This is a genomic window from Stenotrophomonas sp. SY1, from assembly GCF_021202945.1.
GTDB lineage: Bacteria > Pseudomonadota > Gammaproteobacteria > Xanthomonadales > Xanthomonadaceae > Stenotrophomonas.
Map to the genome: position 1 here is coordinate 919,152 of NZ_JAJOYR010000001.1, position 115,343 is coordinate 1,034,494.

Annotated in this window: 93 protein-coding genes, 1 pseudogene and 1 riboswitch (1 of these 95 only partly in view); of the genes and pseudogenes, 63 read left to right on the forward strand and 31 right to left on the reverse strand. The window is 64.5% G+C overall.

Features of this window, described 5'->3' with window-relative positions:
- Both LR961_RS03605 and LR961_RS03610 read left to right on the forward strand, forming a co-directional pair.
- Positions 1-287, forward strand: partial view of an iron ABC transporter permease gene (locus LR961_RS03605; RefSeq protein ID WP_232149176.1) — the final stretch only. It extends 754 nt beyond the left edge of the window; 287 of the gene's 1,041 nt are visible here — the last part of the coding sequence; its start codon lies beyond the left edge, outside the window; it ends in the stop codon at positions 285-287.
- On the forward strand, positions 284-1,054 hold the full coding sequence (locus LR961_RS03610; protein ID WP_232147086.1) for a heme ABC transporter ATP-binding protein: 771 nt from the start codon (positions 284-286) through the stop codon (positions 1,052-1,054). The genes LR961_RS03605 and LR961_RS03610 overlap by 4 nt, the downstream gene beginning before the upstream one ends.
- A 128-nt stretch (positions 1,055-1,182) precedes the next feature.
- Here LR961_RS03610 and btuB read toward each other — a convergent pair whose 3' ends face one another.
- On the reverse strand, positions 1,183-3,039 hold the full coding sequence (gene btuB, locus LR961_RS03615) for a TonB-dependent vitamin B12 receptor (RefSeq protein WP_232147087.1): 1,857 nt from the start codon (positions 3,037-3,039) through the stop codon (positions 1,183-1,185).
- A gap of 114 nt (positions 3,040-3,153) precedes the next feature.
- Positions 3,154-3,392, reverse strand: a riboswitch (cobalamin riboswitch).
- A 294-nt stretch (positions 3,393-3,686) separates the two neighbouring features.
- Here btuB and cobT point away from each other — a divergent pair.
- The 3 genes from cobT to cobS are packed head-to-tail and all read left to right on the forward strand — an operon-like array spanning position 3,687 to position 6,069.
- Positions 3,687-4,757 (forward strand): nicotinate-nucleotide--dimethylbenzimidazole phosphoribosyltransferase, encoded by a 1,071-nt coding sequence (cobT, locus tag LR961_RS03620; protein WP_232147088.1) that lies wholly within the window; start codon positions 3,687-3,689, stop codon positions 4,755-4,757.
- Positions 4,754-5,341: a histidine phosphatase family protein gene (locus tag LR961_RS03625; RefSeq protein WP_232147089.1), complete on the forward strand. Its 588-nt coding sequence runs from the start codon at positions 4,754-4,756 to the stop codon at positions 5,339-5,341. Before cobT ends, LR961_RS03625 begins: the two co-directional genes overlap by 4 nt.
- Complete coding sequence (gene cobS / locus LR961_RS03630; RefSeq protein WP_232147090.1) at positions 5,338-6,069, forward strand: adenosylcobinamide-GDP ribazoletransferase; 732 nt, start codon at positions 5,338-5,340, stop codon at positions 6,067-6,069. The genes LR961_RS03625 and cobS overlap by 4 nt, the downstream gene beginning before the upstream one ends.
- 161 nt (positions 6,070-6,230) lie before the next feature.
- Here cobS and LR961_RS03635 read toward each other — a convergent pair whose 3' ends face one another.
- From LR961_RS03635 to queD, 4 genes are all read right to left on the reverse strand, one after another.
- The gene (locus LR961_RS03635) at positions 6,231-6,593 is read right to left on the reverse strand and encodes a TfoX/Sxy family protein (protein ID WP_232147091.1); all 363 of its coding nucleotides are present in this window, start codon (positions 6,591-6,593) and stop codon (positions 6,231-6,233) included.
- Entirely contained in the window at positions 6,590-7,072 is a 483-nt protein-coding gene (locus LR961_RS03640) for a GAF domain-containing protein (RefSeq protein ID WP_232147092.1), read from the reverse strand. Before LR961_RS03640 ends, LR961_RS03635 begins: the two co-directional genes overlap by 4 nt.
- 167 nt (positions 7,073-7,239) lie before the next feature.
- Positions 7,240-7,602, reverse strand: a complete 363-nt coding sequence (locus tag LR961_RS03645) for a phasin family protein (protein WP_232149178.1) — start codon at positions 7,600-7,602, stop codon at positions 7,240-7,242.
- Between the two features lie 489 nt (positions 7,603-8,091).
- Positions 8,092-8,448 (reverse strand): 6-carboxytetrahydropterin synthase QueD, encoded by a 357-nt coding sequence (queD, locus tag LR961_RS03650; protein WP_232147093.1) that lies wholly within the window; start codon positions 8,446-8,448, stop codon positions 8,092-8,094.
- A gap of 198 nt (positions 8,449-8,646) precedes the next feature.
- Between queD and LR961_RS03655 the strand changes: the two genes are divergently transcribed.
- Positions 8,647-11,277 carry a TonB-dependent receptor gene (locus LR961_RS03655; RefSeq protein ID WP_232147094.1) on the forward strand — a complete coding sequence of 877 codons (2,631 nt, stop codon included), beginning with the start codon at positions 8,647-8,649 and terminating at the stop codon, positions 11,275-11,277.
- A 258-nt stretch (positions 11,278-11,535) separates the two neighbouring features.
- Entirely contained in the window at positions 11,536-14,103 is a 2,568-nt protein-coding gene (locus tag LR961_RS03660) for a M14 family zinc carboxypeptidase (RefSeq protein ID WP_232147095.1), read from the forward strand.
- Positions 14,104-14,397: 294 nt separating this feature from the next.
- Here LR961_RS03660 and LR961_RS03665 read toward each other — a convergent pair whose 3' ends face one another.
- Entirely contained in the window at positions 14,398-15,792 is a 1,395-nt protein-coding gene (locus LR961_RS03665) for a DEAD/DEAH box helicase (protein ID WP_232147096.1), read from the reverse strand.
- A gap of 372 nt (positions 15,793-16,164) precedes the next feature.
- Between LR961_RS03665 and LR961_RS03670 the strand changes: the two genes are divergently transcribed.
- Complete coding sequence (locus LR961_RS03670) at positions 16,165-17,154, forward strand: fumarylacetoacetate hydrolase family protein (RefSeq protein WP_232147097.1); 990 nt, start codon at positions 16,165-16,167, stop codon at positions 17,152-17,154.
- 82 nt (positions 17,155-17,236) lie between these two features.
- Here the strand turns inward: LR961_RS03670 and LR961_RS03675 are convergent, their stop codons facing one another.
- Positions 17,237-17,461: a hypothetical protein gene (locus LR961_RS03675; protein ID WP_232147098.1), complete on the reverse strand. Its 225-nt coding sequence runs from the start codon at positions 17,459-17,461 to the stop codon at positions 17,237-17,239.
- Here LR961_RS03675 and maiA point away from each other — a divergent pair.
- The gene (maiA, locus tag LR961_RS03680) at positions 17,460-18,116 is read left to right on the forward strand and encodes a maleylacetoacetate isomerase (RefSeq protein ID WP_232147099.1); all 657 of its coding nucleotides are present in this window, start codon (positions 17,460-17,462) and stop codon (positions 18,114-18,116) included. The genes LR961_RS03675 and maiA overlap by 2 nt on opposite strands.
- Positions 18,117-18,343: 227 nt before the next feature.
- Here maiA and LR961_RS03685 read toward each other — a convergent pair whose 3' ends face one another.
- Positions 18,344-19,471 carry a PilT/PilU family type 4a pilus ATPase gene (locus LR961_RS03685; RefSeq protein WP_232147100.1) on the reverse strand — a complete coding sequence of 376 codons (1,128 nt, stop codon included), beginning with the start codon at positions 19,469-19,471 and terminating at the stop codon, positions 18,344-18,346.
- Positions 19,472-19,567: 96 nt separating this feature from the next.
- Here LR961_RS03685 and LR961_RS03690 point away from each other — a divergent pair, with 96 nt between their 5' ends.
- The 17 genes from LR961_RS03690 (at position 19,568) to LR961_RS03770 (ending at position 40,376) form a co-directional block, all read left to right on the forward strand.
- Positions 19,568-19,954 (forward strand): DUF4398 domain-containing protein, encoded by a 387-nt coding sequence (locus LR961_RS03690; protein WP_232147101.1) that lies wholly within the window; start codon positions 19,568-19,570, stop codon positions 19,952-19,954.
- Positions 19,954-20,835: an OmpA family protein gene (locus LR961_RS03695; RefSeq protein WP_232147102.1), complete on the forward strand. Its 882-nt coding sequence runs from the start codon at positions 19,954-19,956 to the stop codon at positions 20,833-20,835. The genes LR961_RS03690 and LR961_RS03695 overlap by 1 nt, the downstream gene beginning before the upstream one ends.
- A gap of 333 nt (positions 20,836-21,168) precedes the next feature.
- Positions 21,169-21,387, forward strand: a complete 219-nt coding sequence (locus LR961_RS03700; protein ID WP_232147103.1) for a YdcH family protein — start codon at positions 21,169-21,171, stop codon at positions 21,385-21,387.
- Between the two features lie 191 nt (positions 21,388-21,578).
- Positions 21,579-22,949: a pyridoxal-phosphate dependent enzyme gene (locus tag LR961_RS03705; RefSeq protein ID WP_232147104.1), complete on the forward strand. Its 1,371-nt coding sequence runs from the start codon at positions 21,579-21,581 to the stop codon at positions 22,947-22,949.
- 93 nt (positions 22,950-23,042) lie between these two features.
- Positions 23,043-24,236, forward strand: a complete 1,194-nt coding sequence (locus LR961_RS03710; protein ID WP_232147105.1) for a cystathionine gamma-synthase — start codon at positions 23,043-23,045, stop codon at positions 24,234-24,236.
- Positions 24,237-24,238: 2 nt separating this feature from the next.
- Complete coding sequence (locus tag LR961_RS03715; RefSeq protein ID WP_232147106.1) at positions 24,239-25,033, forward strand: ABC transporter permease; 795 nt, start codon at positions 24,239-24,241, stop codon at positions 25,031-25,033.
- Positions 25,023-26,381 carry an ABC transporter ATP-binding protein gene (locus LR961_RS03720; protein ID WP_232147107.1) on the forward strand — a complete coding sequence of 453 codons (1,359 nt, stop codon included), beginning with the start codon at positions 25,023-25,025 and terminating at the stop codon, positions 26,379-26,381. Before LR961_RS03715 ends, LR961_RS03720 begins: the two co-directional genes overlap by 11 nt.
- A complete protein-coding gene (locus LR961_RS03725; RefSeq protein WP_232147108.1) occupies positions 26,381-29,857 on the forward strand; it encodes a glycosyltransferase in 3,477 nt (1,158 codons plus the stop codon). Before LR961_RS03720 ends, LR961_RS03725 begins: the two co-directional genes overlap by 1 nt.
- A gap of 89 nt (positions 29,858-29,946) precedes the next feature.
- Positions 29,947-30,882: a dehydrogenase gene (locus tag LR961_RS03730; RefSeq protein ID WP_232147109.1), complete on the forward strand. Its 936-nt coding sequence runs from the start codon at positions 29,947-29,949 to the stop codon at positions 30,880-30,882.
- On the forward strand, positions 30,879-31,457 hold the full coding sequence (locus LR961_RS03735; protein ID WP_269670540.1) for a D-sedoheptulose 7-phosphate isomerase: 579 nt from the start codon (positions 30,879-30,881) through the stop codon (positions 31,455-31,457). Before LR961_RS03730 ends, LR961_RS03735 begins: the two co-directional genes overlap by 4 nt.
- A 1-nt stretch (position 31,458) precedes the next feature.
- Entirely contained in the window at positions 31,459-32,157 is a 699-nt protein-coding gene (locus LR961_RS03740) for a nucleotidyltransferase family protein (RefSeq protein WP_232147110.1), read from the forward strand.
- Positions 32,154-32,765, forward strand: a complete 612-nt coding sequence (locus LR961_RS03745) for an HAD family hydrolase (RefSeq protein WP_232147111.1) — start codon at positions 32,154-32,156, stop codon at positions 32,763-32,765. Before LR961_RS03740 ends, LR961_RS03745 begins: the two co-directional genes overlap by 4 nt.
- Before the next feature lie 185 nt (positions 32,766-32,950).
- Positions 32,951-33,955 carry a methyltransferase domain-containing protein gene (locus tag LR961_RS03750; protein ID WP_232147112.1) on the forward strand — a complete coding sequence of 335 codons (1,005 nt, stop codon included), beginning with the start codon at positions 32,951-32,953 and terminating at the stop codon, positions 33,953-33,955.
- A 104-nt stretch (positions 33,956-34,059) separates the two neighbouring features.
- A complete protein-coding gene (locus tag LR961_RS03755; RefSeq protein ID WP_232147113.1) occupies positions 34,060-36,549 on the forward strand; it encodes an LTA synthase family protein in 2,490 nt (829 codons plus the stop codon).
- A gap of 726 nt (positions 36,550-37,275) precedes the next feature.
- Complete coding sequence (locus LR961_RS03760; RefSeq protein WP_232147114.1) at positions 37,276-39,075, forward strand: hypothetical protein; 1,800 nt, start codon at positions 37,276-37,278, stop codon at positions 39,073-39,075.
- A gap of 33 nt (positions 39,076-39,108) precedes the next feature.
- A complete protein-coding gene (locus LR961_RS03765; protein WP_232147115.1) occupies positions 39,109-39,525 on the forward strand; it encodes a GtrA family protein in 417 nt (138 codons plus the stop codon).
- A 38-nt stretch (positions 39,526-39,563) separates the two neighbouring features.
- Positions 39,564-40,376 (forward strand): glycosyltransferase family A protein, encoded by an 813-nt coding sequence (locus LR961_RS03770; RefSeq protein WP_232147116.1) that lies wholly within the window; start codon positions 39,564-39,566, stop codon positions 40,374-40,376.
- Between the two features lies 1 nt (position 40,377).
- Here the strand turns inward: LR961_RS03770 and LR961_RS03775 are convergent, their stop codons facing one another.
- From LR961_RS03775 to LR961_RS03790, 4 genes are all read right to left on the reverse strand, one after another.
- Positions 40,378-41,331, reverse strand: a complete 954-nt coding sequence (locus tag LR961_RS03775; protein ID WP_232147117.1) for a glycosyltransferase family 2 protein — start codon at positions 41,329-41,331, stop codon at positions 40,378-40,380.
- A complete protein-coding gene (locus LR961_RS03780) occupies positions 41,321-42,010 on the reverse strand; it encodes an NAD-dependent epimerase/dehydratase family protein (RefSeq protein WP_232147118.1) in 690 nt (229 codons plus the stop codon). Before LR961_RS03780 ends, LR961_RS03775 begins: the two co-directional genes overlap by 11 nt.
- Before the next feature lie 164 nt (positions 42,011-42,174).
- Positions 42,175-43,113 (reverse strand): FAD-binding protein, encoded by a 939-nt coding sequence (locus tag LR961_RS03785; RefSeq protein ID WP_232147119.1) that lies wholly within the window; start codon positions 43,111-43,113, stop codon positions 42,175-42,177.
- Positions 43,113-43,859, reverse strand: coding sequence for an electron transfer flavoprotein subunit beta/FixA family protein (locus LR961_RS03790; RefSeq protein ID WP_057627298.1), 747 nt, complete (start codon positions 43,857-43,859; stop codon positions 43,113-43,115). Before LR961_RS03790 ends, LR961_RS03785 begins: the two co-directional genes overlap by 1 nt.
- 249 nt (positions 43,860-44,108) lie before the next feature.
- On the opposite strand from LR961_RS03790, the gene rfbB reads away from it, so the two are divergent.
- The 4 genes from rfbB to rfbD are packed head-to-tail and all read left to right on the forward strand — an operon-like array spanning position 44,109 to position 47,541.
- Positions 44,109-45,164, forward strand: a complete 1,056-nt coding sequence (gene rfbB / locus LR961_RS03795; protein WP_232147120.1) for a dTDP-glucose 4,6-dehydratase — start codon at positions 44,109-44,111, stop codon at positions 45,162-45,164.
- Positions 45,165-45,197: 33 nt separating this feature from the next.
- A complete protein-coding gene (rfbA, locus tag LR961_RS03800) occupies positions 45,198-46,085 on the forward strand; it encodes a glucose-1-phosphate thymidylyltransferase RfbA (protein WP_232147121.1) in 888 nt (295 codons plus the stop codon).
- Complete coding sequence (gene rfbC, locus LR961_RS03805) at positions 46,082-46,639, forward strand: dTDP-4-dehydrorhamnose 3,5-epimerase (RefSeq protein ID WP_232147122.1); 558 nt, start codon at positions 46,082-46,084, stop codon at positions 46,637-46,639. Before rfbA ends, rfbC begins: the two co-directional genes overlap by 4 nt.
- A complete protein-coding gene (rfbD, locus tag LR961_RS03810; protein ID WP_232147123.1) occupies positions 46,636-47,541 on the forward strand; it encodes a dTDP-4-dehydrorhamnose reductase in 906 nt (301 codons plus the stop codon). Before rfbC ends, rfbD begins: the two co-directional genes overlap by 4 nt.
- Before the next feature lie 58 nt (positions 47,542-47,599).
- Here the strand turns inward: rfbD and LR961_RS03815 are convergent, their stop codons facing one another.
- The gene (locus LR961_RS03815) at positions 47,600-49,003 is read right to left on the reverse strand and encodes a mannose-1-phosphate guanylyltransferase/mannose-6-phosphate isomerase (protein WP_232147124.1); all 1,404 of its coding nucleotides are present in this window, start codon (positions 49,001-49,003) and stop codon (positions 47,600-47,602) included.
- Positions 49,004-49,011: 8 nt separating this feature from the next.
- Entirely contained in the window at positions 49,012-50,358 is a 1,347-nt protein-coding gene (locus LR961_RS03820) for a phosphomannomutase (RefSeq protein WP_232147125.1), read from the reverse strand.
- Positions 50,359-50,504: 146 nt separating this feature from the next.
- On the opposite strand from LR961_RS03820, the gene LR961_RS03825 reads away from it, so the two are divergent.
- From LR961_RS03825 to LR961_RS03835, 3 genes are read left to right on the forward strand one after another with little or no spacing between them, the layout of a single operon-like run.
- Entirely contained in the window at positions 50,505-51,239 is a 735-nt protein-coding gene (locus tag LR961_RS03825) for a CoA transferase subunit A (RefSeq protein WP_232147126.1), read from the forward strand.
- A 1-nt stretch (position 51,240) separates the two neighbouring features.
- Positions 51,241-51,873 carry a CoA transferase subunit B gene (locus LR961_RS03830; RefSeq protein WP_232147127.1) on the forward strand — a complete coding sequence of 211 codons (633 nt, stop codon included), beginning with the start codon at positions 51,241-51,243 and terminating at the stop codon, positions 51,871-51,873.
- Between the two features lie 48 nt (positions 51,874-51,921).
- Complete coding sequence (locus LR961_RS03835; protein WP_232147128.1) at positions 51,922-52,536, forward strand: alpha-ketoglutarate-dependent dioxygenase AlkB; 615 nt, start codon at positions 51,922-51,924, stop codon at positions 52,534-52,536.
- On the opposite strand, the gene LR961_RS03840 is transcribed toward LR961_RS03835, so the two are convergent.
- The 4 genes from LR961_RS03840 to LR961_RS03855 form a co-directional block, all read right to left on the reverse strand.
- Positions 52,481-53,137 (reverse strand): ABC-type transport auxiliary lipoprotein family protein, encoded by a 657-nt coding sequence (locus LR961_RS03840; RefSeq protein ID WP_232147129.1) that lies wholly within the window; start codon positions 53,135-53,137, stop codon positions 52,481-52,483. The genes LR961_RS03835 and LR961_RS03840 overlap by 56 nt on opposite strands.
- Positions 53,134-54,060 (reverse strand): MlaD family protein, encoded by a 927-nt coding sequence (locus LR961_RS03845; protein ID WP_232147130.1) that lies wholly within the window; start codon positions 54,058-54,060, stop codon positions 53,134-53,136. Before LR961_RS03845 ends, LR961_RS03840 begins: the two co-directional genes overlap by 4 nt.
- A gap of 98 nt (positions 54,061-54,158) precedes the next feature.
- Positions 54,159-55,010, reverse strand: a complete 852-nt coding sequence (locus LR961_RS03850) for an ABC transporter ATP-binding protein (RefSeq protein WP_232147131.1) — start codon at positions 55,008-55,010, stop codon at positions 54,159-54,161.
- Between the two features lie 49 nt (positions 55,011-55,059).
- A complete protein-coding gene (locus LR961_RS03855; RefSeq protein WP_232147132.1) occupies positions 55,060-56,172 on the reverse strand; it encodes an ABC transporter permease in 1,113 nt (370 codons plus the stop codon).
- 83 nt (positions 56,173-56,255) lie between these two features.
- On the opposite strand from LR961_RS03855, the gene LR961_RS03860 reads away from it, so the two are divergent.
- Positions 56,256-57,533 (forward strand): threonine/serine exporter family protein, encoded by a 1,278-nt coding sequence (locus LR961_RS03860; protein WP_232147133.1) that lies wholly within the window; start codon positions 56,256-56,258, stop codon positions 57,531-57,533.
- A 62-nt stretch (positions 57,534-57,595) separates the two neighbouring features.
- Here LR961_RS03860 and LR961_RS03865 read toward each other — a convergent pair.
- The 3 genes and pseudogenes from LR961_RS03865 to LR961_RS03875 form a co-directional block, all read right to left on the reverse strand.
- Positions 57,596-57,982 (reverse strand): annotated as a pseudogene (locus LR961_RS03865) (H-NS histone family protein); the annotation flags it as partial.
- 151 nt (positions 57,983-58,133) lie between these two features.
- Positions 58,134-59,828 (reverse strand): proline--tRNA ligase, encoded by a 1,695-nt coding sequence (locus LR961_RS03870; RefSeq protein WP_232147134.1) that lies wholly within the window; start codon positions 59,826-59,828, stop codon positions 58,134-58,136.
- Between the two features lie 173 nt (positions 59,829-60,001).
- Positions 60,002-60,394 carry a DUF4124 domain-containing protein gene (locus tag LR961_RS03875; RefSeq protein ID WP_232147135.1) on the reverse strand — a complete coding sequence of 131 codons (393 nt, stop codon included), beginning with the start codon at positions 60,392-60,394 and terminating at the stop codon, positions 60,002-60,004.
- Between the two features lie 82 nt (positions 60,395-60,476).
- Between LR961_RS03875 and pssA the strand changes: the two genes are divergently transcribed.
- From pssA to rimI, 3 genes are read left to right on the forward strand one after another with little or no spacing between them, the layout of a single operon-like run.
- Positions 60,477-61,256, forward strand: a complete 780-nt coding sequence (gene pssA / locus LR961_RS03880) for a CDP-diacylglycerol--serine O-phosphatidyltransferase (protein WP_232149183.1) — start codon at positions 60,477-60,479, stop codon at positions 61,254-61,256.
- A 56-nt stretch (positions 61,257-61,312) separates the two neighbouring features.
- Positions 61,313-61,702, forward strand: a complete 390-nt coding sequence (locus tag LR961_RS03885; protein WP_232149184.1) for a DNA polymerase III subunit psi — start codon at positions 61,313-61,315, stop codon at positions 61,700-61,702.
- Positions 61,702-62,199 (forward strand): ribosomal protein S18-alanine N-acetyltransferase, encoded by a 498-nt coding sequence (gene rimI / locus LR961_RS03890; RefSeq protein WP_232147136.1) that lies wholly within the window; start codon positions 61,702-61,704, stop codon positions 62,197-62,199. Before LR961_RS03885 ends, rimI begins: the two co-directional genes overlap by 1 nt.
- Before the next feature lie 35 nt (positions 62,200-62,234).
- Here the strand turns inward: rimI and LR961_RS03895 are convergent, their stop codons facing one another.
- The 5 genes from LR961_RS03895 to LR961_RS03915 form a co-directional block, all read right to left on the reverse strand.
- The gene (locus LR961_RS03895; protein WP_232147137.1) at positions 62,235-63,059 is read right to left on the reverse strand and encodes an EamA family transporter; all 825 of its coding nucleotides are present in this window, start codon (positions 63,057-63,059) and stop codon (positions 62,235-62,237) included.
- A 557-nt stretch (positions 63,060-63,616) separates the two neighbouring features.
- Entirely contained in the window at positions 63,617-66,442 is a 2,826-nt protein-coding gene (locus LR961_RS03900; RefSeq protein ID WP_232147138.1) for a valine--tRNA ligase, read from the reverse strand.
- 32 nt (positions 66,443-66,474) lie between these two features.
- Positions 66,475-66,666, reverse strand: coding sequence for a YqaE/Pmp3 family membrane protein (locus tag LR961_RS03905; protein WP_232147139.1), 192 nt, complete (start codon positions 66,664-66,666; stop codon positions 66,475-66,477).
- 12 nt (positions 66,667-66,678) lie between these two features.
- On the reverse strand, positions 66,679-67,104 hold the full coding sequence (locus LR961_RS03910; protein WP_232147140.1) for a DNA polymerase III subunit chi: 426 nt from the start codon (positions 67,102-67,104) through the stop codon (positions 66,679-66,681).
- A 102-nt stretch (positions 67,105-67,206) separates the two neighbouring features.
- A complete protein-coding gene (locus LR961_RS03915; RefSeq protein ID WP_232147141.1) occupies positions 67,207-68,679 on the reverse strand; it encodes a leucyl aminopeptidase in 1,473 nt (490 codons plus the stop codon).
- A gap of 105 nt (positions 68,680-68,784) precedes the next feature.
- Here LR961_RS03915 and lptF point away from each other — a divergent pair, with 105 nt between their 5' ends.
- Positions 68,785-69,870 carry an LPS export ABC transporter permease LptF gene (gene lptF, locus LR961_RS03920; RefSeq protein WP_232147142.1) on the forward strand — a complete coding sequence of 362 codons (1,086 nt, stop codon included), beginning with the start codon at positions 68,785-68,787 and terminating at the stop codon, positions 69,868-69,870.
- Positions 69,867-70,973 carry an LPS export ABC transporter permease LptG gene (gene lptG / locus LR961_RS03925; RefSeq protein WP_232147143.1) on the forward strand — a complete coding sequence of 369 codons (1,107 nt, stop codon included), beginning with the start codon at positions 69,867-69,869 and terminating at the stop codon, positions 70,971-70,973. Before lptF ends, lptG begins: the two co-directional genes overlap by 4 nt.
- Before the next feature lie 117 nt (positions 70,974-71,090).
- Here lptG and LR961_RS03930 read toward each other — a convergent pair whose 3' ends face one another.
- The gene (locus LR961_RS03930; RefSeq protein WP_232147144.1) at positions 71,091-71,561 is read right to left on the reverse strand and encodes an RDD family protein; all 471 of its coding nucleotides are present in this window, start codon (positions 71,559-71,561) and stop codon (positions 71,091-71,093) included.
- Between the two features lie 71 nt (positions 71,562-71,632).
- Here LR961_RS03930 and xerD point away from each other — a divergent pair, with 71 nt between their 5' ends.
- Both xerD and LR961_RS03940 read left to right on the forward strand, forming a co-directional pair.
- Positions 71,633-72,610 carry a site-specific tyrosine recombinase XerD gene (gene xerD, locus LR961_RS03935; protein ID WP_232147145.1) on the forward strand — a complete coding sequence of 326 codons (978 nt, stop codon included), beginning with the start codon at positions 71,633-71,635 and terminating at the stop codon, positions 72,608-72,610.
- Between the two features lie 311 nt (positions 72,611-72,921).
- A complete protein-coding gene (locus LR961_RS03940; RefSeq protein WP_232147146.1) occupies positions 72,922-73,713 on the forward strand; it encodes a DsbC family protein in 792 nt (263 codons plus the stop codon).
- 218 nt (positions 73,714-73,931) lie between these two features.
- On the opposite strand, the gene LR961_RS19305 is transcribed toward LR961_RS03940, so the two are convergent.
- The gene (locus LR961_RS19305) at positions 73,932-76,097 is read right to left on the reverse strand and encodes a glycosyl hydrolase family 18 protein (RefSeq protein WP_332311011.1); all 2,166 of its coding nucleotides are present in this window, start codon (positions 76,095-76,097) and stop codon (positions 73,932-73,934) included.
- Positions 76,098-76,403: 306 nt separating this feature from the next.
- On the opposite strand from LR961_RS19305, the gene purL reads away from it, so the two are divergent.
- The 17 genes from purL (at position 76,404) to pncB (ending at position 104,999) form a co-directional block, all read left to right on the forward strand.
- A complete protein-coding gene (purL, locus tag LR961_RS03955) occupies positions 76,404-80,285 on the forward strand; it encodes a phosphoribosylformylglycinamidine synthase (protein ID WP_232147147.1) in 3,882 nt (1,293 codons plus the stop codon).
- Positions 80,286-80,965: 680 nt separating this feature from the next.
- Positions 80,966-89,140 carry an ESPR-type extended signal peptide-containing protein gene (locus LR961_RS03960; RefSeq protein WP_232147148.1) on the forward strand — a complete coding sequence of 2,725 codons (8,175 nt, stop codon included), beginning with the start codon at positions 80,966-80,968 and terminating at the stop codon, positions 89,138-89,140.
- Between the two features lie 161 nt (positions 89,141-89,301).
- Positions 89,302-91,173 (forward strand): S8 family serine peptidase, encoded by a 1,872-nt coding sequence (locus tag LR961_RS03965; protein ID WP_232147149.1) that lies wholly within the window; start codon positions 89,302-89,304, stop codon positions 91,171-91,173.
- Positions 91,174-91,416: 243 nt separating this feature from the next.
- Positions 91,417-93,144 carry a type II secretion system ATPase GspE gene (gspE, locus tag LR961_RS03970; RefSeq protein ID WP_232147150.1) on the forward strand — a complete coding sequence of 576 codons (1,728 nt, stop codon included), beginning with the start codon at positions 91,417-91,419 and terminating at the stop codon, positions 93,142-93,144.
- A 31-nt stretch (positions 93,145-93,175) separates the two neighbouring features.
- Entirely contained in the window at positions 93,176-94,393 is a 1,218-nt protein-coding gene (locus LR961_RS03975) for a type II secretion system F family protein (protein WP_232147151.1), read from the forward strand.
- 34 nt (positions 94,394-94,427) lie between these two features.
- Positions 94,428-94,856, forward strand: coding sequence for a type II secretion system major pseudopilin GspG (gspG, locus tag LR961_RS03980; RefSeq protein WP_232147152.1), 429 nt, complete (start codon positions 94,428-94,430; stop codon positions 94,854-94,856).
- A 26-nt stretch (positions 94,857-94,882) separates the two neighbouring features.
- Entirely contained in the window at positions 94,883-95,377 is a 495-nt protein-coding gene (locus LR961_RS03985; RefSeq protein WP_232147153.1) for a GspH/FimT family pseudopilin, read from the forward strand.
- Complete coding sequence (locus tag LR961_RS03990) at positions 95,374-95,766, forward strand: prepilin-type N-terminal cleavage/methylation domain-containing protein (RefSeq protein ID WP_232147154.1); 393 nt, start codon at positions 95,374-95,376, stop codon at positions 95,764-95,766. The genes LR961_RS03985 and LR961_RS03990 overlap by 4 nt, the downstream gene beginning before the upstream one ends.
- Positions 95,763-96,407, forward strand: a complete 645-nt coding sequence (locus LR961_RS03995; RefSeq protein WP_232147155.1) for a type II secretion system protein J — start codon at positions 95,763-95,765, stop codon at positions 96,405-96,407. Before LR961_RS03990 ends, LR961_RS03995 begins: the two co-directional genes overlap by 4 nt.
- A complete protein-coding gene (locus tag LR961_RS04000; protein WP_232147156.1) occupies positions 96,404-97,264 on the forward strand; it encodes a type II secretion system protein GspK in 861 nt (286 codons plus the stop codon). The genes LR961_RS03995 and LR961_RS04000 overlap by 4 nt, the downstream gene beginning before the upstream one ends.
- The gene (locus LR961_RS04005) at positions 97,261-98,388 is read left to right on the forward strand and encodes a PilN domain-containing protein (protein ID WP_232147157.1); all 1,128 of its coding nucleotides are present in this window, start codon (positions 97,261-97,263) and stop codon (positions 98,386-98,388) included. Before LR961_RS04000 ends, LR961_RS04005 begins: the two co-directional genes overlap by 4 nt.
- Positions 98,363-98,983 carry a type II secretion system protein GspM gene (gspM, locus tag LR961_RS04010; RefSeq protein ID WP_232147158.1) on the forward strand — a complete coding sequence of 207 codons (621 nt, stop codon included), beginning with the start codon at positions 98,363-98,365 and terminating at the stop codon, positions 98,981-98,983. Before LR961_RS04005 ends, gspM begins: the two co-directional genes overlap by 26 nt.
- Complete coding sequence (locus LR961_RS04015) at positions 98,973-99,665, forward strand: general secretion pathway protein GspN (protein WP_232147159.1); 693 nt, start codon at positions 98,973-98,975, stop codon at positions 99,663-99,665. Before gspM ends, LR961_RS04015 begins: the two co-directional genes overlap by 11 nt.
- Before the next feature lie 9 nt (positions 99,666-99,674).
- Positions 99,675-101,915, forward strand: coding sequence for a type II secretion system secretin GspD (gene gspD / locus LR961_RS04020; RefSeq protein WP_232147160.1), 2,241 nt, complete (start codon positions 99,675-99,677; stop codon positions 101,913-101,915).
- Positions 101,912-102,781 (forward strand): glycosyltransferase, encoded by an 870-nt coding sequence (locus tag LR961_RS04025; RefSeq protein ID WP_232149185.1) that lies wholly within the window; start codon positions 101,912-101,914, stop codon positions 102,779-102,781. Before gspD ends, LR961_RS04025 begins: the two co-directional genes overlap by 4 nt.
- Complete coding sequence (locus tag LR961_RS04030) at positions 102,778-103,614, forward strand: glycosyltransferase family 2 protein (protein ID WP_232147161.1); 837 nt, start codon at positions 102,778-102,780, stop codon at positions 103,612-103,614. The genes LR961_RS04025 and LR961_RS04030 overlap by 4 nt, the downstream gene beginning before the upstream one ends.
- 197 nt (positions 103,615-103,811) lie before the next feature.
- Positions 103,812-104,999 (forward strand): nicotinate phosphoribosyltransferase, encoded by a 1,188-nt coding sequence (gene pncB / locus LR961_RS04035; RefSeq protein WP_232147162.1) that lies wholly within the window; start codon positions 103,812-103,814, stop codon positions 104,997-104,999.
- Between the two features lie 104 nt (positions 105,000-105,103).
- On the opposite strand, the gene LR961_RS04040 is transcribed toward pncB, so the two are convergent.
- The gene (locus LR961_RS04040; protein ID WP_232147163.1) at positions 105,104-105,460 is read right to left on the reverse strand and encodes a hypothetical protein; all 357 of its coding nucleotides are present in this window, start codon (positions 105,458-105,460) and stop codon (positions 105,104-105,106) included.
- Positions 105,461-105,862: 402 nt separating this feature from the next.
- Between LR961_RS04040 and LR961_RS04045 the strand changes: the two genes are divergently transcribed.
- The 5 genes from LR961_RS04045 (at position 105,863) to LR961_RS04065 (ending at position 111,848) form a co-directional block, all read left to right on the forward strand.
- On the forward strand, positions 105,863-106,402 hold the full coding sequence (locus LR961_RS04045; protein WP_232147164.1) for a fimbrial protein: 540 nt from the start codon (positions 105,863-105,865) through the stop codon (positions 106,400-106,402).
- Positions 106,403-106,482: 80 nt separating this feature from the next.
- On the forward strand, positions 106,483-107,208 hold the full coding sequence (locus tag LR961_RS04050; protein ID WP_332311029.1) for a fimbria/pilus periplasmic chaperone: 726 nt from the start codon (positions 106,483-106,485) through the stop codon (positions 107,206-107,208).
- Between the two features lie 72 nt (positions 107,209-107,280).
- Complete coding sequence (locus tag LR961_RS04055) at positions 107,281-109,911, forward strand: fimbria/pilus outer membrane usher protein (RefSeq protein WP_332311012.1); 2,631 nt, start codon at positions 107,281-107,283, stop codon at positions 109,909-109,911.
- Complete coding sequence (locus LR961_RS04060) at positions 109,902-110,939, forward strand: fimbrial protein (RefSeq protein WP_232147167.1); 1,038 nt, start codon at positions 109,902-109,904, stop codon at positions 110,937-110,939. Before LR961_RS04055 ends, LR961_RS04060 begins: the two co-directional genes overlap by 10 nt.
- 123 nt (positions 110,940-111,062) lie before the next feature.
- Positions 111,063-111,848: a DUF3667 domain-containing protein gene (locus LR961_RS04065; protein WP_232147168.1), complete on the forward strand. Its 786-nt coding sequence runs from the start codon at positions 111,063-111,065 to the stop codon at positions 111,846-111,848.
- A 20-nt stretch (positions 111,849-111,868) separates the two neighbouring features.
- Here the strand turns inward: LR961_RS04065 and LR961_RS04070 are convergent, their stop codons facing one another.
- Both LR961_RS04070 and ettA read right to left on the reverse strand, forming a co-directional pair.
- Positions 111,869-113,185, reverse strand: coding sequence for an NCS2 family permease (locus tag LR961_RS04070; RefSeq protein WP_232147169.1), 1,317 nt, complete (start codon positions 113,183-113,185; stop codon positions 111,869-111,871).
- 269 nt (positions 113,186-113,454) lie between these two features.
- Positions 113,455-115,119, reverse strand: a complete 1,665-nt coding sequence (ettA, locus tag LR961_RS04075) for an energy-dependent translational throttle protein EttA (RefSeq protein ID WP_232147170.1) — start codon at positions 115,117-115,119, stop codon at positions 113,455-113,457.
- Between the last annotated feature and the right edge of the window lie 224 nt (positions 115,120-115,343).

Below are 115,343 nucleotides of genomic sequence, written 5' to 3' on the forward strand. Positions count from 1 at the left end.
TGGTGTTCAGTGCGTTGCTGGTCGGCGCCGCGGTGGCGTTCGCCGGCAGCATTGGCTTTGTTGGCCTGGTGGTGCCGCACCTGGTGCGCATGCTCGCTGGGCCGGGGCATCGCTGGTTGCTGCCGCTGTCGGGCGTGACCGGTGCGTTGTTGATCGTGGTGGCCGATACCGCCGCGCGCACGCTTGATCCCCCTTCCGAAATCCCGCTGGGCCTGTTCTCGGCGGCCTTGGGCGCGCCGTTCTTCCTGTGGCTGGTGCTGCGCAAACGTGGCCGGGGGGCGGCATGAGCACACCGCTGCTGGAACTGCGCAACGCCGGGGTGATGCGTGGCAACCGCCAGGTGCTGTCCGGGGTGAACCTGAGCCTGCAGGCGGGCACGCTCACCGCGTTGGTCGGTCCCAATGGTGCAGGCAAATCAACGTTGCTGGCGTTGTTGGCCGGTGATGCCGTGCCAGACCGGGGCAGCGCGTTGTTGTCGGGGCGTGCACTGGCCGATTGGCCGGTGCGCGAACTGGCGTTGCAGCGTGCGGTGATGGCGCAGGATCACGCGGTGCGTTTCGCCTTCAGCGTGCGCGAAGTGGTGGCGATGGGGCGTTTGCCGCATCCATCCAACCCGGCAGAAGATGCGCATATCGTCGCGCAGGCGATGGCCGAAGTGGATGTCACCGCTTTGTCGGAGCGCGACGTGCAGACGCTGTCTGGTGGCGAGGCTGCACGTACGTCGCTGGCCCGCGCGCTGGTGCAGCGCACGCCGGTGCTGTTGCTGGATGAACCCACCGCCGCGCTGGATCTGCGTCATCAGGAGCGCACGTTGCACAGCGCCCGCGAACTGGCCCGGCAGGGCCGCTGCGTGGTGGTGGTGCTGCACGACCTCAACCTGGCCTCTGCCTATGCCGACCGCATCGTGATGCTGTGCGAAGGTCGCATCGCCGCCGATGGCGCACCACGCGCGGTGCTGACCCGCGACATCATCGGGCGGGTTTACGGGCAGACAGTGCAGGTGATCGAACATCCCACCCGCGGCGTACCGCTGGTGGTGCCTTGCGACGAATGATCGGCTGGGGCTAGATAATGCCGAGCCATGCTCGGCAAGGGATTTGCCGGTAACGCCTCAGCGAAGCGTGGCTCAGCTCCAGAAAAAAATGCCCCGGCGAACCGGGGCATCTTTCATTGCTCGTTACTTCACTTGGAGCGGTAACGCAGCGTCAGCTGGTACTCGCGGCCCGGCTGGTTGTACCAGGCAACGGTTTCGTACTCGCGGTCGAACACGTTGGCGGCCTTGGCCTGCAGGCTCCAGGCATCGTTGATGGCGTATTCAACGCGCAGATCAACGGTACCATAACCGGCCAGACGCACCGTGTTGGCGGCGTTGTCGAAGCGGTGGCCGCTGCCGGCAGCGGTCACGCCAAGACGCAGCGGGCCGAAGCTCTTGTCCACGTCCAGACGGCCGCTGGTGCGCGCACGGCGGGCCAGCAGGTTGTCGTAGGTCGCCTTGCCGGAGGTGTGGTCACGCGGGTCGGTGAAACTGGCCTGGGCATTGATGTCGAAACCGGCCAGCGACAGGAAACCGGTCAGTTCGGCACCACGGATGCGCGCTTCGGCCACGTTCACCAGATCGAAATTGCTGTCGTAGCCGATCAGCTGGTCCACGCGGGTTTCATAGGCGTTGAAGGTCCAGTTCCAGTTGTCGGCGTACTGCGCGATGCCGATGTTCAGGCTCTTGGACTCTTCCGGCTTCAGGTCCGGGTTGCTGAAGCCCGGGTAGTACAGGTCGTTGAAGGTCGGTGCCTTGAAGCCGGTGCCGGCGCTGGCGGTCAGGCGAAAGCCGTTGCCGAAGGCGAAGCCGTAACCCAGGCTGCCGGTGGTGTGGTTGCCGAACTGCTCGTTGTCATCGTTGCGTACGCTGGCCTGCAGCGAGTGCGCGCCGAACTGGCCCTGGTATTCGACGAACACGCCGAGGTTGTCGCGGTCCTCGATGTCGTAGGCGGTGGAGCTGGTGACCTTGTCGTTCTGCCAGTCGGCACCGGCGGTCAGCTGCTGGCCTTCGGCGAGCTGGAAGTCGCCCTGCACGCTGGCGGTGTCGCGACGGGTGTCGAAATTGCTGGCGAAGGTGCGGGTGCCGTTGGCGGCGAAGTAGTTGTCAGCCTGGTCGCGGTTGCGGCCGACCTGTGCGGTCAGCTGGAATGCATCCGAAGCGGTCCATGCCAGCTTGCCGCCGTACACCTGCTGGACGTTGTCGGCTTCGTTGCCACCGAAGATGCTGCCGTCGTATTCGTTGAAGCTGTCGGCGTTGAGCACGTGGCCTTCCAGGCTCAGCGTGTCGGTCAGTGCATAACCGGCGCGGACGTTGATCGAGGTGTTGCGGTAGCCATCACGGTCCGGCTCGTCGGCAAAGCAGCCAGCGCCCCAGCCAGCGGCGGTGCCGCGGCAGGCGTTGATGCCGTCGGTCTTCTGGTAGCCGCCCTGGGCCGAAACCCAGCCGCGCTCGCCACGGTTGCTGAAGCCGGCGCTGGCCTGGCGCAGGTTGTTGCTGCCGGCAGTGATCGACAGGTTCTGCTGCAGGCCCTGGCCGGCGGTGCGGGTGAAGATCTGGATCACGCCGCCGATGGCTTCGGAGCCGTACAGGCTCGAACGCGGGCCGCGCACGATTTCAACGCGCTCGATCTGGTCAACCGGCAGGTCCTGCAATGCCGCCATGCCGGTGGTGGCCGAGCCCACGCGCACGCCGTCCACCAGCACCAGCACTTGGTTGGAGTTGGTGCCGCGCAGGAACAGCGAGGTGATCTTGCCGGTGCCGCCCTGGTTGACGAAATCCAGGCCGGCGCGGCCACGCAGCAGTTCCAGCACGGTGTTGGCCTGGCTGCGGTCGATCTGGTCGCGGTCGATCAGCTGCACCGGCACCACGCTGTCCTTGAGGGCAACCGGGGTGCGGGTGGCGGTGACGGTGACGTCGTCCAGCGTGGTCGGCGCCTGTGCGGCGGCAACGGCCGGCAATGCGGCGAGCAGGGCGAGGGAAAGGGTGTGGTGATGCAGTTTCATGGAAGCTCCTGGACCCGCGCGCTCCCGCGCAGGGGGATGGGTTGGGCTGCCATGGGAGGGAAGTGACGGAGGTCGCGCACACGGCGCCACAGCCGCCGCCATGCCCTCCGCATCGCAACCAGTCGGCTTTCGGGCCGGTCTCCGGACTCGCAGGCGAAGCAGCATGGCTGCTTCCGACCAGGCGCCTTCCCGTGCCTTGCACAGTGGCGGTGTTGCCTGGCCTTGTCCTGCTTACCGTTGCGGGGGCAGCGCCGGAATGGCGACATGCTGGAGATCCAGCAGTGCGCGGCACCGGCTTCCCGTTTCAACCCGCCGGCGCAAGCCGGTGGGTCACCCGAAAGTGCGCGCATTCTATGCCATGAGGCCGGGGAGGGACTGAACGAATATCAGGAACACGGCGATTGCGAGCAGGAAACCTGCCTCCCAACGCGTAGGAGCGGCCTTGGCCGCGAAACTGGCAATGCAAACGTAAGCGGCCTGCCCGCAATTGCTGAGTGGTCCGCGATGGGTGCCTCCATCAGCTTCGCGTCGCAGGCCGCTCCAACGCACGTACGCGCACACACAGCGCCCAGCGCATTGCCGTCCCCACGTTCCTGTTCCCGGCTGGCGGCTAGAATGCGCACCGCAATCGCAGTATTGGAAACGTCGTGACACAAACAGGGTTCGGGCAGGCCTGCGGGCTGCCGTCACAGGAACACCGCCAGCGCGCCATCGCCCGCCAGCGCCAGCTGACCAAGCCCGAAGGGGCATTGGGCCGGCTGGAGACGCTGGCCATCGAACTGGCCGCGCTGCAGGGCAGCGACACGCCGCAGGCGCAGCGCGTGCCGGTGGTGGTGTTTGCCGGTGACCATGGCGTGGCCGCGCAGGGCGTGTCGGCGTATCCGGCCGAAGTCACCGTGCAGATGCTGCACAACTTCGCCGCAGGCGGTGCAGCCATCGCTGTGCTGGCACGCGAGCTGGGCCTGCCGCTGCATGTGTGGGATGTCGGCAGCCGTGCCACCGCGCCGATTGCTGGCGTGGTCAGCGACAAGCCGCGTCATGGCACCGACGACTTCAGCGTCGGCCCGGCCATGTCCGAAGCGGATCTGGAGGCGGCCTTCGCAGCCGGCCAGCGTGCGGTGGACGCCGCCTGTGTGGACGGTGCCGACCTGCTGGTGTTCGGCGAAATGGGGATCGGCAATACCACCGCTGCCAGTGCGCTGGCCGCCGTGCTCGGCCCGTTGCCGTTGGACGAGCTGGTCGGTGCCGGCACCGGGCTGGACGCGGTGCGCATGGTGCAGAAGAAAAACATCATCGCGCGCGCGCTGGGCCTGCATGGCGAAGCCATCGCCGCCGCATCGTCGCCGGGTTGGGAGGCGCTGCGGCGTGTTGGCGGCCTTGAAATCGCCGCGATCAGCGCGGCGATGATCGCCGCCGCACAACGCAAGGTACCGGTGCTGGTGGATGGTTTCATTGTCTCCGCTGCTGCACTGGCGGCCGTGCGGATCAATCCCGGTGTGCGGCCGTGGTTGTTGTTCTCCCACCAGTCGGCCGAACGCGGCCACCAGCGTCTGCTGCAAGCCCTGCAGGCACAGCCGCTGCTGGCGCTGGACCTGCGCCTGGGGGAAGGTTCCGGTGCTGCCCTGGCCTTGCCGCTGGTACGCATGGCCTGCGCGCTGCACAACAACATGGCGACCTTCGCTGAAGCGGCGGTTGCCGATCGTGATGGCACGCCATGATCCTGGACCTGATGCGGCATGCCTCGACCGGACGTTCAGGGCATCTGGATGGCCGCACCGATCCGCCGCTGATCGAGGGCGCGATGGATGCGCTGTACCGCTGCCACACCGGCATCGGCTGGAGCCGGGTGATTGCCTCGCCGCGTCGTCGCGCGCTGGATACCGCGCATGCGCTGGTGGCGGGCAGCAACCAGTTCTGTGAGATCCACCCGGACTGGGCCGAGCTGGATTTCGGTGATTGGGACGGCCTGCATTTCGACGAACTACCGGCCGAACAACTGGCCGCGTTCTACGAAGAACCGCACGACATGGTGCCGCCCAACGGCGAGTCGTGGCAGCAGTTCCAGCAGCGTGTGGAAGAGCAGTTGCATCGTCTGGTCGATGAAGACGATGGCGACGGCCTGCCGGTACTGGTGGTCAGCCATGCCGGTGTGCTGCGGCTGGCCATCTCACGCATCTGCGGCATCCCGCTGTCGATGCTGTGGGCGGTGCGCATCGACTACGGCACGCGCGTAAGGCTGCGCGTGGAGCGCGGCGAGGATGGTCGGCTGTGGGGCGAACTGCTGGAGTTGCGGCAACCATGATCGCGCGCAGGCTGATCCTGGCCATCCAGTTCCTGACGCGGCTGCCGACGCCGCAGGTGCGCGACTTCCGCCAGGAAGATCTCAGCCGCGCCGCCGTGTATTACCCGCTGGTGGGCGCGATCATCGGCGTATTGCTGGCCGTGCCGCTGTACACGCTGGGCGACCGGCCGTGGTTGGCCGGCGCGCTCACCCTGCTGGTGTGGGTCTGGGTGACCGGCGCCCTGCATCTGGACGGGCTGGGCGATGTGGCCGACGCCTTCGGCGCCGCGCATCGTGATCCGCAGCGCTTCCTGGAAGTGCTCAAGGACCCACACATGGGCGTGTTCGGCGTGGTCACGCTGGTGATGCAACTGCTGCTCAAGTTCGTGCTGCTGACCGAACTGGCGGTGAGTCCGCTGTGGTTCGGCATCGTGCTGGTGCCGGCGTGGGCGCGCTGGGGCACGTTGTGGTGGAGCCAGCGCGTGCCATCGCTGCATGCCAACGGCATGGGCGAGCGTTTCTCGTGGCAGTTGAGCATGCGCGCGATGTGGCTGTGGGCCGCGCTGCTGGTCGCGGTCAGCGTGTTCGTGGCGTGGCCGTTGTTGGCGGCGCTGCTGGTGGTGCCGCTGGTGGCGGCGTGGTGGCGCAGCAAGCTGGGCGGCATTTCCGGCGATGGGCTGGGTGCCAGCGTCGAAGTCACTGAAACGATGCTGCTGGTGGTGTTGGCGGTAGCGGCAGGTTTCGCCTGACAACCACGGCATCGTAGGAGCGGCCTTGGCCGCGAAGCCAGGAACGCTGCCGATCAGGACGACGTTGGATGTGGCTGCAAGTGCCGTGATCGTTCACCGCTGCGTGCGTCGGATGCAGCGCTGGCTTCGCGGCCAAGGCCGCTCCTGCACAAAAGCGCGGCTCAATCCTCGCCGAAGCGGATTTCGCCGGTCTCTTCCTCGTCGGCTTCAACCTGCATGTGCGTTTCATGCACCGGCCCGGCCACCTGTGCGGGACGCAGGGCGGTGAGTTCACCGGCCACCGCTTCGTACTCGGCGACCAACTGCTGGCGACGTGCTTCGGGTACGTCCTGCCAATGGCAGCCCAACAGCGCGCCTTCCAGCGAGTACAGCAGGTTGAGGCTGGGCTTGAAGCCGGCCCGCTTGACCTTCATGAAGGCGCCGACCGCACCGACGTCGATCAGGTCCTGCTCGCTGCGCAGACCGACCTGGCGCAGCCATGCCGCGCTCTTCGGGCCGATGTTGCGCAGCTTGGTGGTACTCACTTCAGCGCCTCGACAAACACCTGGGCGATGGCTTCCAGCCCAAGCTGATCATCGGTATCGAAACGCGCCAGCACCGGGCTGTCGATGTCGAACACGCCGATCAGCTCTCCGTTGCGTACCAGCGGTACCACCAGCTCCGAGCGCGAGGCCGAATCACAGGCGATATGGCCGGGGAAGGCATCCACATCTTCAATGCGCTGGGTCTGGCGGGTGCTTGCGGCCGCACCGCAGACGCCCTTGTGCAACGGAATGCGTACGCAGGCCGGCAAGCCCTGGAACGGGCCAACCACCAGTTCGGTACCGTCGAAGAAGTAGAAACCCACCCAGTTGAGCTGCGGCAGCGCGTGGTAGACCAGCGCCGAGAGGTTGGCCGCGTTGGCGATGCGATCCGCTTCGCCATGCACCAGTGCACGGGCCTGGGCCAGAAGCTGGGCGTACTGTTCCGGCTTGCTGCCGGTAAGCGTGTTGGAACTGAACATCGGGAGAGTGTAACGGAGCCCGGTTTCCGGATTCGGTATGCCGCCGTCAGTCCTGGGCAATCCCGGTCATCCGCCGTTTCACAGACAAAAAAAGACCCGGCAGCGGGAGGGGGTGCTGCCGGGTCCGGGTTGCGCGGGGGAGGGACCGCGCAAATCTGGTTATGGGGTCAACGCGTCGTGCGTTCGGCCTTGTTCGGGGCGGGCGCGAAGGGTTTGCGTGCCAGTTCGCCGAGGGCCTCGCCGGTCTTCAGGCTCAGCCCGAAGGCTTCCTGGCTGGCCGTTGCCAGGCGCTCGAAGTTGTCCCGTGCCACCTGCAGCCCCTTGGGCAGCAGCGCCTGCAGATCCACCTGCGCGCCGGCCGAGGACAGTTCACCGAAGAACCCCGCCGTGGCGTTGGTGTTGCGCTCCAGCGCCCGCAGCTGCATCCCGAACACGCTTTCAGCGTTCTCCAGCGTCAGCCGATTCGCACGGTTGGCCGCAGCGGCGAACTGCTGGGTGTAGCGGCTGAAATCGTTGGCCTGGGCAGACATCGCGGACATCCGGAGTACCTGTGTTGCGTCGCAGCATAGCGCGGATTTTGCGCAGTGCAACATGTCTCGTTGCGCTTGCTTTAACCGTTCAGGTTGAAGGCCGAATGCAGTGTTCCTTCGCTTACGCCGAGGGAGAGGGGCGGATTGGGGAGGGGGCTTCCAAGCTCCCATTCTTTCGCCAGAGACGAAGGGCCGGCTATGGAGTGGGCCTGTCGCTTGATTGGGTTCGGAGCGCAACGCCGTAAAGGCACCCCTCCCGGCCCTCCCCTACGCTCCGCGCAAGGGAGGGGGAGATCGCGGTATCTGCCAGATTGCTGCCGCAAGCGCATGAGCAGCACCCTCCCTTTCGCCGAGGGCGAAGGAGAGGGAGGGGTGCTTTCGGCAATCGATCCAAAGCCGCGGTGACGCTGACGCTGGAATTGCCCGGTGCGGCTATTGCTGGAGTCTTCCCAGCCTCGCGGCTTAAGCCGCTCCCACAAGAAGCGGGGCTTACGGCCCGCGATAGCTGCACCCGGAGGTGCAGGTCTCATGCACCACCACTTCGCTCAACAGCGGCAGGGTCGGCTTGAGGCGGTCCCAGATCCACATCGCCAGGCGCTCGCTGGTGGGGTTCTCCAGGCCGGGGATGTCGTTGAGGTAGTTGTGGTCGAGCTGGTCGTAAAGCGGCTGGAAGGCAGCCTTCAGATCGCTGAAATCCATGATCCAGCCGGTGTCCTGGCCGGGTTCGCCGCTGACCTTGAGCTCGACCCGGAACGAATGGCCGTGCAACCGGGAACACTTGTGGCCCGGCGGGACGTTGGGCAGCCGGTGGGCGGCCTCGAGGGTGAAAACCTTGAAAATATCCATGGGCGCAATTGTAGGGCGCGCGTGCGGCGATGCACCTGACTGGTGAGGCAGTCGGGCGGGAGCAGGGTGTTTATTTATCCATCGCGATGGAGAGATGTAACGACTTGTTATGTCCGCATGAAGGGATGTTATTGGCCGGACATTTGCCGGCCATGCGCTACTGGCGGCGTTGTCTCCGCTTCCCTCCCCCTGGTCTCCATGCTCAATCGCTCCCTGCTTGCCCTCGCTGTCGCGGCTGCCGTTGCCGCTCCCTCCCTAGCTTCCGCCGAAACCGCCGCCAACGACAGCAAGACGCTGGAAGCGGTGCGTGTGACCGGCTCCAACATCAAGCGTACCGATACCGAAAGTGCCAATCCGGTGCAGGTGATCGAACGCCAGCAACTGGAAGAATCCGGCAAGGCCACCGTCGCCGACCTGCTGCGCTCGATCTCGGCCAACACCGGCAACGCCGCCAACGAAACCACCAACAACGGTTGGGCGTCCGGCTCTGCCGGCATCGGCCTGCGCGGGCTGTCGCAGAAGAACACGCTGGTACTGCTCAATGGCCGCCGCCTGGCCAACTACGGCTTCCCGTCCGGCGGCTTGTCGGACACCTTCGTCAACCTCAACGCATTGCCGCTGGTCGCGGTGGAGCGCATCGAAGTGCTCAAGGACGGCGCCTCTGCGGTGTACGGCTCCGATGCGGTGGCCGGTGTGGTCAACATCATCACCCGCCAAGGCTTTGAAGGCGCCGAAGTCGGCGTCAGCGGCGGCACTTCCGATGCCGGTGGCCTGGACCAGCAGAACCTCAAGTTCATCGGTGGCATCGGTGACCTGGACAGCGATGGCTACAACATCCTGGTCTCGCTGGAAGGCTACAACCGCGAGCGCCTGGACCAGGACCAGCGTGAGCTGACCCGTTCGGGCATCTACACCGACAAGGCCGGTGGCCGCTGGAACGGCTGGTCGGCCAAGGGCGCGCGTTACCTGATCGGCGGCAAGTCGGTGCCGATGCTCGATGCCGCCGGCAACTGCCCGGAAGGCACCGTGCTCACCGCCAGCGCACCGATCGACGGCCTGGCCGGCGATACCTGCGCCTTCAACCAGGCGCCGTACACCACGCTGATTCCCTCGACCAAGCGTTGGCAGGCCTACGTCAACGGCACGCTGCGCCTGAGCGATTCGGTCGATGCGTTCGCCGAAGTGATCTACAGCGACATCAAGGGCGCGTCCTGGTTTGGTTCCAGCCCGTTCTTCACCCTGGAAAGCGGGCGCTTCGCGCTCAATGCCGATACCGGGCTGGCCGAGCCGGTGCGCTCGACGCTGCCGGCCAGCAATCCGTACAACCCGTACGGCGTGGCCGTGCCGATTGAGTACACGTTCTTCAATCTGGGCGGCACCATCAAGACCAACCGCTCCAAGGCCTATCGCGGCGTGCTCGGCCTGCGCGGGCAGGGCGAGAAATGGGATTGGGAAGTGGGTGCGTTCCAGGCCGCCAGCAAGGAGCGCGAAACCGTCTCCGGTGGCTTTGCCAACCGCTGGACGCTGTATGACGCGCTGGCGTCGGGCAGCTACAACCTGCTCAATCCCTCGGCGACCGATCCGTCGGTGCTGGCCGCGATTGGCTTGAGCACGGTGCGTCCTGCCGACTCGGTGCTCAAGGGAATTGATGCCAAGGTCTCGGGGACGCTGGGTGAAACCTGGGCCGGTACGATTGGTTTCGCCGCCGGTGCTGAATGGCGCCAGGAAAAACTCGACTCGGACAACCCGTGGCAGATCGACGCCGGCCTGCAGATCCGGCCGGCGATTGCCGAAGTGCATGGCCAGCGCCAGGTCACCGCCGCCTATGCCGAAGTGAGCGTGCCGCTGCACAGCACGCTGGAACTGCAGGCCGCCGCGCGCGCTGACCACTACAGCGATTTCGGTGATGCGTTCTCGCCCAAGCTCGGTCTGCGCTGGCAGCCGCTGGACTGGCTGCTGGTACGTGCTGCGGCATCGCGTGGTTTCCGCGCGCCGTCGCTGTCGGAGAACTCGGCGTCCACCAGCATCGCCTACGGTTCGGTGGTCGATCCGTACGACCCGGATGTGCCGGGCTCGCGCCAGAACCCGACCTTCTTCACCGTCGGCAACAACAACCTGGAGCCGGAGCGCACGCGCAGCTTCAACGCCGGTGTGGTGCTGTCGCCGTGGGAGAACACCAGCCTGAGCGTGGACTATTACCGCATCAAGCTGGACAACCTGATCGGCAGTGGCAACACCACAACGCTGGTGGCCGAGAATGCGCCGATCAATGTGCTGCGTGATGCGCGCGGCAAGCTGTTGGCCGTCTACAACCGCTACCAGAACCTGAGCGAACTGCACACCTCGGGTATCGACGTGGAACTGCGCCAGCGCTGGTCCACCGCCAGTGCCGGTGATTTCGGTCTGTCGTCGGCGTTGACCTACGTCATCGACTACAAGCGCCCGCAGGTGACCGGTGGCCCGCTGGTGGATTACGCAGGCTCCAACCTCGGCCCGTCACTGCCCGATACCAAGGCCACCACCACGTTGGACTGGGCGCTGGGCGATTGGCGCACCGCGGTGACCTGGTACTACACCAGCGGTTACGACCAGGAAGGCAGCGCCGCCGCCAAGGCCGTGCAGAAGGAAGTGGCCAGTTACAGCCAGCTCGATCTGTACGTGGGCTACACCGGCATCGACAAGCTCACCGTCTACGCCAAGGTGCAGAACCTGGGTGATCGCGAGCCGCCGTACGACGCGGTGTACCCGGGCATCCGCGCCCCGTACGACTTCAGCCAGTACGACCTGCGCGGCCGCTACTACACCGTCGGTTTCGATTACCGGTTCTGACGCAAAGCCCCCTCTCCCGCATGCGGGAGAGGGAACGTCCCGCATTGACTCAAGCCCCTCTCCCGCATGCGGGAGAAGGGCTGGGGTGAGGGCAGATTGGGGCATGGAGTGGTTCGGCTCCATCTACATCCGACGCCACAACCAAACGCCCGAAGCGCCCTCATCCGCCCCTACGGGGCACCTTCTCCCACGCGTGGGAGAAGTGAACAGCTGGCACCGCTCGCGATCCGTGCCAAACAACCGGGGAATCCGTCGCCCATGTCATTCCGCTTTGTCCTTGTCCTGCTGCTCGTGGTAGCTGTCAGCGCAACACCCGCTTTCGCCCAATCCAGCTACTACTTCCCAGCCGCGCTGCAGTTCGATGCGAAGGTGCCTTCGCCGCAGCAGTTCCTCGGTTACGACATCGGCAGCCAGTACACCCGGCACGATCAACTGGTGGCCTACTTCAACGAACTGGCACGGGTATCGGACCGGGTCAAGGTCGAGGTGATCGGCCAAAGCTACGAACATCGCCCGCTGTTGCTGGTGACCATCACCTCCCCCCGCAACCATGCACGCAGCGCGCAGATCGCCGCGCAGCGGCAGGCACTGATCGACCCGGCCCAACCCGCGCCCGGCGACGATGTGCCGGCCGTGGTGTGGCTGGGTTACAGCGTGCACGGCAACGAAACCTCCAGCGGTGAAGCGGCGCTGCTTACCGCCTACTATCTGGCCGCCAACCAGGATGCGGAAACCGCATGCTGGCTGGATCAATCGGTGGTGGTCATCGATCCGGCACAGAACCCGGACGGACGCGACCGCGCCGCCAATTGGCACAACGCCTGGGGCTCGCGTCCACCGTCAGCCGACCCGGCCGACAAGGAACATGTCGAGCCGTTTCCCAGTGGCCGTGTGAATCACTACTTCACCGATCTCAACCGCGATTGGTTGGCCCTGGCGCAGCGTGACAGCTGGCCGAAGGTGGCGCAGTTCCATCGCTGGTATCCCAACATCCAGATCGACTTCCACGAGATGGGCAAGGACAGCACCTACTACTTCGAGCCTTCGCCCAAGAGCATGGAAAGCCCGCTGCTGCCCAAGTCCTCGTATGAAGCCAACCACTGGCTGGCGCGCTTCCATGCGCAGGCGCTGGATGCGCTCGGCTCGCTGTATTACACCGGCGAAAACTTCGACAACTTCTCGCCGATCTACGGTTCCACCTACCCGGATTTCCACGGTGCCGTCGGCGTGACGGTGGAACAGGCGAGCTCACGCGGGCTGGTGCAGGAGTCGGTCAACGGCCCGCTGCATTTCAACTTCACCGTCCGCAACCAGGTTGCCACCGGCCTGGCCAGCGTGCGCGGCGCGGTGGAAGACCGCCCCCGGCTGCTTGCGCTGCAGAAGGAGTTCTTCCGCAGTGCGTTGAAGCAGGCCGCCGCCTATCCGGTGCACGACTGGGTATTCGGTGATGCGGCTGATGCGACGCTGACGAATCAGTTGCTGGCGGTGCTGCTGCAGCATCGCATCGACGTGCATGCGTTGGCGCGCGATGTCGAGGTCGATGGCAAGCGCTTCCAGGCCGGTTCGGCCTATGTGGTGCCGGCGCGACAGCCGCAGTTCCGCCTGGCCCATTCGATCTTCGAGTTCACCCCGCCGGTGAAGGGCGATGTGTTCTACAGCGGCACGTCCTATGCAATCGCACCGGCCTATGGCCTGCGTTATGCCGGTAGTCGCAGTGCCTTGCCTGCGGGCGCGTCGGTGCATGCGGCGCCAGTCCGGCAGGGCGGCATCGCCGGCGGCCGTGCGGGCTTCGCCTATGTCGCCGATGCGCGTGATTTCGGCAGCTATCGGCTGCTCGGTGGTTTGCTGCGCGACGGCGTCCGCGTGCGCACCGCGCATCAGCCGTTCACTGCGGCGACGGCCGCCGGTGAGGTGAGCTTCGGTCATGGCGCGGTGGTGATCCCGCTGACAGGTCAGACCTTGGACGGCGAAGCGCTGCAGGCCAAGGTGCTGGCACGTGCGCAGGAAGCCGGTGTCACCGTGCATGCGCTGGCCAGTGGTCGCGCTGCCAGCGGTATCGACCTGGGCAGTGACAGCGTGCGGGTACTGCGTGCACCAAGCGTCGCGCTGGTGATGGGCGAGGGCGTGTCCGCCACCGAGATCGGCTCGGCCTGGTTCGCGCTGGATACTTCGCTGGGGCTGCCTTCGACCAAACTGGACCCGGCGCAGCTGGCAAGTGTGGAGTTGTCGCGCTACACCTCCATCGTGCTGTCCGGTGGCACCTACAGCACGGTCAGCGATGCCGGCGTGGCCGCGCTAAAGCGCTGGATCGCCGCCGGTGGTTCGCTGGTGGTGTACGGCAGTGGCGCGCGCTGGGCGATCGACAAGGGACTGGCCGAAGCCAAGCTGCGCGAAGGTGACAAGAAGGACGACGCCGAGCGGCTGGACTTCGGTACCGTGCGCGACGTGTTCGCACTTGGCCGGGTCAGCGGCAACATCCTCAGCGCGGACATCGACCCGACCCATCCGCTCGGTTTCGGTGTGCAGCAGCGGCGCATCTGGATCAACAAGGAAGGCGGGCTGGTGTTCGAGCCGGTGAAGAATGCCTTCCTCAACGTGGTCAACATTGACCGCGAGCCGGTGGTGAACGGTTATCTGTCCGACGCCAACCGCGCCCGCGTGGCCGGCTCCAACTACCTGCAGGTGGTGCCGACCGGCAACGGCAACGTGGTGCTGTTCGCCGACGACCCGGCGCACCGCAAGTACTGGCACGGCACCGAGCGGTTGCTGCTCAACGCGTTGTTGCAGTCCAACCACCTCAACACCCCAAAGCAGCGCGGGGAGTGAGCTAGATCCTTCCCCTCTGCCCAACCCGGCTCCGCGCCCCGGCCCTTGCGCCAGCGCAAGAGCGCTCAACGGGTTGCGAACCGATGGTTCGCAAGCAGCCCGCATCGCCCCGCAAGGGGAGAGGGGCTGAAAGCTGAGAATGCAGGCAATGCTTCAGCTCGAAGTGCACTGAGCCCCTCTCCCCTTGCGGGAGAGGGGTTGGGGAGAGGGGAGAGAGGGCAGGAGAATCAACCCCAAGAAAAAAGCCGACGCAATGCGTCGGCTTTTTCATTCACCTCAAACCAGCAACCCGGATCAGGCGCTGGTACGGCCCTGCCCACGGCCGCCGCTGCGACGCTGACCGCCACCGGGGTGGCTGTCACGACGCTGCTGGCCGTTGCCGGCATTGCGCTGGCCGCCCGGCTTCTGCTGGCCGCCACGGCCGCCACGCGGTGCATCGGCGTTCGGACGACGCGGGCCATGACCACCGTTGCCGCGACGCGGCACCTTGTGGCCACCCGGCACCTCGGCCTTGCCCGGCGCGCTGTTGCCCCAGCGGATCGGGGTCTGCGGCTCGAAGCCCGGCACGTCACGGATGTCCATGTCGCGCTCGAGCAGGCGCACGATCTGACGCAGCAGCTTGGCTTCGTCCTGTGCAACCAGCGACACCGCTTCACCGGTGGAGCCGTTGCGGCCGGTACGACCGATACGGTGCACGTAGTCTTCCGGCACCATCGGCAGGTCGTAGTTGATGACCTTCGGCAGCTCGTTGATATCGATGCCGCGTGCGGCGATATCGGTGGCCACCAGCACGGTCACGCGGCCGGCCTTGAAGTCAGCCAGTGCACGCAGGCGCTGGCCCTGGCTCTTGTTGCCGTGGATGGCGGCAGTCTTGATGCCCGACTTTTCCAGGAACATGGCCAGCTTGTCGCAGCCGTGCTTGGTACGGCCGAACACCAGCGTCTGCACGCGCGAATCCTGCGCCAGCAGGTGCAGCAGCAGTTCGCGCTTGCGGGCGCCGTCTACCGGGTGCACGCGGTGGGTGATGGTTTCGGCAACCGTGTTCTTCGGCGTGACCTGGATCTGCTTCGGGTCGCGCATGAACTCCAGCGCCAGCTGCTTGATGCTTTCCTCGAACGTGGCCGAGAACAGCAGCGTCTGACGGTTCTGGCGCGGCAACTTGGCCAGGATGCGCTTGATCGACGGCAGGAAGCCCATGTCGAGCATGCGGTCGGCTTCGTCCAGCACCAGGATTTCGATGCCCGACAGGTCGACGCTGCGACGCTCCAGGTGGTCGATCAGGCGGCCCGGGCAGGCCACCAGCAGATCCACGCCACGGCGCAGCACGTCCAGCTGGTTGCCCATGCCGACGCCGCCGTAGATGCAGGCGCTGGGGATGCGCAGGTACTTGCTGTAACCACGCAGGCTGTCATGCACCTGGGTGGCCAGTTCGCGGGTCGGGGCCAGGATCAGCGCACGCGGACGGCGCGGGCCATTGCCCACGCTCTGCGGCGAGGTGCCCAGGTGCTGCAGCAGCGGCAGGCCGAACGCGGCAGTCTTGCCGGTACCGGTCTGCGCGCCAGCGAGCAGGTCATGACCATCCAGTGCCAGCGGGATCGCCTGCTCCTGGATCGGGGTCGGGTTTTCGTAGCCCTGCTCGGCGAGCGCGCGCAGCAGGAAGGGCGCAAGGCCCAGGTTTTCAAACGACATTGGGTACTCCAAGGAGAAATAACGCCGGCCCAAAGGGCATGCGTTGCTGATCACTGAAGACCAGCTGATCTCGGAGCGTTCCCGTAAACCGCGCTGCAAGATCTGGATGCAACCAGAGCGGTGCGCTGGTTGGAATGCGTGACGATAGGCGTCGGAGTGGGGGCGGGCGGGCGGACAGGCCTGAAAGGTCGCGTGTCCTGCACCGCCGGCGGTCCCTGAGGGAAACGGACGGCCGCTGGCAGACCGCGCTAGTCTAGGGGATTGTCCGGGTTGGCACAAAAACGCCCGTTCAGATTTCCGTCGGGAGGTGCTGGTGGCGCCCGGCATATTCATTACAATTGAAACTTGTTTCTTCGCAGACTGGACGTTCCCATGAAGCTTGGTTCCCTTAAGGAAGGCGGCCGCGACGGCACCCTCATCGTGGTTTCGCGCGACCTGACCCGTGCGGTGCGTGCCACCGGCATTGCCTCCACCCTGCAGCTGGCGCTGGAGGACTGGTCCAACCTGGCGCCGCGGCTGAACGCCCTTTCCGAACAGCTGAACGCCGGTCAGGCCGAAGGCGCCTTCCCGCTGGAAGTGGAGGAATTGGCCGCGCCGTTGCCGCGCGCCTATGAGTTCGTCGACGGCAGCGCCTACCTGCCGCACGTGGCCCGGGTGCGCAAGGCGCGCGGCGCCGAGGTGCCGGAGTCGTTCTACACCGATCCGCTGATGTACCAGGCCACCAGCGCCGGCTTCTATGGCCCGCGCGATGCGGTCAGGGTGGTCAGCGAGGACTACGGCATCGACCTGGAAGCGGAGATCGTGGTCATCACCGACGACGTGCCGATGGCGGTCACGCCGGAGCAGGCCGCCGGCCACATCCAGCTGGTGGGCCTGGTCAACGACGTCAGCCTGCGCAACCTGATTCCGGGCGAGCTGGCCAAGGGCTTCGGTTTCCTACAGTCCAAGCCGCGTTCGGCACTGAGCCCGGTGTTCGTGACCCCGGACGAACTGGCCGAGGCATGGCAGGGCAGCAAGGTGCACCTGCCGCTGGTGACGCACATCAACGGCAAGTGGTTCGGCGCACCGGAAGCGGGCGTGGACATGCAGTTCGACTTCGCCCAGCTGGTCGCGCATGCAGCCAAGACCCGTCCGCTGTCGGCCGGTGCCATCGTCGGTTCGGGCACCATCGCCAACGAGGACACGTCGCTGGGCGCATCGTGCTTTGCCGAGCAGCGCACCGTCGAAGCCCTGCGTGACGGCAAGCCGTCCACGCCGTTCATGAGCTTCGGCGACGTGGTGCGCATCGAAATGCTGGACCGCGATGGCCACAGCATCTTTGGCGCCATCGAACAGCGCATCGAGCAGGCGCTGCGTCCCTGAGGCAGCTGCCTTCCTGCAGCGCCGGGCCACGCCCGGCGCTGCCCAGGTTGGTGACCGACACAGCGCAGCTGAGCTGCGCTGTTCAGGGCTGAGTCGAACCGCATTTGCCGATGACGCCGTTTCCGCGGTTCGGGGTCATGTTTGGCTGTTCTCTGCCGATAAATGCCCCGGCACGGCGTGGCTGCGCTTCACCGCGATAGGCCGGCGCAGGCCAGCCGACTGGCGGCAGCGCTGGCAGACCGATGGTGAACGCATCCTCACCGCCAGCGGTTAAGGTGTCCGGCACGCGAAAGGGGAAATCCGACATGGAAGAGGGGCTGAAGCTCTACAGTTACTGGCGGTCAAGTGCCGCTTATCGCGTGCGCATCGGGTTGAACCTGAAAGGCTTGAACTACACCACCGTGCCGGTCCATCTGGTGCGTGATGGCGGCCAGCAGCATGCGCCGGATTACGCCGCGCTCAACCCGCAGGAACTGGTGCCGACCCTGCGTCATAGGGAGCGCGTGCTGACCCAGTCGCTGGCCATTCTCGAGTATCTGGACGAGATCCATCCGCAGCCGCCGCTGCTGCCGGCCGATGCCGGTGGTCGTGCCCGCGTGCGTGCGCTGGCGCAGCAGGTTGCCTGTGACATTCATCCGCTCAACAACCTGCGCGTGCAGCAGTTCTTCGACCGCGAGTGGAATGTGCCGCAGCCCGAGCGTGACGAATGGATTCTGCATTGGATGCGCGTGGGTCTGTCGGCGCTGGAAACCATGCTGATCGCCTCCTTCGACACCGGCCGTTTCTGCCACGGTGCCGAACCGGGTATGGCCGATTGCTGCCTGGTGCCGCAGCTGTACAACGCCCGCAGGTTCCACTTGGACATGACGCCGTACCCGACCCTGTGCCGGATCGAAGAAGCATGCCTCGCGCTACCGGAATTCGACGCTGCGCGGCCGGAAAACCAACCGGACGCCATTTGACGGCAGGGTTTGGAGAGCGGCGGGGATTGGGAATCGGAGGATTCGAAGCTCGTCGTTCGTCCAGGTCGTGATCGCACCGGCCAATACGACTCACAGGCAGGATCAGGGCTCGCATGACCGAGCCCTTCTCCCGTTCACGGGAGAAGGGTTGGGATGAGGGCGCTGTGCTCTCCGGCCAATCAGGAAGCCGGTACGGCTCCCCGATCCGGATTCCTCTTTCCCTGCGCTTAGAACCCGTGCGTGATCGCCGCCGGGGCCGCGTTGAAATCCGCGTACGGATCATGCTCGCCGGAGCCGCCTTCGGAGAGGCGGAACTTCAAGGCCAGACCATCGCGTGAGTCGGCCGCACGCAGCGCCTCTTCCTGCTCGATGATGCCGTCCTTGGCCATGCGGAACAGGCACTGGTCGAAGCTCTGCATGCCTTCTTCCAGCGACTCCTCCATGGCCTGCTTGATCGCATGCACCTCACCGCGACGCAGCAGGTCGCGGATCATCGGCGTGTTGATCAGCACTTCGGTGGCCGGGCGGCGACGGCCGTCCTTGCCCTTGACCAGACGCTGCGAAACCACCGCGCGCAGGTTCAACGACAGGTTCATCAGCACGTTCTTGTGTGCGCTTTCCGGGAAGAAGTTGAGGATGCGCTCGATCGTCTGGTCGGCGTTGTTGGAGTGCAGCGTGGCCAGGCACAGATGGCCGGTTTCGGCGAAGGCGATGGCCGCTTCCATGGTTTCGGCGTCGAGGATCTCGCCGATCAGGATCACGTCCGGCGCCTCGCGCATCGCGTTCTTCAGCGCGTTGTGGAAGGCGTGGGTGTCCAGGCCGACTTCGCGCTGGTTGACGATGGACTGCTTGTGCTTGTGCAGGAACTCGATCGGATCCTCGATGGTGAGGATGTGGCCGGTCGAGGTGCTGTTGCGGTGGTCGATCATCGATGCCAGCGAGGTCGACTTGCCCGAGCCGGTCGAGCCGACCACCAGCACCAGCCCGCGCGGGGTCATGATCACGTCCTTGAGCACCTGCGGCAGGTGCAGCTCCTCGATGCTGGGGATGCGGCTCTTGATCGCACGGATCACCATGCCCACTTCGCCGCGCTGCTTGAACACGTTGACGCGGAAACGCCCGGCGTCGGCGAGGGCGATGGCCATGTTGAGTTCCAGCTCGCGCTCGAACTGCGGCACCTGGCCTTCATCCATCAGCGAGTAGGCTATCTTCTTGACCATGCCCGGCGGCAGGCCGGTGCTGCCCAGGGGATAAAGCTTGCCTTCAATCTTGATGTAGACCGGCGCCCCGGTCGTCAAAAACATGTCCGAAGCGTTCTTTTCGGTCATCAGCTTCAAGAAATAGCCGATATCCATACGCAATATTTCCCCAACAGACGGCGGCCTGCCGTTGCAAGCTCACCACAGGCTTGACCACAATGGCCGCGCTCAGACTCCGGCAACGGCTCCCCAATGAAAGCAAGCTTCGCACAACTACGACGTCTCCTGTATGTGACCGCGTGCGCAACCGCGCTGTCTGGTAGCGCTTTTGCGCAGGATCCGGCCGCGGCCGACCTGCTCAACGCGCAGCAGGCCGTCGAACGCGCCGACCGCGCCGACGCCGACCATTACGCGCCGGACCTGATGGCGCTGGCCCGGCAACAGCTGGAGCAGGCCCAGCGCGCTGCCGGTGACCGCAGTGAACGCAAACAGGCGCCGGTACTGGCCCAGCGCGCTGCCGCCGATGCCGATCTGGCCCGCGCGCAGAGCGAGGAGGCCGTGGCCCAGGCCCAGCTGGCCCAGCGTCAGGCCGAGGTGGAACAGCTGCAACGCCAGTTGGCGACGGGGGAGGGACGTTGATGGTCATTCGTAACTTGATGCTCGCTGGCCTGCTTGCCCTGCCGCTGATGGCCGCTGCCGCCGAGGACCCGGCCGTGGCTTCGCTCAACCAGCGCCTGGTGGCGTTGCAGGCGGACATGCGTACCGCCGATGTGGCCTCGTTCGAGAAGCTGCAGGCCCAGCAGGCGATTGCGGCGCTGGCAAAGGCAAAGCGCAAGGAGCTGGACAACGCCCGCTACCTGGCCGAGCGCCGGGTGGCCAGCGCCGAAGCCGCCGCCCGCGCGGCGGTTGCGCTGCGGGAAGTGGACCAGCTTGAACGCACCCGCAGCGAACTGCTGATCGAAGCCAGCCGGCGCGAGGTCAACCGCGCCCGTCAGGAAGCCGAACAGCTGCGCATGCAGGCGCAGATCCAGGCCGAGGAAGCCGAGCGCCTGCGCCTGGCCGCCGAGGCCGAGACCCTGGCCCGGCAGGACGCCGAGACCGCGCTGACCAGCGTGGCCGGCCGTCAGCAGCAGCGCCTGAGCGCGGCCCAGCAGAACGCCGCCAAGCTGGCGCGCGAGGAAGCCGAGCTGGTGTCCGGGCAGAGGCTGCCCGGTTCGGCATTCGGCAATCGCGGCGAAGTGTTCACCTTTGCTGGTGACGCCTTTGCCGCCGGTCAGGCCACGCTTTCGGCCGGTGCCCGCAACCAGGTCAAGGCATTGGCGGAGTACCTGAACATCGGCAAGAAGGGCCGGGTGAGCATCGAGGGCTACGACAGCGCCAATGGCGTTGGCCAGCGCCGTGCGCAGGCGTTGAAGGACGCCCTTGTGGCTGCTGGCGTGAGCGCCAGCCGGGTGCAGGTCGCCGGCAAGAAATCAGCCTCCACGCGGGCCCGTTCGGCTGAAGTGATCATTGCGCCGTGATGTTCCTAAATGGCTGAGCTTGTTAGGTTTTTGTTGTCCCGTGGCGACTGAATGCGTTGTAGATAAACGATTGCTGGCCTACGACCAGATATTGCTTGTGGGAACCTTTTTGCAGGCGTAGGGTCAATTGTCCGGGCGGCAGATTCGCCGTCCGGATAACGGAGGGCCGAGCCGGTGCAGCAGTGGCGCGAACCAGTACCTGGAAGTGGTTTCCGGCATGTTGGCCGGGGCGCGGGTGGTGGTTCGGCAGTGCGCGGTTTGAGCTTCTCCATCCTGCAACGCCCCGTGCCGCAAGGCCGGGGCGTTCTTGTTTCTGCAATGTAGGAGGTAGTCATGTTCGAAGGGCAGCCACAGAGTGAAATCGACGCCTTGATGAAGGCCAACCCAGAGTTCAGGCAGCTATACCAACAGCATCGCAAACTGGACAAGAAGTGCATGGATGCCGAGCTGGGGGTGCTTCCGATCGGCGATGTCACGCTGGGACAGATGAAGCGGGAAAAGCTGCTGGCCAAGCAGCGGCTCCTGCGGATGTACGAAAACCGCGTCAATTGAACCTCCCCCCGTGCTAACCGTTCTGTCGCGGGCAGTGGCGGCCTCCTCGTCGGCCGTCATTGTCCGCGTCACTGTCGTCGGCGCCCCGTCGCGCCGGCATTGGCACTGATAGTGCGGGTTGCCTGACTTTCCTGCCCATCCGTCGGATAATCGGAAATCCGGCCGCTAAGCGGCGCGATCCGAATCTGACCATGGCAATCCACTCCTCCGTCCTCGAACTCATTGGCAACACGCCCATCATCAAGGCCCAGCGCCTGGATGCCGGTGTGTGCGAGCTGTATCTCAAGCTCGAAAGCGCCAATCCGGGCGGGTCGATCAAGGATCGCATCGGTCTGTCGATGATCGAGGCCGCCGAGAAGCGCGGCGATCTCAAGCCCGGTGCGACGCTGGTGGAAGGCACCGCCGGCAATACCGGCCTGGGCCTGGCGTTGGTGGCCCAGCAGAAGGGCTACAAGCTGATCCTGGTGGTCCCGGACAAGATGAGCCGGGAAAAGATCTTCAACCTCAAGGCAATGGGTGCCGAGGTGGTGCTGACCCGCTCGGACGTGGCCAAGGGCCACCCGGAGTACTACCAGGACCTGGCCCAGACCGTTGCTGACCGCACCCCGGGCGCCTACTTCATCAATCAGTTTGGCAACCCGGACAACCCGGCCGCGCACGAATTCGGCACCGGCCCGGAAATCATCGAGCAGATGGGCGGCGATCTGGACGCTATCGTGTTCGGCTGCGGCAGCTCCGGCACCATGACCGGCCTGTCGCGCGCCTTCGCCAAGCTTTCGCCGAAGACCGAGCTGGTGCTGGCCGACCCGGTCGGCTCGATCCTGGCCCAGTACATCAACGAAGGCACGCTGAGCGAGAAGTCCGGCAGCTGGCTGGTGGAAGGCATCGGCGAAGACTTCCTGCCGGGCATTTCCGATTTCAGCCGGGTCAAGAAGGCTTATGCCATCACCGACGCCGAGAGCTTCCACACCGCGCGCGAGCTGCTGGGCAAGGAAGGCATCCTCGGTGGCTCGTCGACCGGCACGCTGCTGGCCGCAGCGCTGAAGTACTGCCACGAGCAGACCACGCCGAAGAAGGTGCTGGTGCTGGTGCCGGACACCGGCAACAAGTACCTGTCCAAGATGTACAACGACTACTGGATGCTGGACAACGGCTTCCTGGAGCGCCCACAGTTCGGCGACCTGCGCGACCTGATCCTGCGCCCGTACAGCCAGCGCGACACGGTGGTGGTCGGCCCGAACGACCTGCTGACCACCGCCTACCAGCGCATGAAGCTGTACGACGTGTCGCAGTTGCCAGTGATGGAAGGCAACCAGCTGGTCGGCATCATCGACGAGAGCGACGTGCTGCTGCACGTGTACGGCGACGAAGCCCGTTTCCGCGACCCGGTCTCGGTGGCGATGGTGAGCAAGCTGGACCGGCTGGACGTCAAATCGCCGATCGAAGCGCTGCTGCCGGTGTTCGACCGGGGGCAGGTGGCGATCATCACCGATGGTGATGCATTTCTCGGTTTGATCACCCGCATCGACCTGCTCAACTACCTGCGTCGCAGGGTTCAGTGATTCGGTAAACTCCCCGCGGCGTTCAGGGGGAACGCCGCAATGGTCAGTTCAGACCCGACTGATAGAATTTCGGTCCTTTTGCAGGAAGCCCATATGACGGATCAGCATTCACGCAGCCAGGCTGGCGGGCGCAGCCTTGCGCTTGCCACATTGGCCATTCACGGCGGGCAAGCCCCCGACCCGACCACCGGCGCCGTCATGCCGCCGATCTATGCGACCTCCACCTATGCCCAGTCCAGCCCGGGCGAGCATCAGGGTTTCGAGTACTCGCGCACCCACAATCCCACCCGCTTCGCCTATGAGCGCTGCGTGGCGTCGCTGGAAGGCGGTACGCGTGGCTTTGCCTTTGCTTCGGGCATGGCCGCCAGCTCCACCGTCATCGAGCTGCTCGACACCGGCAGCCACGTGGTGGCGATGGACGACATCTACGGCGGCAGCTTCCGCCTGTTCGAGCGCGTGCGTCGCCGCACCGCCGGGCTGGATTTCAGCTTCGTCGATCTGACCGACCTGTCGGCCTTCGAAGCGGCGATCACGCCGAAGACGAAGATGGTGTGGATCGAGACGCCGACCAACCCGATGCTGAAGATCGTGGACATCGCTGCGGTGGCTGCCATCGCCAAGCGCCATGGCCTGATCGTGGTGGTGGACAACACCTTCGCCTCGCCGATGCTGCAGCGTCCGCTGGAGCTGGGGGCGGACCTGGTGCTGCATTCGGCAACCAAGTATCTCAATGGTCACTCGGACATGGTCGGCGGCATGGTAGTGGTCGGCGACAATGCCGAACTCGCCGAGCAGATGGCTTTCCTGCAGAACTCCATTGGCGGTGTGCAGGGGCCGTTCGACAGCTTCCTGGCCCTGCGTGGCTTGAAGACCCTGCCGTTGCGCATGAAGGCGCATTGCGCCAATGCAATGGAACTGGCGCAGTGGCTGGAAACGCATCCTGCGGTGGAGAAGGTGATCTACCCGGGCCTGGCATCGCATCCGCAGCACGCGTTGGCGGCAACGCAGATGAGCGGCTTCGGCGGCATTGTCTCGATCGTGCTCAAGGGCGGTTTCGAAGCAGCCAAGCGCTTCTGTGAGAAGACCGAACTGTTCACCCTGGCCGAGTCCCTCGGCGGTGTGGAGAGCCTGGTCAACCACCCGGCGGTGATGACCCACGCCTCGATCCCGGTAGCCCGCCGCGAGCAGCTCGGCATCAGCGATGCGCTGGTGCGGTTGAGCGTGGGCGTTGAGGATGTGGGGGATCTACGGGTGGATCTGGAAAGGGCGTTGGCGGGGAACCGTTGAGCATGGGCATCCTTTCGGTATTCGGGAAGCACCGATCGCTGGCGTACGAGTTGACTCAGCGTGAAGTGCTTGGCCGCTACCGTGGCGCAAGCTTCGGCTTGCTGTGGTCGCTGATCAGCCCGTTCCTGATGTTGCTGGTCTACACCATGGCGTTCGGTTACATCATGAAGGGGCGCTGGCCTGGTTCCAGCGGTTCGACTACAGACTTCGCGCTGATTCTATTTGCCGGTTTGACCGTGCATGGTTTCTTTGCCGAGTGCTTCACGCGAGCGCCGCAGCTGATCGTGAGCAATACCGGTTATGTCAAACGGGTGGTCTTCCCACTGGACATCCTGGTCTGGAGCATGACGTTCTCCGCGTTGTTCCATCTGTTGATGAACATCGTGGTCCTGTTGTTGCTGCATCTGGTGGTGAAGGGCAGCATTCCGCCGACTGCGGTGCTGGTGCCGGTCGTGTTGCTGCCGCTGGTGATCCTCACCGTGGGCGTTGGCTGGATCGTGTCCGCACTGGGCGTATATCTGCGTGATATCGGCCAGATTGCGGGCGTCATCGCGACCGCGATGCTGTTCCTGTCCTCCGCCATCGTGCCGCTGGAGTCGGTGCCCGCAAGCTATCGCATCGTGTTTGAGCTCAACCCGCTGACCTTCATCATCAACCAGATGCGTGAAGTGGTCATCTGGGGGCGGTTGCCTGACTGGGAAGGCCTGGGCATCTATACGCTGATCGCCTGCGCCGTGGCCTTGGTCGGCCATCGCGTATTCAACAAGCTGCGCGTGGGGTTTGCCGATGTGCTCTGATCGTGTCGATTCGGAAGTGGTGATCGACGTCCGTGGGGTCGGCAAGAGCTACCACATGTACGAGCGGCCCTCGCACCGCCTCTGGCAGGCCCTGGCTGGCAAACGCAAGTCGTTCTACAAGGATTTCTGGGCGCTTCGCGACGTCACTTTCAGTGTGAGGCGGGGGCAGACGGTCGGCATTGTGGGTCGCAACGGCTCGGGCAAGTCCACGCTGCTGCAGATGATCGCCGGTACCCTCAATCCGACTGAAGGTTCGATTTCAGTGAACGGGCGTGTTGCCGCGCTGCTGGAGCTGGGTAGTGGCTTCAATCCCGAATTCACCGGTCGGGAGAACGTTTTCCTCAATGCCGCGATCCTTGGGCTGACCCGCGCTCAGATCGAGCAACGATTGGACAATATCCTTGCGTTTGCCGATATCGGTGAGTTCATTGATCAGCCAGTGCGTAGCTATTCCAGCGGCATGGCGGTACGGCTTGCGTTCGCGGTCATCGCACACGTGGACGCCGATATCCTGATCATCGACGAAGCACTGGCCGTAGGCGATGCCTTCTTTTCGCAGAAGTGCATGCGCTTTCTGCGTGAGTTCCAGAAGAACGGCACCCTGTTGTTCGTTAGTCATGACGCCGCAGCGGTGACCAATCTGTGTGAGAACGCGGTGTGGTTGCAGAATGGCCGCATGCGCCTGTCCGGCACCTCGCAGGAGGTGGTGGAGGCCTACATGACCGAGCAGCATGTGGTTGGACGTCGTGAGGCGGGCAACGACAATGTGGTGGTCTCCCGCAAGGCCCCACGCCGCGCCGATGCCAGCGCTGCTGACTTCCGGCAGCAGGCGTTGCGCGAGGAGGGCATCTGCAACCGTATCGCCCTGTTCGAATTCGACCCGGACAACGTTGGCCAAGAATTCGGTGCACAGGGCGCGCGGATTGTCGACGTGCGACTGCTGGATACAGATGGGCATCCGTTGCCGGTGCTTGAAGGTGGGGAGCTTGTCCGGCTACAGATTCGTGTGTCTTTGGAGCAGGCGCTGGACAGCTTGATCATCGGCTTCTATGTGAAGGATCGGCTTGGTCAGCGCCTTTTTGGTGACAACAGTTATTTCGCATGTAAAGACGCGCCGGTAGGAGGGCGACCCGGTGACGTAGTAGTGGGCTCGTTCCTGTTTCGAATGCCGGTGATGCCGTCAGGGTCTTACATGATTGACGCGGCAGTCGCCTCGGGCGACCAGCACGACCACACACAACAGCATTGGATACATGACGCGCTGGAGTTCCGCGCGATGGACGAGACGATGCGCTTTGGTTTGCTCGGTTTGCCGATGCTGGCCATCGAAGTTTCCAAGGAGCAGTGATGATCGAGTTTACCGGTGAGCGCTTTGTTCCCACCGAACAGGGCGTAATCAGGCAGGAACACCTGCACCGCTATGCCTGGTGTTTGCCGCTGGTGGAAGGCAAGGATGTACTGGATGTGGCCAGTGGCGAGGGCTATGGCAGCGCCATGCTTGCGTCGCTGGCGCGGACGGTTCGTGGTGTGGACATTTCGCAAGAAGCCGTTGCTCACGCCAGTCAGAGCTACGCTCAGCTAGATAACCTACGGTATTTGCAGGGGTCTGCGACAGCTATTCCGCTCGACACGAACAGTGTGGATGTGGTGGTGTCGTTCGAGACCATCGAACACCTGCTTGAGCAAGAGGAAATGCTGGCCGAGATTCGACGGGTACTGCGCCCGGCCGGCCTGCTTGTCATGTCTTCTCCGAACAAGGAGATTTATTCCGACAAAGCTGGCTACCACAACGATTTTCACGTTAAGGAACTTTACCTTAACGAGTTCGAAGCACTGTTGAGGCGTCATTTTCCTGCTGTGCGCATTGCCGGACAGCGTATGGCGGTGTGCTCGGCCATTACTCCTTTGAATGGAAAGCGGGCGCAGGCGAGCTATCAGGCACTGACTGACACTGGTGAGCAGGTGGAGTCGCGCGTGGCGGACGTGCCGGGGGCGGTCTACTTCGTAGCCCTTGCCGCTGCCACTGCCGATTTGCTTCCGGATTTGTCTGCTTCGATTCTCTATGCCGAGGGTGAGGATTTGTATGATCACCACCATCAGGTCGCGCAGTGGGCGAAGGGCTTGGACGCAGAGAAAGACAGCTTGGTGCGCTGGGCGCAATCGCTAGAAGCTGATTTGGAGAAATCCAAGGCCGATTACAGTCGTCTGGAAGGTGAGTTCGAGGAGCGAACTCGCTGGGCATTGGAATTGGACCAGTCGCTGCGTGCTGCAGGCAGGACGCGCCAGGAGGAAGACGAGCGGCTCGGTCAGCTGGCCGCGGAGAACCAGTCGCTGCAGGAACGGAATCAGGATCTGCAGGAACAACGCGAGGCGTTGCAGCAGCAGAGTCTGGCTTTGCAAGAGCAGCATCAGTTGTTGGTGGAGGAGTTTTCCGGCTACAAGCGCGTCGCCGAGGAGCATGCTGCCGCTCTGGAGCACGATCTTACCGATGCACGCCGGCTGATCCTTGAGAACAGCAAAGGTATTGAAAGTCTGGCTCACAAAGCCGGGCTGGGCGCCCATGGCAAGCCGGATGAGCCGACTTCGGACTTGGGGGTTCGCGGAATTGTTGATGACTACAACAGACAGGTTGAGTCGCTGCGGCGGACGCTGGATCTGGTGCTGGTATCCAAGTCGTGGCGCGTCACCAAGCCGCTGCGCTTTAGCTCGCGCGTGATTCGAGGTGATGTGCCGGCGATCATGGCATCGCTGCGGGCGTCGGGAATCGCGCGCCACCCGCTGCTGGCGCCGTTGGCGCGGCCAGTGCGTCAATGGTTGCAGCGTCGGCATGTGGAGCCCGTGAAAGAGGTGACAGGGCTGTCCCTTTCCGAAGTTTCGGAGGATGTGAATGCGGCGGTCAGGGCGTTGTCTTTCCCGGTGCATGATGCGCCGGTCGTCAGCATCGTCATTCCAACCTATGGGAACTTGCCGCATACCCTGGCTTGCCTGCGTTCGATAATGGAACATCCGCCCCAGGCCAGCTACGAAGTGCTGGTGCTGGAGGATGCATCGGGTGATGTGGAGATCGGGAGACTGGCGACGGTTCCCGGCCTGCGCTATCACCTCAACAGCAAGAATCTGGGCTTTCTGCTTTCCTGCAATCAGGCGTTGGAGCTGGTTGCCGGCCGCTATACGTACTTCCTCAACAATGACACGGAAGTGCGTCCTGGTTGGATGGATGCGATGCTCGATGTATTCGCACGCATGCCTGATTGCGGCATGGTCGGCTCCAAGCTGGTTTATCCGGACGGTCGTCTGCAGGAAGCGGGCGGCATTATCTGGAATGACGGTTCGGCTTGGAACTATGGGCGCTTGGATAATCCTGATGCCAGCCAGTACAACTACCTGCGTCGTGTGGATTACTGCAGCGGTGCGAGTCTTCTGATTGGCACCGATTTGCTGCGACAACTGAAGGGTTTCGATCCCGAGTTCGTTCCTGCTTACTGTGAGGATTCAGACTTGGCCTTCCGCGTACGGCAGGCCGGGTACGAGTTGTACTACTGCCCTGCATCGGAAGTCGTCCATTACGAAGGCATTTCGCATGGCACGGATACTGGCGTAGGTATCAAGGCTTATCAGGTTGAGAACCAGAAGAAGCTGCTGGCGCGTTGGCAGGATCAGCTCGCCCAGCACCAACCCAACGGAAACAATGTCGTGCTGGCACGTGATCGTGCCGAGCGGCGTGAGACCGTTCTGATCGTTGACCACTATGTGCCCCAGCCTGACCGGGACGCCGGCTCCCGGACCATGGTGGCGTTCATCGACGGGCTGCTGGCTCGTGGATGCATCGTCAAATTCTGGCCCGACAACCTCAACTACGATCCGATCTATACCCCGCCACTGCAAGCGCGCGGTGTGGAGGTTATGTATGGGGGGCAGTGGGTAGGTGGATTCGAGAAGTATCTGCATGAGAATCCGCATGTGCGGGCAGTGTTGCTGTCACGTCCGCATATCTCCGAGCATTACATTGGCGCGCTTGCACGTCATCCGTATGTGCACACCGTCTACTACGGCCATGATCTCCATTTCCGTCGCTTGCAGATGGAGGCCGACCACAGCGGGCAGTGCGGCAGCGAAGCGCAGCGCATGGAGCTGCTGGAGCGGCGTATCTGGAAGGCGGTTGATTGTGTGGTCTATCCGTCGCAGCAGGAGGTTGATGATGTCCTGCGTATCGAGCCGGATGTGAACGCGCGGCATATTCTCCCGTACGCATTCGATGCCTTTGTCCACGATGCCCTACCGGCTTCACGCTCTGGAGTTCTGTTCGTCGCGGGATTTGCGCACGGCCCCAATGTGGATGCTGCCAAATGGCTGATCGAGTCGATCATGCCATTGGTCTGGAAGCGCTACCCCGAGTTGGAGGTATCGCTGGTGGGGTCCAACCCCACCGCTGAAGTGCGTGCACTGGCAGGCGAGCGCGTGGAAGTAACAGGATTCGTCAGTGACGAGGAGTTGAATCAGCGCTATGCGCGGACCCGCGTCGCCGTCGTGCCGCTGCGCTTTGGCGCCGGGGTGAAGGGCAAGGTGGTGGAGGCGATGCAGCAGGGCGTGCCGTTGGTGACCACATCGGTGGGGGCGCAGGGGCTGGAAGGGCTGGATGCGGTTGTCTCGGTTGCTGATGACGCCCAGGCCATTGCTGCTGACTTGATCGCCCTGCTCGAGGAGGACGCCGCGTGGTTGGCGCGTTCGCGTGCCGCTGCTTCGTATGCGCAGGCGCATTTTTCGCGGGAGGCGCTTGGTGAGGCCTTGGAATCCGCGCTTGAACTGGAAAAGGTAAAGGTATGATCGTTCGCTCACGTGCTCCGCTGCGTCTCGGCCTGGCGGGAGGTGGTACCGACGTTTCCCCGTTCTGTGACCAGTTCGGTGGATTTGTCATGAACGTAACCATCGACAAGTTCGCCTATGCCACGTTGGATTCCTCGTCCAGCGGCGAAGTTGAGTTCCACGCACAGGATGCCGATGTCAGCGAACGCCTTGCGCCGCAGGATGTCGTCGCCACTGCTGGTCCCCTGCAGTTGATGAAGGGCGTGTATCTACGAGTCAGCGAGGATTACCTCGGGGGAGTGCGTCCGCCGTTGCGGATTCGCGCGCATTCCGATGCCCCGCCAGGCTCGGGCCTGGGCTCGTCCTCGACCATGGTCGTGGCTCTGGTCACTGCGTTCGCAGAATATTTCTCACTGCCGTTGGGTGAGTATGAGATCGCTCAGCTTGCCTACCGAATCGAGCGCAACGATCTGGGCCTGTCCGGTGGCAAGCAGGATCAGTACGCCGCAGCGTTCGGTGGCTTCAACTTCATGGAGTTCTACGCCGAAGACCGGGTCATCGTGAACCCGCTTCGGATCAAAAGCTGGATCTGGTCCGAGCTTGAATCGGGCCTTGTGCTGTACTTCACCGGCGTATCGCGCGCCTCCGCCAAGATCATTGATGAGCAGTCGCGCAACATCCGTGAAGGCCGCTCCGACTCCCTCGATGCCATGCATCGGTTGAAGGTTGAAGCCACGCAGATGAAGGAAGCGCTGCTGCGCGGCGACTTCACCCGGCTGGCCAGCGTCATGCAGTCGGGCTGGGAAGCCAAGAAGCAGAGCGCGAGCAGCATCTCCAATCCGATGATCGACGAGATCGAATCATTGGCAATGCGCCACGGCGCGCGTGCCACCAAGGTCTCCGGCGCCGGCGGTGGTGGCTTCATGATGTTCCTGTGCGACCCGGCCCATCGCGTGGGCCTGGTGCGCGCACTGAGCGGTGCCGGTGGCACCGTGTTCGATACCCACTTTACAGATCAGGGAGCATGCTCATGGAAACTGGGATGAACCAGTTCGTACAATCCGAGTTCGACAAGACACTGGCGAACTTCCATGCGATGGCCAACGATCAGGCGCTGCGCGCGCAGATCGGAGAGGCGGTTGCATTGTGTGTGTCGGCGCTGAAGGCGGGCAAGAAGATCCTGTTCGCCGGCAACGGTGGCAGCGCCGCCGATGCCCAGCATTGGGCTGGTGAGCTGGTAAGCCGCTTCTACTACGACCGTCCAGGCCTGCCGGCGATCGCGTTGACGACCGATACCTCCATCCTGACAGCGATCGGCAACGATTATGGGTACGACTATACGTTTGCCCGCCAGATCGAAGCGCTGGGCCAGGAGGGCGACGTGTTCGTGGCGATCTCCACGTCTGGCCGCTCCAAGAACATCATGCGGGCAATTGATGCTTGCGAGCAGAAGGGTGTGCATGTGATTGGCTTCACCGGTGAGCAGGGCGGTGACATGAAGGATCGCTGCGGTATCTGCTTCCGCATTCCTTCGACGGAAACGCCCCGGATCCAGGAAGGTCACGAGTTCATTGGGCATCTGCTTTGCGCCTTGATTGAAAGCTCGATGTTCCCGCGCTGACATGGCAGTCGATGATGTTCTGATCCTCGCTGGTGGGCTGGGCACTCGTCTCCGCTCTGCCGTCCCGGATGTGCCCAAGCCGCTGGCGCCGGTTGCAGGGCGGCCCTTTCTGGCTTACCTGCTGGAGCGCTATGAAGAGGCGGGAATGCGTCGCGTGATTCTCGCCACAGGTTATCTGGGTGAGCAGGTGGAGCAGTTCGTGGGTGTCCGCTGGGGGCGGATGGACGTTGTCTACTCGCGTGAGGAAACGCCATTGGGTACAGGGGGCGCCATCGCCCAGGCGGCCCGGTTGTCATCGGGCAGAGGGTTGCATATCTGCAATGGAGATACCTACCTGGAGTACTCGCCGACGGCACTGGAGCAGGCAGCAGAAGGTTTGCCGATCGCCATCGCGTTGGCCGCTGTGCCTGACGTCGGCCGCTATGGCGCTGCCGATGTGGAAGCTGGTCGAGTCAAGCGCTTCAGGGAAAAGGGCGGCGGCGGGCCGGGCCTGATCAATGCGGGCTGTTATTTCCTGACTCAGCAGGGCCTGGCGGCGTTGCCTGGGCTTGATCGCTTCTCGTTCGAGCAGGAAGTGCTTGAACCCTGGGTGGCACGAGGGAGCGTTGGTGCCATGGAAGACACCGCGGGCTTCATTGATATCGGTGTCCCCGAGGACTTTAACCGTGCGCAGAAGATATTCGCCCGGGAGGAGCGGTGAGCGCACAGGTTGCCAAGCCGGTTTTGAACGTGTCTGCTGCGTTCCCTCTGTCGGCTACGCGCCGCGCGCTTCTGCTGGACAGGGATGGTGTGATCAACGTCAACTTCGGGTATGTGCATACGCCGGAAAGTACGCAGTGGGTGGATGGGATTTTTGACCTGTGTCGTGCAGCGGAAGCTGCAGGCTACGCTCTTGTCGTGGTCACCAACCAGGCTGGTATTGCCCGAGGTTTTTACTCGGAGGAGCAGTTTGCCCAGTACACGGACTGGATGCTGCAGCAGTTCTCCATGAGAGGGATCAATATTCTGCGTGTCTACTATTGCCCGCATCATCCCAGTGCCGGTGAAGGTGTCTATCGGGTTGATTGTGAATGCAGGAAGCCGCGGCCGGGAATGATTCTGGCCGCAGCGCAGGATATGGATATTGATCTTGCCGAATCGGCGATGATTGGTGATAAAGCCTCAGACATGCAGGCGGGACGCGCAGCCGGTGTGGGCATGTGCATTCAGATTGAAGATCCCCTTGAGCAGCCGTCATCGCGGATGACGGACGTGCTGTATGCAGGTAGCCTCAGGCAGGCTCAGGAGTACGTGTTGGGCGTCGGTTGATCGCCCTGTTATTCTTCTCGCTTCTCGCTTCTCGCTTCTCGCTTCTCGCTTCTCGCTTTTCGCTTCTCGCTTTTCGCTTCTAGACTTCTTGCTTTTCGTTTTGGAGTAGAGCCTGGACTGCGCGAACCATGGGCAGATTCCGGCCAAGAATTTCTGGTTTCTTGATATCGCCCGGGAGATGCAGTGTGAGCCAAGAGCAACGAGCAGCGCCTGACGAAGCCGATGGACTCAAGCAGCAGGCTGAGCCACTTGAACTGCCGGCAAGGGGGGGCGAGTCCGTAGGCGGTGAGTTGATGGAGGCCCCTGAAGAGGAGTCTGTGCCAGAAGCGCCAGTCCTGGCTCAGTGCCCCTTGTGCGGATGCGGCGTGCCGCATTTCCGGGATGTGGACGGGGTTGCATACCATGCATGCGATACCTGTGACTTCATATTCGCCGACCCGTTGCTATTGGATCGTATCGATCAAGGCCTTGCTTCCCGGGAATATGATGAACAGTACTGGGCTGCAGAGCTGGCATCGGCGCGGCAGCGCTCCTATGGATCATCTCTGGCACGCCTGGCAGAGGCCTTGCTCTACTGCACCATCCCTGTGAATCGATTCATCGACATCGGGACTGGGCCTGGTTATTTGCTTGACGCAGTTGCCCGTTACCTTCCGCACAGTGCGCATCGATTCTATGGCGTGGAAAAGTTCCCCCCGCTGCCAGAGTACCGAACAGGTAATGCCAACTATCTCTGCACGGATCTGGCGGACGTCGAGCTTTCATTCGAATGCGGCATCTGCGTGGAAGTGTTGGAGCATCTGACGCCCGCCATGGCCCGTGCTGTTGCTGCGGCGATGGCCAAGGTCTCCGTGCCAGGTTCATTGTACCTGTTCAATACCGGGCTCACGGATTACGTGCGTAACGAAGATCCTGGTTATCTGGACCCTTATTTTCGCGGGCACATCACGTGCTGGTCTGTCACCGCTGCTCGCAACATTTTTGAACCTGCTGGCTTCCAGGTGCATGCCCTTGCTGGAAAAACGTGGGCTTTCGTTGTGGAAATGCCTGGTTCTTCACGCCAAGCCGACGTTCCGATAGCTGATCGCATCTGGAATGCAGTGGCGGAGAACATTGAGATTCTCTCTTCGTCGGAGACAGGCGAAGTGATGTACATATTGGGTAGAGAGAGTGCTCGGGCGTATTCATAGTTGCCGTGTCCATTGATGGGCGAACCGCCGCTTTCAACATGAAGAAACACTCTCCTCGTCTGATATCATCGGGCGTTAAGAAAGTGTGACGGGAATGTTGTAAGTTGAAGAAAATCACGGGTGGTGAAGGATCCAACGGTACGCGCGTTAGCACTTGGTTCGCGTTGTCTGCAGCGATACTCGGTAGCGTACTGATCGCAGTGTTGAGTTGGCTGGTACTTGATGGCCCGCCAGGTATTCCTGGTCTGCTGCTTGATGTGTTTTTCGCAGGCGTCTTTGCCCTGCTGGTGCGTGGAGCAGGCGTAAGTCGCCGTCAGTTGCTCGCGGCACTGTCCATCTGGATCCTGGTGTTCCAGGGTTTCCACTTATTGAAGCTGATGGCGCTCGGTTCGCCGCTCTTCTTCAGTGACATTTCCACGGTGGGCGTCCTGATGAGCGTGCTCAAGACGTGGCAGGTCTGTGTGGTCGTCATGCTCCTGCTCCTGCTCGGGACCGTGTTGCTGTACGGGGTTTGGCCCAGCCGGCCTCAGCGTTGGTTGTGGGCGTTGGCGGCGCTGATGCTTCCTGCCTTCCTCTACCAAGCGGCGCCATGGGAAGCCAGGTTTGTCGATTCAATTCTCGGTAACAACGCCAATGACTACGTCACCCATCTGCAGCGACGCGGCGGGATGCAGTTCCTGCTCGACCAGCGCGCACGCAAGTACGAACTCGCGCTGAAGGGACGTGACATCCTTGACGGTCAGCATCTGGATTCCCGTCCACAACTTGCCTCGCGACGCAATGTGCACCTGGTGCTGTTGGAGACCTTCTGGGATCCGATGAACTTCAAGGCGTTTCATTTCAGTCGAGATCCTTTTGATCCACGCTTCAGGAAGCTGTTGGAGGACGGAGGGAATTCCGGTGTGATGACGCCTCATTTTGGGCATCTCACTGCAAATGCGGAGTTTGAAGCGCTGTGCGGTCTACCTGCCACGGAAGACGCCGTCTTCCAGAACCGGTTGAAGGATGTGCTGCCCTGTCTTCCCCGCATGCTGCGTGAGCTTGGCTACGACACGCTCGCCTCGCACTCGAACCGGCAGGACTCATGGGGGCGTGACACCGCTTACAAGTACCTGGGGTTCGCCAATTTCAATGCCTATCCGGCGTTTGTTCGCGATGACTTGGATGGGGTCTTTCTGAATGACGCGAGTTTCTATAGGCAGAATCGGGAGGTTGTAGCGCGCTACGATCGCGCCAGCCCCTATTTCAACTATCTGGTCACAATCAGTTCGCATTACCCCTACCAATTGAACAAGGAGCGACGTCCGCCGTTGGTGCGGGTTGAGCCGTTCAATGAAGGAGTCGAGAACTATGCTAATGCGCTTGCCTACTCCAGCAAGGCATTCATGGACTGGGTGGATGAGGTGCGGAGAGATGACCCGGATGCCCTGATCGTTGCTTTTGGCGACCACGCGCCGACCATGCCTCCCGATCAAAGGCCTTATGCCCAATCAGGCATCAATACGAACAGTCGGCCATTTGATGGTGCTGACACGCTGGTTGCGATGTCCAGGACCCCGCTTGTGTTCATCGACGGGCGAAAGGGGGCTGTGGACGTGGGCACGATGCCGTTGGAGTTCCTTCCTGTTGCCATTGCGCGCGCACTTGGTGTGACACCGGCGCGCCTGCCCTATCTGACCGATGACATGGTGGGTCAGAGAGCGAAGGACAGTACGCGGTTTCTCGGTAACGTGATTACTCGTGACAAGGGTCAATGGAGTCTTTGCAAGGATCAGCCCGAAGTAGGAACTGCCTGTGCTGAAGCGGTCCATCTGTATGACCGCAAGCGTGCGCTGCGTAATGCGCTTCTCACGGATTCACGGCAGATCTTCGCTGGAGCTGGTGGAGCGTGGATGAATGCCGCCACTCCCATGCAGTTCGGAACCGGGAGCTGCCTCTTGGAAGTAAGCGATTGGGGGCCGAAGGATGGGGTGGTCGGCGCGCAGTTCAACAAGCAGAAGGAGTCCGGGTTGAGCGCAACATGGCTCAAGGTCGACCGGATCCAGGGTAGCCCGCAATTGCGCATCGGTGCGGTGACGACGCCTGTCGTGGGATCTGGCGAAGTGCTGGCCGGGCTTTGGCCGACGCCAGGCGTGATCAATCAGGCGGGAAGCCATGCAGTGCAGGTCATTTGCGGGGGGGGCGTAGTCGCCGAGTTGGGGCGGATGCAGGTGAGAGGGGATGGCACGGTCCAAGGCGAATCTGCTGGAGAAGCGCCGCCAGCCTTGGCGGGTCCGCTCGAGGTCATGTTGGATGGAGTGGGGATGGGCAGGGTTGTCGCAGAAGCCAAAACCGGTACATGCGAAGCTGGCGGTATGCGGCATGGCGTGGTCAAGGTGACTTGGGCGCGCGCTTCTGGCAGCGACGGTGTACGCGTGTTCGTCCAGCAGGATGAGCAGGAGCGTCAGCTTTGGAGTGTCAGTGGCCCAGCCGGAGAGTCCACCACGGGGCCATGGGCGGCAGAGGGAATGAAGCTTTGGTTCGAGGATGGTGCCGGGGCACTCTTGGGCTCAGCTGTGGTGACAGCGCCTTCGTGCACCGTCGGACGGCAATAGGCTGCGCTGCGTCAAGAGTATGCTGACGTCCCGCTGATCGGTCGCACCGGGAAGCGCCAGCAAGGGTAGGGCGGGCGCCTTGGCAGCGCCCAGGAAGGTAGGGGGGCGATCGAAGGTGCAGTCAGCGTAAGGCATGGATGTCTGCATCTGGCGGCCCTTCAGGATTCCACTGGCGGCCCGGCGATCCTGGCTGCATCGGCTTGACGCATCTGACAGGTGCTCCTCGTATCCACCAATCTGGCTGTGTTGCTGGTGAGGGGCTCGTCACGCGGCGGCGGCCCTTCACATGGCATTATGTGGAGAGCATGTCGCGTTCTGGGGCGATGGAGGAGAGGCCTTGCGCCAGCCTGCATGGCGGGGGTCTTCTGCCTGATGACGCATGAGGCATGTTCATTGGGTGGGGCGAGCGAACTGGCGTAGTTGTTCCGTCGCGGTTGCCTGCCGACGGCGGCGGCGGGGGCGGCGGACGGCAAAGTCTTCGAGCGAAGCAGGAGTCCTTTTCCGGGCGTTGAGTCGGCTGGCCAATAGGTGGGTGGGTGCCCTGTATTGTGTCCCGCAGGGGCGCCTTTTTTGACACGATTCAATTTTTCCTTTTCAGCGTCGTTCGCAGTCATTGTGGGGCGTTTCCACGGCCCGAATGCTGGCTGATGGCGATCCGATTCTCTACCATAAGGCACCGAGCGCACCTCCCGTTGCGCCCCTCCCCATTTGTCCTGGAGCTGTGTTTTGACAACGTTGTCGACGACCAGGAATTTGATCGATCTTTGGAAATCCCCTCGCTTTCAGATTGGCGCCGGCATCGTTGCCGTAATGGCGTTTGCATTGATGCATCAGCTTTACCTGGTGCGGGCGCATCCAGATGCTTTGTACATGGATTCGTTGCGGTTGCTGTTTCAGCTGGACCAATGGGAAGCCGGTACGCTGTCCACGTCGGATTTTTGGGGGCAAGGGTCGTCACACAGAGGCTTTGTAAACCAGTTGTTCCTGCTGGCCAATGTCAGCCTGTTCGACCTGGATGTGATGCTGATCAATCAGTTGACCGGTGTGGTCATTGCGGCTGTGGCATTGATACTGATCCTTGCTTGGTGCCGTGACAATCGCCGGCAACTGAACTCTTTCGGTGATGCGCTGATCGCAGTGGGTGTGTCCGTCACCGTGGCAGGCCTGTGCTACAGCTGGGCGGGCTTCGAGCTGTTTACCCTGGATCTGGGATTGCCGCTCTGGGTGAAGAACCTGTGCTTCGTGTCGTTCTTCTGTTTGCACGCCTGGCTGCTGTCTGGTGAATCCAGATATCCGATGTTGTGGAGTGTCGTGCTTGCATTGTGGGCTCCGGTGGTGGTGCTGGTGGTGGGGATGGGCTGGAACTACTCCTTCATCGGTGCTGTGCTTGCCCTGCAGGTGCTGGCCTTCATTCCGCCGTGGCGTGCGACCGGTCGTTGGTATGGCGTACTTCCCTGCGTATCACTGCTGGCCGCATTCGGCGTGTATCTGGCCTTGGGTACAGTGACGGATGCGGCAGTGGATATCGACACGCTGGACCTTGCCGATACTCCGCTGATTACCCTGTATGCGCTGGGTTCCACCGTCGGCAACCCGGCCGCGATTACCCAGATTCTTCCCGTGTGGGTCATCGCTGTTGCCGGCGCTGGCATGCTGGTGACCGGTCTCATCGCATCGTTGAGCTGGCTGCGGCGCGGTGCTCCAGGGTCCCGGTTGCCGATCTACCTCATCCTGTACGCGGCGCTGGTTGCTGTTTCAGTGACCATTGCGCGCGGTGCAGACGGCCCGGGCGGGGTGATGGCGTCGCGCTACTACATGGATCTGGTGCTCGGATTGATCGGCGTGGTCTGGATCACCACCCGAGAGTTGTGTTCCTTGGGCGCTGCAAAGGTTCCCGCCAAGGTGCCTGTTGTGATGGTCTGGGCCATGCTCGCGGTCGTTGGTGTGTTGCATCTGGGGACGTACTACTACGAATGGCGTGCGGGCCCTTATCGGGCGTTGGCTTTTGCGGATATGAATCGTGCCCTGTTGAACTCGGTTCCCGATGAGAATGCGGCAGCGCTGTTGCAGTCACCGATTGCCCACGCGCGGAAGGGGGCGGAGATCATGCGCGAGCGACAACTTTCCATCTTCGAAGGTCATCCGGAACTGCAGTGCTTGACGGAAGATGTCGCCTATGGCCAAGGTTGGCGCAGGCCTGAAAAACAGGGGCGATGGTTGAAGACCGAGGGCGAGCTTTTGCTGCCGAGCACGTGCTCGTGCGATTTCGTCGCCAGCATGTACGTTCCCGGAGTGTTTCATACGCGACGGATCGAAGTGCGCCGTGACGGCGAGGCCTCGAGCCAATGGTTGTTGTTGCCCGGCAAGACGACGATGGTCGAGCTAGGCAAGGCCGGGAGCAAGTCCGCATTGAGGCTGATTGCAGCGCCGGCTCCAGACCAGACACCCGCCGCTGCCGGTACCGCGGATGAGCCGGAGCTGGGCGCTTTGGTGACCGGTTTCTCGGTCCGCTGCGCAGTGCCTTGAGCCATGGCCGATAGAGATAAGTCACGGAAGGCGATGTTCGACGGCGAGGCGGGGCCTCTCCAGCGGCTGATCAAGGATCAACGCGTGTTGTTCTTGCTGGTGGGGGGCGTCAACACGGTGTTCAGCACTGCGTTGTTCGCCTTTCTCAGTTGGTCACTCGGGCCCAAGGTGCCCTCGGCGGCAAGTCTGTTTATTGCCTGGGTGGTATCCCTGTTGCTCGTGTTCAATGTGTACCGACACCTTGTGTTTCGAGTGAGTGGCCACGTGCTGCGTGACTTCTTTCGCTTTGTTGGCGTCAACGTGGTCAGTTTCATGATCAATGCCGGGGCGCTGACGCTGCTGGTTGAGGGGGCTGGATTCCCGCCCATCCCTACCCAGATCGCGATTACCTTCGTGGTCGTGGTGTTCAACTACCTGGGACACAAGTATTTTTCTTTTAGAAGGGTGTGAATATGCAGGCTGGATTGGAGCGTGCCGCGAGGGTCTCCGTGGTGATCCCGGCGTACAACAATGTGCGCGACATCGAGGCAACGATTCGTTCCGTCCTGACCCAGGACTACGATGATTTTGAATTGATCATTGCAGACCATTCTTCCGCAGACGGCACGGGGGAGGTCATTGCGCGCTTTGCCTCCGATCCACGGGTACGCATCCTTGAACCGACACCGTCCGGTGGTGGTGCGCAAGCCAACTGGAACCGGGTAAGCCAGCATGCCAGGGGGGAGTTGATCAAGCTGGTGTGTGGCGATGACTTGCTTGCGCCGCAGGCGCTGCGCGCGCAGGTGGCGGCATTCGATAGGCATCCCAGTGCGGTGTTCGTCGCCTCGCGTCGCGATCTCGTCGACGCTGCGGGCCGACAGTTGCTGAAGGCGCGTGGTCTGGCCGGTTTGACGGGTTGCATCCCCGGCCGTCAGGCCGCGTTGGCCTCGATCCTGGCAGGCACGAACATTTTCGGTGAGCCATGCTGCGTCATGATGCGCAGGGCAGAGCTTGAGAAGGCCGGCTGGTGGGATTCGCGCTTCCCGTATCTGATCGACCAGGCCAGCTACAGCAATGTCATGGTACGGGGCGACGTCGTTGCCCTGCCAGAGGTGTTGGCGAGCTTCCGGGTCAGCGCCAGCCAATGGAGTGTGCGCTTGATGCGGCAGCAGGCTGAGCAGGCGATCGCTTTCCACGAGTCGTTCGCGCGTGAGCATCCTGGACTGGCGAGCCGTGCGCAGGTGCGCCGCGGCAATCTCAAGGCACGCCTCATGGCATGGGCCCGGCGCCTGGCCTACTTGTGGCTGCGGCGCCGGATGTAACTCAATCGGTATTGCCTTCCTTGTTCAAGTTCAGGCGTTCGCCGATCACGTACTGCGGGCGATTGTTGACGTTGAGCAGGATGCGCCCGGTGTATTCGCCGATGGCGCCGAGGGCAAGCAGTTGCAGGCCGCCCATGAACATGATGGCTACGATCAGCGAGGACCAGCCCACTGCCAGGTCAGGGTTCATCAGCTTCCGCGCGACCACGATGCTCGCAAACAGGAAGGCTCCTCCTGAGGCTGCAATGCCGGCGAGGGAGACGAACCGCAGTGGCACGATCGAAAAGCTGGTGGCCATCTGCAGCCACAGGGCGACCGACTTGCGCAGGCTGTAGCCGGATTTTCCATCCTGGCGGAGGTGATGGCGCGCCGTGATGGAGGTGATGTTGCTGGTGGACTGCAGCAGCAATCCATCCACGTAGACAAAGGGCCCGCGATACTCCAGCGATGTCTGGCATACCTCGCTGCGAATGCCGCGGAACGGAGAAAGGTACAGGCCTGCGGGCTTGTTCAGCAGCCGGCTGGCGACCCAATCGTTGAAGGCGCTGCCAAGCCGCTTCCAGAGCGCATGCTGGCGCGCTTCAAAGTGCACATAGACCAGGTCCGCGCCGGCTTTGAGGGCTTCCACGATCCGGGGAATATCATTGGGGTCGTGCTGCAGATCGTCATCCATGGTGATCACATAGCGGCCCGATGCATGCGCGAAGCCGGCCATGACGGCATTGTGCTGGCCAGCATTGCGACGCAGGTTGACGCCCTTCAGCCAAGGGCGGTCGGCCGCCAGGGCCTTGAGAACCTGCCAGGAATTGTCCGGGCCATGATCATGCACAAGCACTGCTTCGAACCCGTTTTCCCCCGCGGCAGCGCGTAGCGCTTCCTCAAGTTTTTCCACCAGGGACGGGAGGATGGTTGCACTGCCGTAGACCGGAATGACGACAGAGATTTCAGGCTTCATGTGGGCTGCCGTAGTACTTCTGGATGACGCGAAGTGGGTAGTCTGGACCAAAATCCAGCCCGATGTCGCGGGCTACGGCTTCCGCCAGCGCGCTGTCGATGTTCATGTGTTCGCCGCACTCGATCAGTTCGACTATGGCCTTTCTTCCAAGCACCTGTTCAAACAACGACACAAGATGTGGCATGGCCAGCGACCAGGGTGATGCGATGGAGACCAGGCTGGGGGTATCTGCCGAGGAAAGCAGGTTCGTTGCGATGGAGGCAACATCGTCTATATCGATCAGGTTGCGTTGTGCGTGAGTCCAGAGCGTCAGGGGACGAGACTGAACGATGCAGTCGCGCAGGTAGTTGGTCAGCGTGTTGGGGTTGCGGGTATGTCCAACAACCTGGGGTAGCCGGAGCACCAGACCTTTGCCTGAGCTGATGACAAGCTGCTCCATTGCGCGCTTGTGATCGAAATAGGGCGAATTCTGGTCGGGATTGACCACATTGCAGCTGCCGAAGTACACAAGGCGACCGCTCGTCTGCTCAAGAAAATGATGCAAGAGCTCGCGTTCCCGCGAGAAGGCGATTGGATCGCGCTCGCCGGAATTGGATACGCCCGATGCGAAGATGATGGTGTCCTGATCGTCGGCGAAACCCTGAAAGGCACGCGCGATCAAACCGCTGCCCACGATCATCCAGAAAGGCCCGCGGTGGAGTGCATCAAGTGTTTCATTCTCATTGCCACGGTACGTCCCTGCGATCGGAGCCCGGTTCGGGCTCCTCCATCAAAAGCACAATGGACCAGCGGGGAGCGCGGACCGGACATGTGGATTGACATGCGCCCGGCTCCCGATGGTTCTCAACCCAGCGCCGCTTCCAACTCCGGCAGCAGGGCAAACAAATCCCCCACCAGGCCGATATCGGCAATCTCGAAGATCGGCGCGTCGCCGTCCTTGTTGATGGCCACGATGGTACCGGCGTCCTTGATGCCGGTCAGGTGCTGGATGGCGCCGGAGATGCCCACGGCGATGTACAGCTCCGGGGCGATGATCTTGCCGGTCTGGCCGACCTGCATGTCGCTGGGCACATAGCCGGCATCCACGGCGGCACGCGAGGCACCGACGCCTGCACCGAGCTTGTCGGCAAGCTGGTAGATCACCTTGAAGTTCTCTTCCGAGCCGACGCCGCGGCCACCGGAAACCACGCGCTTGGCGCTCTGCAGGTCCGGGCGGTCGCTCTTGCCCGCGGCCAGGCCGACGAAACGGGTGTGCGACGGCAGGGTTGCGTCGACGCTGATCGCTTCGACCGGGGCGCTGTTGCCCTTGGCAGCTTCCGGCCAGGAGGCGGCGCGGACGGTGGCCACGACCACCTGGTCGGCCGGCACCTCGACGGTGATGATGGCGTTGCCTGCGTAGATCGGGCGCTTGAAGGTGTGCGGGCCTTCCACGCTCATCAGGTCGGAGACCTGGTTGACGCCGAGCAGCGCGGCCACGGCCGGGACCAGGTCCTTGCCGGTGGTGGTGGAGGCGCCGAACACGTGGCTGTAGCCCGCGGCGGCCTTGGCGATCTGCGGGGCCTGCACCTGGGCCAGGGCGTGCTCATTGGCCTGGTTGGTCAGGGTCAGCACCTTGCTGACACCGGCGATCTGTGCCGCTTCGGCGGCAATGGCGGCCGGGTCGGCGGCCAACACCAGCACGTCGATTTCACCACCGACGGCGGTGGCGGCCGAAACGGTCTTGGCGACGGCGCTGTTGAGCTTGCCGTCCAGGTGTTCGGCGATGACGAGAATCTTGGCCATTACAGCAACCCCTTCTGCTTGAGTGCGGCCACCAGTTCGGCGGCATCCTTGACCATCACGCCCTTGCTGCGCTTTGCCGGCGCGGCGTAGTGGGTGGTCTTGAACGTGTCGGCGGCTTCAACGCCCAGGTCGGCCAACTGCAAGGTCTCCAGCGGCTTGGCCTTGGCCTTCATGATGTCCGGCAGCTTGATGAAGCGCGGCTCGTTCAGGCGCAGGTCGGTGGTGATCACCGCCGGCAGGTCGACTTCCAGCGTTTCCAGGCCGGCGTCGACTTCGCGGGTCACCGTGGCCTTGCCGTCGGCAATCTCGACCTTGGAGGCGAAGGTGGCCTGCGGGCGCGCCCACAGCGTGGCCAGCATCTGGCCGGTCTGGTTGGCATCATCATCGATGGCCTGCTTGCCAAGGATGACCAGGTCCGGCTGTTCCTTCTCCACCAGCTTGAGCAGGGTGCGAGCGGCGGTGAGCGGCTGGATGGCCTGGTCGGTGACCACGTGGATGGCGCGGTTGGCACCCATGGCCAGGCCGTTGCGCAGGTGCGCCTGGGCGTCGGCCGGAGCGATGGTGGCAACCACCACCTCGGTGGCGATGCCTTTGTCGCGCAGGCGCAGGGCTTCTTCCAGTGCGATTTCATCAAACGGGTTCGGCGACAGCTTGACGCCGTCGGTAACCACGCCGGAACCATCCGGCTTGACCTGAATGCGGACGTTGTAGTCCACCACGCGCTTGTACGCGACGAGGATTTTCATGTGCTGCGGGATCCTTCGGTTGCTGAGGGGGCCGGTGTGGGCCGGGTTTGAGAATTGTTCCCGATTCTAGCTGGGAAGGTGGCACCATGCGAATGCGTATGGTGCAGCTGTGTTGCAACTTAAATGTCCGGACAAATTGACGCCATGAGGCGCGCGTTGTCAACGGTGCAGCCTCTGAAAGGAGGCTCGTTATATGCTTGTGGGATTAGCCCGCTGCCTTTGGCAGCCGAATATCAGGAGAACCATCGAGTGACCACATGGCTTGTGACCGGCGGTGCCGGCTTTATCGGCGGCAACTTTGTCTTGGAAGCGGTGGGCAAGGGCAACCGTGTCATCAATCTTGATGCACTGACCTACGCGGGCAATCTCAAGACGCTGGGCGCGCTGGAAGGCGATCCGAATCACGTATTCGTGCAGGGCGACATCGGGGACCGCGAGCTGGTCGCGCGTCTGCTGGCTGAGCATCAGCCCGATGCAGTGCTGAACTTCGCGGCCGAAAGCCATGTTGACCGTTCGATTGACGGACCTGGTGCCTTCATCCAGACCAACGTTGTCGGTACCTTGGGGTTGCTTGAGGCGGTGCGTGATTACTGGAAGGCGTTGCCAGCCGACAGGGCGGATGCATTCCGCTTCCTGCATGTCTCCACCGACGAGGTGTACGGCACCCTCGGGGAAACCGGGAAGTTCACCGAAACCACGCCTTACGCGCCGAACTCACCGTACTCGGCATCCAAGGCGGCTTCGGATCACCTGGTGCGTGCGTTCCATCACACTTACGGCTTGCCGGTGCTGACGACCAACTGCTCCAACAATTACGGCCCATACCACTTCCCCGAGAAGTTGATCCCGTTGGTGATCGCCAAGGCGTTGGCTGGCGAAGCGCTGCCCGTGTACGGCGATGGCAAGCAGGTGCGTGACTGGTTGTTCGTCACCGACCACTGCGCGGCGATCCGGACTGTACTGGCCAAGGGCAAGGTGGGTGAGACCTACAACGTCGGTGGCAATTCGGAGAAGCAGAACATCGAAGTGGTGCAGGCCATCTGCGCGTTGCTCGATGAGCGTCGCCCGCGTGAGGATGGGCAACCCCGTAACAGCCAGATCACCTATGTCGCGGATCGCCCTGGCCATGACCGACGCTACGCCATCGATGCTTCCAAGCTGAAGAACGAACTTGGTTGGGAGCCGGCCTATACTTTTGAGCAAGGCATCGCTTTCACCGTGGACTGGTACCTGGACAACCAGCAGTGGGTGCAGGGAGTACTGGATGGCAGCTATCGCCTGCAGCGCATCGGTACAGCGGCTTGATCAACGCGACGTTCTGAACAAGGGTTACCTGAAATGACGCAACGCAAGGGCATCATCCTGGCCGGTGGCTCCGGCACCCGGCTGTATCCGATCACCAAGGGCGTCAGCAAGCAGCTGCTGCCGGTGTACGACAAGCCGATGATCTATTACCCGCTCAGCGTGCTGATGCTAGCTGGCATTCGCGACGTGTTGATCATCAATACGCCGCATGAGCAGGCACTGTTCCAGCAGTTGCTGGGTGATGGTTCGCAGTGGGGCATGAACATCGAGTACGCAGTGCAGCCGAGTCCGGATGGCCTGGCGCAGGCGTATCTGATTGGTCGCGATTTTGTCGGCGGCAAGCCGAGCTGCCTGGTGCTGGGTGACAACATCTTCCATGGCCACGGCCTGCGTGAAGTGTTGCGCAATGCTGATCAGCGCGAGCAGGGTGCCACCGTCTTTGGCTATTGGGTCAACGATCCCGAGCGCTATGGCGTGGCCGAATTCGACAAGGCAGGCAAGGTCGTTGATCTCGTCGAAAAGCCGCAGAATCCGCGTTCAAATTATGCGGTGACCGGTTTGTACTTCTACGATGGTCTGGCCAGCGATTACGCAGCAGAGCTCAAGCCATCACCACGTGGTGAGCTGGAGATCACTGACCTCAACCAACGCTACCTGCGCGAAGGCAATCTGCACCTGGAAGCGCTTGGACGTGGCTACGCGTGGCTGGATACCGGCACGCATCAGTCGCTGCTGGAGGCATCCAATTTCATCGAGACCATCCAGACCCGACAGGGCTTGCAGGTGTGCTGCCCAGAAGAAATCGCCTTTGGTCAAGGGTGGATCGATCAGGAGCAGCTTGAGGCTTTGGCGGCGCCATTGCTGAAGAATGGCTATGGACAATACCTGCAGAAGCTCGTTCAACGGGGCGTGGTGCCGTGAAAGTTATTGAAACCGCATTGCCGGGTTGCGTGGTGATCGAGCCGGCCGTGTTCGGTGACGAGCGTGGCTTCTTCTTCGAGACCTGGAATGCCGAGCGCTTCAAAGCGCTGGGTCTGCCCGACAAGTTCGTGCAGAGCAACGTATCCGCTTCAAGCAAGGGCGTGCTGCGCGGCCTGCATTATCAGTGGCCGCGCCCGCAGGGCAAGCTGGTCAGCGTGCTGGAGGGCGAGGTGTACGACGTCGCCGTGGATATCCGTCGCGGCTCACCGACCTTCGGTCGTTGGGAGGCGGTTGTCCTGAGCGCGGAGAACAAGCGTCAGTTCTGGATTCCGGAAGGCTTCGCGCATGGGTTTGCCGTGCTCTCCGAGCGTGCGGTGTTCAGTTATCTGTGCACCGAGGTGTACCTGAAGGAATTCGACGCCGGCGTGCGCTGGAACGACGCCGACATCGGCGTGGATTGGCCGATCAGTGCGCCGACGTTGTCCGCCAAGGATGAGGCGGCGCCTTTCCTGAAGGACATCGCCGAGGACCGCCTGCCGGTTTATCAACTGTGACCGTACTTGTCTTCGGTGGCAACGGTCAGGTAGGCCAGGAGTTGCTGCGCGCCCTTGCACCGCTCGGAACGGTCACGGCGACCACGCGCAGCGGCAAGCTGCCCGATGGCCGCGATTGCGAAATCGCGGACTTTGGCCAGCCCGAAAGCCTGCCGGCGTTGCTGGACCGGCTGCGTCCTTCGGTGGTGATCAATGCCGCCGCATACACAGCGGTGGATCGTGCCGAAATGGAGCCAGACGCGGCCTCCCTCGCCAATGCGCAGGCGCCGGGCACGATTGCCCGCTGGTGCGCGGCCAATGACGTGCCGATGGTGCATTACTCCACCGACTACGTTTTCAATGGTGAAGGCACCGCGCCGTACCGCGAGGACGAGCCGACTGCGCCGTTGGGCGTGTATGGCACCAGCAAGCGCGATGGCGAAGAAGCGGTTCGTGCAGCCGGCGGCCGTCATCTGATCTTCCGTACCGCGTGGGTCTACGCCTCGCATGGCGGGAATTTCCTGCGCACGATGCTGCGCGTGGGTGCCGAACGCGATGAGTTGCGCGTAGTGGCCGATCAGGTAGGCACGCCGACACCGGCAGCGCTGATTGCCGACGTGACCGTAAAGGCGTTGCAGCACCCGGATCAGCTCTCTGGCACGTGGCACCTGACGGCCTCCGGGCAGACCAGTTGGCACGGTTTCGCCGAGGCGATCTTCAACGAGGCCAAGGCTGCCGGGCTGCTTGCGAAGACACCAACGGTGCATGCGATCAGCAGCGCCGAGTATCCGACGCCGGCCAAACGTCCATCGTGGTCGGTACTGGACAACCGCAAGCTGCAGCAGGACTTCGGTATCGTGCTGCCGCCGTGGGAGCAGGGCCTGCATCGCGTCATTGGTGAGCTGGCTTCCGCCAAGGCATAAGCGGAAATGAAAAATCCCGGGCATGCCCGGGATTTTTCATGGGAACGATGCCGGCGGCTCAGGCGCGACCGTACGTATCCTCGAAGCGCACGATGTCATCCTCGCCCAGATAGCTGCCCGACTGCACTTCGATCAGTTCCAGCGGCAGCTTGCCCGGGTTGCGCAGGCGATGGGTGACGCCCAGCGGGATGTAGGTGCTCTGGTTCTCGGTGAGCAGCAGCACTTCATCGCCGCGGGTGACTTCGGCGGTGCCGCTGACCACGATCCAATGCTCGGCCCGATGGTGGTGCATCTGCAGGCTCAAGGTGCCGCCGGGTTTGACCGTGATGCGCTTGACCTGAAAACGCTCGCCATGGTCGATCGAGTCATATGCACCCCATGGGCGGTAGACCTTGCGGTGCCAGGTGGCCTCGCTGCGGCCATCGGCCTTCAGGCGTGCGACCACATCCTTCACTTCCTGCATGCGGTCGCTCTTGCCGACCAGTACGGCGTCGTCAGTTTCAACGACGACCACATCGTCCAGGCCCACCATCGCGATCAATCTGTCGCCGTAGGCAAAGGTGTTGCGGCAATCGATGGCGATGACATCGCCGCGATGCGCGTTGCCGTCGGCATCCTGCGTGGAGACGTCACGCAGGGCCGTCCAGGAGCCGACATCGCTCCAGCCCGCATCCAATGGCACGACGGCGGCATCGGCGGTCTTCTCCATCACTGCGTAGTCGATGGAATCGGACGGGCTGCTCTGGAAAGCCTCGGCATCCAGGCGGATGAAGTCCGCATCGCGCCGTGCTTTGTTCCAGGCATCGCGGCAGGCAGCGAGTATCTGCGGCTGCAATCGGCCGAGTTCTTCCAGGTAACGCGAGGCGCGGAACAGGAACATGCCACTGTTCCAGTAGTACTCGCCGGAAGCCACATAGGCCTGTGCGGTGGCCAGATCGGGCTTTTCGACGAAACGGTCGATGGCGCGCGGGCCATTGCCGGCAACGGCCTTGATGTAGCCATAGCCGGTTTCCGGTGCGGTCGGCTGGATGCCGAAGGTGACCAGCTTGCCCTGCGCGGCCAGCTGCGCTGCGACGGCAATTGCCTGGTGGAACTGTTCCACATCCAGGATCAGGTGATCCGATGGCAAAACCAGCAACAAGGGGTCATTTCCATCACGGTGAGCTTCCAGCGCCGCCGCTGCGATGGCCGGAGCCGTATTGCGGCCCACCGGTTCCAGCAGGATGGCCGATGGCGTGGTGCCTACCTGCTGCAGCTGCTCTGCGGCGACGAAACGATGGGCTTCATTTGCCACCACGATCGGCGCTTGTGCGGCCACATCGGCGACACGCAGCCAGGTGGACTGCAGCATGGTGTGCTCACCCGTCAAAGGCAGGAACTGCTTTGGATAGGCTTCGCGCGACAGCGGCCACAGCCGGGTGCCGGAGCCACCAGAAAGAATCACGGGCAGAATCTGGCTCATGGTGGTCCTCAGGCTGAGATCAGTTCGGAGAGTTCACGGGTGCGCTGCTCCAGAAGCGCGGCGTCACCGCGCGTTTCCACATTCAACCGCAGCAGCGGTTCGGTATTGGAACTGCGCAGGTTGAAGCGCCACTGGCCGAAATCGGCGCTGATGCCGTCGGTGTGATCCAGCGTGGGTGATTGGTCGGCGAAGTGCGCCATCACTCGGGTCACCGCAGCCTTGGCATCGCTGACCTTGAAGTTGATTTCACCGCTGCACGGGAAGCGGGCGATGCGGTCCTCGACCAGTTCGGCCAGCGACTTGCCGCTGCTGCACACCAGTGCGGCGATCAGCAGCCAGGGAATCATCCCCGAGTCGGCATAGGCGAACTCGCGGAAGTAGTGATGCGCACTCATCTCGCCGCCATAGACGGCGTTTTCGGCACGCATCTTTTCCTTGATGAAGGCGTGGCCGCTCTTGCACAGCACCGGTACGCCACCGGCTGCTTCGACCATTTCCACCGTGTTCCAGGTCAGGCGCGGATCGTGGACGATCTTGCCGCCCGGATTGCGCGACAGGATTGCCTGGGCCAGCAGGCCAACCAGGTAATAACCTTCGATGAAGCGGCCGTTGTGGTCGAAGAAGAAGCAGCGGTCGAAGTCGCCATCCCAGGCGATGCCGAAATCGGCACCATGTTCGCGCACCGCATTGGCGGTGGCGGCACGGTTCTCCGGCAGAAGCGGGTTGGGGATGCCGTTGGGGAAGTTGCCGTCCGGCTCGTGGCAGATGCGCACGAATTCCAGCGGCAGGTGCGGGGCAAGCAGGTCGATGATCGCACCGGCGCCACCATTGCCGGCGTTGACCACCAGCTTCAACGGCTTCAGCGCCGAAGCATCCACGTAACTGAGCAGATGTTCGATATACGCATGCTTGTCGTGGTTGGCGGTCTGCCCCGCGCGCGGAGCTGCCGGTTGCGACTGATCGGCGGCCACCGCATCGGAAATGGTGAACAGGCCGGTATCTGAGCTGATCGGCCGGGCTTGTTCGCGCACCAGCTTCATGCCGTTGTAGTCCATCGGATTGTGGCTGGCGGTGACCATCACACCGCCGGCTGCGCCCAGGTGATCGGTCTGGAAGTAGACCTCCTCGGTACCGCACAGGCCGATGTCGATGACCTCCCGGCCTTCGCCGCGCAGGCCTGCGGCCAACGCATCCTGCAATGCCGGGCTGGTCAGGCGCACATCGTGGCCCAGCACCACCGGGCCTTCGCCCAGTTCCGCCGCCAGCGCCTTGCCGATCTTGCGGGCCATGTCCTCATTGAGTTCTGCCGGCACGCGGCCACGGATGTCATAGGCCTTGAAGGCGGGAAGGGGCATGTGTCTGCGTCCTGCGGGTCGGAAAGAGGCCTAGTTTAGTCGGCCACGCTGTACTTGGCTGTCTGCGGGCTGGACGAAGGTCCAAGGCGGCTGGCAGCGGACAATGGCTAGAATGCGGGCATCCTTTTGACAGTGGGCGTGATGCGATGAGCGATCTCTCAATCCCCGCCGGGCAGCGCGGCAAGCTATTTGCCAGCGCGGCCCAGGCACTGGCCGGTATCGTGGCCGATGGGCAGACCCTTGCGGTGGGCGGTTTCGGCCTGTGCGGCATTCCCGAGGCGCTGATCGCCGCGTTGCGCGACAGCGGGGTCAAGGGCCTGACCGCGATTTCCAACAATGCCGGCGTCGATGGTTTCGGCCTGGGCCAGCTGCTGGAAACCCGGCAGATCAAGAAGATGATTTCGTCCTATGTGGGCGAGAACAAGGAATTCGAGCGACAGTACCTGGCCGGCGAGCTGGAGCTGGAGTTCAACCCGCAGGGCACCCTGGCAGAGCGCCTGCGTGCCGGTGGTGCGGGTATCCCCGCGTTCTTCACCGCGACCGGCTACGGCACCGTGGTCGCCGAGGGCAAGGAGACCCGCGAGTTCGACGGCAAGCACTATGTGCTGGAAACCGCACTCAAGGCCGACGTGTCACTGGTCAAGGCGTGGAAGGCCGACGAGGCCGGCAACCTGCTGTTCCGCAAGACCGCGCGCAACTTCAACCCGGCCTGCGCGATGGCCGGCAAGGTCTGTGTGGTTGAAGTGGAGGAGATCGTGCCGGTGGGCAGTATCGATCCAGACCAGGTACACCTGCCGGGCATCTATGTGGACCGCATTGTTTTGAACGCAACGCCGGAGAAGCGCATCGAACAGCGCACCGTGCGTCAGGAGGGGAACTGAAATGGCCTGGACCCGTGATGAGATGGCACAGCGCGCCGCGCGCGAGCTGACCGATGGCGCCTACGTGAACCTGGGCATCGGCCTGCCGACGCTGGTGGCCAACCACATTCCCGAAGGCGTGGACGTGTGGCTGCAGTCCGAAAACGGCCTGCTCGGTATCGGCCCGTTCCCGACCGAAAGCGAAGTGGACGCCGACCTGATCAATGCCGGCAAGCAGACCGTCACGGCGCGCGCCGGCGCCAGCTACTTCGGCAGCCATGACTCGTTCGCGATGATCCGTGGCGGCCATATCAACCTGGCCATCCTCGGCGCCATGCAGGTCACCGACAAGGGCGACCTGGCCAACTGGATGGTGCCGGGCAAGATGGTCAAGGGCATGGGCGGGGCAATGGACCTGGTGGCCGGTGTACAGCGCGTGGTAGTGCTGATGGAGCACACCGCCAAAAACGGCGAGCACAAGATCCTGCCCGAGTGCACGCTGCCGCTGACGGGCGTGGGCGTGGTCGATCGCATCATCACCGACCTGGCCATATTCGATGTCACCGACAACGGCCTGGTGCTGGTCGAGGCTGCACCGGGTGTCAGCGATGACGAGCTGAAGGAAAAGACCGGCGTCGCGTTCCGGCGCGCGTGATCCCAAAGGTGGAGTAAAAAGGGCGGCATTGCCGCCCTTTTTCTTGTGATGCTGTTCCCCACCCAACTCCCCGACGCCGAGATCCACCATCTGCCCGGCTGGTTGCCGCCGGCCGAGGCGGATGCGTTGCGATTGGCGTTGCTGACAGCGGTTCCGTGGGACGTCCATCGCATCCGCATGTTCGGACGCTGGGTGGATTCCCCGCGACTGAGTTGCTGGATTGGCGATCCGGAGGCGAAGTACCGGTATTCAGGAGCGGATTTCGTGCCGCAGCCCTGGCCGCCGTCGTTGTTGCCCTTGCGCGAACGTCTGCATCAGGCCTGTGCGGCACCGTTCAACAGCGTGCTGATCAACCGTTATCGGGATGGCAGCGACAGCATGGGGTGGCACAGCGATGACGAACCCGAACTGGGCGACAGGCCCTTGATCGCTTCGTTGAGCCTGGGGGCGTCACGGCGCTTCCTGCTGCGCCGTCGTGATGACCATTCACGCAGGACGGAAATCATGCTGGGCCACGGTGATTTGCTGTTGATGGGCGGCGACACCCAGCGTTTCTATCAACATGCACTGCCGAAGACGGCGCGCCCGACCGGCGAGCGGATCAATCTCACCTTCCGCCAGATCCACGCGCCGGCTGCGCGCTCGCATCCTGCTGGCCGCTGACCAGCGTCCAGCCGACCAGGTCCGTGGCGGCCTTGTCCAGTGCGGTTTCAAAGGCGTTGGCGACGCTGGCGATATCGCTGGACGTGGCCGGTTCAACGACCACGAAAGTACGGGTGGCCACCACGCGCTGGTCGATGCTGTGGATCAGCTTGGCATTGAGTTCGATGGTGGCCGCTGGGACTTCGCCGCCCCGGTAGTCGGATTCGAACCGGCGCAGGTCGGTGGCGAGCTTGTAGTCCGAGCGGATGCCGGTGGAAACGCGCGCCACCGCCGCGATCCGGCCGGAATCCTCGAAGCCGCGCAGCAACGTGTCTTCCAGCATGTCGGTGGCCGGCTGCGCCCAAGTGGCGCCACGGTACACCTCCAATTCGCCGGGGGTGGGACGCACGTTGATGCGCGGGCTGTCCACCAGACGTGCGGCGCTGGGCTTGGCGATCACCAGTTGCCAGTTCACCTGCGGCCAGCTCGGATCAGCGTTGACGCGTACCTGCGGGGCGTAAATGGTGACTGCGTGGCGGTCGCTGCTGGCCAGCACAGAGCAGCCGGCAAGGGCCAGCAGACAGGCGGGGGCAAGCAGTTTGATCGGCAGGGTGAACTTCATTTCGGCTCAAACTCCTTGGGGGCATCGCGGCCGAGCAGGTAGCGCGCCGGGTTGTTCTCCAGCCGGTCGCTGACCCGGCGCAGGTCACGGATCAGGCCGCGTAGTTCGGTCAGGGTCGGGCCGAGTTGGGCCAGGCCGTCATTGGCGAAGCTGTTGATGGCTGCACGGTTCTCGCCAAGGATGGCATTGGCGTTGCCAGCGGCCGAATCCAGCTTGCCCAGGCTGGTATCGAGCTTGTCCAGTGTTGCCGGCAGCTGGCGCAGCACGTTCTGGTCCAGGTTGGCGATGGCACCATTGGCGGTGTTGAGCGTGGTGTTGAGGTTGCGCGCCGCATCGCGGGCTTCGGTCAACAAGGCCTGGGTTCCTTTGTCGCGATCGGCCAGGCCGTTGCTGATGGTCTCCAGGTTGTCCAGCGTGGCCGAAATCTTGGCCACGTTCTGGTCGCTGAGCAGTTGGTCCATCCGTTCGACCACGCGGTTGGCCACATCGGTGATGTTCTGCAGGGCCGAGGGCGTGGTGGCGATGGTGGGGATCGCGTCCTTGCTGGTGGTGGTCAGTGCCGGCGATTGCGGGCTGCCGCCGCTGAGCTGGATGATCGACGGGCCGGTAAGGCTGGTGATGGCGAGCTTGGCGCGGGTGTCGGTCTTGACCGGCGTATTTGAATTCAGCCGGACCTTGGCGATCACCTGGCGCGGGTCATCCGGTGCCAGCGACAGATCGGTGATCGAACCCACCGCGATGCCGTTGTATTGCACCGGGCTGCCGACGGACAGGCCGGTCACCGCTTCATTGAACACCACCCGGTACTCCTGCCAGGTGCGGTCGGAGGAATACTTGGCCGCCCACAACCCGAAGGCGAGCAGGGCCAACCCGGCTACGAGGGTGAAGGCGCCGATCAGGACGTAATTGGCTTTGGTTTCCATGGCTCTACGACAAGGATCTGGGAATGGGGATGGGTACGTGGTCCGAAGCTGAGTCGCGTTGCAGAAAGATCAGGTGAAGAAGCAAGGGCTGGGCGGTTTCAATTGCCTGCCTCCGGTTTTGAAGCCTCGCCGCGCGCGGCGCGGGCCCTCGGCCCGTGGAAGTACTCGCGAATCCATGGGTGGTCGAGTTGTTCGATTTCCGGCAGTGGTGCGCAGGCGATCACCTTGCGGTCGGCCAGTACCGCCACGCGGTCACAGATGGCGTAGAGCGTGTCCAGATCGTGGGTGATGAGGAAGACGGTCAAGCCCAGGGCTTCCTGCAGGGTCTTGATGAGGTGGTCGAACGCGGCCGCGCCGATTGGGTCCAGGCCGGCAGTGGGTTCGTCCAGGAACAGCAGCGGCGGGTCCAGCGCCAAGGCGCGGGCCAGCCCGGCGCGCTTGCGCATGCCGCCGGACAACTGCGAGGGCAGCTTGTTGATGGCATCGGCAGGCAGCCCCGCCAGTTTCACCTTCAGCAGGGCCAGTTCGTAATGCCAGCGTTCGTCCAGCTCCGGGTGGTGCTCCTTGAGTGGCACCTGCACGTTCTCTCCGACGGTGAGCGAGGAGAACAGCGCGCCGTCCTGGAACAGCACGCCGGTATTGCGCTCGATGCGCAGCCGGTCGGCCGGGTTGTCGGAGCGTGCATCAATACCCAGCACCTCCATCTGCCCGGCATCGGGCCGGCGCAGGCCCAGGATGGAACGCATCAACACCGACTTGCCGGTGCCCGAGCCGCCGACCACGCCGAGAATCTCGCCACGACGCACGTCCAGGTCCAGTCCTTCGTGCACGACCTGACTGCCGAAACGGTTGACCAGCCCGTGCACGCGGATGGCGGGCGTGTCGATGGCCGCATTGGACTGCAGGTCGATCACCGCATCACCTTCGGACAGCGCAGCGACCGACGCCATGCGCCTGCAGCGGATCCCCGGGCGGGAATTTCCAGTTCCGGTTTCATCGTCACCAATCCATGTGCATGAACCACAACGCCGCCAGGGCGTCGAGGATGATGACCAGCGAGATGGTCTGCACCACGCTGGAGGTGGTGCGTTCGCCCACCGACTGCGCGGTACCTTCGACCTTGAGCCCTTCCAGGCAGCCGATCAGGGCAATGATCATCGCAAATACCGGCGCCTTGGACAGTCCCACCAGGAAGTGCCGCACTTCCATCGTTTCGTGCATGCGCGCCAGGTACATCTGCGGCGGTATTCCCAGGTCGAAGGCGCCGACGGTGACGCCGCCGGCCAGGCCGGCGAGCATCGCAATGAAGGTCAGCAGCGGCAGCATGACCAGCAGCGCGATCACGCGCGGCATGACCAGCAGGTCGATCGGGTCCAGCCCGAGGGTCTGGATGGCATCGATCTCCTCGCGCGCCTTCATCGCACCGATCTGCGCGGTGAAGGCGCTGGCGGTGCGGCCGGCGAGCACGATGGCGGTCAACAACACCGCGAACTCGCGCAGGAAGGCGATGCTGACCAGTTCCACCACGTAAATCTCGGCGCCGAAGTCGCGCAGGATGGTCGAACCCAGGAATGCGATCACCGCGCCGACCAGATAGGAAAGCAGGGCGACCAGCGGCACCGCATCAAGGCCGACCTGTTCCATCTGGCTGACCGTGGCAGTCAGACGCAGGCGCCGTGGTTGGCGCAGCAGGCGGGCCATCTTGCTGAGGTTCTCACCCAGGAAGTTGACCAGCACCACAATATTGCGACCGATGGCCTGGACCGAACGACCCAGCCGCTCCAACGCCGCCGCAACGCCGTAGTCGCGCTGCGGCTTGGGGCGTTCGTCGGCGACTTCCTCGATGGTGCAGACCAGGGCCTGGTGTTCTTCGCGGAACAACAACGTGTCGTCAGCCAGCCCGGCCTTGTGCGCGAAGCGCAGCAACAACAGCACGCCGGCCGAATCCAGTTTGTCGATGCCACGGGCATCAATGCCGGCAAACGGTGCCGGGCTGGCTTTCAGCGCCTCGACAGCGTGCAGGGCAGTGGCCAGCGTCCAGCTGCCGGAAAGCCGCAATTGGCCTTCGGCCCCCGATTCGTGGGCGCAGCTGGGCGGTGAAGTGTCTGTCATCGTAGGCATCCGTTGCCGAGAATAACCTGTGATCCGTTGCACACGGATGAGTATTGCATCCGCTTCGAGCGATACTAGCGCGCATGTCTGCCGAAACCATCGCTCCCGTTCCTGTCGCGGCGCCTGCACCGGGCCGGGCGACCTACGCTCAACGCGTGGCCTTTGTTTCGGAAATGGCCGGGCGATTGCATCGCTACGGGACCACCGCGCAGCGGCTGGAAGCGGCGGTGGTGGCGTTGGCCCAGCAGCTGGATCTGGATTGCGAGCCGTGGTCCAATCCGACTGGCCTGATCCTGAGTTTCAGTGACCCGACCCAGGCCATCGGCTCCAGCGACATCACCCGCGTGATCCGGCTGGGCCCCGGCGACACGGATCTGCACAAGCTGGCGATGGCCGACCAGATTGCCGATGAGGTATCGGCCGGGCGGATGAGCATCGCGCAGGGACATACTGCGTTGCGGCAGCTGGACAAGGATCCGGGCCTGCGCGGCAAGATCCAGATGCTGTCGTCCTTCACCCTCGGCTCGGCCGGCGTGGCCGGGTTGTGGCGGCTGCCGTGGCTGGATATCGCCACCGCTGGCGTCACCGGGCTGTTGATCGGTCTGATGCTGTTCTATACCGACCGCCGTGTGGCCACGCGCGAAGCCAGTGATGCGCTGGCGGCGATGCTGGCGGGTTTTGTCGCCGTATTGGTGGCCAGTTTCATCGGGCCGCTGAACCAGAACTCGGTGATCATCGCCTCGCTGGTGGTGTTGTTGCCGGGCATGTCGCTGACCAATGCGGTGAACGAACTGGCCAGCCAGCACTGGGTATCAGGCACTGCACGGTTTGCCGGTGCGCTGACCACCATCATGAAACTCACCGTGGGCGCGATGATCGCGGTGACCATCACCGAGTTGATCGGGCTGGAGCCGCTGGTGCGGGCGTCTCGTCCGCAGTCGGACTGGGTGGAATGGGGGTCGGTGCTGGTGGCCTCATTCGCCTTCGCGATGCTTTTCCGTGCCAGCCGCCGCGATTATCCATGGGTAATGGCCGCGTCGCTGGCCGGTTATGCCATTTCCCGTTATGGCGGGCAGCATTGGGGTGGCCCGGCCGGGATATTCCTGGCGGCGATGCTGCTGACTGCTGCCGGCAATCTGTTCGGCAGGTTGGTGCAGAGGCCGGGGGCGATCATCCGCCTGCCGGGCATCATCATGCTGGTGCCCGGCAGCATCAGTCTGCGCGGTGTATTGAGCCTGGCCCAGCAGCAGAACGTGAATGCCGGTGAATCGGCGCTGCTGACCGTCGTGAATGTGGTCATGGCGTTGGTGGCCGGCTTGTTGTTCGGCAACCTGCTGGCCCCGGCGCGCAAGAATCTGTGATGTTTGAATAAATAAAAACACCGGCTTGCGCCGGCGTTCTAGTTAATTGGTAATTCCGATTACTTTTGAATCAGGAATTCTTCCGCCTTGCGGCCCTGCTTGGTGTATTCGGCCAGCCAGCGCGGCTGCTTGCCGCGGCCGGTCCAGGTTTCATCGGCATTGGCCGGATTGCGATACTTCGGCGCGACCTTGGGCAGCTTGCGACCGGCCTTGGCGGAGGTGCCCTTGGCGGCCTTGCTGGCCTTGGGCGCGCGGCCGGTTTTGGTTGCCGGTGCGCCGACGTCAAACAATTCTTCGATGGTGTAGCCGGCCTTCCTGGCCGCAGCGATCACCTGGGCGCGGGCCTTGGCAATCGGCTGGCGCTTGGCAACGATGGTCTTGCGCTTCTGCGCATCACGAATCAGGGTGCCCAGCTCTTTGGCCGACAGTCCGCTCAGGTCGATACTCATCTAATTACTACTCCGGATAATGGGGGTGGGTGAGCGCCATTCCGTGGCAGCGTGGCAAAGCATAGCGGGCAACTTGCTCAAATGACAAACCATTATCGCCGTTGGGCTGAATCCGCAAATGAAAAGGCCGGGATATTCCCGGCCTTCTCAATTACCCGATAATTTTCTTCAATACCGCGCTCTGGTCGAGATTCTCCGCCTCGCTGGCAGTGCGGGCCCGGTATTCAAACGTGCCGGCGGCCAGGCCGCGCTCGGAGACCACGATGCGGTGCGGGATACCGATCAGTTCCATGTCGGCGAACATCGCGCCGGGGCGCAGGCCACGGTCATCCAGCGCAGCGTCCACGCCGGCAGCCTGCAGTTCGGCCAGCAGCGCTTCAGCGGCGGCGCTGATGGCGGGATCCTGTTTCGGGTTGATCATGCAGACCACGGCCTGCCACGGTGCCATCGCAACCGGCCAGATGATGCCGGCCGCGTCGTTGTTCTGTTCGATGGCGGCGGCGACGATGCGGCTCACGCCGATGCCATAGCAGCCCATCGCCATCACTGCGGCCTTGCCGTTCTCGTCGAGCACGGTGGCCTTGAGCGCTTCGGCGTACTTGCGGCCCAGCTGGAATACGTGGCCAACCTCGATGCCGCGGGTGATCTTCAGCTCGCCGCCATCGCGGGCGAGGTCGCCTGCCTTGACGTTGCGGATGTCGGCCACTTCCGGCTCTGCCAGATCGCGGCCCCAGTTGACGCCGGCGATGTGGAAGCCCTTTTCATTGGCACCGATGACGAAATCGGCCATAGCCGCCACATCGCGGTCGGCGACCACGCGGATGGCCTTGCGCGGATTCAACGGACCGAGGAAGCCCGGTTCGGCGCCGAGGTGGTCGGCGATCTCGGCTTCGCTGGCCATGCGGTAGTCGGCCAGGCCAGCCACCTTGGCCAGTTTGATTTCATTGACGTCGTGGTCGCCACGCACCAGGGCCAGCACGAAGTCGTCTTCGGTGGTCATCACCGCGATCGACTTGACCGTGCGCAGCAGGGCAATGCCCATCAGCGCGGCCACTTCTTCACAGGTCTTCTGGGTGGGCGTGTCGATTTTGCGCAGTTCTTCGCTGGCAGCCGCGCGCGGTGCCGGATCGGCGGCAATGGCCGCTTCGACATTGGCCGCGTAATCCGAGCCGGTGGAGAACACCAGCGCGTCTTCGCCCGAATCGGCGATCACGTGGAATTCCTGCGAGGCATCACCACCGATCGCGCCCGAATCGGCCTGCACCGCGCGGAACTCCAGCCCCAGGCGGGTGAAGATGCGGGTGTAGGCGGCCTTCATGTTTTCGTATTCGGCGACCAGGCTGGCGTCGTCCAGATGGAAGGAATAGGCGTCCTTCATCAGGAATTCGCGCGAGCGCATCACGCCGAAGCGCGGGCGGATCTCGTCACGGAACTTGGTCTGGATCTGGTAGAAGTTGACCGGCAGCTGCTTGTAGCTGGACAGCTCCTGGCGCGCGAAGTCGGTGACGGCTTCTTCGGCGGTGGGGCTGTAGCAGTATTCCTGCTCCTTGCGGTCCTTGATCTTCAGCAACTGGCCGCCGAACTTCTCCCAGCGCCCGGTTTCCTCCCACAGCTCCTTGGGCTGGATGGTCGGCAGCTGCATTTCCACCGCACCGGCGCGGTTCATTTCCTCGCGGACGATGCCTTCCACCTTGCGCAGCACCCGCAGGCCCAGCGGCGACCAGGTGTACAGGCCCGAAGCCAGCTTGCGGATCATGCCCGCGCGCAGCATCAGCTTGTGGCTGATCAGCTCGGCGTCGGCGGGGGTTTCCTTGGTGGTATGCAGGTGGAAGCGGGAAAGACGCATGGGGAAGGCTTCGCGAAACGGCGGAATCGCCTATTTTGCCAGCCTTGTCGCCTGCCGGGGGATGCTGGCTGAAGCTTCCCCTCTTCGCGCCCCGGCCCTTGCGCTGGCGCACAGGCGCCCAACGGGCTGCAGAGCCCCTCTCCCCTGCGGGATAGGAGAGGAGCGGCGGGCTCTCAGCTCTTGGCTGGCGACTTGCAGTAGGCGGCCACGGTCGATTCGGCCAGCTGCTTCTGCGCGGCGCGCTGCTCGGGAGCCAGTTCGGCATCGGGGGTGCCGTCTCCGTCGCTGTCGTGCATCAGCCGGCTGTTGGTGGCCAGTAGTTCCAGATTGCGGCGGGCGCCCAGGCACATGGCCGACTCCTCTTTGTCGCCGGTCGTCGCAGCTGACGTCGGGGGAGCAGGGGTACCGCTGGTGCTGATGGCGCGGGTTTCGTACTGCTGGCCGGTCGGCGGACGCTCGGAATACTGGGTCACGCCATTGGCGTCCTTCCATTTATAGAGGTTGCCTGCGCCGGCAGAGGCGCTGGCGAGCAGCAGCAGGCAGCAGAAGCGGGGCAGGGCGCGCATGGTGACTCCGGGCAATGAATCGGGGCAGGTCACGATTGCAGCACCCGGTGACGTGGCTGGCAAGTCGATTAAACTGCCCGGTATGGACGAAATGAGACCACCACCGCGTTCGCGCAGCATTTATCTGCTGCCGAACCTGTTCACCACCGCCGGCCTGTTTGCTGGCTTCTACGCGATCATCGCCGCATCCAATGGCGACTTCGAAGTTGCGAGCATCGCGGTGTTCGTGGCCGCGGTCATGGACGGGCTGGACGGGCGCGTGGCGCGCCTGACCGGCACCAGCAGCGAATTCGGCGTGCAGTACGACTCGCTCGCCGACCTGGTCAGTTTCGGCATGGCGCCGGCCCTGGTGATGTACCACTGGGCGCTGTCCTCGCTGAAGTTCGATGGCGAGATCCTCGGCCGCGTTGGCTGGTCGGCGGCGTTCTTGTACGCGGCCTGTGCCGCGTTGCGCCTGGCCCGCTTCAATACCCAGGTCGGCACGGTCGACAAGCGCTGGTTTGTCGGCCTGGCCAGCCCGGCCGCCGCCGGCCTGATGATGTCCTTCGTCTGGGCGTTCGCCGATGGCAACCTGGGCTGGAGTGGCGAAGAGCTGCGCTACGTGGCGCTGGCGGTGACGATTGTCTCCGGCCTGCTGATGGTCAGCCGCATCCGCTTCTGGAGCTTCAAGGGCGGCAGCGAGAAGGGCCCGCGCTCGGAGCGGGTGCCGTTCCTGGTGCTGGCGCTGGTGCCGATCATCATCGCCATCATGGTGCTGGACCCGCCGCGCGTGCTGTTCGCGGTGGGCGTGGTCTACGCGCTGTCCGGCCCGGTGATGTGGCTGCTGCAGCGCTGGCGTCAGCCGGCGGGCAAGGTGCAGTGAACAACGCAGCGCCCGCGTCATTGTGGTCGGCCGAGCAACAGGCCTGGTTGCAGGCGATGGGCTACAGCGTCTACCTGGAAGGCGGTGCGCTGGATGCGCCGCCGCCGGAAGTCGCCGCGCCGGCGGTGGTAACGATCGAGAACGTGCCGGCTCCGGTGCGTTCGCAACCGGCACCACCGCCACGTCGTGAACCGGCAGTACAGGCACCGCCAGCACCCAGTACGAGCGCCAGCAGGCCCGCCGCCGGGACGGCGCGACGCAGTGGCGGTCTGCGCTTGCCGGATCGCCTGCAGATCGCGCTGCTACGCGCTTCCGGTTGTGATCCCAACGATCCGCAGACGCGGGCGCTGATGGACAGCTGGCCGCTGGCCGAGCTGCGCGCAAATCCCGCCGCCAAGCGTGCGCTGTGGCCGCAGTTGCGTGCATTGCGGCGGACACAGCGGTAATGAACGCGCGGGCCCGGGAACCGCGATCGATGATGCGGCCGATGTTCGAGGACGACCTGGACGCGGTGATGGACGTGGAGCTGCGCGCCTATCCGTTCCCCTGGACACGCGGCATCTTTCTGGATTGCCTGCATGCCGGTTATCCCGGCCGCGTGTTGTTGCTGGATGGCGTCATCGCCGGCTACGGCATGCTGAGTCTTGCTGCCGACGAGGCGCATGTGCTCAACGTGTGCGTGGACCCGCAGGTGCAATCGCGCGGGCACGGCAGGCAGTTGCTGCGCGAACTGGTGCGGCTGGCGCGGGTGCGCGGTGCGGTGCGGGTATTCCTGGAAGTGCGGCCTTCCAATACGTCGGCCATCGCGCTGTATCACAGCGAGGGATTCAACGAGATCGGCCGCCGCCCGCGTTATTACCCGGCGCAGAGCGGCCGTGAGGACGCGCTGGTGATGGCGATGGAGCTGGTGGACGACGACATCACCACGATGCCGCCGCTCTGACTCAACGGGCTGCTGCCGAATGCCGGCGCTGACACTCAGCCCAGCCGCAACAGCAACACGCCGACGACGATCAGTACTGCGGCAAGCATGCGGCGGCGACTGATGCGTTCCCTCAGCAGCAAGGCTGAGATCAGCAGGGCAAACAGGATCGAGGTTTCGCGCAATGCGGCGACGACTGCCACGGGCGCCTGTGTCATGGCCCACAGCGCGATGCCATACGAAGCAGTGGTGCCGATGCCGCCGATCAGTCCGCGCGCCCAGTTGTCGTGCAGATACGATTGAAGCTGCGCGCGCCGCTTGAACAGAGCCCAAAGTGGCAGTGGCAGGCCGGATAGCAGGAACAGCCACAGCGTGTAACTGAGTGCATGACCGGACCGGCGCGCCCCCTGCGCATCGACCAGTGTGTATGCGGCGATCAGCAGCGCGATGAACAAGGGCAGCTGGATGTTGCGGCGATTGCCGCTACCGGCCATGCACAGGATGCCGGTGCTGACCAGGGCGATGCCGGCCCAGCCGCTGATGGGCAGATACTCGTTGAACACAACCGTGCCGGCCAGCGCCACCAGCAATGGCGCGCAGCCGCGCATCAATGGATAGGACAGGCTCATGTCGGCGGCGTGATAGGCGCGGGCGACCAGCACGTAATAGCCGGTCTGCAGCAGCGCCGATACCGCCAGCCACGGCCAGCTTGCTGGTGCCGGCAATGGCAACCAAGGCAGCACCAGCGCAGACAGCAGTGCTGCCCAGCCGGTGACCAGGATCGTGGTCAGCAGTTTGTCGCCGCCGAGTTTGACGATGGCGTTCCAGCTGGCGTGCAGCAGGGCGGCGAACAGGACCGCGCAGAAAATCCCCAGTGACATCCGGTGTTGGTTCCTTGGCTTGCCGAAGGAGGGTAATGGGAAAGGTGGGAAGCCCAAAGCCCCCCTCATCCGCCCTTCGGACACCTTCTCCCGCGCGCGGGAGAAGGGATGCTGCCGGCTTCGGAAATAGCCTGCATTCCGCGCGCCCGTCCTGCGCTCGGTGACTGAGGCGAGCGCTCTGTTCGTTAATTCCTTTTCTCGCATGCGGGAGAAAGGGGTAATTGGTTTTGGAGGCGGTCTGCACTCCGCATGCTCCGGCCACTTTCGGTGGCTGGAGGCGCGAGCAGCCCTCGATAGCTCCCTTCCTTGCTGGCAGGAAAAAGGGGCGCTATTGGCTCCGGATACGGTTTGCACTTCGCATGCTCCGACTATGTCCCGTAACTGAAGGCGCAAGCAGCACTCCACAACTCCCTTCTCCCGCCTGCGGGAGAAGGTGCCCGGAGGGCGGATGAGGGCGCTTTGCTTCAATGCGTTGGGGGTTCATCCAAGCCAACGAACGAACCGCAAACGAAAACGCCGCCCGGAGGCGGCGTTTTCATTCAACGGACCAACACGCGTCAGAGCTTGGCGCGCTGTTCCTGCAGGCCTGCCAGCTGGCTGTTCCAGTCGGTCAGGCGCACGCGCTCCTGCTCGACCACCGCTGCCGGCACCTTGTCGGTGAACTTGGACAGCTTCATCTCGCTCTTCTCCCTTTCCGAAGAAACGCGGGCGATTTCCTTGTCCAGGCGGGCGCGCTCGGCATCCAGATCGACCAGGCCTTCCAGCGGCACCAGCAGCTTCAGCTCACCGGCGATGGCTGTCGCTGCCGGTGGGGTCTGCGTATCAGTGGCCAGCCATTCGATGCTTTCCAGCTTGAGCAGGAAGCGCAGCTGCGAGTTGAAGCGCTCCACGCGTGCCTTGTCGGTGGCCTGGCCACCCTGCAGCAACAGGCGCACCTGCTTGGATGGCGGCACGTTCAGCTCGCTGCGCACACGGCGCAGCGCGTTGACCATGGTCTTGAACCATTCCACATCGGCTTCGGCCTGCGCGTAATCGCCGGCGAACTCGTCGGCGGTCGGGTAGGCGCGCAGCGACAGCGTGTCGGCGCTGATGTCCAGGCGCGGCGCCACCTGCTGCCACAGCTGCTCGGTGACGAACGGAATCAGCGGGTGCAGCAGGCGCAGCACCGCTTCAAGCACGTACAGCAGGGTGTGGCGGGTGCTGGCCGCGTCTTCGGCGTTGTCGCCGTTGAGGGCCGGCTTGGTCAGCTCCAGGAACCAGTCGCAGAACTCGTTCCAGACGAATTCGTACAGCGCCTGTGCGAGCAGGTCGAAGCGGTAATCGGCGAAGTGCTGCTGCGCTTCGGTCGAGACCTTGGCCAGGCGGGCGAGGATCCACTTTTCGGCATCGGTACGCGGCTGCGGTGCGCCGGTGAAGCTTGCGCCCTCGGTGTTCATCAGGGTGAAGCGGCTGGCGTTCCACAGCTTGTTGCAGAAGTTCTTGTAGCCCTCGGCGCGGCTCATGTCGAACTTGATGTCGCGACCGTGGGTGGCCAGCGCGGCGATGGTGAAGCGCAGCGCGTCGGCACCATGGGCGATGATGCCGTCCGGGAATTCCTTGCGCGTGGCTTTCTCGATCTTCTCGGCCATCTTCGGCTGCATCAGGCCATGGGTGCGCTTGGCAACCAGGTCGTCGATGGTGATGCCGTCGATGATGTCCAGCGGGTCGAGCACGTTGCCCTTGGACTTGGACATCTTCTGGCCCTGCGCATCGCGGATCAGGCCGGTGAAATAGACGTCCTTGAACGGGATCTGGCCGGTGAAGCTGTCGCTGGCCATGACCATGCGCGCCACCCAGAAGAAGATGATGTCGAAGCCGGTGATCAGCACGTTCGACGGCAGGTAGCGGTCGAAACCGCGTTCGGCCATGGCCGCTTCATTCGGCCAGCCCAGCGTGGAGAACGGCCACAGCTGCGAGGAGAACCAGGTTTCCAGCACGTCGCTGTCCTGGGTCAGCACCACGTCGGCAGCCAGCCCGGCCTTGGCGCGTGCTTCGTCTTCGTTGCGGCCGACGTAGCAGTTGCCCGCTTCGTCGAACCATGCCGGGATGCGGTGGCCCCACCACAGCTGGCGGCTGATGCACCAATCCTGGATGTTCTCCATCCAGTGGCGGTAGGTGTTGATCCAGTTCGACGGCACGAACTTGATGCTGCCGTTCTCGACCAGCTCCAGGCCGCGCTTGGCCAGCCCGTCCATCTTCACGAACCACTGGTCGGTCAGGTACGGCTCGATCACCTGGCCGGTACGATCGCCACGCGGCACCTGCAGCTTGTGCGCCTTGGTTTCGACCAGGATGCCCAGGTCTTCCAGTTCGGCCAGGATCACCTTGCGTGCTTCGTAACGGTCCAGGCCGCGGTACTGCTCCGGCGCGTTTTCGTTGAGCGTGGCGGTCGGGGTGAACAGGTTGATCATCGGCAGGTCGTGACGCACGCCAACCTGGTAGTCGTTGAAGTCATGTGCCGGGGTCACCTTGACCACGCCGGTGCCGAACGCCTTGTCCACGTAATCGTCGCCGATCACCGGCACGCTGCGGCCGGTGATCGGCAGGGTGACGCTCTTGCCGATCAGGTGCGCGTAGCGGCTGTCTTGCGGGTGCACCATCACCGCGGTGTCGCCCAGCAGGGTTTCCGGGCGGGTGGTGGCCACGACCAGGTAGTTGCGGGTTTCGCGCAGGGTCTCGTTGCCGTCGGCATCGACTTCGACGTGCTCGTAGCTGGCGCCGTCTTCCAGCGCATAGGCGATCGACCACATGAAGCCGTCTTCTTCGGCGCTCACCACTTCCAGGTCGGAAATGGCGGTCTTCAGAACCGGGTCCCAGTTGACCAGACGCTGGCCACGGTAGATCAGGCCCTGCTCGTGCCAGCGGATGAACGACTCGATCACCGCCTCGCTCGGGCCCGGGTCCATCGTGAAGGTGCTGCGCGACCAGTCGGCCGAGGTGCCGAGACGGCGCATCTGGCCTTCGATCACATTGCCCGAATGCGCCTTCCACTCCCACACCTTGCTGATGAAGCCGTCACGGCCCAGCGAATCGCGGGTTTCACCCTTGCCTTCCAGCGCCAGATTGCGGCTGACCACCATTTCGGTGGCGATGCCGGCATGGTCGGTACCCACCTGCCACAGCGTGTCGTAGCCACGCATGCGGTGGTAGCGGATCAGCGCGTCCATCAGCGTCTGCTGGAAGGCGTGACCCATGTGCAGCGTGCCGGTCACGTTCGGCGGCGGCAGCAGGATGGTGTACGGCTCGCCCTTGCCGGACGGCTTGAAGTGGCCGGCCTTCTCCCACGCATCGTAAAGATCCGTTTCGAAGGATTTGGGGTCGTAGCTGGAGGCGAGTTGGGTCATGCGGGGGAACCGGGTAAAAGCGGGGAGGGAGATCAGCGGGCGCCGAGCGCGCGCTGGATCTTCTTGTCGGTGTGGTACTGGCTGACTGCGTAGGCAGCCCAGATGGCGGCGGGCAGCCAGCCGATCAGGGTGATCTGCAGGATCAGGCAGACGATGCCGGAAATCGGGCGGCCGATGGTGAAGAAGGCCAGCCATGGCAGCAGGATGGCAATAAGCAGGCGCATCGTCGTCGTCCTTTACATGTCGTGTTTGTTGAGCGCGTAGCCGGCGGCCTTGTACTGGCGCCAGCGCTCGCGCAGCGGTTCGCGCGCTTCCGGATCGGCCGGCACCACTTCCAGCACGCGGTCGCAGGCGCCGAGGTAGGGCGCATCGCGCAGGTTGATCACCAGCGGACGTTCCGGCGCATCAGCACCGGGAACGGCGATCAGCACGATGGCTTCTTCCTCGTCCACGTCCTCGCCCACGATCTGGTGCGGGATGTAGGCGTCCGGGTCGAACGACCACAACAGCTCGTCCAGTTCCTCGGCCTGGGCGGCATCGCGCGCCAGCACCAATGTGTACAGACCGCCATCGTTGGCCTTGCGCGCGAGTTCGCACACCAGCTTGAGTGGCTCGGTGAGAAAGCGCGGCTTGGCAATCAGATAGAAGTCGGCGCGGGACATTGGGTAACCGGAAAGAGGGAAGAAAGGAAAACCGGGGTCAGAGTCGGGTTTTGCCGGATGAAACCCGACTCTGACCCCGGTTCTTCCTTCCCCGGTTCCTGATCAGGCAGCGCGATCCAGCAGCCACTGGGTCAGCAGGCCGACCGGGCGACCAGTGGCCATGCCGCGCTTGCCTTCATCGCTGGCCACGCCGGCGATGTCCAGGTGCGCCCAGCGCTGGCCTTCGGCAAAGCGCGACAGGAAGCAGCCGGCGGTGATGGCACCGGCCCAGCGGCCGCCGATGTTGTAGACGTCGGCGAAGCTGGAATCCAGCATGCCCTGGTACTCGTCCCACAGCGGCAGGCGCCAGGCGCGGTCGAACACGTTCTCGCCGGCAGCGACCAGCTCATTGGCCAGGTCGTCGTGCTTGCTCATCAGGCCGGCGGTCTGGTGGCCCAGGGCCACCATGCAGGCACCGGTGAGGGTGGCCACGTCGATCAGCGCGGCCGGCTCGAAGCGCTGCGCGTAGGTCAGCGCGTCGCACAGGATCAGGCGGCCCTCGGCGTCGGTGTTGCCGACTTCGATGGTCTTGCCCGACATCGAGGTGATGACATCCGACGGACGGTAGGCATTGCCGTCGATGGCGTTCTCGACCGCCGGCACCACTACTACCAGGTTCAGCGGCAGCTTGGCCTTGACCGTGGCCACGAAGGTGCCGATGACGTTGGCGCCACCGCACATGTCGTACTTCATTTCCTCGATGCCGCCCTGGGTCTTCAGGTTGACGCCGCCGGTATCGAAGGTGATGCCCTTGCCGACCAGCACGTACGGCTTGGCGTCACCGCCGTTGTTCCACTTCAGCACCACCAGCTTCGGGCGGTTGGCCGAACCACGGGCCACGGCGAGCAGCGAGCCCATGCCCAGGGTTTCCATCTGCGCTTCGTCCAGGATCTCGGCTTCGGCGCCTTCATGCTCGGCGGCGAAGGCGGCCGAGGATTCGGCCAGGTAGGCCGGGGTGCAGAAGTTCGGCGGCAGGTTGCCCAGCTCGCGGGCGTACTCGACGCCGGCGGCGATGGCCTGGCCCTGCAGCAGCGCGGTTTCGTCGCTGCCGCTGATGGCCAGCGACTCCAGGCCCGGCGCTTCGGGCTTCTTCTTGCCCAGGGTGGCGGTGTAGCGGTAGCAGGCGTGGTTGGCGGCAATCACGGCCTGGCGGATGTTCCAGGCGGCGTCGCGACCGGCCACTTCCAGCTCGGCCAGGGTGAACAGGGCGCTGGCGGTGGCGCCGCTCTTCAGGGCGCGGGCGGCGTCGCCGACAGCCTTGATGTACTGGGGTACGCCGAACTTGGCCGGGTCGCCGAGGCCGACCACCAGCACGCGCGGGGCGTTCACGCCGTCCAGATCGTGCAGTACGGTGGTGTTGCCGGTCTTGGCGCCAACGTCACCGCGTGCGACCAGCGCTGCGATACGGCCGCCGGAAGCGACATCAAGCGCCTGTGCGGCCGGGGACAGCGTCTTGTCGGAGAAGGCGCCAACGATGACGCAATCAACCTCGGCGGAGGTCGGGGCGACGTGGTTCAGGGTGAATTGCAGAGACATTGATCAGATTCCATTGCCAAATCCGTACAATCGCGGACTACTTGCGCATGGCCGCTGGGGCCCGGCGTGCCGCGCACGAAACCGAGAGTTTAAACCACCGACCCCATGGCGAAGCTTGATCGTTACCTGCTGAGTGACTTCCTCCAGAGCTTTCTGGCCACTTTGACCGTGCTGTTGGTGGTGAGCGTGGGTGGCGTGCTGGTCGACATCCTCGGCCGCATTGCTGACGGGCGCATCCCCGCGGGCCTGCTGCTGTCCCAGCTGGGCCTGCAATTCATCGTTTACCTGCCCATCATCCTGCCGCTGGCGCTGATGCTGGGATTGGCGCTGGCCATCGCCCGGCTGTACCGCGACTCGGAAATGGCGGTGCTGACCGGTGTGGGCATTGGCCCCAAGCGCCTGCTCCGGCCGATCCTGATGCTGGTGGTGCCGGTGGTGGCCCTTGTCGGGGCCTGCTCGCTGTGGCTGGGCCCGTGGGCCGATCGCACCGCTGAGCGCATGCTCGAATCGGCCAGCCGCAGCGTGGTGGTGGCCGGCCTGGAGCCGGGCAAGTTCACCCCGCTGTCCGGCGGTGGCGTGGTCTACCTTTCCTCGCTCAACGAGGACGGCACCAAGATGGGCCAGGTGTTCATGCAGCGCCAGAAAGACGACCGTATCGATGTGGTTTCGGCCAATGCCGGCTCGGTTTTCTTCGAGGGCGAGCGCCAGCGCTTCCTCAGGCTGGAAGACGGTCACCGCGTCGAAGGTCCCGCGCATGGCGCGCTGGACTACCGCCTGATGCGCTATGGCCGCAATGAAGTGGCGCTGCCTGACCGCGATGAGATTCGCGACGAGAACAACCCTGAAATGCTGCCAACCTCGCGCTTGTTCGGCGATCCACGGCCTGAGGCGCAGGCGCAACTGCATTGGCGCATCACCCCGCCGCTGCTGGCTCTGGCGTTTGCCCTGCTGACCCTGCCGCTGGCCCGTAGTGCCCCGCGGCAGCAGCGTTACGGCCGGATCATGCTGGCGTTCCTGGCCTATATGGTGGGCATCAACCTGAGCATTCTGGGCCAGCAGTGGCTGGCCTCGGGCAAGCTGCCGATCGCAGCGGGCATGTGGTGGTTGACGTTGCCGCTGCTGGCCTTCGCGCTGTGGCTGTACTTCCGTGATGGACGAATGGCGCGACCGCGTGCGGGGGCAAACGCATGAGGCTGACACCGCGCATCCATGACGTTTACGTGGGCCGCAACGTGCTGCTCACGGTGCTGGTGGTGTGGATGGTGCTGCTGGGGCTGGACGCGATCATGGCGCTGTCCGGCGAAGGCAAGAACATCGGCACCGGCAGTTACACCTTCGGCCATGCGCTGGCGTGGACCGCCTACACCCTGCCGCGCCGCGCCTACACGCTGTTCCCGATGGCCGCGGTGATCGGTGCGTTGATGGGGTTGGGCCAGCTGGCGGCAACCTCCGAGCTGACCGCATTGCGCGCTGTAGGGCTTTCGCGGCGGCGCATCGCCATGTCGGTGGCGATCTCGCTGTCGCTGCTGACCGCGTTGATGGTGGTCAATGGTGAAACCCTGGCGCCGTGGGCGCAGAACCGTGCCGACGCGCTGAAGGCCAGCGCCAAGTACAACGCCGACATGACCACCGCGCGCTACTCGGGCCTTTGGGCGCGTGAGGGTGGCACGTTCCTCAACGCGCAAAGTGGTGAGGAGCAGCTGGACGAACAGAAGGGTACGCGTCTGGTGCTGCACGATGTGCGCCTGTACACGCTGGATCCGGAGGGGCGGCTGGCGTCGCTGACCTACGCGGCCACGGCCACGCATGACCGCAACGGTTGGACCTTGAACAAGGTACGCCGGGACGTGTTCGGAGAACGCTCGGTCACCCGCCAGGTAGTGGAGTCCGAAGCCTGGAATTCCAAGCTCGATGCCGCGGCGCTGGCTTCGGGCCTGGTGCGTCCGCGCAACCTCAGTGCAGGCGAGCTGAAGACCAGCATCGAGTACCGCAAGCGCAATGGCCTGGACGCGCGCGATTACGAAGACACGTACTGGGGCCGCTGGTTCTACCCGTTGAACGTGCTGGCGCTGTGCCTGGCGGCAGTGCCGTTCGCCTTCGGCTCGCTGCGGAGCGGTGGCATGGGCAAGCGCCTGTTCCTGGGCATGTTGTTCGCGCTGGGCTTCCTGCTGCTGCAGATGTTCTTCGGCCGCATGGCCGGCGCGTTGAAGTTCGATTACCGCATCGCCTATGCGATCCCGCCGCTGCTGATGCTGGGCATCTCGGCCTGGTTGTCGCGACGAAGAGTGGGGTGAGCCAGTGCCCGTGCCGCCGAGCCTCGCCCGGCGGCGCTCGGAGCGCTGGTGTCGAGTCACGCTCGACCGAAGCATTGGTGGTGCAAGTTGGCCGGGCATGGCTCGGCGCTACATGGTTCAGACCGGCTTTGGCAGCTTCACCAGCCGGGTACCGCTGAGCCGGTCATGCCAGGTCAGCCGGTCGCGGTCGATCAGGGCCCACCAGAAGCCCAGTCCGCCGCACAACAACGACAACGTGCCGACGGCATAACGTTTCCAGAGTGCGGCGCGGGTAATCGGCTGGCCGGACAGGCTGCGCAGATGCAGGTGCCACGGGCGCATGCCCAGCGTCTGCCCGCCACGCTTCCAGCTCATCGTGGCGTACACCCCCGCCAGCAGCCAGCAGCACAGCCACAGCAGCCACTGCAGTGCACTGAACGGGTGGATGTTCTCGCGTGTTGCATGCCCGGCCAGCGTGTAGCCGATGGTGAACAGCGCCGACACCAGCATCCACAGCGCGAGCACCGGCCACAGATCGTAGAACAGCGCGGCGAAGCGACGCGGGAGCTGGGCGGAGGGGCGGACCTCGATGGCGGCGGGTGTGCTCATGGGGCGAGCATACGGTCAGTGACTGTCCGGGTGCATGGGCAGGCGTGGATGCAGGCTCTATCCTTGCGCCGATGTCCACCGCACATACTCCTGCAGAACGCCGTCAGCTGGTGCAGCAACTTCCGCCGCTGGGCGATGCCGACGCGCGTCCCATCCAGCGCTTCCTGGATGCGATCTGGGCCGAACAGGGGCTGGCGCGCGCGTCGCTGGACAGTTATCGGCGCGATCTGGAAGGCCTGGCCCGCTGGCGCGATGGCGCCGCGGGTGGGTTGGTCGGTATCGACCGCGCCGGCTTGTTCGATTACCTGGCCTGGCGTACCCGCCATGGCTGGTCGGCGCGCAGCAACGCACGCCTGCTATCGGTGCTGAGAGCGTTCTACGGGCATGCGCTCAGGCGCGGCGAACGCCAGGATGATCCGTCCGCGTTGCTGGAACCGCCCAAGCTGCCACGCGCGCTGCCCAAGGCACTCACCGAAAGCCAGATCGAAGCCCTGCTGGGGGCGCCGGATATCGGCTCACCGGAAGGACTGCGTGATCGGGCCATGCTCGAATTGATGTACGCCGCCGGTCTGCGCGTGAGCGAACTGGTCAACCTGCCGGCCAATGCGGTCAACCTGCGCCAGGGTGCGTTGCGGGTGACCGGCAAGGGCAGCAAGGATCGGCTGGTGCCGCTGGGCGAGGAGTCGCAGCATTGGCTGGAGCGCTACCTGTCGCAGGCGCGGCCGCAACTGACCGGTGGCAGGAATGTGCCCGCGATGGAAGGTGGGCAGGTGCCGTTGTTCGTGGGCAGCGAGCGCAATCCATTGAGTCGGCAACAGTTCTGGTCACTGGTGAAGCGCTGTGCCGGTATGGCCGGGATCGATCCGGCGCGGATCAGTCCGCATGGTCTGCGTCACAGTTTCGCCACGCATCTGCTCAACCATGGCGCGGACCTGCGTGCCCTGCAGATGCTGCTGGGCCACAGCTCGCTGTCCACCACCCAGATCTACACCCTGGTCGCACGCGAGCACCTGCAGAAGCTGCATCGCAAGCATCACCCGCGCGGCTGAGCCGCTCCCGCGGCTTTTCCACAACGCATGTGGGGTGGGTTACGCACAAGCTGTGGATAAGCCTTGGCAGGCCTTGCGCCGCATGCGTTTCAGGCGCGTGGTGAATATTTGTCCAATCCGCGGCCGCAGGAGTGGCCTGGGCGACGAAGCCGTCGCCATCTCCGAAGCCGATGCCCACATGGCATCACCGAAGGCCATGCGCGTGCGAGGTCTCACCCTGGCTGTTGAAGGCGCTCGTGCAGGCGGCCTGCCGGCAGCGCAGGAGGCGGTATGCGAGAATCCGCCGGTACCTTTCTTTCCACGGATTGCCGATGTTCCGAATTGCCATTGCCGCGCTGTTGGGTGCGGCCAGCCTCACCGCCTGTGCACAACAGAAGGCGCCGGCCACCGGTAATGCCACCGCTGCCGCGCCGGCGACCGAAGGCCCGGTCGAGAAGCGCGTGCGTGATGCGCTCAAGGAGCTGGACCCCAATTTCAAGCCGGAATACATCGGTGCGGCACCGTTTCCGGGCTTCCGCGAGGTGATCGTTTCCGGTCAGGTGCTGTACGTCACCGACGACGGCCGTTACCTGATGCAGTCCCAGCCGTACGACATCGAGAAGCGTGCCATGGCCACCAGCCCGGGCCTGCTCACTCATCGCCGCACGTTGCTGGCATCGCTGCCGCATGCTGATCGCATCGTGTTTGCGCCGCCCAATGCCAAGTACACCATCAGCGTGTTTACCGATATCGAATGCGGTTATTGCCGCAAGCTGCATCAGGACATTGCCGAGCTCAACCGCAACGGCATCGCGGTGGAGTACCTAGCCTTCCCGCGCATGGGCTTGGGCAGCAAGGATTACACCGACATGATTTCGGTGTGGTGCGCCGCTGACCGCAAGGCCGCGCTGACCGCCGCCAAGGGCGGACAGGCAGTGCCGTCGGCAACCTGTACCAACCCGGTGGCCATGCAGTACAACCTTGGCCAGCAGTTGGGCGTGAACGGTACCCCGGCGATCTTCGCTGCCGATGGCAGCCAGTTGGGTGGCTACCTGCCGCCGGGGCAGATCAAGGCCGCGCTGGAGCGCATCGGAGCTGCTGCGACGGTTACCGCCAGCCCCTGAGGCGGCGCTCAAACGCAGATGAAAACAAACGTCCTCTCCGGTAACGGGGAGGGCGTTTTGCGTTGTGTTGCTGGGCAGATGCAGTGCCGAGCACGGCTCGGTGCTACAGGCGTTGTGCGTTTGGGTGGAATGGCATGACCGTCCAAAGAAACGCCCTCCCCGCCGGAGCGGGGAGGGCGTTCCAGTCCCACCCCCAGGCAGTCAGCAGCCTTGGCTGCTTATTTCAGTCCGTTGCTGATGGCGTTCACCAGCGTGCCCTGTGCGTCGTCGCCACTGAATTCCCAGAAGAACGCGCCGCCCAGGCCCTGCGCCTTGACGTAGGCCATCTTCTCGACGAGCAGCTCCGGCGTATCCACACTCCAGAACGTGGTGCCGTTGTACAGCCAGGTGGCCTTGGCGCTGTCGTCGCGGTAGACCGGCCAGCCGAGGCCCTTGAGCACCTTCCAGTCCTGGATGCCGGCCTCGTACTTGCCGGCAGCGGGTCGTCCGCCCTGATACAGACCGTTGTTGGTGGGCGCCACGTTGGTCCAGCCGCGGCCGTAGAAGCCGACGCCCAGATTCAACTTTGCGGCGGGCACGCCGCGCTGGAGATAGGCCTCGATCGCGTCGTTGCTGTTGTACAGCCGGGTATCGCCGGTGGATGGATCGGCGGGTGAATCAAACAACGCCGAATGGTGGTTGGTGCGCGGTGCCCAGGCGCCGTGGAAGTCGTAGGTCATCACGTTGATGAAATCCAGATAGCGGTGATAGCTGCCCGGATCGGTGGCGCGGATCTTGTCGATGCCGGCGCCGACCGCGACGGTCAGCAGCAAACCCGGGCGCACCGCATCGAGCTGGCGACGGAATTCGGCCATCAGTGCGGTGAAGTTCTCCCGGTCGGCCGGGCTGCCGCAGCTCAGGCCACAGGCGGCCGGATATTCCCAGTCCACATCGATGCCATCGAAGATGCCTGCCGCCACGCCTGGCCCACCGGCGTTGTCGGTGAACGGCAGGTTGCCCTTGATGTAGGCGTCGATACAGGACGCAACGAACGCCTGCCGGTTCTCCGGCCGCGCCGCGCTGGCAAAGCCGCGTGACCAGGTCCAGCCGCCCAGCGAGATCAGCACCTTCAGTTGCGGGTGCTTGGCTTTGAGCTGCCTGAGCTGATTCCAGTTGCCGCGCAGCGGTTGGTTCCAGCTGTCGCCCTTGCCACTGACACTTTCGCTGGCGCCGAAGGCCTTGGTGTAGTCGGCGAAGGCATCGCCACCGGCGCCGGTGCCGGGATCGGCGGACTGGCTGATCCCCACTTCGCAGCGGTTGTTGCGGACGTTGCCGAAGGCGTAATTGATGTGGGTCAGCTGCGCGGCCGAGCCGCTGCTGTCGATGTGCTTGACCCGGTAGTTGCGGCCATAGATACCCCACTGGGTGAAGTAGCCGATCACCCGCTTGGCACCACTGCCGGTGCTGCCATCGCTGCCGCCCGGATCACCACCTCCGGCGGGCAGGGTGCTGGCGTTGATCGGGGCGCTGCTGGCCGAAGCGTTGCCTGCCTTGTCGCGCGTGCGTACGGCGTAGCGATAGGCGCTGCCCGGTTTCAGGCCGGTGTCCAGATGTGCTGCGGTGGCTGGCGAGGCGACCAGGCGACCGTCGCGGTACAGGTCGTAGCCGGCCACGCCGCTCCCTCCCGGGTTGTCGCTGGCCGGGTTCCAGCGCAGTTGCAGGCTGACCCGGGTGTGCGCATGCACGGCCAGGCCGGTGGGCACCGACGGCGCGGTGGTGTCCTTGTTTTCCGCAGGCGCGGCGGTCACGCGCAGGGTGACTGTCGGCGAACGGGTGCTGGCATTGCGGTTGTCGGTGGCGACGGCACTGAGCACGTACGCGCCGGCCGGCACACTGCGCCAGGACACGCTGTACGGCGCCTGGGTGTCCACCCCGAGCGAGGTACTGCCGTGGAAGAATTCGACCTTGCTGATGCTTCCGTCGCTGTCGAAGGCATCGGCGCTGACGGTGATGTTGCTGCCCGCATCGAAGCTGGCGCCGGAGGCGGGCGAGGTCAGTGCCACACGGGGCGCCTGATTGGCCGACGGCGAGGGGCCGCCACCTTCGCTGTGGCTGCCGTCACAGCGGCCGAGATTGCGGTAGTACCGGCGCCCAGCGGGGTGATCGGGCGGCGCATTCCATATTTTCTGCTGGACCTGGTAGAGCACGCCGCCCTTGTGCAGGGTCTGGCCCGGTTGGTAGATGGTGGTGCCGATCCAGGGCTTCACCCCGGTGCAGTCGGCGGCACGGGCGGCGGGCAGGGCGCTCACGCTGCCGGCAATGGCAAGCGCCAACGCCCAGCGGACGCGGGGCCGGAAAACGGGCGGGCAGACACGCAAGGGGTGGCTTTCGGGATGGTCCGTCATGGTCAATCTCCTTGGGTTGGCAGGCGCGCGGCATGCCTTCGGCGTGGCAGGCGCGGATGCGCCTGGCCGGGGCCGGATTGCGGGGAAGTTCCGTGGGCGGGCAGTGGGCTGGCCTGCGGGCCGGGGCAGCGCCGCCGGCCGGGTGAGGATAACGGCGGCAAAACGTAACCCCACTTTCAACCTGCCGGCGGAGCGCCACAACGTGACCGAGGTCATCCCGAATGCCCGGCTGAACCGGAAAACAGGGGCGAGGCGGCCGACTCCGGTACAATGCCGGGCCCGATTCCTAACCATGGTCTCCCGGACATGATCGTCCTCGAGGGCGCAGCTGCCCTTTCGCCGTTCCGCCGCGAACGTCTTGAATCCCGCCTGCAGTCCATCGCCGCCGACCTGCGTATCACCGGTGCCTGGCATGTCTATTTCACCCAAGCTGCCGATGCCGGTGCGGTCGACCTGACCACGCTGGGCCGCATCGTGCAGGGCCAGCCGCAGCCGGCCGAACGCGCAGACGGCGCGGTGTCTCGCTACGTGGTGCCGCGCCTGGGCACGCTCTCGCCGTGGTCGAGCAAGGCCACCGAGCTGGTGCGCGGCGCCGGCCTGGCGATCCAGCGCGTCGAGCGCGGTACCCGCATCGACCTGAGCGGCTGGCCGACCGACCCGGCCCAGCAGGCCGCCGTGGCCAAGCTGCTGCACGACCCGATGACGCAGTCGCTGCTGACCGACATCGGGCAGGCGCAGGCACTGCTCACCAGCCTGGCGCGAGGCCAGCTGGAGCGCATCGCCCTGGCCGACCTGGAAAGCGCCAACAAGCGCCTGGGCCTGGCCCTTGCCGATGACGAGATCGACTACCTGCGCCAGCGCTACACCGAGCTGGGCCGCGATCCGTCCGACGTCGAGCTGATGATGTTCGCGCAGGCCAATTCCGAGCACTGCCGCCACAAGATCTTCAACGCCAGCTGGACGATTGATGGACACGAGCAGGACCGCTCGCTGTTCAAGATGATCAAGAACACCCACCAGCAGACCCCGCAGCACACGTTGAGCGCGTACAGCGACAACGCCGCGGTGATCGAAGGCGAGCCGGCCGCGCGTTACCGCCCGGACCCGGCCACCGGCAAGTATCGCAGCGAAGCGGTGGTACCCAGCGCCTTCCAGATCAAGGTGGAAACCCACAACCATCCGACCGCGATCGCCCCGTTTCCGGGCGCATCGACCGGCGCCGGTGGTGAAATCCGCGACGAAGGCGCAACCGGCCGCGGCGGCAAGCCCAAGGCGGGCCTGACCGGTTTCTCGGTCTCGCACCTGCGCATCCCGACCCTGCCGCAGCCGTGGGAAGCGCCGCGCGCGTTGAACCCGCGCATGGCACCGGCGCTGGACATCATGCTCGACGGCCCGCTAGGCGGCGCCGCGTTCAACAACGAGTTCGGCCGCCCGAACCTGCTCGGTTACTTCCGCAGCTTCGAGCTGCCCGAAGGCGAGATCACCCGCGCCTACGACAAGCCGATCATGCTGGCCGGTGGCCTGGGCGCGATCGACCGAGTGCAGGTGGACAAGCTGCTGCTGCAGGAAGGCGACGTGGTCATCGTGCTCGGCGGCCCGGCGATGCTGATCGGCCTGGGCGGCGGTGCCGCTTCGTCGGTGGCTTCTGGCGAAAGCGCCGAAGACCTGGATTTCGCCAGCGTGCAGCGCGACAACCCGGAAATGGAGCGTCGCTGCCAGGAAGTGATCGACCGTTGCGTTGCCATGGGCACCGACAACCCGATCAAGTTCTTCCATGACGTTGGCGCCGGTGGCCTGTCCAACGCCATCCCGGAACTGCTGCACGACTCCGGCGTGGGTGGTGTGATCGATATGGGCAAGGTGCCCACCGACGATCCGTCGCTTTCGCCGCTGGAACTGTGGTGCAACGAATCGCAGGAGCGCTACGTGCTGGGCATCCCGGCCGGGCGCTTGGCCGAGTTCACCGAAATCTGCGCACGCGAGCGTTGCCCGTTCGCCGCGGTTGGCATCGCCACCGCCGAGGAACGCCTGGTTGTCGCTTACGGCGCTACGCCGGGCAACATTCCGGCCGATGCACCGATCGACCTGCCGATGGACGTGCTGTTCGGCAAGGCGCCGAAGATGCATCGTGACACCACGCATCCGGCTGCACCGCGTTGGCCGCAGCTCAAGACCGCCGGCATCAACCTGCATGAAGCCGGCCTGCGCGTGTTGGCGCATCCGACCGTTGCTTCCAAGAGCTTCCTGGTCACCATCGGTGACCGCAGCGTCGGCGGCTTGACCGCGCGCGAGCAGATGATCGGCCCGTGGCAGCTGCCGATGGCCGATGTCGCCATCACCCTGGCTGGTTTTGACACCTACGCCGGTGAAGCGATGTCGCTGGGCGAGCGTACCCCGCTGGCCCTGCTCAACGCCGCCGCCTCGGCGCGCATGGCGGTGGGCGAAGCCATCACCAACCTGTGCGCCGCGCCGGTGACCTCGCTGGACACGGTGAAGCTGTCGGCCAACTGGATGGCCGCCTGCGGCCATGACGGCGAAGACGCGCTGCTGTACGACGCGGTCAAGGCGGTGGGCATGGAACTGTGCCCGCAGCTGGACATCAGCATCCCGGTGGGCAAGGACTCGCTGTCGATGCAGGCGCAGTGGCAGGCTGACGGCAAGGCCGAGAAGTCGGTGTCGCCGGTGTCGCTGGTGATCTCGGCGTTCGCGCCGGTGGTCGATGCGCGCCAGCAGCTGACCCCGCTGCTCGACCGCGAGACCGAAAGCGAGTTGTGGCTGATTGGCCTGGGTGCTGGCAAGCAGCGTCTGGGTGGTTCGATCCTGGCCCAGACTCAGGCCGACCACAGCGCCTTGCCGGCGTTTGCCGGTGAAGTGCCGGACCTGGACGATCCCGAGCGCCTGCGTGGGTTCTTCGAACTGATCCGCGATGCACGTGAAGCCGGCCTGCTGCTGGCCTATCACGACCGCAGCGACGGTGGTGCGTTCGCCGCGCTGTGCGAGATGTCGTTCGCCTCGCGTCAGGGCCTGGACATCGTGCTCGATGCCTGGGGCGATGATCCGTTCCGCAGCCTGTTCAATGAAGAACTCGGCGCCGTGGTGCAGATCGCCAGGGAAGACCGCGCCGCGTTCGCCGACCTGGTCGAACGCCATGCACTGACCGAATGCGCGCAGCGCATCGCCCGCCCGACCACCGCGCCGGTGGTGCGCGTGCAACTGGGCGGCGAAAGCCTGGCCGAATGGCGCTGGGAAGAGTTGTTCGATGCCTGGTGGTCGGTGACCCACGCCATGCAGAAGCTGCGTGACAACCCGGAAGCGGCCGACCAGGAACGCGCGGTGGCCCGCAACTTCAACGCCCCGGGCCTGAAGCCGAAGCTGAGCTTCGACCCGGCCGAGGACGTGGCGGCACCGTTCATCGCCACCGGTGCGCGGCCGAAGATCGCGATCCTGCGCGAGCAGGGTGTCAACGGCCAGATCGAGATGGCCAACATCTTCGAGCGCGTTGGTTTTGATGCCTACGACGTGCACATGAGCGACCTGATCGCCGGCCGCGTGCAGCTGTCCGATTTCCGCGGCCTGGCCGCGTGCGGCGGCTTCAGCTACGGCGACGTGCTCGGTGCCGGCCGTGGCTGGGCGACCTCGATCCTGGAGCGCCCGGCGTTGCGTGAGGCGTTCGCCGCCTTCTTCGCCCGCCCGGATACCTTCGCGCTGGGCGTGTGCAATGGTTGCCAGATGATCAGCCAGCTCAAGGACATCATCCCCGGTGCCGAGCACTGGCCGACCTTCCTGCGCAACCGCAGCGAGCAGTTCGAGGCCCGTACCGCCCTGCTGGAAGTGCAGGAGTCGCCGTCGATCCTGCTGCGTGGCATGGCCGGCTCGCGCCTGCCGGTGGCCGTGGCCCACGGAGAAGGCTATGCCCACTTCGACAGCGCGGTGGACCAGGCGGCGGCCAGCGTCGCGTTGCGTTACGTCGATGGTGATGGCCGCGTGGCCGAGCAATACCCGCTGAACCCGAACGGTTCGCCGGACGGCATCACCGGCCTGACCAGCAGCGATGGCCGCGTCACCATCCTGATGCCGCACCCGGAGCGCACCCCGCGCACGGTCAACCTGAGCTGGGCACCGAGCAGCTGGGGCGAGGACTCGCCGTGGCTGCGGATGTTCCGCAATGCGCGCGTATGGTGCGGCTGAGCCCGTTCCAGCGGGATTGAATCCCGTTCAGGCACAAGGCCGTCATGAGAACCCGCAGACCCCGGTCTGCGGGTTTTTTATTGTGCTGAACAGGGGCGGTGATTGGCCAGCGGTCGACACATCTGCCGCGTTGTCACATGGCGCAGGGCGGCAGCGATCAGGCTGACGCCGATGCGCGGCTGTTCCGCAACGCAAAAGAATGGTTCGGCTGAATAGGCGACACCGAAAAAATTTCGGCTGAAACCAAAAAAACCGCCGAGACGCCCGCAGGTCAACGCTTATGGGGATTTTTCATCTGAGGCTGCCGGCCATTGCCCGGCGCCGGTGGGCTGCCCGCTGTCCGGGTTTTTCACGGGTACATCGGATTGTTTCTTAAGAACTTTCTCGATGGCGACCGTTCCCGAAAGGCCTCATTTGAGGCGTCTGTCACAAAATGACCGTTGATCGTCAAAAGCTTGACGGTTGATGAATGGTCATTCAACACTCGAACCATCCTGTAGCAAACCCCTGCGTATGGAACGCAGCGGGGGAGCCACGACAGGCGTGAGCCTCACGTGTCCGGCATGGCCGGGCGGCGGGATCCAAAACACACCTCAGGGGGATCGTCGGGCGCCCTCGGCCCGGCGATGGCGCTTTTCTGCGAGCGGAAGAAAACCAGCCACTTACAAGGAGCAGTGACGATGAATCGGATTTATCGCAAGGTGTGGAACAAGGCATTGGGTCAGTTGGTCGTGGCCTCGGAACTGGCCACATCCGGTTCGCCGGGCGTGGTGATCGACGAGCGCCATTCGCACTCGCACCGGCTGCTGGCGTTGCCGCTGGCCATCGCGTTGGGAATAGGCGCCGGTGCGGCAGCACCCGGAGCGCAGGCCCAGTCGGTGGAAGTTGGGGGCGCTGCGAAATGCCTGGTCTTCGGCAGCCTGAGGTTGGTCGATTGCGCCATTGATGGTACTGCAAAGGCCACCGGCAGCAACGCCGTTGCCATCGGTGCCTCCAGCATCGCTTCTGCAAACAACAGCGTGGCGTTGGGCGCCAATTCGGTGGCCCTGCGCGCGAACACCGTGTCGGTCGGCGCGACCGGCAACGAACGCCAGATCACCAACGTCGCCGCCGGCACGCAGGGCACCGATGCGGTGAACCTGGACCAGCTCAACGCCGCCGCCGAGGGCGCGTTGCTGGCGGGGCGCTACTTCAAGGCAAACGGAGCTGCCGATGGCAGTGACGATGCGCAGGCAAGTGGCGATGGCGCGACCGCCGCCGGTGTGGGGTCGGTGGCCAGTGGCACGGAAAGTACCGCCGTTGGCAGCTACAACGTCGCCGCCGGTGACTACGCCAGCGCGCTGGGCTACGTGAACACCGCCAACGGCCAGAACAGTTCGGCCGTGGGCAACTTCAACCAGGTCGAAGGCCAGAACAGCAGCGCGTTCGGTTATTCGAACCTGGTGGTGGGCGACAACGCCACCGCAGTTGGCAGCAACAGCATCGCCACCGGTGCGAACAGCCTGGTGGTGGGCGACAGCGCCCTTGCCGATGCCGAGAACGCCACGGCGGTGGGTGCATCAAGCGTTGCCAGTGGCGATGACAGCACCGCGCTCGGCGCAGCTGCCGAAGCGTCCGGCGCATTTGCCACAGCGCAAGGCGCACAGTCGTATGCGGGCGGGCAGCAGGCGCTGGCCAACGGCTTCCGATCCGAGGCAAGCGGTCGCGGCACCACTGCGGTTGGCAGTTACAGCGTTGCTTCGGGTGACCTGGCATCGGCGGTGGGCTACGGCGCCGAAGCGCGCGGCGACTACGGCGTGGCCATGGGCCTGGCGGCTTCGGCATCGGGTGTCAGCACCACGGCAATTGGCGAGTCGGCGATTGCTTCGGGCGAGGAATCCACTGCCGTTGGCGGCACCACATTTGGCGGCTTCATCAGCACCGAGGCGTCGGGCACCGGTGCCTCGGCGTTCGGCAATGGCGCCTGGGCAGTTGCCGACTACACCACGGCGATCGGTTTCAACAGCTGGGCTGATGCGGAGAACTCCACCGCGCTCGGGCAGAGCGCGGTTGCCGAAGCGGCCAACAGCGTGGCCATCGGTGCCAACTCGTGGGCGGACCGTGAGAACAGCGTGTCGGTCGGCGACGTGGGTGCCGAACGTCAGATCACCAATGTCGCGGCCGGTACCGAAGGCACCGACGCGGTGAACAAGAATCAGCTCAATGAAGTGGCGACGGTGGCCGCAACCACCAACAAGTACTTCCAGGCCAGCGGCAGTGCCGACAGTGATGCTGGCGCGTATGTCGAAGGTGACAACGCGACCGCTGCTGGCGAAGCCACCAACGCCATCGGCAACGGTGCTTCGGCGTTTGGCAGCGGCGCGAATGCAGTGGCTGACGGTGCAACCGCCGTCGGCATGAACGCCTTGGCCGCCGGGCAGAACGCGGCGGCCTTCGGCCAGAACGCCCAGGCGATCGGCCCGGGCGCGGTGGCGGTGGGTGGCAATGCGGTGGACGAAAATGGCGATCCGCTGATCAACGTCGGTGGTGTGCCGGTGCAGACCGGTGCGACCAGCGCGGGCGTCGGTGGTACCGCGCTCGGTGCCAGCGCCAATGCGGACGGCTTCGCTGCCACCGCAACCGGCGTCGGCGCGCAGGCCAGCGGTGATCAATCCACCGCCAACGGTGCGGTGGCCAATGCGCTGGGTAACTTCAGTACGGCGACCGGTTCGCAGAGTCTGGCCGAAGGCGCAGGCACCACGGCGGTCGGCTACAACGCAGCGGCGTACGAGGACGGCAACGTGGCGGTCGGTCGCAATGCCTCGGCCCTGGGTGCGGGCAGCCTGGCCATTGGTGATGGGGCTGAAACCGGCTTCGGTTTCTTCGGTATCGGCGCGACCAATGCGGTTGCGATCGGCAGCGGCAGCTGGGCGTTTGGTGACGACGCTACGGCTGTAGGCGCCAATGCCTGGGCGGTGGGTCAACAGACCACAGCGATCGGCATGGGCTCGGAAGCCAGCGGCACCAACGCGGTGGCACTGGGTGCCGGATCGGTGGCGGATCGCGACAACAGCGTGTCGGTCGGCAGCGAAGGTGCCGAACGGCAGATCACAAATGTCGCGGCCGGTACGGAAGCGACCGATGCGGTGAACAAGTCGCAGCTGGATGACGTTGCTGCGGTGGCCGAGGAAGGCCAGAGAACGGCCAAGTACTTCCAGGCCAGCGGCAGTGCCGACAGTGATGCCGGCGCGTATGTCGAAGGCGACAACGCTGTTGCAGCCGGTGAAGCCACCAACGCCATCGGCAACGGTGCATCGGCCTTCGGCAGCGGTGCCAATGCGGTGGCCAATGGTGCAACCGCAGTGGGCATGAATGCTCTGGCTGCGGGTCAGAACAGCGCAGCGTTCGGTCAGAACGCACAAGCCACCGGCCCGGCAGCAGTCGCCGTCGGCGGCAATGCGGTGGATGAAGATGGCGATCCGCTGATCACCTCCGGTGGTGTGCCGGTGCAGACCGGCGCCACCAGTGCCGGCGTTGGCGGCACCGCCCTGGGTGCCAGTGCCAGTGCGGATGGCTTTGCGGCGACGGCGACCGGTGTGGGCGCCTTTGCTGGCGGTGCGCAGTCGTCTGCGTTTGGCGCGGTCGCCAGTGCCATCGGCGACTACAGCACCTCGGTGGGTACGCAAAGTGCAGCGACCGGCACCAGCAGCGTCGCCATCGGCGGCCCGGCGGATCTGATTCCGGGTTTGGGCTTCTTCGTCGATACCCAGGCAAGCGGTGAAACGTCCACGGCGGTTGGTGCTGGTGCCATCGCATCGGGTGACTACGCGCTGGCTTCCGGTGCGTTGAGCGAAGCCTCGGGAACCGAAGCAACTGCCATTGGCTTCTTCGCCTATGCGCCGGGCGACAACGCCAGCGCATTGGGCGCGGAAAGCTGGGCCAGTGGTGCCAACAGCACGGCGGTTGGCTTCTACAGCACCAGTCGTGGCGCCGATAGCACGGCGCTGGGTTCCAGCGCCCAGGCCGTTGCTGCCAACAGCGTGGCGCTCGGTGCGGGCTCGGTCGCGGATCGTGCCGACAGTGTGTCGGTGGGCAGCGACGGCGCCGAACGTCAGATCACCAACGTTGCCGCCGGTACCGAAGGCACCGACGCGGTGAACAAGAATCAGCTCAATGAAGTGGCGACGGTGGCCGCAACCACCAACAAGTACTTCCAGGCCAGCGGCAGCGCTGACAGTGATGCGGGTGCGTATGTCGAAGGCGACAACGCAACCGCTGCCGGTGAAGCCACCAACGCGATTGGCAACGGTGCGTCAGCCTTTGGCAGCGGTGCCAATGCGGTGGCCAACGGCGCAACCGCGGTCGGCATGAACGCTCTGGCCGCCGGTCAGAACGCAGCAGCCTTCGGCCAGAACGCCCAGGCGATCGGCCCGGGCGCGGTGGCGGTGGGTGGCAATGCGGTGGACGAAGATGGCGAACCGCTGATCAACGTCGGTGGTGTGCCGGTGCAGACCGGTGCGACCAGCGCGGGCGTCGGTGGTACCGCGCTTGGTGCCAGCGCCAATGCGGATGGCTTCGCTGCCACTGCAACCGGCGTCGGCGCGCAGGCCAGCGGTGATCAATCCACGGCCAACGGTGCAGTGGCCAATGCGCTGGGCAACTTCAGTACGGCGACCGGCTCGCAGAGTCTGGCCGAGGGCGCAGGCACCACCGCCGTGGGTTACAACGCAGCGGCGTATGAGGATGGCAACGTGGCGGTCGGTCGCAATGCCTCGGCGCTCGGTGCGGGCAGCCTGGCCATTGGTGATGGGGCTGAAACCGGCTTCGGTTTCTTCGGTATCGGCGCGACCAATGCGGTGGCCATCGGCAGCGGCAGCTGGGCGTTTGGTGACGATGCCACGGCGGTTGGTGCCAACGCTTGGGCCTTTGGTCAGCAATCGACGGCCATCGGCACGGGCGCTGAAGCTGGCAGCACCAACTCGGTGGCACTGGGTGCCGGCTCGGTGGCGGATCGTGCCGACAGCGTGTCGGTCGGCAGCGAAGGTGCCGAACGGCAGATCACCAATGTCGCAGCCGGTACGGAAGCGACCGATGCGGTGAACAAGTCGCAGCTGGATGACGTTGCTGCGGTGGCTGAGGAAGGCCAGAGAACGGCCAAGTACTTCCAGGCCAGCGGCAGTGCCGACAGTGATGCTGGCGCGTATGTCGAAGGTGACAACGCGACCGCCGCTGGCGAGGCCACCAACGCCATCGGCAATGGTGCTTCGGCGTTTGGCAGCGGCGCGAATGCAGTGGCTGACGGCGCAACCGCAGTCGGCATGAACGCCTTGGCCGCCGGGCAGAACGCAGCGGCCTTCGGCCAGAACGCACAGGCGATCGGCCCGGGCGCGGTGGCGGTGGGTGGCAATGCGGTGGACGAAAATGGCGATCCGCTGATCAACGTCGGTGGTGTGCCGGTGCAGACCGGTGCGACCAGCGCGGGCGTCGGTGGTACCGCGCTCGGTGCCAGCGCCAATGCGGACGGCTTCGCTGCCACTGCAACCGGCGTCGGCGCGCAGGCCAGCGGTGATCAATCCACCGCCAACGGTGCGGTGGCCAATGCGCTGGGCAACTTCAGTACGGCGACCGGCTCGCAGAGTCTGGCCGAAGGCGCAGGCACCACGGCAGTCGGCTACAACGCAGCGGCGTACGAGGACGGCAACGTGGCGGTCGGTCGCAATGCCTCGGCCTTGGGTGCGGGCAGCCTGGCCATTGGTGATGGGGCTGAAACCGGCTTCGGTTTCTTCGGTATCGGCGCGACCAATGCGGTGGCCATCGGCAGCGGCAGCTGGGCGTTTGGTGACGATGCCACGGCGGTTGGTGCCAACGCTTGGGCCTTTGGTCAGCAATCGACGGCCATCGGCACGGGCGCTGAAGCTGGCAGCACCAACTCGGTGGCACTGGGTGCCGGCTCGGTGGCGGATCGTGCCGACAGCGTGTCGGTCGGCAGCGAAGGTGCCGAACGGCAGATCACCAATGTCGCAGCCGGTACGGAAGCGACCGATGCGGTGAACAAGTCGCAGCTGGATGACGTTGCTGCGGTGGCTGAGGAAGGCCAGAGAACGGCCAAGTACTTCCAGGCCAGCGGCAGTGCCGACAGTGATGCCGGCGCCTATGTCGAAGGCGACAACGCTGTTGCAGCCGGTGAAGCCACCAACGCCATCGGCAACGGTGCATCGGCGTATGGCAGCGGCGCCAATGCATTGGCCGACAACGCCACAGCGTTGGGCAGCAATGCGCTGGCCACGGGCAGTGGCGCGGTTGCGGTGGGCTTGAATGCCAGCGCAGCCGGCCAGAACAACATTGCCATCGGCACCAATGCCAGTACATCGAACGGTGGCTTCATGGCCATCGGTGCAGACAGCAGCGCGAAGGGTCTGTTCGCCACGGCGATTGGTCCTGATGCGCAGGCTCATGGGCTGGCCGCCACGGCAGTCGGCACGGCGGCCTGGGCGACGGGACGCGAATCCACGGCAATTGGTTTCGGCTCGACCGCCGACGCCTGGCAGGCGGTGGCGGTGGGCTCCAATGCCTCGGCAGCGTTCTTCGGCACTGCGGTGGGCACCGCTGCCCAGGCAAACGAAGTGGCTACGGCTATGGGCCAGAACGCCATCGCGGGTATCGCTGGCGCGGCATTCGGCGTGCAGACCCGTGCCGGTGAGGGCGGCGTGGCGGTTGGCAACAACGCGGCGACCGGGGAAATGGGCGTGGCCGTCGGTACCAATTCACTGGCTGGGCAGGATGCGGCCAGTGAAACCCTCGGCAAGCACACCACGGCGGTCGGCGCCGAGGCCTGGGCCACCGAGGATGGTGCAACGGTGGTCGGTTACAACAGCTACGCGCAGGCGCAGGATTCGGTGGTGCTGGGTTCCAACACCTGGACCACCAAGGATGCGCGCAACAGCGTGGCCCTGGGTGCGGGCTCGCTGGCGGACCGTGCCAACGCGGTGTCGGTGGGTGCCGCGCAGGAATGGACGGATGCAGCGGGCGTGACCCATGCGGCCATCGACCGTCAGATCACCAACGTTGCCGCCGGCACCGAAGGCACCGACGCGGTCAACAAGAACCAGCTGGATGCGGTTGCGGACCTGGCCGGTGAGACCAACAAGTACTTCCAGGCCAGTGGTGATGGCGTGGCCACTGCCAGCGGTGGCAACAGCATGGCCGCTGGCTCTGGCGCCACGGCCAGTGCCGAACGCAGCACCGCGCTCGGTACTGCCAGTCTGGCCAATGCGAACGGTGCGACGGCGGTGGGTGCCGATGCGTCGGCGCGGGCAGCCAACAGCACCGCGCTGGGTCGGCAGACCTCGATCACCGCGGCCAACGGCGTGGCGATCGGTTATGGCGCGTTTGCCAGCAACGGCGTCAACGGCGTCGCCATCGGCTCCGGTGCCGGCGTGTCTGGTGCCAATTCGGTGGCGCTGGGTGCCGGTTCGCGGGCGACGGAGGCCAACGTGGTATCGGTGGGTGCTGGGCCGGGTGGTACCGGGCCGGCAACCCGTCGGATCATCAACGTTGCCAATGGCCGCGTCGCCGAGGGCAGCAGCGACGCCGTTACCGGTGGCCAGCTGCATGTCACCAACCAGCGGGTGGGCACGGTTGAAACGCGCGTCAACGACATCGATGGCCGCATCGGTGACGTCGAAGGCGTGACCGCAAACGCGGTGACCTACGACGATGCCAGCCGCAACAAGCTGACGTTGTCCGGATTGCAGGGCACCACGCTGGATAATGTGGCTGCCGGCAATATCGCCGCCGGCAGCATGCAGGCGATCAATGGCGGGCAGTTGTTCCAGTCACTGGGCAACATGGCCAGCTTCCTGGGCGGCGGTGCGGCGGTGGGCATGCAGGGCATGTTCGTGGCGCCGACCTACGTCATCCAGGGCAGCAGCTACAACAACGTGGGCTCTGCGTTGAATGCGCTTGACCGCCAGGTCACGTCGATCAACAACCGCATTGCCGGAAACGGTAATGGAAACGGCAACGGCAACGGCAACGGCAACGGCAACGGTAACGGCAATGGCAATGGCAATGGCAACGGGCCACGCACTGCCACAACCGGTGTGCCCGTCGATGCCGGTGCCAGCGTAGCCAGCGGCGGAGCGGCACTGGGCGATCAGGCCGTTGCCAATGACGTCACCGGCACCGCCGTCGGCAATGGCAGCTACGCGCATGGTCCCAACGACACCGCACTGGGCAGCAATGCGCGTGTCGACGCCGATGGCAGTACCGCAGTGGGCGCCAACACCCACATCACCGCAGCGGCAACCAACGCACTGGCCGCTGGTGAAGGGGCATCGGTGTCGGCCGCGTCCGGTACCGCGCTGGGGCAGGGTGCCAGCGTCACCGCACAGGGTGCGGTGGCGTTGGGTCAGGGTTCGGTGGCCGATCGTGCGAACAGCGTTTCGGTAGGCAGTGCCGGCAACGAACGGCAGGTCACCAATGTCGCCGCCGGCACCCAGGCCACCGATGCGGTGAACAAGGGCCAGTTGGACCAGGGGGTCGCCTCGGCCAACAGCTACACCGACAGCAAGTTTGGCAGCTTGAACGACAGCTTCACCGGGCTGCGCGAGGACATGGACAACCGCCTGCGCAATGTTGATCGCCGCATCGATCGCCAGGGTGCGATGAACGCGGCGATGTTGAACATGGCCACCAGCGCCGCCGGTGTACGCACGCAGAACCGGGTTGGTGTCGGCATCGGCTTCCAGAGTGGTGAGTCGGCGCTTTCGTTGGGCTATCAACGGGCGATCAGTGACCGCGCCACTGTCACCCTGGGTGGTGCATTCAGTAGCGATGACAGCTCGGTAGGCGTGGGTGCCGGCTTCGGCTGGTAAGCACGATGAGGTTTCGCCCCCGCCCGCTGCGGCGGGGGCATCCGGGTTCGTGTCCGCCCGCTGTTTCATCCCCCTGACGCAGCGGGTGCGAGCCGGGAAGGCAAGGCAATGCAATGCAGCAATGGAGTTCCATCCCTGTTCCACCAGACGAGAGATCGAACATGAAAAAGACCAAGCTTGGAATGGCAGTTGCCGGTGTCGTGCTGATGGCTTCAATCGTTGTTCCCGTCGCTTCGGCGGCCGGCCCCGGCGCGCCGATGCAGACACGTCCGCTGAGCAGCGCACCGGCCGCAGGCGAGGGTGGTTATCGCTTCGTGGTGAAGTACCGTGCCGGCGCCAGCGAACTGCGTGATTCGGCTGCGGCCAACCAGGGCATCAATGCGGCCGCTTCCCGTGCAGGTTTGAACCGTGCGCTGCCGGCCACGGCACGCTCGGCTGCACGTCCGGCGGCCAGTGCGGCGTTGCTGCGGCGCATGGGCAGCCCGGGCTGGGCGGTGGTCAAGACCTCGCGCTCGCTCGATGGCGCCGAGGCGGCGAATTTCATCCGCGAAATGAAGGCCAATCCGACGGTGGAGAGCGTGGAGATCGACCGGCTGTACCACCACATGGCCACCGAAACCCCGAGCTTCACCCCGAACGATCCGCAGACCTTCGCGCAGTGGAACTTCTACAACGCACTGAGTGGCGTCAACGCCACCGAGGCGTGGGACATCTCGCAGGGCGAAGGCGTGGTGGTGGCGGTGATCGACACCGGCATCGCGCAGGGCAATCCGGACCTGCAGACCGCCGTCATTCCCGGTTACGACATGATCAGCGACAAGCGCGTTTCGCGTCGTGCGACCGATGACCGTGTTGTCGGCGGTTGGGACGTGGGCGATTGGGTCGAGCAGAACTATTGCACCGGCTGGGCAAGCGCCAATCCGCATGATGCCGATGTCAGTTCGTGGCATGGCAGCCATGTCTCGGGCACCATCGCGCAGGACACCAACAACGGCCTCAACTTCGCCGGTTTGGCGTTCAAATCGAAAGTCATGCCGGTGCGCGTGCTGGGTTCGTGCGGTGGCTTCGGCAGCGATATCGCCGACGGCATCATCTGGGCTGCCGGCGGCGCCGTGCCGGGCCTGCCGACCAACCAGACGCCGGCTGAAGTGATCAACATGAGCCTGGGCAGCGGTGGGCCGGCAAGCTGCCCGACCATCTATCAGGACGCCATCAATCAGGCCATCGGCCTGGGCAGCATCATCGTGGTGGCGGCAGGCAACAGCAACGGCAATGCCGGCAGCTACACGATGTCCTCATGCAACAACGTCATCTCGGTAGGTGCCACCGGCTTCAACGGCGGCAAGACCTATTACTCCAACTACGGGCCGCGTGTGGACCTGTCCGCACCGGGTGGCAACGCTGAGCAGAACAACAACGGCTGGATCTGGCAGGTGACCAACAAGGGCCAGCAGGGGCCGACCAGTGAATGGGGACCGACCGGCATGGTGGGCACCTCCATGGCGTCGCCGCACGTGGCCGCTGCTGCGGCGATGATCCAGAGCGTGGTCGATACGCCGCTGACCTGGGCGCAGATGCGCGAGCTGCTGGTCTCCACGGTCAAGCCGTTCCCGGTGGCCATCCCGGCCGCCACGCCGATCGGCGCCGGCATCCTGGATCTCAAGGCGGCGCTGGACAAGGCAACCACACCGCCGTGTGACCCGAATGTGGACGACTGCGGCCCGGTGGCCACGCCGCTGGTCAACAAGGTGGCAGTGGGTGGGCTGGCCGGCGGCGTCGGCAACGAAGTGCTGTACAGCTTCGAGGCCGAGGCCGGCAAGGTGCTGACCTTCATGACCTACGGTGGCACCGGTGACGTGTCGCTGTATGTCAGCCACGACAAGGAGCCGACCGCCGCCTCCTCCGACGCACGTTCCACCCGCGCTGGCAACAGTGAGACGGTGCGCTTCACCACGCCCAAGGCAGGCACGTACTTCATCAAGCTGGTGGGCGTTGCCCCGTACTCGGGCGTGACTCTGGTGGCTCGCCAGTAACTGGTTGTTGCAGCACTTTCGAACCCCGGCAATGCCGGGGTTCTTTTTTTCGGGGTGCTCGGTCCGGCGACAACGTGTTGACCGTCGCGCGGATCCAATGGCGGTGCCGGCCCGTCTTGCGGGCGGAATGCAACGCGCCTGATCATGTGTCGGTGCAGATACCGGCACCACGGAAAAGGGCATCGGATCGCACGCGGATGGCGGGAAAGAACTGCTAAAGTCCGGCCATCACAGGAGGAATGCGTGAACGCGGTAGTCAACGACGCCAATGCTGCGCCTGCGCCCGTCGAGCGCGTTGTCGCCGAACTGCTCGCGCAGGGCCGCCTGAAGGAGGCCGACCTGCAACGTGCGCGTCAGTTGCAGCGTGAATCCGGAGGTGACCTGCTGGCGCTGCTGGCACGGCTCGGATTGGTGTCTGAACGCGATCACGCCGATGCCTGCGCACGGGTGCTGGGCCTGCGTCAGCTGTCCGCACGGGAGGTGCCGGAGCAACCACCGGAACTGGTGGAGGGCGCCGAGCTGGTGCCGCTGCGTTTCCTCAAGCAGTTCCTGGTGTTGCCGTTGGGCGAGCAGCGCGGGCGCATCCGGTTGTGGATGGCCGATCCGCAGGACCGCTACGCGCAGGACGCCATCGCCCTGGCGACCGGCTGTGAGGTTGAAGCGGTGGTTGGCTTGCGCAGCGAGATCGATGAACTGATCGAACGCTGGTACGGGCAGGGCCGCAGCGCGATGGGCACCATCCTGGAATCGGCTGACGGCGAGGCCACGCAGGTCGATGACATCGAGCACCTGCGTGACCTGGCGTCCGAAGCGCCGGTCATCCGCCTGGTGAACCTGCTGATCCAGCGTGCGGTGGAGCTGCGTGCTTCGGACATCCACATCGAGCCCTTCGAGAACCGATTGAAAGTGCGTTACCGCGTGGATGGCGTGCTGATCGATGGCGAGAGCCCGCCGGTGAATCTCACCGCTGCGGTGATAAGTCGCATAAAGATCATGGCCAAGCTCAATATCGCCGAGCGCCGTCTGCCGCAGGACGGCCGCATCATGCTGCGCGTGCAGGGCAAGGAACTGGACCTGCGCGTAAGTACCATGCCGACCGCGCACGGTGAGAGCGTGGTGATGCGCCTGCTCGACCGCGAGGCGGTGGTGTTCGACTTCCAGCGGTTGGGGTTCTCCGACGATTTCCTGCCGCAGTTCCGCAAGGTGCTGACGCAGCCGCACGGCATCCTGCTGGTCACCGGCCCCACCGGTTCGGGCAAGACCACCACGCTATACACCGCGTTGAGCCAGCTCAACACCGACAAGGTGAAGATCATCACCGTCGAAGACCCGGTCGAGTACCAGCTCGAAGGCATCAACCAGATCCAGGCCAAGCCACAGATCGGGCTGGACTTCGCCAACGCGCTGCGCAGCATCGTGCGCCAGGACCCGGACATCATCATGATCGGCGAAATGCGCGACCTGGAAACCGCGCGCATCGCCATCCAGTCGGCACTCACCGGCCACCTGGTGCTGTCCACGCTGCATACCAACAACGCCGCTGGCGGCATCACCCGGCTGTTGGACATGGGCGTGGAGGACTACCTGCTCACGTCCACCATCAACGGCATCCTGGCCCAGCGCCTGGTGCGCCGGCTGGAGCCGGGCCATGCGCAGCGTTACCCGGCATCGGCCGAGGAAATCGAACGCTTCAACCTGCGCCGCTACCAGCCGCACGGCGAGATATTCCTGTATCACCCGCAGCCGTCGGCGCTGGCGCCTACCGGTTACAAGGGGCGCACCACCATCGTCGAGTTCCTGGTGATGAACGATGAACTGCGCAATGCGGTGATGCGCAAGGCCGGCATGGGTGAGATCGAACAGATCGCGCGCGCGGCCGGCATGCGCACCATGTACGAGGACGGCATCATCAAGGCACTGCGCGGCGAAACCACGCTGGAAGAAGTGCTGCGGGTGACGGAGGACGCATGAGCCCGCTGATCCACCAGGAGTCCATGCGCTGATGCCGTTGTACCGCTACAAGGCGCTGGACAGTCACGGCGAACTGCTGGATGGGCAGATGGAAGCGGCCAGCGATGCCGAGGTGATCGCGCGCCTGCAGGAGCAGGGGCATCTGCCGGTGGAAGCACGCCTGGCGTCCGGCTCGGCATTCGATGGCGCCAGTTGGAAGCAATGGCGGCAACGCCCGTTCACCGGTGCCACGCTCGTGCAGTTCACCCAGCAGCTGGCGACCTTGCTTGGTGCTGGCCAGCCATTGGACCGGGCGTTGTCTATCCTGCTGGAAACTCCCGAAGACGCGCGTGCGCGCCGGGTCATCGGCGACATCCGCGACAGTGTGCGCGGTGGCACGCCGCTGTCGCAGGCGCTGGAACGCCAGCACGGTTTGTTCTCGCGCCTGTACGTGAACATGGTGCGTGCCGGCGAAGCCGGTGGCAGCCTGCATGAGACCCTGCAGCGGCTGGCCGATTACCTGGAGCGCAGCGAGGAGCTGAAGGCGCGCGTGGTCAACGCGATGATCTACCCGGCGATCCTGCTGCTGGTGGTTGGCGGCGCGTTGTTGTTCCTGCTGGGCTACGTGGTGCCGCAGTTCGCGCAGATGTACGAAAGCCTGGACGTGACCCTGCCGTGGTTCACCCGCACGGTGCTGGAGGCCGGCCTGCTGGTGCGGCAGTGGTGGATCGTACTGGTCGTGGTGCCGGCACTGGCGCTGTTGTGGGTGGAACGCAAACGACGCGATGCCGGCTTCCGTCTTGCTTTGGATACCTGGCTGCTGCGTCGACGCATGGCCGGCGCGCTGGTGGCCAAGCTGGAAACCGCACGCCTGGCGCGCACGCTGGGCACGCTGCTGCGCAATGGCGTGCCGCTGCTGGCCGGGTTGGGCATCGCCCGCAATGTGCTGGGCAATCGTGCCTTGTCTGCCGATGTGGCAGATGCCGCCGAAGCGGTGAAGAACGGCGCCGGCCTGTCCGCATCGCTGGGCCGCAACGGCCGCTTTCCACGGCTGGCGCTGCAGATGATCCAGGTGGGCGAGGAGTCCGGCACGCTGGACAGCATGCTGCTCAAGACCGCCGACACCTTCGAGCAGGAAAGCGCACGCGCCATCGACCGCATGCTGGCCGCGTTGGTGCCGGTCATCACCCTGGCGCTGGCCTCGGTGGTGGGCGTGGTGATCGTGGCGGTGCTGGTGCCGCTGTACGACCTCACCAACGCCATCGGCTGACATCCATTCCCCCGAAACGCAGAGAAAGGACCCCATGAAGCGCGCATTGAAACAACCTGCTTTCCACGCACGTCAGGCGGGCATGAGCCTGCTGGAAATCATCATCGTCATCGTCCTGATCGGTGCCGTGCTCACCCTGGTGGGTAGCCGCGTGCTGGGCGGTGCCGACCGTGGCAAGGCCAACCTGGCCAAGACCCAGATCCAGACCCTGGCCGGCAAGGTGGAGAACTACCAGCTCGACACCGGCCGCCTGCCGGCCAAGCTTGACGAGCTTTCCACCCAGCCGGCAGGCGTCAGTGGCTGGCTGGGGCCGTATGCCAAGCCGGCCGAGTTCAGCGATCCGTGGGGCCACGCCATCGAGTACCGCGTACCCGGCGAGGGGCGTCCGTTCGAGCTGATCAGCCTGGGCAAGGACGGGCAGCCCGGTGGCGACAGTTACAACGCCGACATCCGCTACGAATAAGCGGCATGTTCCGGCAGCGGCTCCTGATGCGTTCCCTTGCCCGGCGGCCGGCGATGTCGCCGCGTGGTGGCGGGCAGGCGGGCATGTCGCTGCTGGAAATGATGCTGGTGCTGGCCTTGGTGGCGGTCATCGCGATGGTCGCGGCGATGGCGATGAACGGTGGGCTGGATGGCATGCGGCTGCGTTCGGCCGGCAAGGAGCTGGCCGCGGAACTGCGTTACACGCGCACCCGCGCCATCGCCACCGGTGTGCCCCAGCAGTTTGAATTGAACGTGCGCAACGGCCACTGGCAGGGACCGGATGGTCGTCGCGGCGAACTTCCTGCTGGCATGTCGCTGCGCTTTACCGGTGCGCGTCAGGTGCAGGCAAAGGAAAATGCCGGCGTGGTGCGTTTCTTCGAGGACGGTGCCTCCAGCGGTGGACGCATCGAACTGATTGCGCGCGCGGCGGTGTGGCGCATCGATATCGGCTGGATCACCGGCGAAGTGCGCGCGGGCCTGTCACGCGGGGAAGAGGCGTGAAGCGGCAGGCAGGGTATTCGCTGATCGAAGTCATCGTTGCCTTTGCCCTGATGGCGCTGGCGACCACGCTGTTGCTGGGCAGTTTGTCCGGTGCCGCACGCCAGGTGCGCGTCGCCGACCAGCAGGGAAGGGCGGCATTGCACGCGCAGTCGCTGCTTGCGACGGTGGGCATCGACGCGCCATTGGCCGCCGGCCAGCGCCAGGGCGAGTGGGAGCAGGGGCGCTACCGGTGGACCTTGCAGGTGGCGCCTTATGTCGAACCGCGACAGGCCAGCTCGCGTTTGTGGCAACTGGACCTGCGCGTGCGCTGGGGCGACAGCGCGCAGGAGCAACTGCATTGGCGCAGCCTGCGCCTGCGTCCCAACACGCCGTTGGCAGGCGCACCGTGAAGGCTGCCCGTCGCGCCGCACGGGGCTTCACCCTGATCGAAGTGCTGCTGGCCACCGTGCTGTTGGCCGCGGGCATGGCGCTGGCGTTTGCGATCGTGCGTTCCACCCTGGCCATCAGCACGCGCGGCGAACTCATCGCCAGCCAGAACGAGCGCATGCGCGGCGTGGAGGGTTTCCTGCGCCGACGCCTGGCTTCGGCCATGCCGCTGCCGATGGAAGCCGACCCGGCCGGTGCTGCGACCACTGTGTTCAGCGGTGATGCGCAGCAGATGCGCTTCGTCGCCGATGTTCCGGATTACCTGGGACGCGGCGGCCCGTATCTGCATGCGCTGGAGGTCAGCGGCAGCGGCGATACGCGCCAGCTCCGCATCGGCCTGACCCTGCTGCAGGGCGGGCGTGCGATCGAGGAAAGCCCGCCGCGTCCGCCGGAACTGTTGGTCGACAAACTCAAGCAAGTACGCCTGCGTTATCGCGGCATCGATCCGGCCAACGGCACGCTCGGCGATTGGCAGCCGCAGTGGCAGGTGCCTGGCCGCATGCCGCTGCTGGTATCGATCGAGATCACGCCCGCCGAGGGCAATGCCTGGCCGCCGCTGGTGGTGGCGTTGCCGCAGCCCAGCGTGGCCGGGAGCTGGCGATGAGGATGCGCGGTGCGGCGCTGGTGCTGGTGCTGTGGTTGATCGCCTTGTTGGCCGCGACCATCGGCGCGTTCGCCTTGAGTGCGCGCGTGGAATACATGCAGGGGCGGGTCAGCGCGGATCTGGGCGCTGGCGAGCAGCTTGCCCATGCCGGTATCGACTACGCGCTGTCACGGATGCGCGCCACACCCACGCAACCGTCCTGGCGCGCCGATGGCCGGCGCTATCGCTGGCAGTTCGCGGAGCAGGTGGTGGACCTGAACATCGTCGACGAGAGCGGCAAGGTTGATCTCAACCAGGCCGACCGGCCGTTGCTGGAAGCCCTGCTGCGTGCGTTGGCCGTCGAACCGGCGCGCGCCACCCAGGTGGCCGGTGCGATCCTGGACTGGCGCGATCCCGATGACCTGCGCCAGCCAACCGGTGGCGCTGAAAGCGCTGACTACCAGGCTGCCGGCTACCCTTATGGCGCCAGCAACGGCCGCTTCGACAGCATCGGCGAGCTGCAGCGCCTTCTGGGCATGGATGCCGCGCTGTACGCCCGTCTGGCACCGCAGGTGACGGTCTGGGGCGGCAGCCGGCCGGACGCGCGGTTTGCTGCCGCGCCGGTGCTCACCGCGTTGGGCATGGATGCAGCACTGGTCATTGCCCAGCGCGAGCGGGAAGACGCCGCCGGCGTGATCGGCCAAACTGCGCCGATGGCTGGCACATCGGGAGCCGGCACTTATAGTGTCCGCAGCCAGGTGCAGATGGGGAACGGGCGCGTGGCGGTGCTGCGCAGCGTGGTTCGATTGGCACCGGAAGGCGCCAGCGGCGCGCCTTACACGGTGTTGCGGTGGGAACAGGGAGCAGTATCACGATGACGGCGTTGCGCGAGAGGCTGGATCAGCTGGGGGCACGCATCGCGCCGGGGGCCGATGGACTCTGGACGTGGTGGACACGGGCGCTGCTGTCCTGGCTGCCGATGCGCTGGCAGGGCCTGCTGGGCCTTTCCGGTGCGCGGCTGGTGCTGGCCCCGGACGGGCAGCACATCGACTTGGCCCGGGTGCAGGGCGAGCAATGCCTGCCGTTGGCGGTGTTGCCGTTGCCGGTGACGCCCGAGGCGGTGGATGCGGCCGTGCCTGCGCGCGATGTCAACCTGCGGCGGATCGCCCTGCTGCCGGCTAACGCGGTGCTGCGCAGGCCCTTGCGCTTGCCGGCGGCGGCCGAAGGGCGCCTGCACGACGTGCTGCGTTTCGAGATCGACCGTCAAACCCCATTCACCGCTGCACAGGCCTATTTCGATGTGCGCCCGATTGGCCGTCGCGACGATGGCCAACTGGATGTGGAGCTGGTGGTCGCGCCGCGCCCTGTCATCGACACGTTGCTGCTGCCGCGCGAGGCATGGCAGGGCCAGCTGGACGGCGTCGATGCCGCCGATGAGGCGGGCATGCCGCTGGGCGTGAACCTGCTGCCGGCGGACCAGCGGCGCGTGCGGCGGGACCCGATGCAACGGCTCAACCGCCTGCTGCTGCTCGGTGGTCTGGTGATGCTGGTCCTGGGCGCCTGGCAGCTGCTCGACAACCGGCGTGCCGCCGCCGCGCAACTGGCCGCGCAGGTGGACGCCAGTGCGGTGCGCGCACGGGCAGTGGCCGCGCAGCGCCAGCAGTTGCAGGACCTGGTGGATGGGCAGGCGTTCTTCGCCGAGCAACGCGCGCAGCAGGCCACGGCCACCGAAGTCATCAATGCGCTCAGTCAACGGTTGGGTGATGACACCTGGCTGGAAAAACTCTCCATCGAAGGCGGCCGCATGCAGTTGATCGGCATGAGTGGCAGCGCATCCTCATTGGTATCCACGCTGGAGGGCGCGGGGTTGTGGAAGACCCCGACGCTGACCGGGGTGCTGCAGGCCGGCACCGGCAATTCCCGCGAACGTTTCACCCTGACCGCCGAACTGCAGGCCCCGCACAAGGAGGCCGCCGATGGCGCCGCAACCCACACGCCGTGATCGCTGGCTGGCCCTGGGCCTGCTGCTGGCGATGATCGGCCTGATCTACCTGCTGCTGGTGCATCCGTTGTGGACGCAGCCGTTGCGTGAGGTGGATACACGGATCGCCGGCCTGCAGGAGCGCCAGCAACGCATCGAACTGCAACTGCGGCAGGCACCGCAGGTAGCCCAGCGCCTGCAACAGGCGCAGGCACTGCTGGCCGAGCAACCCGGTTTCATGCCCGAAGCCTCGGCGGAACTGGCCACCTCACGGCTGGTGCAGCGCCTGGAGGAAGCCGCGCGCCAGGCCAGCCCCGACAACCGCAGCTGCGCGATCAGTGACCGCTCGCCGATGCCGGCTGACAGCTCCGGTCGCTTCGTGCGCGTGGCGGTGCAGGCCCGGCTGCGCTGTGGCATGGCCGAATGGATGAATGTGTTGCAGGCTTTGGAAAGCGGCACGCCGCAACTGCGGGTGGAACGGTTGGACATCCTTGCGTCGGCTGCCACGGAAGGCGGCAGCGGACTGGATGTCAGTTTCGAATTGAGTGGTTACCTGCGTCCGGGTACCGCGACAGCAACTGCAGCCGCAGCGCCGGAGGTGAGCAATGCGCAATGACGTCGCCGGTCTGCGCACCTGGTTGCTGGCAGCTTTTGGTGGCTGGGCGTTGCTGGTGTGGGCGGCAACCCTGTTCGGGCTGGGCAGCCGGATCGGCACTGCCGACGGGATTGCCGAGTTACCGATGCTGCCGGCGTTGCCGGCGGCCGGTACACCGCGCCCGCAGGCCACCGACAACACACAGGCACTCGAACGCCCCTTGTTCGCCAGTGATCGGCGCCCGCATCCGTTCGTGATGGGCGAAGCCGGGGCGACCAGCAGTGGCAGCGTGCGTTTGACCGGTGTGTTGATGACGCCCGGCTTGGACATGGCCACGTTGACCACCGAGCAGGGCCAGTCGCTGCGGCTGCGCCTGGGCGGCGAGCCGCAATCAGGTTGGCAGTTGCTGTCACTGCAGCCCCGCGGTGCGGTGGTGAGTGGGCCTTCGGGCACGCTCAACCTTGAGCTGGAGGTGTTCAGCGGCAGGAATCCACAGGGTGTGGCGCTGCCTCCGCCAGCCGACATCCCGGCTTCCTCGGTTCCCACACCGGTGCCACCGGTGGCGACAAACCCGGCGCAGGCGCAGCCCGCCAACGGCCCCTCGGCCGAGCAGATACAGGCCATCCGCGAGCGCATCCAGGCGCGTCGCCGGCAGGCACAACAACAACGCAACGGCAGCAGCCCTGCCGGGCAGAACCCGTAGAGTGAGCGCATGACGTCACGCATTGTTCCCATCACCCTGCTGATCGGCGCGCTGAGCGCCTGCGCCACCACGCCGGTGCCGGAGATACGCCGCAACCCAGCCAGCACGCAGGCAACGGCACCGGCAGCGGGTGAGCCGGCACGCACACAGCCGCTGGGCCAGGTGGAAGCGCCACAGCAGGCCGATGACGGGCAGGGCCGGGCAGTGATCCGCCGCGGCAACGGTACGGTCATCAACCGCGCTGCTGCATCGGCACCGGCCCCCTCGCTGTCGGCGGCCGGCAATGGCAGCGCGGTGTTCAATTTCGAAGGCGAATCGGTGCAGGCCGTCACCAAGGCCATCCTCGGCGACATGCTCGGCCAGAACTACGTCATCGCTCCCAATGTGCAGGGCACGGTGACCCTGGCCACGCCGCAACCGGTGTCGCCGGCGCAGGCATTGAACCTGCTGGAGATGGTGCTGGGCTGGAACAATGCGCGCCTGGTTTACAGCGGTGGCCGCTACAACGTGATTCCGGCCGACCAGTCGCTGGCCGGTACCGTGGCGCCGAGTACCGCACCGGCCTCGGCTGCACGCGGATACGAAGTGCGGGTGGTGCCGCTGCAGTACATATCCGCCACCGAAATGAAGAAGGTGCTGGAGCCGTACGCGCGCCCGAATGCGATCGTTGGCATCGATGGTTCGCGCAATGTCATCACCCTGGGCGGTACCCGCACCGAACTGGAAAACTACCTGCGCACCGTCGAGATCTTCGACGTGGATTGGCTGTCGGGCATGTCGGTGGGCGTGTTTCCGATCCAGTCCGGACGTGCGGCGCAGGTCGCCGGCGACCTGGAAAAGGTGTTTGGTGAAAGCAGCAAGACGCCCAGCGCCGGCATGTTCCGTTTCATGCCGCTGGAAAACGCCAACGCGGTGCTGGTGATCACCCCGCAGGCGCGTTACCTGGACCAGATCCAGCAGTGGCTGGACCGCATCGACAGCGCCGGCGGCAATGCGCGGCTGTTTTCGTATGAGTTGAAGTACATCAAGGCCAAGGACCTGGCTGATCGCCTGGCTGAGGTGTTCGGTGCCGGTGGTGGTTCGCGTGGTGGGCAGGGCGCGGGCGGGCCATCGTTGGCGCCGGGTGCCACTGCGATGAGCCTGGAAGGACGCGGCACCAGCGATCCTTCGGCCGGTGCCGACAGTCAGTTGGCCGGTGAGCAGAGCGGTAGCTTTGGCGAGGGCAACAGTACCGGCATGGGCAGCAGCGGCGAGTCGTTGTCGCTGCCCTCGCGCGGCACCGGCAATGGCAGCGTCACCCTGGAAGTGGAAGGCGATCGCGTCGGCGTTTCGGCGGTGGAAGAAACCAACACGCTGCTGGTGCGCAGTTCGCCGCAGGCGTGGCGCTCGATCCGCGAGGTGGTGGACAAGCTCGATGTGATGCCGTTGCAGGTGCATATCGAAGCGCAGGTGGCCGAAGTCGCGCTGACCGGTGAGCTGAGCTACGGCGTGAGCTGGTTCTTCGAGCAGGCAGTGAATACGCCCGTGGCCGATGGCGGCGCAGGCCTGCCATCGGCGCTGGGCCGTGGTATCTGGGGCGATATCGCCGGTGCCATCCTGCCAAGCGACGGCAAGGGCGGTGGCGGTTTGAGCTGGACTTTCCTCGGCAAGAACGCCGCAGCGGTGATCACCGCGCTGGACCAGGTCACCGACGTGCGGCTGCTGCAGACGCCGTCGTTGTTCGTGCGGAATAACGCGGTGGCGACGTTGAACGTGGGCAGCAAGATCCCGGTGTACTCGGTGTCGGTGTCGGGCATCAGCGACAACCAGTACGCGCAGGTGCAGTACCTGGAAACCGGTACCACCCTCAAGGTGCGCCCGCGCGTGACCCGCGACGGCATGGTGTTCCTGGACATCGTGCAGGAGGTCAGTTCGCCGGAAGGTGAGGCCGACGACAATGGCAACGTCCGCATCAACACCCGCCGCATGAAGACCGAGGCAGCGGTGAGCGCTGGTGACACGGTGATGCTGGCCGGCCTGATCGAGGACAGCGCCACCAAGGGTTCCTCGGGCTTCCCCGGCCTGAGCCGGTTGCCGGTGATCGGTGGCCTGTTCGGCAAGAAGACCCAAAACAGCCGCCGCAGCGAAGTCATCGTGCTGCTCACGCCCACCATCGTCCGCAACCCGCAGGAAGCCCGCAATCTCACCGACGAGTACGGCAGCAAGTTCCGCGCACTGGACCCGTTGCCGCAGAAGAAGGCGGGGCGCTGAACATGGCGCTGCCGGTCATCCTGCTGCCCGTAGGCGTGGATGACGCAGCGCTTGATGCCTGCCTGGCGGCGCTGGAGCACTCCACGCCGGCCGGCACGCCGGTGTGGCTGGCCGATGATGCACAGGCCGGTCCGCGTGGTCAGGCGGTGATCGAGCATTGGCTGGCCCATACCCGGTTGCAGGCCGAATACACCCGCCGGCCACGCGCCATTGGCGAAGCGCTGCACCTGGAGCAGATGCTGCATGCCTGTGGTGACGCCGACGTGGCGGTGCTTGCACCGGATGCGCTGCCCACCAGCGGCTGGCTGCAGCAGTTGAACGAATGCTTCGCGCGCGATGCGTCCATCGCCACCGCCACGCCATGGAGCAATGCCGGCGAAGTGGTGTCGTGGCCGCGTGCCGGCGAGCTCAATCCGGTGCCGCGTGATCTGCAGCGGCTGTCACAGGCGTTGGCGGCGATGCCGCTGCTGCATCCGGAACTGCCTTCGGCAGTCACCCATGCGGTGCTGATCCGTGGCAATGCCCGGCGTCGCGCCGGTGGCCTGGACGTGGAGAGTTTCGGTTCCTGGTACGCGGCGCTGGTGGACCTGAGCCTGCGCATGAGTGGGCTGGGCTGGCGCAATGTGCTGTGCGACAACGCCTTTGTCGGCCGCCAGGACGAAGGCAGGCCGGCCGATGGCGACATGGAGGTGCTGGCGACGCGCTGGCCGACGTGGACCACACGCCAGGCCAGTTTCCTGATGGACGACCCATTGCACGTTCATCGTCAGCAACTGCAACAGCTTTGCGAGCAGGCGATAATGCCGCAAGCCCAGCGCGACCTGTTTGAAGCCTGTGGTCCCCTTCCAGGCCCGGAGCAGGCGTGAGCGATTCCATTGCCGTTGTGGTTGTCAGCTATCAGAGCGCCAGCACGCTCGACGAATGCCTGCAGCGCCTGCGCGCCGCGCACGACGTGGTCGAAATCCGCGTGGTGGACAATGCTTCGAATGATGCGTCGGTGGCCATCGCCCAGCGACACGCCTCGGCCGATGCGCGCGTGCGTTTCATCGCCAACCCCGACAATCCCGGCTTTGCCACCGCCTGCAACCAGGGGGCGCGCGAATGCAGTGCGGCGTGGCTGGCCTTCATCAACCCGGACCTGATGGTCGAGCCGGATACGCTGACGCAGCTGCGCGATCTGGGCCAGCCGCTGGGTGATTGCCTGCTTGGTGTGGAGCAGGTGGACGAGCAGGGCATGGCCGACGCCGCAGTGCGCCGTCGCGACCCGGATTTCGCCGCGATGCTGCGCAATCCGGGTGCCGGTTCAAAGCTGGCGGTGGATGTGGACCGCTCGGCGCCGTTGCAGCGGGTGCAGGCCTTGTCCGGCGCACTGCTGCTGATGCCGCGCGCGCTGTTCGTGCGCCTGGGTGGCTGGGACGATGCTTATCGCCTGCATGCGGAAGACCTGGATCTGTGCCGTCGTGCGCGCGAAGCCGGAGCAGTGGTGGCCATCGCCAACGAACTGAAGGTGCTGCATGTGCGCGGTGTGTCCAGCCGCTCACGGCCATTCTTCGTCGAATGGCACAAGCACCGTGGCCTGTGGCGCTACTTCCGCAAGTTCGAGGCACCGCACCGCGGCCTGCCGGTACGCGTCGGCGTGTGGTGCGCGATCTGGGCGCATGCGGCGCTGCAGGTGCCGCGTCTGCTGCTGCGTCCCTAAGTTTTTCGTAGGAGCGGCCTTGGCCGCGAAACCACGAACGCATCCGATATCCGCGTTGCCTGCTTCCTCGCATCCTGTGGCTGCGGGCCAGCCGCAAGGCGACGCGCATGCCCAGCTTCGTGGCCAGGCCTGCTCAACAGCCCCTGTTTCCCCCGGCCTTTGCGCCGCCATGACCGATGGCAGCGCATAATGCGGCCATGATCATCCAGTCCCTGCTAGATACCGACCTCTACAAGTTCACGATGATGCAGGCGGTGCTGCATCAGCACCCCGGAGCGCTGGTCCAGTACCGGTTCAAATGCCGTACTCCCGGCATCGACCTTGCGCGGCACATCGATCAGATCAACGACGAGATCGACCACCTGTGCAGCCTGCGCTTCACCGCAGATGAGCTGGAGTACGTGCGCCGGCTGCGCTTCGTGAAACAGGATTTCGTCGATTTCCTCGGCCTGTTCCACCTGGACCGAAAATACATCGAGCTGCGTGCTTCGTCCACGGTGCCGGGCGAGATCGAACTGGACATCACCGGGCCGTGGCTGCACACGATCATGTTCGAGGTGCCGCTGCTGGCCATCATCAATGAAGTGTGGTTCCGCAATACCGGTACCACCGACTTCAGCGAAGGCGAGCGTCGCCTGCAGGCCAAGACCGCGCTGCTGCGTGACACTCCCGGTTTCGAGAACTGCCGCATTGCCGATTACGGCACGCGCCGCCGCTATTCGCGGCAATGGCACGGCACCATGCTGCCGATGTTGCGCGATGCACTGGGGCCGCAGTTCGTGGGCACCAGCAACGTGCACTTCGCCCGCATGTACGGCATGACCCCGCACGGCACGATGGCCCATGAATACCTGCAGGCCTTCCAGGCGCTGGGCCCGCGCCTGCGTGATTCGCAGGTGGCGGCACTGGAGTCGTGGGCGCGCGAGTATCGCGGCGACCTGGGCATTGCGTTGTCCGACGTGGTCGGGCTGGATGCGTTCCTGCGCGATTTCGACATGTACTTCTGCAAGCTGTTCGACGGCGTGCGTCACGACTCGGGCGACCCCTTCAGCTGGGGCGACCGCATGCTGGCGCACTTCAAGAACAACCGCGCCGACCCGGCCAGCAAGATCCTGGTGTTCAGCGATGGCCTGAACATCCAGAAGGTCATGCAGCTGTACGACTACTTCCGTGGCCGCTGCCAGGTGGCGTTCGGGGTCGGCACGCACCTGACCAACGATGTGGGGCCGACGCCGTTGAACATCGTCATCAAGATGGTCCGCTGCAACGGCCAGCCGGTGGCCAAGCTCAGTGACTCACCGGGCAAGAGCATGTGCGATGACCCGGGCTACCTGTCCTATCTGCGGCAGGTATTCGAGGTCCCGGCAACTGCGGACGAACAATAGGCCGATGCGGGGCCGGCTGGGCTTGGATGAATGCCGCCCGTGCCCAGGCCCCGGTGATGCTTGTCGGCCGATAGCTGCTTTGCCCCCGCTTGGTGTCATGTCCATCACGGGTAATCCACCACCACGATGTAGCCACCTTTGAGCGGGCTTCCCGGGCGGAAATCCTCGGAGAAGCCGAGGCTTTCTGTACCGGAATCGCGCGCGGACAGTGTGTGCTTGTTGGCGCGGAACTTGCCGTTGTAGAGGGCGACTGTACCCGCGTCCGACGTCGAGACCATCGCCACGGTGGCTCCCTTGGCCGAGGCCGGACAATGCTCAAGTTGCAGTCCCTGGGTGAGGGACATGCGCGGTGTGCATGCGGGATCGACGATGCGTCCGCTGAAATGCACGGTGCCAGCGCTGGCCTGCGCCAGTGGGCTGGTGGAAAGCAGCGCTACGCACAGGAAAAGTTGGATTCTCATCGCACGTTCCTCCGCCTCGGGGATTCCAGTAGGCGCCGAAGTGCGAAGCCCGGAACTGCGAATCTACGGTTCTGCTGGGAACCATCACCCGCCAAGAGTGATACGCGTCATGCTTGTGCGCGGTTTTCGTCCTGGCCCTGCGCGTACATGGCCGATCGTGCGGAAACAAGGGAACAGTTGCCTGTTTCAGGCGCGGTTATTGCATCGTGCGGCTACTGTCAAATGCGTAGCGCTGAAAGTCATTTTTGAAGCCGATCACATTTCTACCTACGCTTTTGTCACCGGATTGGCGATCTCCGTGATTCCGGCAACAAGGGTGTGATGCATGGACGGGTCTGAAACCCGGCGTTGTTCCTTGCTTCCTCCTCTACTTCCTTCATCCAGTAGGTCAGGTACAAGTCAATGCGCAACGTAACTCTCCTCGCCGTCCTGATGGCGACGGTGGCTCCGCTGGCCGCCCATGCCGCCGATGGCACCATCACTTTCACCGGCAATGTCACCGACCAGACCTGCACGGTCAGTTCGTCTGGTGGCAATGCGACCTTCACCGTCAACCTGCCCACCGTGTCCAGGACCAGCCTGGCTGCTGCCGGCGCCACGGCCGGGCAGACGCCGTTCGCGATCAACCTCAGTCAGTGCAGCGCCGGCAACGTGGCCACCTATTTCGAGCCGGGCGCATCGGTGGACCTGAGCAGTGGCCGGTTGAACAACCAGGCTGCCAGCGGCGCCGGCAACGTGCAGATCCAGCTACTGGGCGACAACAACCAGTTCCTGCCGGTGCTGGCAGCCGGTACTGGCGTGGCGCAGGGCAATTCGCAGTGGGTTTCCGTGGCTGCCGACGGCAGTGCCAATCTGAATTATTCGGCCGAGTACTACGCCACCGGTGCGGCTACGGCCGGTGACGTCAGCACCCAGGTCAACTACACGATCATCTACAACTGATCGCAGCGGACATGGCCGACGCCCAGCGCCGTGTGCGCTGGCCGTCGCTTGCCGTATCAGACAAGGGCTGCCGCATCGCAATGAAAGCCAATACTTCAGGGGCGCTGCTGCTGGCGGCGTCGATGTTGCTGTGTTTCCGCCCGGCTGTGGCGAGTGTGGTGATCAATGGCACGCGGGTGATCTACCCGGCGCAGTCGCGCGAGGTCACCGTGCAGGTGGACAACGTGGGCAAGACGCCGGCGCTGGTGCAGGCGTGGATCGATACCGGTGACGCCGGGCAGACGCCGGACAACAGCGATGCGCCGTTCCTGTTGACACCGCCGATCAGCCGCGTCGAACCGGGTCGCAGCCAGGCATTGCGGTTGATTTTCTCAGGTGCTGCGCTCCCGGTTGATCGTGAGTCGGTGTTCTGGCTCAACGTGCTCGATGTACCACCCACGCCGGATGCCAGTGAAGGCGGGGAGCAGAATTTTCTGCAGGTCGCGTTCCGTTCGCGCATCAAGTTGTTCTATCGGCCAAAGGGCATGCCGGGACTGGCCAACGAAGCGCCCGGAAGCTTGCGCTGGAGACGCAGTGGCAGCCGCCTGCGGGTGGACAACCCGACCGCTTACCACGTGACGCTGCTTGAAGTGCGTGCGCTTGCCGGGAGTGAGGAACGGGCTGTCGAGGTGAAGGGAGCAATGGTTGCGCCGAAGCAGGGCATGGAGTTCGACGCGCCCGGTGATGCCGCGCAGGTTCGCTTCGTGACCATCAATGACTATGGCGGCCGTGTCGAGCACACCGTCGACGTGGAGGGCGGCGGCTGAGCATGCCAGCCCAGCAATGGCAGGGCTGAAGACGCAGTACCGGCCAGCCACGCATTTCAAAGGAAAGTCGGTGTGAGTGGATGCAGATTGATCTTGGCGCCTCACCATGCACTCGGGCAGCTCGCACGTGCCCCGGCAGTGGTTGCGCCGGTGGCATATGCACTGATCGTTGGCATGGCGTGTGCGGATCGTGCCCGCGCCGAGCCGGTATCCAATCTTGGCGAGCAGGCATTGCTGGCCAAGGACGAGGCGCAGCACCCGGCGCCACCGGAGCTGGCCGATTTCAATCCTGGCTTCCTGTCCGGCCAGGCGCGCAAGGTGGATCTTTCGGCATTCCGCGACGGCAACCCGATGGTCGCCGGCAGCTATCGTGTGGACGTCTATGTCAACGGCGCCTGGCAGGGCCGTCGCGACCTGGAATTCAGGGCCGATGCGCTGGGCCGCATCGACGCGTGCATGAGCCTGGCGTTGTTGGAGGAGCTCGGCGTGGACAGCAATCTGGTCCTGGCCCAGCAAGCTGCAGAGGTAACCGCATTGGGCATTGATGCCTGCATTTCGGTGCAGCGGCGGGTGGCGCACGCCTTTGGCATGTACGAGAGCGGCAACCTGCGCTACGACCTGAGCATCCCGCAGGCATTCATGCGGCGCCAGGCGCGTGGTTATGTCAATCCGACGCTGTGGGACCGTGGCATCAATGCAGGCTTTGTCAGCTACAGCTTCAACGCGGTGGACAGTGACAACCGCCTGCCTGCCGGTGCGCGCAATCGCAACGCCTATCTCGGATTGAATGCCGGTCTGAACCTGGGGGGTTGGCAGTTTCGTCACGACTCCAATGTCACCTGGAACGACGGTGATGGGCGGCATTGGCAGGGCATTGCCACCTATGCGCAACGTGGGATTGCTTCCGTGCAGGGCATGTTGACCCTGGGTGAGGCCTATACCAACGGCGAGCTGTTCGATTCGATCGGCTATCGCGGTGTGAGTCTGGCCACGGATGAGCGCATGCGGCCCGACTCCCAGCGCGGCTATGCGCCGGTGGTGCGCGGCATTGCCGAAACCAACGCCAAGGTGGAGATCCGCCAGAACCAGCAGCTGATCTACTCGGGCACCGTATCACCGGGCAGCTTCGTCATTGATGACCTGTATCCCACCGGTTATGGCGGCGACCTGGACGTTACCGTGATCGAGGCCGATGGTCGTCGTCGCGCATTCGAGGTGCCGTTCGGCTCGGTCGCGCAGATGCTGCGTGCGGGCGTGTCGCGTTATGCCATCACTGCCGGCCAGGTGCGTAGCGATCAGTTCGATGACAACCCGTGGCTGCTGCAAGCCACGTATCAGCGCGGCATCGGCAATCAACTCACCCTGTACGGCGGCGGCGTGGCCAGTGATGGCTATGCCGCATTGCTGTATGGCGCTGGCCTGGCAACGTCGTGGGGTGCCTTTGCTGCCGACGTCACCCATGCACGTACTGAATTGCCCAGCCTGGGCAGCCGCCAGGGTGCCAGCGTGCGCTTGAGTTACAGCCATCTCATCGGGGAAACCGGTACCAACCTGACGGTGGCGGCGTATCGCTATTCGACCAGTGGCTTTTACAGCCTGCAGGATGCGTTGTACGCACGCGATGCATTGGCGCGCGGCACCGATGCGGACATCGGTCGCCAGCGCAGCCAGTTCCAGTTGACCGTCAACCAGCCGCTCGGGCTGCGCTGGGGGTCGTTGTATGTCACCGGGTCGGTACGCGACTTCTACGACCTGGACGGGACCAGCAAGCAGTACCAGATTGGTTACAACAACGCCTGGCGTTCGCTCAACTACGGCTTCTCGGCGATCCGCAGTGAAGACGGCGCGCTGGGCCGCCCGGACACCGAGTACCTGCTGTCGATGAGCATCCCGCTGGGGCGCGGCACGAGCCCGTTGGCCTTCAGCTTCGACGTGGGTGCGCGGGATAGGGGCGGTTACGACAACAGCCGTATTGGTGTCACCGGTTCGGCAGGCAAGGACAACAATTTCAGTTACGGCATGACCCTGTCGGACTCGCGTGACGGTGGCGGCACCGTGGTCGGTAACGCCGAGTATCGCAGTCGCCATGCCGCACTCAATGGTTCCTACAGCCACTCCAGCGACTTCCGTCAGGCATCGGTGGGTGCAATTGGCAGCGTGGTGGTGCACCCGGGCGGCATGACGCTTACCCCGGAGCGCGGCGAGACGATGGTGCTGGTCGAAGCACCCGGCGCGCGTGATGCGCGCGTGTCCAATGCCTCCGGGTTGCGCATCGATGGTGATGGTTATGCCGTGGTTCCTTATGTATCGCCGTACCGGCTCAACACCGTGACGCTGGACCCGGAGGGCATGTCACATGACGTGGAGCTGGAGAGCAGCAGCCAGTCCATAGCGCCGTATGCCGGCGCCATCAGTTACCTGCGCTTTGATACGCGCAAGGGCCGTGCGCTGCTGATCCAGGTGCGTAGCGGCAACGGTGAGACGTTGCCGTTCGGTGCCCAGGTGCGCGACGCAGCAGGGCAGTCGGTCGGCATGGTTGGCCAGGGCGGGCGTCTGTATGTGCGCACCGCGCACGATATCGGCCACCTGCAGGTTGAATGGGGTACTGGCGCGGACCAGCGCTGCGGCGTGGATTATCAGGTGCCGACGGGTGCGGCCGAAGGGCAGACGGGCATGGTTCTTGTGGAGGCAGCATGTCGATGATTGCGTCATTCCAGAATAGAAAGCTTCTGCTGCTGTTCCTGTTGGGAATGCTCGGTGTTTGGAGCGAAGCTGCGATGGCCCGGTGCGTCAGACCCACGGGCCTGATGCCGAGATTCGAACCTTTGGATCATGCCGACCACGCGATAGTGACGTCCGCCATGCGCGTGGGGGATGTGATCAGGCGCTACGACTTCCGGTGGTTGCTTAATCCGGTTTCATCGAGTTGCGATAGCGGCGGGGGCTACCTGGCTGCCCGGTACAGCAGCGCGCTGCAACAGGTGCCGGTCGCAGGCTTTGCCAATGTCTTTCCCACAGCGGTACAAGGTGTTGGTGTTCGTCTCTCCATCGATGGGACACGGGTATCTGGAAATCTTCCGCTGACACATACACTGCGAGCATTTGAAACGCTCGTTGTTACTGGCAGAACCATCTCGCTTGAGCTCGTAAAGACCGCCGAGACTACTGGTAGCGGGAAGATTGCACTTAGCGGTGCGTTTTTCCATGTGTACTTCGATGGGAATGGTTCGAGTGGCGCGTTTACGATTGGACAGTTCGACGGAAGTGGCATCGTCGTGGGAAGTACGACTTGCTCGGTACACAGCAATAGTCGCTCCATCGCCGTTGACCTTGGCTCGGTGAAAAAGTCTTCATTTTCCGGGGTTGGAACACGCAGCGTGAATCGTGACTTCAATGTCGAGCTGGCCTGTCAGGGAGTGGCGAACGGCAGCTTCCAGAGCAGTATTGGAATTCGATTGGATGCCGCGCAGGATCCTTCCAATCGCGCAGGGGTACTGGCCCTTTCCCAAGGTGCCGGCAGTGCAACCGGCATCGGTATCGAACTGGTTCGACGCGAGGGTACCGCCGAAGGAACAGTGACCTTCGGAAACACCATTGCCCTGGGCCGGCCAACCGCAGGCAACAACACATTGGCCTTGCCACTGCGCGCACGTTACATCCAGACCCAGGCTGGTCCCGTGGGGGCCGGTACGGCGAACGGAACGGCTACCTTCACGATTACGTACAACTGAAGCAGGGCGGGTCGGCCACCTGGGACCGTGCCGGACGCAACCGTACCCGGCCGTCCTGACTGTGATGGCGGCCCTGCTTTGCATCGTTCTAGAATGCGGCCTTGTCAGCAAGGGGCGTAGTGCATGGGGATGCATGTCAACGATCGTTGTATCAATTGTGATCGCGCCGTTGGCGGTCCCGAGCAGAAGTTCTGCCCGAACTGCGGCCAGCCCACGCCGGTGCATCGCATCGATTGGCATTTCCTCGGCCATGAGCTGGAGCACAGCGTGCTGCACATGGACCGGGGCATCCTGTACTCACTCAAGCAGCTGATGTTGCGGCCGGGCACGTTGCTGCGCGACTACATCGAAGGACGCCGTGGCAACCAGGTCAAGCCGTTGCTGCTGATCACCATGATGGCGGCCGCGGTGCTGCTGCTGAACCGGCTCGTCACCGGTGGCGGAATGATCGATGCCGGGGCCTCGGACGTAATGCTGGGGGGGCAGGCGTTGCCTGCCGATCTGGTGCCGTTGATGGCGGCCTATCACGCGGTGAGTGCCTGGGTGGACGCCCACTTTGCCGCGTTCACGTTGATGCTGCTGCCGATCGAAGCGCTGGTGTTCTGGGGCGTGTTCCACCGCTACAGCAGGCTGAACTACCCGGAGTGGTTGGTGATCATCACTCTGTTGACCGTGCAGACCTTCGTGATCTGGTTGGTGCTGATGCTGCTGCACCGCTGGCTTCCACTGGCCCATGCGCTGGCCGGGGTGCTGGGCATGATCTACGGCGCCGCTTCGCTGGTGCAGTTCTTCCAGGACTGTTCTGCCTGGTCGACGATATGGCGGGCTGTGATCGGGTTTCTGATCTTTTCGGCGTTCAGCATGGTTGCGGTACTTGTCGCAACGCTGGTGGTGATGCGGGTGGGGTGAGCCACCCGCGTTGGGCGCGGCTATTCCAGCGCGTAGCGCAGCAAGAACAGCCCGGCCACCAACCACACTGCCGGGCGCACTTCGCGCCAGCGGCCGGTGCCGGCCTTCAACGCGGCATAGGCAATGAAGCCAAAGGCCAGGCCATTGGCGATGGAGTAGGTGAACGGCATGGCCAACGCGCACAACGCGGCCGGCACCGATTCAGTGAGGTCATCCCACTTCACCTCGACCAGCTCACGCAGCATCAGTCCGGCCACGAACAACAGCGCCGGCGCGGTGGCGTAGGACGGCACCATCGCCGCCAGCGGCGAGAACAGCAGCGCGGCCAGGAACAGCGCGGCGACGACCAGCGCGGTCAAGCCGGTGCGGCCGCCGACCTGCACGCCCGAAGCGCTTTCGGCGAAGGCGGTAGTGGAACTGGTGCCCAGCAGCGAGCCGGCGACAATCGCGGTGCTGTCGGCCAGCAACGCCCGACCGAAGCGCTTCTTGCCATCGGCCAGCTTGAGCAGGCCGGCGCGGCCGACCACGCCGTACAACGTGCCGGTGGCGTCGAACACTTCAACCAGCACGAACACCAGCACCACCTGCAGCAGCACTGCCAGCGGTGCGCCGCCGTCGTGGTGCAGCAGGCCGGGGATATCCAGTTGCAGGAAGGTCGGCGCCAGGCTCGGCGGCAACGACACGATGCCCTGGTATTGCACGTTGCCAATCGCCCAGGCCGCGCCAGTGACGGCGAGGATGCCGATCAGGATCGCGCCACGGACCTTGCGCGCTTCCAGCACCGCGATCAGCAGGAAACCGCCCAGCGCCAGCAACGGCGGTGCGGTGTTGAGCGGGCCGAGGGTCAGCATGGTGTCGCTGTTGGCGACGATCACGTTGGACTTCTGCAACGCGATGATCGCCAGGAACAGACCGATGCCGGCCACGATGGCCGAGCGCAGCGACGCTGGAATGCCGGCCACCAGCCATGCGCGTACGCCGGTGAGGGTAAGCACCCAGAACAGGATGCCGGAGATGAACACCGCTGCCAGCGCCTGTTGCCAGGGCAGGCCGGCCGCGCCCACCACGGTGAAGGCGAAGAACGCGTTCAGCCCCATGCCCGGCGCCATGCCGACCGGGAAGTTGGCGGCCAGCGCCATCACCACCGAGCCCACCGCAGCGGCCAGGCAGGTCGCCACGAACACCGCTCCCGGGTCCATGCCGGTGGTGCCGAGGATTTCCGGGTTGACGAAGACGATGTAGGACATCGTCAGGAAGGTGGTCAGCCCAGCCAGCACTTCGGTGCGAACGCTGGTGCCGTGTTGCTGGAGTTTGAAGATGCGGTCTAACAGGGACATGGGGAATTCCGACGTGCAGGAGATGCGGGCCGTCCCTTCTCCCGCACGCGGGAGAAGGTGCCCCGAGGGGGCGGATGAGGGGGAGCTTCACCCGATCCTCAGCTCTTCAAGCCTTTTGACTGATGCAAGCGATGCTGGTTTCTCCGCGCAGAGCTTGCCCTCACCCCAACCCCTCTCCCGTACACGGGAGAGGGGCTCAAACGGCGGCCACGCAATCTGGTGGCACCGCCAAAAGCAGACGGCCGCACTGGGCGGCCGTCTGTCGGGTATTACTTCAACGCCTTGAACCGCAGGCGCTTCGGACCGGCATCGTCGCCCAGGCGACGCTTTTTGTCCTCTTCGTACTCGCGGTAGTTGCCCTGGAAGAACTCCACGTGCGAGTCGCCTTCGAAAGCGATGATGTGCGTGGCGATGCGGTCCAGGAACCAGCGGTCATGCGAGATGACGAACGTGTTGCCCGGGAACTCCAGCAGCGCGTCTTCCAGCGCACGCAGGGTTTCGATGTCCAGGTCGTTGGACGGTTCGTCGAGCAGCAGCACATTGCCACCCTGCAGCAGGGTCTTGGCCATGTGCAGGCGGCCACGCTCACCACCGGACAGCGAGCCGACCAGCTTCTGCTGGTCCTGGCCCTTGAAGTTGAAGCGGCCGATGTAGGCGCGCGACTGGATCTCCACACCGTTGATGTTGAGGATGTCCAGGCCGCCAGCGATTTCCTGGAACACATTGTGGTTGCCAGTCAGCGCGTCGCGGCTCTGGTCCACGTACGACAGCTTGACGGTCGGGCCGACCACGATCTCGCCCGAATCCGGCTTTTCCTGGCCGGTGATCATCTTGAACAGGGTCGACTTACCGGCACCGTTCGGGCCGATGATGCCGACGATGGCACCCGGCGGAATGATCATCGACAGGTTGTCGATCAACAGGCGGTCGCCGAACTTCTTGGAGACGTTCTTGAACTCCATCACCGAGTTGCCCAGGCGCTCGCCCGGCGGGATGAAGATTTCGTTGGTCTCGTTGCGCTTCTGGTAGTCAACGCTCTGCAGTTCTTCCAGGCGGGCCAGACGGGCCTTGCCCTTGGTGCGGCCACCCTTGGCGTTCTGGCGCGACCACTCCAGTTCCTTCTGGATCGCCTTCTGGCGGGCCTTTTCCTGGTTGTCTTCCTGCTTCAGGCGCTCGTCCTTCTGCATCAACCATTCGGTGTAGTTGCCCTTCCACGGAATGCCGCGACCGCGGTCCAGTTCCAGGATCCATTCGGCGGCGTTGTCCAGGAAGTAGCGATCATGGGTGACGGCCACCACGGTGCCGGTGTAGCGCGCCAGGAACTGCTCCAGCCATTCCACAGACTCGGCGTCCAGATGGTTGGTCGGTTCGTCGAGCAGCAGCATGTCCGGCTTCTGCAGCAGCAGGCGGCACAGCGCCACGCGGCGCTTCTCACCACCGGACAGGTTGCCGATCACCGCGTCCCACGGCGGCAGGCGCAGTGCGTCGGCGGCCACGTCCAGTTGGTTCTCCAGGGTGTGGGCATCGCCGGCGGCCAGGATGGCTTCCAGCCGCTCCTGTTCCTTTGCCAGTGCATCGAAGTCGGCGCCTTCCTCGGCATAGGCGTCGTAGATCTTGTCCAGCGCGGCCTGGGCCTGGAGCACTTCGCCCACGCCTTCCTCGACCGCTTCACGCACGGTCTGGGCCGGGTCCAGACGCGGTTCCTGCTCCAGGTAGCCGACCTTGATGCCGGCCTGCGGGCGGGCCTCGCCCTCGAAATCGGTGTCCACGCCGGCCATGATCTTCAGGACGGTGGACTTGCCGGCGCCATTCAGGCCCAACAGGCCGATCTTGGCGCCCGGGAAGAACGACAGCGAGATGTCCTTGATGATCTGCCGCTTGGGCGGGACCACCTTGCTGACGCGGTTCATGGTGTAGATGTATTGCGAGGACATGAAGTCTCCGTAGCGCACGCCCGCGCCCGGTCCGGGGTGGACAGGGCCCAAGGCAAAAGGGAATGGACAATTATAGCCGCAAGCCCGGCGGGGCCGGCCTGCCGGGCCGGCTTGCTGATTTGTGAATGAGAACGTTGATTTGTGAAACAGAAAGGTTGGTAATCGTTTCCAGCCGGAATCCGTTCAGATCGCGTGAGCATGATGGAAGCCGAACCACCCACTCA

Excerpts from the sequence above, each read along its gene's own strand:
- LR961_RS03610 (WP_232147086.1), top strand. The coding sequence starts at position 284 with ATGAGCACACCGCTGCTGGAACTGCGCAACGCCGGGGTGATGCGTGGC.
- btuB (WP_232147087.1), bottom strand. The coding sequence starts at position 3,039 with ATGAAACTGCATCACCACACCCTTTCCCTCGCCCTGCTCGCCGCATTG.
- LR961_RS03625 (WP_232147089.1), top strand. The coding sequence starts at position 4,754 with ATGATCCTGGACCTGATGCGGCATGCCTCGACCGGACGTTCAGGGCAT.
- cobS (WP_232147090.1), top strand. The coding sequence starts at position 5,338 with ATGATCGCGCGCAGGCTGATCCTGGCCATCCAGTTCCTGACGCGGCTG.
- LR961_RS03640 (WP_232147092.1), bottom strand. The coding sequence starts at position 7,072 with ATGTTCAGTTCCAACACGCTTACCGGCAGCAAGCCGGAACAGTACGCC.
- LR961_RS03645 (WP_232149178.1), bottom strand. The coding sequence starts at position 7,602 with ATGTCTGCCCAGGCCAACGATTTCAGCCGCTACACCCAGCAGTTCGCC.
- queD (WP_232147093.1), bottom strand. The coding sequence starts at position 8,448 with ATGGATATTTTCAAGGTTTTCACCCTCGAGGCCGCCCACCGGCTGCCC.
- LR961_RS03655 (WP_232147094.1), top strand. The coding sequence starts at position 8,647 with ATGCTCAATCGCTCCCTGCTTGCCCTCGCTGTCGCGGCTGCCGTTGCC.
- LR961_RS03660 (WP_232147095.1), top strand. The coding sequence starts at position 11,536 with ATGTCATTCCGCTTTGTCCTTGTCCTGCTGCTCGTGGTAGCTGTCAGC.
- LR961_RS03665 (WP_232147096.1), bottom strand. The coding sequence starts at position 15,792 with ATGTCGTTTGAAAACCTGGGCCTTGCGCCCTTCCTGCTGCGCGCGCTC.
- LR961_RS03670 (WP_232147097.1), top strand. The coding sequence starts at position 16,165 with ATGAAGCTTGGTTCCCTTAAGGAAGGCGGCCGCGACGGCACCCTCATC.
- maiA (WP_232147099.1), top strand. The coding sequence starts at position 17,460 with ATGGAAGAGGGGCTGAAGCTCTACAGTTACTGGCGGTCAAGTGCCGCT.
- LR961_RS03675 (WP_232147098.1), bottom strand. The coding sequence starts at position 17,461 with ATGTCGGATTTCCCCTTTCGCGTGCCGGACACCTTAACCGCTGGCGGT.
- LR961_RS03685 (WP_232147100.1), bottom strand. The coding sequence starts at position 19,471 with ATGGATATCGGCTATTTCTTGAAGCTGATGACCGAAAAGAACGCTTCG.
- LR961_RS03690 (WP_232147101.1), top strand. The coding sequence starts at position 19,568 with ATGAAAGCAAGCTTCGCACAACTACGACGTCTCCTGTATGTGACCGCG.
- LR961_RS03695 (WP_232147102.1), top strand. The coding sequence starts at position 19,954 with ATGGTCATTCGTAACTTGATGCTCGCTGGCCTGCTTGCCCTGCCGCTG.
- LR961_RS03700 (WP_232147103.1), top strand. The coding sequence starts at position 21,169 with ATGTTCGAAGGGCAGCCACAGAGTGAAATCGACGCCTTGATGAAGGCC.
- LR961_RS03705 (WP_232147104.1), top strand. The coding sequence starts at position 21,579 with ATGGCAATCCACTCCTCCGTCCTCGAACTCATTGGCAACACGCCCATC.
- LR961_RS03710 (WP_232147105.1), top strand. The coding sequence starts at position 23,043 with ATGACGGATCAGCATTCACGCAGCCAGGCTGGCGGGCGCAGCCTTGCG.
- LR961_RS03715 (WP_232147106.1), top strand. The coding sequence starts at position 24,239 with ATGGGCATCCTTTCGGTATTCGGGAAGCACCGATCGCTGGCGTACGAG.
- LR961_RS03720 (WP_232147107.1), top strand. The coding sequence starts at position 25,023 with ATGTGCTCTGATCGTGTCGATTCGGAAGTGGTGATCGACGTCCGTGGG.
- LR961_RS03725 (WP_232147108.1), top strand. The coding sequence starts at position 26,381 with ATGATCGAGTTTACCGGTGAGCGCTTTGTTCCCACCGAACAGGGCGTA.
- LR961_RS03730 (WP_232147109.1), top strand. The coding sequence starts at position 29,947 with ATGAACGTAACCATCGACAAGTTCGCCTATGCCACGTTGGATTCCTCG.
- LR961_RS03735 (WP_269670540.1), top strand. The coding sequence starts at position 30,879 with ATGAACCAGTTCGTACAATCCGAGTTCGACAAGACACTGGCGAACTTC.
- LR961_RS03740 (WP_232147110.1), top strand. The coding sequence starts at position 31,459 with ATGGCAGTCGATGATGTTCTGATCCTCGCTGGTGGGCTGGGCACTCGT.
- LR961_RS03765 (WP_232147115.1), top strand. The coding sequence starts at position 39,109 with ATGTTCGACGGCGAGGCGGGGCCTCTCCAGCGGCTGATCAAGGATCAA.
- LR961_RS03775 (WP_232147117.1), bottom strand. The coding sequence starts at position 41,331 with ATGAAGCCTGAAATCTCTGTCGTCATTCCGGTCTACGGCAGTGCAACC.
- LR961_RS03780 (WP_232147118.1), bottom strand. The coding sequence starts at position 42,010 with ATGATCGTGGGCAGCGGTTTGATCGCGCGTGCCTTTCAGGGTTTCGCC.
- LR961_RS03785 (WP_232147119.1), bottom strand. The coding sequence starts at position 43,113 with ATGGCCAAGATTCTCGTCATCGCCGAACACCTGGACGGCAAGCTCAAC.
- LR961_RS03790 (WP_057627298.1), bottom strand. The coding sequence starts at position 43,859 with ATGAAAATCCTCGTCGCGTACAAGCGCGTGGTGGACTACAACGTCCGC.
- rfbA (WP_232147121.1), top strand. The coding sequence starts at position 45,198 with ATGACGCAACGCAAGGGCATCATCCTGGCCGGTGGCTCCGGCACCCGG.
- LR961_RS03815 (WP_232147124.1), bottom strand. The coding sequence starts at position 49,003 with ATGAGCCAGATTCTGCCCGTGATTCTTTCTGGTGGCTCCGGCACCCGG.
- LR961_RS03820 (WP_232147125.1), bottom strand. The coding sequence starts at position 50,358 with ATGCCCCTTCCCGCCTTCAAGGCCTATGACATCCGTGGCCGCGTGCCG.
- LR961_RS03825 (WP_232147126.1), top strand. The coding sequence starts at position 50,505 with ATGAGCGATCTCTCAATCCCCGCCGGGCAGCGCGGCAAGCTATTTGCC.
- LR961_RS03830 (WP_232147127.1), top strand. The coding sequence starts at position 51,241 with ATGGCCTGGACCCGTGATGAGATGGCACAGCGCGCCGCGCGCGAGCTG.
- LR961_RS03835 (WP_232147128.1), top strand. The coding sequence starts at position 51,922 with ATGCTGTTCCCCACCCAACTCCCCGACGCCGAGATCCACCATCTGCCC.
- LR961_RS03840 (WP_232147129.1), bottom strand. The coding sequence starts at position 53,137 with ATGAAGTTCACCCTGCCGATCAAACTGCTTGCCCCCGCCTGTCTGCTG.
- LR961_RS03845 (WP_232147130.1), bottom strand. The coding sequence starts at position 54,060 with ATGGAAACCAAAGCCAATTACGTCCTGATCGGCGCCTTCACCCTCGTA.
- LR961_RS03850 (WP_232147131.1), bottom strand. The coding sequence starts at position 55,010 with ATGGCGTCGGTCGCTGCGCTGTCCGAAGGTGATGCGGTGATCGACCTG.
- LR961_RS03855 (WP_232147132.1), bottom strand. The coding sequence starts at position 56,172 with ATGACAGACACTTCACCGCCCAGCTGCGCCCACGAATCGGGGGCCGAA.
- LR961_RS03860 (WP_232147133.1), top strand. The coding sequence starts at position 56,256 with ATGTCTGCCGAAACCATCGCTCCCGTTCCTGTCGCGGCGCCTGCACCG.
- LR961_RS03870 (WP_232147134.1), bottom strand. The coding sequence starts at position 59,828 with ATGCGTCTTTCCCGCTTCCACCTGCATACCACCAAGGAAACCCCCGCC.
- LR961_RS03875 (WP_232147135.1), bottom strand. The coding sequence starts at position 60,394 with ATGCGCGCCCTGCCCCGCTTCTGCTGCCTGCTGCTGCTCGCCAGCGCC.
- pssA (WP_232149183.1), top strand. The coding sequence starts at position 60,477 with ATGGACGAAATGAGACCACCACCGCGTTCGCGCAGCATTTATCTGCTG.
- LR961_RS03885 (WP_232149184.1), top strand. The coding sequence starts at position 61,313 with ATGGGCTACAGCGTCTACCTGGAAGGCGGTGCGCTGGATGCGCCGCCG.
- rimI (WP_232147136.1), top strand. The coding sequence starts at position 61,702 with ATGAACGCGCGGGCCCGGGAACCGCGATCGATGATGCGGCCGATGTTC.
- LR961_RS03895 (WP_232147137.1), bottom strand. The coding sequence starts at position 63,059 with ATGTCACTGGGGATTTTCTGCGCGGTCCTGTTCGCCGCCCTGCTGCAC.
- LR961_RS03900 (WP_232147138.1), bottom strand. The coding sequence starts at position 66,442 with ATGACCCAACTCGCCTCCAGCTACGACCCCAAATCCTTCGAAACGGAT.
- LR961_RS03905 (WP_232147139.1), bottom strand. The coding sequence starts at position 66,666 with ATGCGCCTGCTTATTGCCATCCTGCTGCCATGGCTGGCCTTCTTCACC.
- LR961_RS03910 (WP_232147140.1), bottom strand. The coding sequence starts at position 67,104 with ATGTCCCGCGCCGACTTCTATCTGATTGCCAAGCCGCGCTTTCTCACC.
- LR961_RS03915 (WP_232147141.1), bottom strand. The coding sequence starts at position 68,679 with ATGTCTCTGCAATTCACCCTGAACCACGTCGCCCCGACCTCCGCCGAG.
- lptF (WP_232147142.1), top strand. The coding sequence starts at position 68,785 with ATGGCGAAGCTTGATCGTTACCTGCTGAGTGACTTCCTCCAGAGCTTT.
- lptG (WP_232147143.1), top strand. The coding sequence starts at position 69,867 with ATGAGGCTGACACCGCGCATCCATGACGTTTACGTGGGCCGCAACGTG.
- LR961_RS03930 (WP_232147144.1), bottom strand. The coding sequence starts at position 71,561 with ATGAGCACACCCGCCGCCATCGAGGTCCGCCCCTCCGCCCAGCTCCCG.
- xerD (WP_232147145.1), top strand. The coding sequence starts at position 71,633 with ATGTCCACCGCACATACTCCTGCAGAACGCCGTCAGCTGGTGCAGCAA.
- LR961_RS03940 (WP_232147146.1), top strand. The coding sequence starts at position 72,922 with ATGTTCCGAATTGCCATTGCCGCGCTGTTGGGTGCGGCCAGCCTCACC.
- LR961_RS19305 (WP_332311011.1), bottom strand. The coding sequence starts at position 76,097 with ATGACGGACCATCCCGAAAGCCACCCCTTGCGTGTCTGCCCGCCCGTT.
- purL (WP_232147147.1), top strand. The coding sequence starts at position 76,404 with ATGATCGTCCTCGAGGGCGCAGCTGCCCTTTCGCCGTTCCGCCGCGAA.
- LR961_RS03960 (WP_232147148.1), top strand. The coding sequence starts at position 80,966 with ATGAATCGGATTTATCGCAAGGTGTGGAACAAGGCATTGGGTCAGTTG.
- LR961_RS03965 (WP_232147149.1), top strand. The coding sequence starts at position 89,302 with ATGAAAAAGACCAAGCTTGGAATGGCAGTTGCCGGTGTCGTGCTGATG.
- LR961_RS03975 (WP_232147151.1), top strand. The coding sequence starts at position 93,176 with ATGCCGTTGTACCGCTACAAGGCGCTGGACAGTCACGGCGAACTGCTG.
- gspG (WP_232147152.1), top strand. The coding sequence starts at position 94,428 with ATGAAGCGCGCATTGAAACAACCTGCTTTCCACGCACGTCAGGCGGGC.
- LR961_RS03985 (WP_232147153.1), top strand. The coding sequence starts at position 94,883 with ATGCGTTCCCTTGCCCGGCGGCCGGCGATGTCGCCGCGTGGTGGCGGG.
- LR961_RS04000 (WP_232147156.1), top strand. The coding sequence starts at position 96,404 with ATGAGGATGCGCGGTGCGGCGCTGGTGCTGGTGCTGTGGTTGATCGCC.
- LR961_RS04005 (WP_232147157.1), top strand. The coding sequence starts at position 97,261 with ATGACGGCGTTGCGCGAGAGGCTGGATCAGCTGGGGGCACGCATCGCG.
- gspM (WP_232147158.1), top strand. The coding sequence starts at position 98,363 with ATGGCGCCGCAACCCACACGCCGTGATCGCTGGCTGGCCCTGGGCCTG.
- LR961_RS04015 (WP_232147159.1), top strand. The coding sequence starts at position 98,973 with ATGCGCAATGACGTCGCCGGTCTGCGCACCTGGTTGCTGGCAGCTTTT.
- gspD (WP_232147160.1), top strand. The coding sequence starts at position 99,675 with ATGACGTCACGCATTGTTCCCATCACCCTGCTGATCGGCGCGCTGAGC.
- pncB (WP_232147162.1), top strand. The coding sequence starts at position 103,812 with ATGATCATCCAGTCCCTGCTAGATACCGACCTCTACAAGTTCACGATG.
- LR961_RS04040 (WP_232147163.1), bottom strand. The coding sequence starts at position 105,460 with ATGAGAATCCAACTTTTCCTGTGCGTAGCGCTGCTTTCCACCAGCCCA.
- LR961_RS04045 (WP_232147164.1), top strand. The coding sequence starts at position 105,863 with ATGCGCAACGTAACTCTCCTCGCCGTCCTGATGGCGACGGTGGCTCCG.
- LR961_RS04050 (WP_332311029.1), top strand. The coding sequence starts at position 106,483 with ATGAAAGCCAATACTTCAGGGGCGCTGCTGCTGGCGGCGTCGATGTTG.
- LR961_RS04060 (WP_232147167.1), top strand. The coding sequence starts at position 109,902 with ATGTCGATGATTGCGTCATTCCAGAATAGAAAGCTTCTGCTGCTGTTC.
- LR961_RS04065 (WP_232147168.1), top strand. The coding sequence starts at position 111,063 with ATGGGGATGCATGTCAACGATCGTTGTATCAATTGTGATCGCGCCGTT.
- LR961_RS04070 (WP_232147169.1), bottom strand. The coding sequence starts at position 113,185 with ATGTCCCTGTTAGACCGCATCTTCAAACTCCAGCAACACGGCACCAGC.
- ettA (WP_232147170.1), bottom strand. The coding sequence starts at position 115,119 with ATGTCCTCGCAATACATCTACACCATGAACCGCGTCAGCAAGGTGGTC.